This window comes from Halonotius pteroides (assembly GCF_003605635.1).
Lineage (GTDB): Archaea > Halobacteriota > Halobacteria > Halobacteriales > Haloferacaceae > Halonotius > Halonotius pteroides.
This window is the reverse complement of sequence record NZ_QMDW01000007.1, coordinates 1-110,553: the sequence shown is the minus strand read 5'-3', so window position 1 is coordinate 110,553 and position 110,553 is coordinate 1. Positions and strand designations below refer to the sequence as shown.

126 protein-coding genes and 4 tRNA genes are annotated in these 110,553 nt (G+C 61.1%); 57 read left to right on the top strand and 73 right to left on the bottom strand.

Annotation, left to right across the window (positions count from 1 at the left end):
- Nucleotides 1-105 precede the first annotated feature (105 nt).
- Nucleotides 106-333, bottom strand: a complete 228-nt coding sequence (locus DP106_RS06720) for a hypothetical protein (RefSeq protein WP_120084238.1) — start codon at nt 331-333, stop codon at nt 106-108.
- A 42-nt stretch (nt 334-375) separates the two neighbouring features.
- Nucleotides 376-711, bottom strand: a complete 336-nt coding sequence (locus tag DP106_RS06715) for a hypothetical protein (RefSeq protein WP_120084237.1) — start codon at nt 709-711, stop codon at nt 376-378.
- A gap of 447 nt (nt 712-1,158) precedes the next feature.
- Between DP106_RS06715 and DP106_RS06710 the strand changes: the two genes are divergently transcribed.
- Complete coding sequence (locus DP106_RS06710; protein ID WP_120084236.1) at nt 1,159-1,893, top strand: hypothetical protein; 735 nt, start codon at nt 1,159-1,161, stop codon at nt 1,891-1,893.
- 56 nt (nt 1,894-1,949) lie between these two features.
- On the opposite strand, the gene DP106_RS06705 is transcribed toward DP106_RS06710, so the two are convergent.
- From DP106_RS06705 to DP106_RS06695, 3 genes are all read right to left on the bottom strand, one after another.
- Complete coding sequence (locus DP106_RS06705) at nt 1,950-2,606, bottom strand: hypothetical protein (RefSeq protein WP_133305110.1); 657 nt, start codon at nt 2,604-2,606, stop codon at nt 1,950-1,952.
- A 65-nt stretch (nt 2,607-2,671) separates the two neighbouring features.
- Nucleotides 2,672-3,064 (bottom strand): winged helix-turn-helix domain-containing protein, encoded by a 393-nt coding sequence (locus DP106_RS06700; protein ID WP_120084234.1) that lies wholly within the window; start codon nt 3,062-3,064, stop codon nt 2,672-2,674.
- A gap of 172 nt (nt 3,065-3,236) precedes the next feature.
- Nucleotides 3,237-3,575 carry a winged helix-turn-helix domain-containing protein gene (locus DP106_RS06695; protein WP_165857840.1) on the bottom strand — a complete coding sequence of 113 codons (339 nt, stop codon included), beginning with the start codon at nt 3,573-3,575 and terminating at the stop codon, nt 3,237-3,239.
- A gap of 196 nt (nt 3,576-3,771) precedes the next feature.
- On the opposite strand from DP106_RS06695, the gene DP106_RS06690 reads away from it, so the two are divergent.
- The gene (locus DP106_RS06690; protein ID WP_120084231.1) at nt 3,772-4,353 is read left to right on the top strand and encodes a response regulator transcription factor; all 582 of its coding nucleotides are present in this window, start codon (nt 3,772-3,774) and stop codon (nt 4,351-4,353) included.
- Here DP106_RS06690 and DP106_RS06685 read toward each other — a convergent pair.
- From DP106_RS06685 to DP106_RS06670, 5 genes are all read right to left on the bottom strand, one after another.
- Nucleotides 4,347-5,996 carry a bacterio-opsin activator domain-containing protein gene (locus tag DP106_RS06685; RefSeq protein ID WP_120084230.1) on the bottom strand — a complete coding sequence of 550 codons (1,650 nt, stop codon included), beginning with the start codon at nt 5,994-5,996 and terminating at the stop codon, nt 4,347-4,349. The genes DP106_RS06690 and DP106_RS06685 overlap by 7 nt on opposite strands.
- 36 nt (nt 5,997-6,032) lie before the next feature.
- Nucleotides 6,033-7,061: a sensor histidine kinase gene (locus DP106_RS06680; protein WP_120084229.1), complete on the bottom strand. Its 1,029-nt coding sequence runs from the start codon at nt 7,059-7,061 to the stop codon at nt 6,033-6,035.
- A gap of 298 nt (nt 7,062-7,359) precedes the next feature.
- Nucleotides 7,360-7,644, bottom strand: a complete 285-nt coding sequence (gene eif1A / locus DP106_RS06675) for a translation initiation factor eIF-1A (RefSeq protein WP_120084228.1) — start codon at nt 7,642-7,644, stop codon at nt 7,360-7,362.
- A 73-nt stretch (nt 7,645-7,717) separates the two neighbouring features.
- Nucleotides 7,718-7,855: a hypothetical protein gene (locus DP106_RS15800; RefSeq protein WP_165857839.1), complete on the bottom strand. Its 138-nt coding sequence runs from the start codon at nt 7,853-7,855 to the stop codon at nt 7,718-7,720.
- 244 nt (nt 7,856-8,099) lie between these two features.
- The gene (locus DP106_RS06670) at nt 8,100-8,687 is read right to left on the bottom strand and encodes an archaellin/type IV pilin N-terminal domain-containing protein (protein ID WP_120084226.1); all 588 of its coding nucleotides are present in this window, start codon (nt 8,685-8,687) and stop codon (nt 8,100-8,102) included.
- A gap of 142 nt (nt 8,688-8,829) precedes the next feature.
- Here DP106_RS06670 and DP106_RS06665 point away from each other — a divergent pair, with 142 nt between their 5' ends.
- Entirely contained in the window at nt 8,830-9,306 is a 477-nt protein-coding gene (locus DP106_RS06665; protein ID WP_120084225.1) for a DUF3592 domain-containing protein, read from the top strand.
- 36 nt (nt 9,307-9,342) lie between these two features.
- Here the strand turns inward: DP106_RS06665 and DP106_RS06660 are convergent, their stop codons facing one another.
- The 3 genes from DP106_RS06660 to DP106_RS06650 are packed head-to-tail and all read right to left on the bottom strand — an operon-like array spanning nt 9,343 to nt 14,276.
- Complete coding sequence (locus DP106_RS06660; protein ID WP_120084224.1) at nt 9,343-11,394, bottom strand: type II secretion system F family protein; 2,052 nt, start codon at nt 11,392-11,394, stop codon at nt 9,343-9,345.
- Nucleotides 11,391-13,427: a type II/IV secretion system ATPase subunit gene (locus tag DP106_RS06655; RefSeq protein WP_120084223.1), complete on the bottom strand. Its 2,037-nt coding sequence runs from the start codon at nt 13,425-13,427 to the stop codon at nt 11,391-11,393. The genes DP106_RS06660 and DP106_RS06655 overlap by 4 nt, the downstream gene beginning before the upstream one ends.
- A 48-nt stretch (nt 13,428-13,475) precedes the next feature.
- Nucleotides 13,476-14,276: an HD domain-containing protein gene (locus tag DP106_RS06650; protein ID WP_120084222.1), complete on the bottom strand. Its 801-nt coding sequence runs from the start codon at nt 14,274-14,276 to the stop codon at nt 13,476-13,478.
- A 72-nt stretch (nt 14,277-14,348) separates the two neighbouring features.
- On the opposite strand from DP106_RS06650, the gene DP106_RS06645 reads away from it, so the two are divergent.
- The gene (locus DP106_RS06645; RefSeq protein ID WP_120084220.1) at nt 14,349-14,786 is read left to right on the top strand and encodes a dCTP deaminase/dUTPase family protein; all 438 of its coding nucleotides are present in this window, start codon (nt 14,349-14,351) and stop codon (nt 14,784-14,786) included.
- A 28-nt stretch (nt 14,787-14,814) separates the two neighbouring features.
- Here the strand turns inward: DP106_RS06645 and DP106_RS06640 are convergent, their stop codons facing one another.
- Nucleotides 14,815-15,291 (bottom strand): redoxin domain-containing protein, encoded by a 477-nt coding sequence (locus DP106_RS06640; RefSeq protein ID WP_120084219.1) that lies wholly within the window; start codon nt 15,289-15,291, stop codon nt 14,815-14,817.
- Between the two features lie 95 nt (nt 15,292-15,386).
- On the opposite strand from DP106_RS06640, the gene tatA reads away from it, so the two are divergent.
- From tatA to DP106_RS06610, 7 genes are all read left to right on the top strand, one after another.
- Entirely contained in the window at nt 15,387-15,647 is a 261-nt protein-coding gene (tatA, locus tag DP106_RS06635; protein ID WP_120084217.1) for a twin-arginine translocase TatA/TatE family subunit, read from the top strand.
- Between the two features lie 36 nt (nt 15,648-15,683).
- A tRNA-Arg gene (locus DP106_RS06630) sits at nt 15,684-15,756 on the top strand.
- 426 nt (nt 15,757-16,182) lie between these two features.
- Nucleotides 16,183-17,160 carry a transcription initiation factor IIB gene (locus DP106_RS06625; protein ID WP_120084216.1) on the top strand — a complete coding sequence of 326 codons (978 nt, stop codon included), beginning with the start codon at nt 16,183-16,185 and terminating at the stop codon, nt 17,158-17,160.
- Between the two features lie 161 nt (nt 17,161-17,321).
- On the top strand, nt 17,322-17,564 hold the full coding sequence (locus tag DP106_RS06620) for a UPF0058 family protein (RefSeq protein WP_120084214.1): 243 nt from the start codon (nt 17,322-17,324) through the stop codon (nt 17,562-17,564).
- Nucleotides 17,565-17,683: 119 nt separating this feature from the next.
- Entirely contained in the window at nt 17,684-18,424 is a 741-nt protein-coding gene (locus DP106_RS06615) for a ThuA domain-containing protein (RefSeq protein ID WP_120084213.1), read from the top strand.
- Between the two features lie 48 nt (nt 18,425-18,472).
- Complete coding sequence (locus DP106_RS16380; protein ID WP_276310062.1) at nt 18,473-18,601, top strand: hypothetical protein; 129 nt, start codon at nt 18,473-18,475, stop codon at nt 18,599-18,601.
- A gap of 58 nt (nt 18,602-18,659) precedes the next feature.
- Entirely contained in the window at nt 18,660-18,872 is a 213-nt protein-coding gene (locus DP106_RS06610; RefSeq protein ID WP_120084212.1) for a hypothetical protein, read from the top strand.
- 20 nt (nt 18,873-18,892) lie between these two features.
- Here DP106_RS06610 and DP106_RS06605 read toward each other — a convergent pair whose 3' ends face one another.
- From DP106_RS06605 to pyrB, 3 genes are all read right to left on the bottom strand, one after another.
- Nucleotides 18,893-19,753, bottom strand: a complete 861-nt coding sequence (locus DP106_RS06605; RefSeq protein WP_120084210.1) for a hypothetical protein — start codon at nt 19,751-19,753, stop codon at nt 18,893-18,895.
- A 242-nt stretch (nt 19,754-19,995) separates the two neighbouring features.
- Nucleotides 19,996-20,457 carry an aspartate carbamoyltransferase regulatory subunit gene (gene pyrI / locus DP106_RS06600; RefSeq protein ID WP_120084209.1) on the bottom strand — a complete coding sequence of 154 codons (462 nt, stop codon included), beginning with the start codon at nt 20,455-20,457 and terminating at the stop codon, nt 19,996-19,998.
- Entirely contained in the window at nt 20,454-21,371 is a 918-nt protein-coding gene (gene pyrB / locus DP106_RS06595; protein WP_120084208.1) for an aspartate carbamoyltransferase, read from the bottom strand. The genes pyrI and pyrB overlap by 4 nt, the downstream gene beginning before the upstream one ends.
- A gap of 104 nt (nt 21,372-21,475) precedes the next feature.
- Between pyrB and DP106_RS06590 the strand changes: the two genes are divergently transcribed.
- Nucleotides 21,476-21,790, top strand: coding sequence for an ASCH domain-containing protein (locus tag DP106_RS06590; RefSeq protein ID WP_120084207.1), 315 nt, complete (start codon nt 21,476-21,478; stop codon nt 21,788-21,790).
- Nucleotides 21,791-21,808: 18 nt separating this feature from the next.
- Here the strand turns inward: DP106_RS06590 and DP106_RS06585 are convergent, their stop codons facing one another.
- Nucleotides 21,809-22,144 carry a 2Fe-2S iron-sulfur cluster-binding protein gene (locus DP106_RS06585; protein WP_120084206.1) on the bottom strand — a complete coding sequence of 112 codons (336 nt, stop codon included), beginning with the start codon at nt 22,142-22,144 and terminating at the stop codon, nt 21,809-21,811.
- A 131-nt stretch (nt 22,145-22,275) separates the two neighbouring features.
- On the opposite strand from DP106_RS06585, the gene mvaD reads away from it, so the two are divergent.
- From mvaD to DP106_RS15790, 10 genes are all read left to right on the top strand, one after another.
- Nucleotides 22,276-23,262: a phosphomevalonate decarboxylase MvaD gene (gene mvaD, locus DP106_RS06580; protein ID WP_120084204.1), complete on the top strand. Its 987-nt coding sequence runs from the start codon at nt 22,276-22,278 to the stop codon at nt 23,260-23,262.
- A gap of 77 nt (nt 23,263-23,339) precedes the next feature.
- Nucleotides 23,340-23,528 (top strand): CbtB domain-containing protein, encoded by a 189-nt coding sequence (locus DP106_RS06575; RefSeq protein ID WP_120084203.1) that lies wholly within the window; start codon nt 23,340-23,342, stop codon nt 23,526-23,528.
- A 2-nt stretch (nt 23,529-23,530) separates the two neighbouring features.
- Entirely contained in the window at nt 23,531-24,253 is a 723-nt protein-coding gene (locus DP106_RS06570; RefSeq protein WP_120084202.1) for a CbtA family protein, read from the top strand.
- A complete protein-coding gene (locus DP106_RS06565; protein WP_120084201.1) occupies nt 24,250-24,597 on the top strand; it encodes a (2Fe-2S) ferredoxin domain-containing protein in 348 nt (115 codons plus the stop codon). The genes DP106_RS06570 and DP106_RS06565 overlap by 4 nt, the downstream gene beginning before the upstream one ends.
- A gap of 149 nt (nt 24,598-24,746) precedes the next feature.
- Nucleotides 24,747-24,899 carry a hypothetical protein gene (locus DP106_RS15795; RefSeq protein WP_165857838.1) on the top strand — a complete coding sequence of 51 codons (153 nt, stop codon included), beginning with the start codon at nt 24,747-24,749 and terminating at the stop codon, nt 24,897-24,899.
- Between the two features lie 36 nt (nt 24,900-24,935).
- Complete coding sequence (locus DP106_RS06560; protein WP_120084200.1) at nt 24,936-26,096, top strand: NAD(P)/FAD-dependent oxidoreductase; 1,161 nt, start codon at nt 24,936-24,938, stop codon at nt 26,094-26,096.
- A gap of 51 nt (nt 26,097-26,147) precedes the next feature.
- Complete coding sequence (locus tag DP106_RS06555; RefSeq protein ID WP_120084198.1) at nt 26,148-27,500, top strand: DEAD/DEAH box helicase family protein; 1,353 nt, start codon at nt 26,148-26,150, stop codon at nt 27,498-27,500.
- Between the two features lie 90 nt (nt 27,501-27,590).
- Complete coding sequence (locus DP106_RS06550; RefSeq protein WP_120084197.1) at nt 27,591-28,709, top strand: aminopeptidase; 1,119 nt, start codon at nt 27,591-27,593, stop codon at nt 28,707-28,709.
- A 51-nt stretch (nt 28,710-28,760) separates the two neighbouring features.
- Nucleotides 28,761-29,402, top strand: a complete 642-nt coding sequence (locus DP106_RS06545; protein WP_165857837.1) for an SIMPL domain-containing protein — start codon at nt 28,761-28,763, stop codon at nt 29,400-29,402.
- 25 nt (nt 29,403-29,427) lie between these two features.
- On the top strand, nt 29,428-29,601 hold the full coding sequence (locus tag DP106_RS15790) for a hypothetical protein (RefSeq protein WP_165857836.1): 174 nt from the start codon (nt 29,428-29,430) through the stop codon (nt 29,599-29,601).
- 48 nt (nt 29,602-29,649) lie between these two features.
- Here DP106_RS15790 and lrp read toward each other — a convergent pair whose 3' ends face one another.
- Complete coding sequence (lrp, locus tag DP106_RS06540; RefSeq protein WP_120084195.1) at nt 29,650-30,108, bottom strand: HTH-type transcriptional regulator Lrp; 459 nt, start codon at nt 30,106-30,108, stop codon at nt 29,650-29,652.
- 335 nt (nt 30,109-30,443) lie between these two features.
- On the opposite strand from lrp, the gene DP106_RS06535 reads away from it, so the two are divergent.
- Entirely contained in the window at nt 30,444-31,331 is an 888-nt protein-coding gene (locus DP106_RS06535) for a methyl-accepting chemotaxis protein (RefSeq protein WP_120084194.1), read from the top strand.
- A 20-nt stretch (nt 31,332-31,351) separates the two neighbouring features.
- Nucleotides 31,352-31,999: a molybdenum cofactor guanylyltransferase gene (gene mobA / locus DP106_RS06530; RefSeq protein ID WP_120084193.1), complete on the top strand. Its 648-nt coding sequence runs from the start codon at nt 31,352-31,354 to the stop codon at nt 31,997-31,999.
- 20 nt (nt 32,000-32,019) lie between these two features.
- Here the strand turns inward: mobA and moaA are convergent, their stop codons facing one another.
- Nucleotides 32,020-33,045 carry a GTP 3',8-cyclase MoaA gene (moaA, locus tag DP106_RS06525; protein ID WP_120084191.1) on the bottom strand — a complete coding sequence of 342 codons (1,026 nt, stop codon included), beginning with the start codon at nt 33,043-33,045 and terminating at the stop codon, nt 32,020-32,022.
- A gap of 298 nt (nt 33,046-33,343) precedes the next feature.
- A complete protein-coding gene (locus tag DP106_RS06520) occupies nt 33,344-35,095 on the bottom strand; it encodes a nitrite/sulfite reductase (protein ID WP_120084190.1) in 1,752 nt (583 codons plus the stop codon).
- A 510-nt stretch (nt 35,096-35,605) separates the two neighbouring features.
- Here DP106_RS06520 and nasA (DP106_RS06515) point away from each other — a divergent pair.
- From nasA (DP106_RS06515) to DP106_RS06495, 5 genes are all read left to right on the top strand, one after another.
- Nucleotides 35,606-37,717, top strand: coding sequence for an assimilatory nitrate reductase NasA (gene nasA / locus DP106_RS06515; protein ID WP_120084189.1), 2,112 nt, complete (start codon nt 35,606-35,608; stop codon nt 37,715-37,717).
- 166 nt (nt 37,718-37,883) lie between these two features.
- Nucleotides 37,884-40,010: an assimilatory nitrate reductase NasA gene (gene nasA, locus DP106_RS06510; protein WP_120084187.1), complete on the top strand. Its 2,127-nt coding sequence runs from the start codon at nt 37,884-37,886 to the stop codon at nt 40,008-40,010.
- Between the two features lie 531 nt (nt 40,011-40,541).
- The gene (locus DP106_RS06505; RefSeq protein WP_205738895.1) at nt 40,542-41,849 is read left to right on the top strand and encodes an MFS transporter; all 1,308 of its coding nucleotides are present in this window, start codon (nt 40,542-40,544) and stop codon (nt 41,847-41,849) included.
- 81 nt (nt 41,850-41,930) lie between these two features.
- The gene (locus tag DP106_RS06500) at nt 41,931-42,308 is read left to right on the top strand and encodes a 6-pyruvoyl trahydropterin synthase family protein (protein WP_120084291.1); all 378 of its coding nucleotides are present in this window, start codon (nt 41,931-41,933) and stop codon (nt 42,306-42,308) included.
- 3 nt (nt 42,309-42,311) lie between these two features.
- Nucleotides 42,312-43,088 (top strand): hypothetical protein, encoded by a 777-nt coding sequence (locus DP106_RS06495; protein ID WP_120084184.1) that lies wholly within the window; start codon nt 42,312-42,314, stop codon nt 43,086-43,088.
- Between the two features lie 121 nt (nt 43,089-43,209).
- On the opposite strand, the gene DP106_RS06490 is transcribed toward DP106_RS06495, so the two are convergent.
- The 5 genes from DP106_RS06490 to DP106_RS06470 all read right to left on the bottom strand — a co-directional run bounded on the left by DP106_RS06490 (nt 43,210) and on the right by DP106_RS06470 (nt 47,242).
- On the bottom strand, nt 43,210-43,404 hold the full coding sequence (locus tag DP106_RS06490; protein WP_021040194.1) for a cold-shock protein: 195 nt from the start codon (nt 43,402-43,404) through the stop codon (nt 43,210-43,212).
- Nucleotides 43,405-43,508: 104 nt separating this feature from the next.
- On the bottom strand, nt 43,509-43,775 hold the full coding sequence (locus DP106_RS06485; RefSeq protein ID WP_120084183.1) for a hypothetical protein: 267 nt from the start codon (nt 43,773-43,775) through the stop codon (nt 43,509-43,511).
- A gap of 128 nt (nt 43,776-43,903) precedes the next feature.
- Nucleotides 43,904-44,563 carry an HAD family hydrolase gene (locus DP106_RS06480; RefSeq protein ID WP_120084182.1) on the bottom strand — a complete coding sequence of 220 codons (660 nt, stop codon included), beginning with the start codon at nt 44,561-44,563 and terminating at the stop codon, nt 43,904-43,906.
- A 48-nt stretch (nt 44,564-44,611) separates the two neighbouring features.
- Nucleotides 44,612-45,820: an MFS transporter gene (locus DP106_RS06475; RefSeq protein WP_120084180.1), complete on the bottom strand. Its 1,209-nt coding sequence runs from the start codon at nt 45,818-45,820 to the stop codon at nt 44,612-44,614.
- 42 nt (nt 45,821-45,862) lie between these two features.
- Entirely contained in the window at nt 45,863-47,242 is a 1,380-nt protein-coding gene (locus tag DP106_RS06470; RefSeq protein ID WP_120084178.1) for an ATP-binding protein, read from the bottom strand.
- A 373-nt stretch (nt 47,243-47,615) separates the two neighbouring features.
- Here DP106_RS06470 and DP106_RS06465 point away from each other — a divergent pair, with 373 nt between their 5' ends.
- On the top strand, nt 47,616-48,191 hold the full coding sequence (locus DP106_RS06465; protein WP_120084176.1) for an archaellin/type IV pilin N-terminal domain-containing protein: 576 nt from the start codon (nt 47,616-47,618) through the stop codon (nt 48,189-48,191).
- A 46-nt stretch (nt 48,192-48,237) separates the two neighbouring features.
- Complete coding sequence (locus DP106_RS06460) at nt 48,238-48,570, top strand: hypothetical protein (protein WP_120084175.1); 333 nt, start codon at nt 48,238-48,240, stop codon at nt 48,568-48,570.
- A 202-nt stretch (nt 48,571-48,772) separates the two neighbouring features.
- Here DP106_RS06460 and DP106_RS06455 read toward each other — a convergent pair.
- The 5 genes from DP106_RS06455 to DP106_RS06435 all read right to left on the bottom strand — a co-directional run bounded on the left by DP106_RS06455 (nt 48,773) and on the right by DP106_RS06435 (nt 51,905).
- Nucleotides 48,773-48,951 (bottom strand) — tRNA-Trp (locus DP106_RS06455).
- A 70-nt stretch (nt 48,952-49,021) separates the two neighbouring features.
- Nucleotides 49,022-49,246 (bottom strand): DUF5795 family protein, encoded by a 225-nt coding sequence (locus DP106_RS06450; RefSeq protein ID WP_120084174.1) that lies wholly within the window; start codon nt 49,244-49,246, stop codon nt 49,022-49,024.
- Between the two features lie 180 nt (nt 49,247-49,426).
- A complete protein-coding gene (locus DP106_RS06445) occupies nt 49,427-50,185 on the bottom strand; it encodes a DUF2064 domain-containing protein (protein ID WP_120084173.1) in 759 nt (252 codons plus the stop codon).
- A gap of 76 nt (nt 50,186-50,261) precedes the next feature.
- Nucleotides 50,262-50,897, bottom strand: coding sequence for a uracil-DNA glycosylase (locus DP106_RS06440; protein ID WP_120084171.1), 636 nt, complete (start codon nt 50,895-50,897; stop codon nt 50,262-50,264).
- Between the two features lie 117 nt (nt 50,898-51,014).
- A complete protein-coding gene (locus DP106_RS06435; protein WP_120084170.1) occupies nt 51,015-51,905 on the bottom strand; it encodes a CPBP family intramembrane glutamic endopeptidase in 891 nt (296 codons plus the stop codon).
- 289 nt (nt 51,906-52,194) lie between these two features.
- On the opposite strand from DP106_RS06435, the gene DP106_RS06430 reads away from it, so the two are divergent.
- From DP106_RS06430 to DP106_RS06420, 3 genes are all read left to right on the top strand, one after another.
- Complete coding sequence (locus DP106_RS06430; protein WP_120084169.1) at nt 52,195-52,479, top strand: DUF5779 family protein; 285 nt, start codon at nt 52,195-52,197, stop codon at nt 52,477-52,479.
- Between the two features lie 198 nt (nt 52,480-52,677).
- Complete coding sequence (locus DP106_RS06425) at nt 52,678-53,385, top strand: hypothetical protein (RefSeq protein WP_165857835.1); 708 nt, start codon at nt 52,678-52,680, stop codon at nt 53,383-53,385.
- 6 nt (nt 53,386-53,391) lie between these two features.
- Nucleotides 53,392-53,817, top strand: coding sequence for a hypothetical protein (locus DP106_RS06420; protein WP_120084289.1), 426 nt, complete (start codon nt 53,392-53,394; stop codon nt 53,815-53,817).
- On the opposite strand, the gene DP106_RS06415 is transcribed toward DP106_RS06420, so the two are convergent.
- On the bottom strand, nt 53,818-54,027 hold the full coding sequence (locus DP106_RS06415) for a ribbon-helix-helix domain-containing protein (protein ID WP_120084166.1): 210 nt from the start codon (nt 54,025-54,027) through the stop codon (nt 53,818-53,820).
- A 133-nt stretch (nt 54,028-54,160) separates the two neighbouring features.
- On the opposite strand from DP106_RS06415, the gene DP106_RS06410 reads away from it, so the two are divergent.
- The gene (locus DP106_RS06410; protein ID WP_120084164.1) at nt 54,161-54,406 is read left to right on the top strand and encodes a DUF5816 domain-containing protein; all 246 of its coding nucleotides are present in this window, start codon (nt 54,161-54,163) and stop codon (nt 54,404-54,406) included.
- A gap of 323 nt (nt 54,407-54,729) precedes the next feature.
- Entirely contained in the window at nt 54,730-55,422 is a 693-nt protein-coding gene (locus DP106_RS06405) for a type 1 glutamine amidotransferase domain-containing protein (protein ID WP_120084163.1), read from the top strand.
- Nucleotides 55,423-55,454: 32 nt separating this feature from the next.
- Here the strand turns inward: DP106_RS06405 and DP106_RS06400 are convergent, their stop codons facing one another.
- The 5 genes from DP106_RS06400 to DP106_RS06380 all read right to left on the bottom strand — a co-directional run bounded on the left by DP106_RS06400 (nt 55,455) and on the right by DP106_RS06380 (nt 59,870).
- Nucleotides 55,455-55,748 (bottom strand): transcriptional regulator, encoded by a 294-nt coding sequence (locus tag DP106_RS06400; protein WP_120084162.1) that lies wholly within the window; start codon nt 55,746-55,748, stop codon nt 55,455-55,457.
- Between the two features lie 29 nt (nt 55,749-55,777).
- Nucleotides 55,778-56,512, bottom strand: a complete 735-nt coding sequence (locus DP106_RS06395; protein ID WP_120084160.1) for a diphthine--ammonia ligase — start codon at nt 56,510-56,512, stop codon at nt 55,778-55,780.
- A 42-nt stretch (nt 56,513-56,554) separates the two neighbouring features.
- On the bottom strand, nt 56,555-57,997 hold the full coding sequence (locus tag DP106_RS06390) for an aldehyde dehydrogenase family protein (RefSeq protein WP_120084158.1): 1,443 nt from the start codon (nt 57,995-57,997) through the stop codon (nt 56,555-56,557).
- A 114-nt stretch (nt 57,998-58,111) separates the two neighbouring features.
- Nucleotides 58,112-59,083: a phosphoadenosine phosphosulfate reductase family protein gene (locus tag DP106_RS06385; RefSeq protein ID WP_120084157.1), complete on the bottom strand. Its 972-nt coding sequence runs from the start codon at nt 59,081-59,083 to the stop codon at nt 58,112-58,114.
- A 175-nt stretch (nt 59,084-59,258) separates the two neighbouring features.
- The gene (locus DP106_RS06380; RefSeq protein WP_120084288.1) at nt 59,259-59,870 is read right to left on the bottom strand and encodes a DUF309 domain-containing protein; all 612 of its coding nucleotides are present in this window, start codon (nt 59,868-59,870) and stop codon (nt 59,259-59,261) included.
- Between the two features lie 93 nt (nt 59,871-59,963).
- Here DP106_RS06380 and DP106_RS06375 point away from each other — a divergent pair, with 93 nt between their 5' ends.
- Together DP106_RS06375 and prf1 are read left to right on the top strand one after the other, a co-directional pair.
- Entirely contained in the window at nt 59,964-60,518 is a 555-nt protein-coding gene (locus DP106_RS06375) for a response regulator (RefSeq protein ID WP_165857834.1), read from the top strand.
- 64 nt (nt 60,519-60,582) lie between these two features.
- Nucleotides 60,583-61,830, top strand: a complete 1,248-nt coding sequence (prf1, locus tag DP106_RS06370; RefSeq protein WP_120084154.1) for a peptide chain release factor aRF-1 — start codon at nt 60,583-60,585, stop codon at nt 61,828-61,830.
- Here prf1 and DP106_RS06365 read toward each other — a convergent pair whose 3' ends face one another.
- Nucleotides 61,831-62,439: a nitrous oxide reductase accessory protein NosL gene (locus DP106_RS06365; RefSeq protein WP_205738894.1), complete on the bottom strand. Its 609-nt coding sequence runs from the start codon at nt 62,437-62,439 to the stop codon at nt 61,831-61,833.
- A gap of 197 nt (nt 62,440-62,636) precedes the next feature.
- On the opposite strand from DP106_RS06365, the gene DP106_RS06360 reads away from it, so the two are divergent.
- Both DP106_RS06360 and DP106_RS06355 read left to right on the top strand, forming a co-directional pair.
- The gene (locus DP106_RS06360; protein WP_240625337.1) at nt 62,637-63,389 is read left to right on the top strand and encodes a YncE family protein; all 753 of its coding nucleotides are present in this window, start codon (nt 62,637-62,639) and stop codon (nt 63,387-63,389) included.
- Between the two features lie 1,433 nt (nt 63,390-64,822).
- Complete coding sequence (locus DP106_RS06355) at nt 64,823-65,833, top strand: tyrosine-type recombinase/integrase (RefSeq protein ID WP_120084153.1); 1,011 nt, start codon at nt 64,823-64,825, stop codon at nt 65,831-65,833.
- A gap of 17 nt (nt 65,834-65,850) precedes the next feature.
- Here DP106_RS06355 and DP106_RS06350 read toward each other — a convergent pair whose 3' ends face one another.
- From DP106_RS06350 to DP106_RS06335, 4 genes are all read right to left on the bottom strand, one after another.
- A complete protein-coding gene (locus tag DP106_RS06350; protein WP_120084152.1) occupies nt 65,851-66,699 on the bottom strand; it encodes a DUF6036 family nucleotidyltransferase in 849 nt (282 codons plus the stop codon).
- Nucleotides 66,696-67,646, bottom strand: coding sequence for a MarR family transcriptional regulator (locus DP106_RS06345; RefSeq protein WP_120084151.1), 951 nt, complete (start codon nt 67,644-67,646; stop codon nt 66,696-66,698). The genes DP106_RS06350 and DP106_RS06345 overlap by 4 nt, the downstream gene beginning before the upstream one ends.
- Before the next feature lie 215 nt (nt 67,647-67,861).
- Nucleotides 67,862-68,389, bottom strand: a complete 528-nt coding sequence (locus tag DP106_RS06340; RefSeq protein WP_120084149.1) for an SHOCT domain-containing protein — start codon at nt 68,387-68,389, stop codon at nt 67,862-67,864.
- 678 nt (nt 68,390-69,067) lie between these two features.
- A tRNA-Arg gene (locus DP106_RS06335) sits at nt 69,068-69,142 on the bottom strand.
- A gap of 127 nt (nt 69,143-69,269) precedes the next feature.
- Between DP106_RS06335 and DP106_RS06330 the strand changes: the two genes are divergently transcribed.
- The gene (locus DP106_RS06330; RefSeq protein WP_120084284.1) at nt 69,270-70,109 is read left to right on the top strand and encodes a geranylgeranylglycerol-phosphate geranylgeranyltransferase; all 840 of its coding nucleotides are present in this window, start codon (nt 69,270-69,272) and stop codon (nt 70,107-70,109) included.
- Nucleotides 70,110-70,166: 57 nt separating this feature from the next.
- Nucleotides 70,167-70,592: a CoA-binding protein gene (locus DP106_RS06325; RefSeq protein WP_120084148.1), complete on the top strand. Its 426-nt coding sequence runs from the start codon at nt 70,167-70,169 to the stop codon at nt 70,590-70,592.
- 37 nt (nt 70,593-70,629) lie between these two features.
- Here DP106_RS06325 and DP106_RS06320 read toward each other — a convergent pair whose 3' ends face one another.
- Nucleotides 70,630-71,058, bottom strand: a complete 429-nt coding sequence (locus DP106_RS06320) for a DUF5798 family protein (protein WP_165857833.1) — start codon at nt 71,056-71,058, stop codon at nt 70,630-70,632.
- 68 nt (nt 71,059-71,126) lie between these two features.
- On the opposite strand from DP106_RS06320, the gene surE (DP106_RS06315) reads away from it, so the two are divergent.
- Nucleotides 71,127-71,948, top strand: a complete 822-nt coding sequence (gene surE / locus DP106_RS06315) for a 5'/3'-nucleotidase SurE (RefSeq protein ID WP_120084146.1) — start codon at nt 71,127-71,129, stop codon at nt 71,946-71,948.
- A 12-nt stretch (nt 71,949-71,960) separates the two neighbouring features.
- On the opposite strand, the gene DP106_RS06310 is transcribed toward surE (DP106_RS06315), so the two are convergent.
- The 3 genes from DP106_RS06310 to DP106_RS06300 form a co-directional block, all read right to left on the bottom strand.
- The gene (locus tag DP106_RS06310; RefSeq protein ID WP_120084145.1) at nt 71,961-73,040 is read right to left on the bottom strand and encodes an NAD(P)/FAD-dependent oxidoreductase; all 1,080 of its coding nucleotides are present in this window, start codon (nt 73,038-73,040) and stop codon (nt 71,961-71,963) included.
- 93 nt (nt 73,041-73,133) lie between these two features.
- Nucleotides 73,134-73,532, bottom strand: a complete 399-nt coding sequence (locus DP106_RS06305; protein WP_165857832.1) for a PAS domain-containing protein — start codon at nt 73,530-73,532, stop codon at nt 73,134-73,136.
- Nucleotides 73,533-73,751: 219 nt separating this feature from the next.
- A tRNA-Arg gene (locus DP106_RS06300) sits at nt 73,752-73,826 on the bottom strand.
- Between the two features lie 90 nt (nt 73,827-73,916).
- On the opposite strand from DP106_RS06300, the gene DP106_RS06295 reads away from it, so the two are divergent.
- The 5 genes from DP106_RS06295 to DP106_RS06275 all read left to right on the top strand — a co-directional run bounded on the left by DP106_RS06295 (nt 73,917) and on the right by DP106_RS06275 (nt 76,329).
- Nucleotides 73,917-74,486 (top strand): AAA family ATPase, encoded by a 570-nt coding sequence (locus DP106_RS06295; protein ID WP_120084142.1) that lies wholly within the window; start codon nt 73,917-73,919, stop codon nt 74,484-74,486.
- A complete protein-coding gene (locus tag DP106_RS06290) occupies nt 74,470-74,892 on the top strand; it encodes an RNA-binding domain-containing protein (RefSeq protein WP_120084141.1) in 423 nt (140 codons plus the stop codon). Before DP106_RS06295 ends, DP106_RS06290 begins: the two co-directional genes overlap by 17 nt.
- A gap of 183 nt (nt 74,893-75,075) precedes the next feature.
- The gene (locus tag DP106_RS06285) at nt 75,076-75,384 is read left to right on the top strand and encodes a hypothetical protein (protein WP_133305107.1); all 309 of its coding nucleotides are present in this window, start codon (nt 75,076-75,078) and stop codon (nt 75,382-75,384) included.
- On the top strand, nt 75,381-75,692 hold the full coding sequence (locus DP106_RS06280) for a DUF7123 family protein (protein WP_120084139.1): 312 nt from the start codon (nt 75,381-75,383) through the stop codon (nt 75,690-75,692). Before DP106_RS06285 ends, DP106_RS06280 begins: the two co-directional genes overlap by 4 nt.
- 73 nt (nt 75,693-75,765) lie before the next feature.
- Complete coding sequence (locus DP106_RS06275; protein ID WP_321167545.1) at nt 75,766-76,329, top strand: GNAT family N-acetyltransferase; 564 nt, start codon at nt 75,766-75,768, stop codon at nt 76,327-76,329.
- Nucleotides 76,330-76,360: 31 nt separating this feature from the next.
- On the opposite strand, the gene DP106_RS06270 is transcribed toward DP106_RS06275, so the two are convergent.
- Nucleotides 76,361-77,341 (bottom strand): nucleoside recognition protein, encoded by a 981-nt coding sequence (locus DP106_RS06270; protein WP_120084137.1) that lies wholly within the window; start codon nt 77,339-77,341, stop codon nt 76,361-76,363.
- 80 nt (nt 77,342-77,421) lie between these two features.
- On the opposite strand from DP106_RS06270, the gene DP106_RS06265 reads away from it, so the two are divergent.
- A complete protein-coding gene (locus tag DP106_RS06265; protein ID WP_120084136.1) occupies nt 77,422-77,805 on the top strand; it encodes a secondary thiamine-phosphate synthase enzyme YjbQ in 384 nt (127 codons plus the stop codon).
- 43 nt (nt 77,806-77,848) lie between these two features.
- Nucleotides 77,849-78,682, top strand: coding sequence for a 5'/3'-nucleotidase SurE (gene surE / locus DP106_RS06260; RefSeq protein ID WP_120084135.1), 834 nt, complete (start codon nt 77,849-77,851; stop codon nt 78,680-78,682).
- A 35-nt stretch (nt 78,683-78,717) separates the two neighbouring features.
- On the opposite strand, the gene DP106_RS06255 is transcribed toward surE (DP106_RS06260), so the two are convergent.
- The gene (locus DP106_RS06255; protein ID WP_120084133.1) at nt 78,718-80,115 is read right to left on the bottom strand and encodes a signal recognition particle protein Srp54; all 1,398 of its coding nucleotides are present in this window, start codon (nt 80,113-80,115) and stop codon (nt 78,718-78,720) included.
- 268 nt (nt 80,116-80,383) lie between these two features.
- Between DP106_RS06255 and DP106_RS16375 the strand changes: the two genes are divergently transcribed.
- The 3 genes from DP106_RS16375 (at nt 80,384) to DP106_RS06240 (ending at nt 83,136) form a co-directional block, all read left to right on the top strand.
- Nucleotides 80,384-80,506, top strand: a complete 123-nt coding sequence (locus DP106_RS16375; protein ID WP_276310060.1) for a hypothetical protein — start codon at nt 80,384-80,386, stop codon at nt 80,504-80,506.
- Between the two features lie 242 nt (nt 80,507-80,748).
- Nucleotides 80,749-82,224, top strand: a complete 1,476-nt coding sequence (locus DP106_RS06245) for a S8 family peptidase (RefSeq protein ID WP_120084132.1) — start codon at nt 80,749-80,751, stop codon at nt 82,222-82,224.
- A gap of 51 nt (nt 82,225-82,275) precedes the next feature.
- Complete coding sequence (locus DP106_RS06240) at nt 82,276-83,136, top strand: hypothetical protein (RefSeq protein ID WP_133305106.1); 861 nt, start codon at nt 82,276-82,278, stop codon at nt 83,134-83,136.
- Between the two features lie 82 nt (nt 83,137-83,218).
- On the opposite strand, the gene ftsY is transcribed toward DP106_RS06240, so the two are convergent.
- The 6 genes from ftsY to DP106_RS06210 form a co-directional block, all read right to left on the bottom strand.
- Entirely contained in the window at nt 83,219-84,391 is a 1,173-nt protein-coding gene (ftsY, locus tag DP106_RS06235; RefSeq protein ID WP_120084129.1) for a signal recognition particle-docking protein FtsY, read from the bottom strand.
- Nucleotides 84,392-84,426: 35 nt separating this feature from the next.
- Entirely contained in the window at nt 84,427-84,900 is a 474-nt protein-coding gene (pfdA, locus tag DP106_RS06230) for a prefoldin subunit alpha (protein ID WP_120084127.1), read from the bottom strand.
- The gene (gene rpl18a / locus DP106_RS06225; protein ID WP_120084126.1) at nt 84,897-85,073 is read right to left on the bottom strand and encodes a 50S ribosomal protein L18Ae; all 177 of its coding nucleotides are present in this window, start codon (nt 85,071-85,073) and stop codon (nt 84,897-84,899) included. The genes pfdA and rpl18a overlap by 4 nt, the downstream gene beginning before the upstream one ends.
- A 131-nt stretch (nt 85,074-85,204) precedes the next feature.
- Nucleotides 85,205-85,870 (bottom strand): translation initiation factor IF-6, encoded by a 666-nt coding sequence (locus tag DP106_RS06220; RefSeq protein WP_120084124.1) that lies wholly within the window; start codon nt 85,868-85,870, stop codon nt 85,205-85,207.
- Nucleotides 85,871-85,876: 6 nt separating this feature from the next.
- A complete protein-coding gene (locus DP106_RS06215; RefSeq protein ID WP_120084123.1) occupies nt 85,877-86,152 on the bottom strand; it encodes a 50S ribosomal protein L31e in 276 nt (91 codons plus the stop codon).
- Between the two features lie 2 nt (nt 86,153-86,154).
- Nucleotides 86,155-86,307, bottom strand: coding sequence for a 50S ribosomal protein L39e (locus DP106_RS06210; RefSeq protein ID WP_120084282.1), 153 nt, complete (start codon nt 86,305-86,307; stop codon nt 86,155-86,157).
- 146 nt (nt 86,308-86,453) lie between these two features.
- Between DP106_RS06210 and aglJ the strand changes: the two genes are divergently transcribed.
- On the top strand, nt 86,454-87,464 hold the full coding sequence (gene aglJ / locus DP106_RS06205; protein WP_120084122.1) for an S-layer glycoprotein N-glycosyltransferase AglJ: 1,011 nt from the start codon (nt 86,454-86,456) through the stop codon (nt 87,462-87,464).
- Nucleotides 87,465-87,490: 26 nt separating this feature from the next.
- Here aglJ and DP106_RS06200 read toward each other — a convergent pair whose 3' ends face one another.
- The 15 genes from DP106_RS06200 to DP106_RS06130 all read right to left on the bottom strand — a co-directional run bounded on the left by DP106_RS06200 (nt 87,491) and on the right by DP106_RS06130 (nt 101,101).
- On the bottom strand, nt 87,491-87,817 hold the full coding sequence (locus DP106_RS06200) for a hypothetical protein (RefSeq protein WP_120084120.1): 327 nt from the start codon (nt 87,815-87,817) through the stop codon (nt 87,491-87,493).
- Nucleotides 87,818-87,893: 76 nt separating this feature from the next.
- Nucleotides 87,894-88,259, bottom strand: a complete 366-nt coding sequence (locus tag DP106_RS06195; protein WP_120084119.1) for a HesB/IscA family protein — start codon at nt 88,257-88,259, stop codon at nt 87,894-87,896.
- Between the two features lie 58 nt (nt 88,260-88,317).
- Complete coding sequence (hisD, locus tag DP106_RS06190) at nt 88,318-89,586, bottom strand: histidinol dehydrogenase (RefSeq protein ID WP_120084118.1); 1,269 nt, start codon at nt 89,584-89,586, stop codon at nt 88,318-88,320.
- A 41-nt stretch (nt 89,587-89,627) separates the two neighbouring features.
- A complete protein-coding gene (locus tag DP106_RS06185) occupies nt 89,628-91,457 on the bottom strand; it encodes a Na(+)/H(+) antiporter subunit D (protein WP_120084116.1) in 1,830 nt (609 codons plus the stop codon).
- Nucleotides 91,457-93,130: a cation:proton antiporter gene (locus DP106_RS06180; protein ID WP_120084115.1), complete on the bottom strand. Its 1,674-nt coding sequence runs from the start codon at nt 93,128-93,130 to the stop codon at nt 91,457-91,459. The genes DP106_RS06185 and DP106_RS06180 overlap by 1 nt, the downstream gene beginning before the upstream one ends.
- Nucleotides 93,127-94,680 carry a proton-conducting transporter transmembrane domain-containing protein gene (locus DP106_RS06175; RefSeq protein ID WP_120084114.1) on the bottom strand — a complete coding sequence of 518 codons (1,554 nt, stop codon included), beginning with the start codon at nt 94,678-94,680 and terminating at the stop codon, nt 93,127-93,129. The genes DP106_RS06180 and DP106_RS06175 overlap by 4 nt, the downstream gene beginning before the upstream one ends.
- Nucleotides 94,673-95,041, bottom strand: a complete 369-nt coding sequence (locus DP106_RS06170; protein ID WP_120084112.1) for a cation:proton antiporter subunit C — start codon at nt 95,039-95,041, stop codon at nt 94,673-94,675. Before DP106_RS06170 ends, DP106_RS06175 begins: the two co-directional genes overlap by 8 nt.
- Complete coding sequence (locus DP106_RS06165; RefSeq protein ID WP_120084111.1) at nt 95,038-95,646, bottom strand: MnhB domain-containing protein; 609 nt, start codon at nt 95,644-95,646, stop codon at nt 95,038-95,040. The genes DP106_RS06170 and DP106_RS06165 overlap by 4 nt, the downstream gene beginning before the upstream one ends.
- Complete coding sequence (locus DP106_RS06160; protein WP_120084110.1) at nt 95,643-96,236, bottom strand: DUF4040 domain-containing protein; 594 nt, start codon at nt 96,234-96,236, stop codon at nt 95,643-95,645. The genes DP106_RS06165 and DP106_RS06160 overlap by 4 nt, the downstream gene beginning before the upstream one ends.
- Nucleotides 96,233-96,553 (bottom strand): monovalent cation/H(+) antiporter subunit G, encoded by a 321-nt coding sequence (mnhG, locus tag DP106_RS06155; RefSeq protein ID WP_120084109.1) that lies wholly within the window; start codon nt 96,551-96,553, stop codon nt 96,233-96,235. Before mnhG ends, DP106_RS06160 begins: the two co-directional genes overlap by 4 nt.
- Entirely contained in the window at nt 96,550-96,855 is a 306-nt protein-coding gene (locus DP106_RS06150; RefSeq protein WP_120084108.1) for a cation:proton antiporter, read from the bottom strand. The genes mnhG and DP106_RS06150 overlap by 4 nt, the downstream gene beginning before the upstream one ends.
- Entirely contained in the window at nt 96,852-97,994 is a 1,143-nt protein-coding gene (locus DP106_RS06145; protein WP_120084106.1) for a monovalent cation/H+ antiporter subunit E, read from the bottom strand. The genes DP106_RS06150 and DP106_RS06145 overlap by 4 nt, the downstream gene beginning before the upstream one ends.
- 207 nt (nt 97,995-98,201) lie before the next feature.
- Nucleotides 98,202-99,374 (bottom strand): bifunctional phosphopantothenoylcysteine decarboxylase/phosphopantothenate--cysteine ligase CoaBC, encoded by a 1,173-nt coding sequence (gene coaBC / locus DP106_RS06140; RefSeq protein WP_120084105.1) that lies wholly within the window; start codon nt 99,372-99,374, stop codon nt 98,202-98,204.
- Between the two features lie 44 nt (nt 99,375-99,418).
- Nucleotides 99,419-100,270, bottom strand: coding sequence for an NAD(P)/FAD-dependent oxidoreductase (locus DP106_RS06135; RefSeq protein ID WP_120084103.1), 852 nt, complete (start codon nt 100,268-100,270; stop codon nt 99,419-99,421).
- Nucleotides 100,271-100,384: 114 nt separating this feature from the next.
- Nucleotides 100,385-101,101 carry a hypothetical protein gene (locus DP106_RS06130; protein WP_120084102.1) on the bottom strand — a complete coding sequence of 239 codons (717 nt, stop codon included), beginning with the start codon at nt 101,099-101,101 and terminating at the stop codon, nt 100,385-100,387.
- Between the two features lie 117 nt (nt 101,102-101,218).
- Here DP106_RS06130 and DP106_RS06125 point away from each other — a divergent pair, with 117 nt between their 5' ends.
- Nucleotides 101,219-106,969, top strand: a complete 5,751-nt coding sequence (locus DP106_RS06125) for an LAGLIDADG family homing endonuclease (protein ID WP_120084101.1) — start codon at nt 101,219-101,221, stop codon at nt 106,967-106,969.
- A 27-nt stretch (nt 106,970-106,996) separates the two neighbouring features.
- Here the strand turns inward: DP106_RS06125 and DP106_RS06120 are convergent, their stop codons facing one another.
- Together DP106_RS06120 and DP106_RS06115 are read right to left on the bottom strand one after the other, a co-directional pair.
- Complete coding sequence (locus tag DP106_RS06120) at nt 106,997-107,314, bottom strand: DUF7853 family protein (protein WP_120084099.1); 318 nt, start codon at nt 107,312-107,314, stop codon at nt 106,997-106,999.
- A 125-nt stretch (nt 107,315-107,439) separates the two neighbouring features.
- Nucleotides 107,440-107,622, bottom strand: a complete 183-nt coding sequence (locus tag DP106_RS06115) for a hypothetical protein (RefSeq protein ID WP_120084098.1) — start codon at nt 107,620-107,622, stop codon at nt 107,440-107,442.
- A 222-nt stretch (nt 107,623-107,844) separates the two neighbouring features.
- Here DP106_RS06115 and DP106_RS16540 point away from each other — a divergent pair, with 222 nt between their 5' ends.
- Complete coding sequence (locus tag DP106_RS16540; protein WP_120084097.1) at nt 107,845-107,928, top strand: surface glycoprotein; 84 nt, start codon at nt 107,845-107,847, stop codon at nt 107,926-107,928.
- On the opposite strand, the gene DP106_RS06105 is transcribed toward DP106_RS16540, so the two are convergent.
- Nucleotides 107,925-109,727, bottom strand: a complete 1,803-nt coding sequence (locus DP106_RS06105; protein WP_120084096.1) for a helicase C-terminal domain-containing protein — start codon at nt 109,725-109,727, stop codon at nt 107,925-107,927. The genes DP106_RS16540 and DP106_RS06105 overlap by 4 nt on opposite strands.
- A gap of 147 nt (nt 109,728-109,874) precedes the next feature.
- Here DP106_RS06105 and DP106_RS06100 point away from each other — a divergent pair, with 147 nt between their 5' ends.
- Nucleotides 109,875-110,147 (top strand): hypothetical protein, encoded by a 273-nt coding sequence (locus DP106_RS06100; protein ID WP_120084095.1) that lies wholly within the window; start codon nt 109,875-109,877, stop codon nt 110,145-110,147.
- Between the two features lie 65 nt (nt 110,148-110,212).
- Here DP106_RS06100 and DP106_RS06095 read toward each other — a convergent pair whose 3' ends face one another.
- A complete protein-coding gene (locus tag DP106_RS06095) occupies nt 110,213-110,458 on the bottom strand; it encodes a DUF7561 family protein (RefSeq protein ID WP_120084093.1) in 246 nt (81 codons plus the stop codon).
- Nucleotides 110,459-110,553 lie beyond the last annotated feature (95 nt).

Here is a 110,553-nt window from a genome sequence, read left to right as displayed (position 1 = left end):
CCTCCAAGGCGGGCGGCTTCGTCGACACCGACACACCGAGCAACGACAGGAAACACAAGTGTGTGATAGTGGGTTGATGCAAATAAATCGTGTTGTTGCGGCGCACTACTCGTCAGTTTTGTCGGCCGCAAGCCGCTGGAGCGCGTCGGCGATCGCCTCAACGGCGACGATGAACCGCCAGGTGAGATAGACGGCAAGTATCGCGGCCGCCGGAACAACAACGAGGAGGAGCTGTCCGACGATAACCAGCGAGTAGGCAGCGACCGCGAGCAGTCCAACGACGATTCCAGCGAGTTGGCCCCGTGAGAGGGTGGGTGGAGACCAATCAGACATGTGTGATAGCGCAATCGAGACGCAAATAACCCTTGTGGCTGCTCAGTAGACCTCGTCGACAACGCTAACGATCCCGTTGCCGGCTTCGACGAACGCGAGTGCGGTCGGTGCGTCACCAAGCTCACAGATCGCCGTGGCATCGGAGTCGGCGGTCGCTGCCGTCAGGCGATACTCGCCGGGTGCGACCGGAAGATCGATGCTTTCGATCGTCAGCGGCTCAAATGTAACCGTCGTCTCGCAGACGGGCTGGCCGTCATCGCTGATGGCTATGTCGATCGTCACCGGGCTTGCGCCCTCGTAGTTGCGGAGGAGCAATGCGTCTGTACAGACCGCCTCAGAGGGCGTCGTCGATCGCTGGGTCGGTGGTGCGAGTGGCATACAGTATGCATCGACCCCACGTCACCTAAACCAACACCACGAGTTTCTGTCGCTGAAACACGCCATGGGGCGTTTTTATGCCGGAATGTATGGCTTCGAGTGGGATCACCACCACACGCTGCGACCGCCACATCGTCCCCGGTGACAACACCCTCTCCGCTGGTGATTCCATCCCCGTTGACGGTTCCGCCCTCCACGGTCGGGCATATCCCCGCTGACAGGATGTCCACACGTACGCTCGCCATGATGCGGCCGTCGCGGCCGACTGTCGGTTGTCCGGATGGTCGACGCGTTGTGGTTTTCGATCCGAATATTGGGTGTTTGTAGTCACAGCTTGGTGATGTCGTCGGATATGGCCCCACCACTGTCCGACTGCTGCGGCCAGTGTGAGAGGAACCCATACACTCATTACCGGGCCGTTGGAATGAAGAAGAGACCACCTGATATATGACCGACGCAGACCCGATTGTGCTCTCCGGCGGCGGGATAACAGTACATAAATCATACCAGGACGCCGCCTACCCGGAGCCGGCGATCGTGATCATCATCGAACAGTTTGAACCCGACGCCACGGAGGTCACTGTCACCGAGTCGATTCCGGCGGATGCTGATGGCGCTCTCATTGAGTTCGACGCCGAGACGGCCGACCACTGGACAGCGCGAGACGACGAACTCGAGCTGACGATCTCGCTGGCCGACGGCGAAAGCATCGAAACCGCCTACGCCTACGCCGGCGGCATCGCCGACGCGCTGGAGGCGTGGCTCACGCCGCCGACAGTCGTCATCGAGTTTGCGGATGGCAAAACGACCACACTGGAACCCGGTGACGCCAAGCCACCGAAGACTGTTGTTCACCTCCCGGAGGAGGTGACCGCAGCCGATACCGACAGCGCGGCTCTAGGGTACGGCGATGGGGTCGCCTACGAACCGCCGGAACCCGAAGCCGTCGAATCCGGCGATGTGTACGGCCAAGATGCGGCCACGCCCTTCGAGGATCACGCCGAAACAACGCCGGAGTCGCTGTACGGCGAGATCGAACCCCGATGGTCAGAGGAGGCCTCGGTTATCGCCGCCCGCTCATCCTACGGGGAGGCTGACGCCCACGAGCCCGAGGAGCCGGAAGCCGTCGACGACGGAGATCGCTACGGCGACGACGATGCGGTCGAAGACGACGAGAACTGAGGCGGATGCGACAGGGTAAACTGTGTTGAGGGTGCGATCGGCTCGTTTTGCTGCGCTCAACGACGACGAAGTGAGAGCGATCGATCACGGGCACAGACAGTGTATCCGTGCGCGGCGAGGGCGGCATCGTAATATCGCTGGGCGATCAGCCACGAGGGGAGACCACGGAGGCCGAACCGCCGATCGCTCCGGACATCGATCTCGATGAGCGTCTCATCGCCCTGGTCGGTCAGTGTGACGCCGTAGGTGCCCCACGGCTTGTCGCCGGCAGTTACCCGAAGTGCAAAATCGGTTTCGGCAGCCGGTGTCTCCGCCACCGTTGTCGACATCGTGATCGACCGCAATCCGAGGAGATAGCTGAGCTCGAATGTGGCACCGTCCGTGGTGGCGGTACGCTCCTCAGCGATCGCCCACTGCAGGATAAGCACCGGCGGGTGGGAGCCACTGAACGCGTCTCGGACAGCGGTCGGCGTCGCCGTCGTCCGGAGGCGTGCGGTGCCGCCGGTGGTGAACAACGGCACCCGAAAGACGGCAAGGACGGCCACCGCGCCGAGAAGCCCCTGCCACAACGGCAAAAAGAGTATCAGTCCGGCAGCGACAAGGCCGGCGAAGAGGGCTGTCGCCCAACTCGCTGCGCGTTCGGCTCGTCGGTAGCGTGTGACAACGGTATCGAGTGTCTTGGTGGCATCACCACTGTCGTTCATGGAGGGCATGATCGTACGATCTGTCAGGGGTCACAAATCAATTCTGTTCGCAGTCGCGCAGCCACAGCGAGGCGTCAGGTCGAGTCTGACCGCACTGACAGCGTGATCGGTGATGCTGTGTCTGTGCTCGACGCAGCCGGTGTTGCTGCTGTGTCACCAAGACTGAGTTCAACCCCATCGATCACGACCGCAAACGCCTGCCGGTGGTGACCGTCGGGATCGACCGTCATCGTTGGTTCGACCACCCCAGCGTCTTTCAGGCGATCAAGACGCCGGTAGACGGTCGGTCGGGAGATATCGGTGCGGGCGGCGATCTCGCGGGCTGGCAGCGATTCGGTACCGAGGGCGTCGATGATCGCGCGGGAATACTCATCGCCAAGCAACGTGAGCAACTGCTCGGTGTCGACCGAGCGGTCATCGGCTGCTGACTCCTGAGACGGCGGCAGCGTTGGGGGTGAGGTCACCATCGTGGTAGTATTATCGAACGCCCGGGACATCCGTCATGGGGCTTCTATCTACAACCCCACAGCAAATGTGACACTAGCTATACAGAGCGTTCAACTTCTATGCAGCAACGATGGTAGCAACGAAGTCGGCGACGATGACAGGCGACGACGCAGTCGATATTACCCGCTGGAGTTAGTCGACGAGGGTGATCTCGATGCCGTCGGCCCCGAACTGGAGTTGGAGGTCATCGACGATGAGATGATAGCGTTTGCGGTGGTGACCGTCGGGATCGACGGCGACAGCAGGTGCAATAAGGCCGGCGGCTTCGAGGTCGTTGAGTCGGCGGTAGACCGTCGCCCGTGAGGCCGCCATCGACTCCACAAGCGCGGGTGCTGTAGCGGGTCGGTCACACAACGATTCGAGCACCTGACGGGCGTACTCGTCGCTCAACAGCTCAAGCACGGCATCCGTCTCAACAGCAGTAGCTGCTCGCCGCGTTTTCTCGGTGGTGGCCGCGGCTGACTGAACCACGCCACGGTGAGATTGCTGGGTCGTTGACATCGATACCTACCTGTTGGAGTGACAGCCAGCTATAGCGGCTAGCTACCAGTCACAACCATTCTGTACACGTTGCTCTAGCTATCGTCACTCGATTGGTGACAACACCACAGTATATCGGTGTCACCGTCCACCGGGTATTAGTACGGTGCCGCCTCACTATCTATCAATGGGTGAGGGCCTCCACGTCGACGAACCACGGGTGCTCATGGTCGACGATGAAAAGCAGGTTGCCGACGCCTACGCGTTACGCCTGCAGGATGTCGCCGACGTGACCGTCGCCTACGGCGGCGAGGAAGCGCTGGCGATTGTTGCTGAGGGCCGCCCACCGGATGTCGTGCTCTTGGATCGCCACATGCCGGGGCTATCCGGCGATGCGGTGCTCGACGAGCTCCGTGAGCGCGACCTGACGACGCGGGTGATCATGGTGACCGCCATCGACCCCGACCTCGGCATCGTTGAGATGCCGTTCGACGACTATCTCTCGAAGCCGGTCGACCGCCCGGATCTGTATGCGGCTGTCGATCAACAGTGTCAGGTACTGGCCTACGAGCTCCTCGGTGAGTATTTCCGGCGTGAATCAACCCGGGCTGTCCTTGCCGCCGACGCCACCGCAGCCACCGACGCCGACGAGCGACTCGCCGCGATCGAAGCCGATCTCGAAACGGCAAAACAGCGTGTTCGTGACCTCCTTCCCGAGGCTGACACACTGCTGTCAACGTTTGACGGAATCGACAGGGAAGGCTACTGATCGGTGTCGCCGGCCGGGGTCGTCGGATCGGCTGCCAGAAACGCCGCCACCAGCTTTCGCTCGGCACGCCGAAGATGGTACAACAGCGTCGGCCCCGCGATATCGAGGCTGTCGGCGACTTCAGCGGCGGTACTGCCGCGCGGTGATTCAAAGTAGTCGGCCAGGTAGGCTGCCCGGAGGACGGCCTGTTGACGGTCGGTCAGCCGCTCAGCCAGCTCGTTTTGGAACGCTGCGACCGGCTCTTGGCTGGGTGTGGTTGCCTCCTTTGCGAGGAGGTCGGTCTCGGCGACCGTCTCGTCGACGGTTTCGATCAGCTGTCGGACACTCTCTGCCGGCGGCGCGTCGGCGATGATCCGTGTCGACCCACCGCGATAGGTTGCCGACCGGATCGACGCCCCCCACGAGGTGAGCGCGGTCACCGGTGTCTTGCCGTCGACCGTGACCTGTACGAGCGGGTCGTCGCCGATACGGATCCATGACACAGCCACGACCTGCTCGTGGTCGTGAAGCGTCCGTTCGATCAGCTCCGGTGTGAGTGGCTCATCGCCGGCGACGGGTTCGCCGTCGGTAGGGGCCGAATCGTCGGCGGTTGTGTCAGCATCGTCGCTGGCCGCAGCGTTGGCGACGGTATCATCCGGCGCAACATAACACACAACCGGGCCGTCGCCGCGGGGGACAGCCCCCACCAGCGAGAACGTTGTGTCGGTCGCGGCAGCGGCCTGATTGAGCGGGATCGAGCCACCGGAGACCGAGAGCGTCACCTCGGTGACGGTGTCAGCGACGAGCAGATCCTCCTGTCGGATCGCACGGATCGCAAAGCCAGCGGCACGGCCGAGCGTTTCGAGGCCGGCGCGCTCCTGCTCGCTGAACCCATCGACCTGGCTGGCATACACCGAGACGACGCCGTAGACCGTCTCCTGATACTGCAGCGGCACCGCCAGACAGGACTGCAAGCCGCTGGCGAACGCCGCCTGCCGAACCGCTCGCGGAACCGACGTGTCATCGGCGAAGGCGTCGATCACCTGCGTCTCGCCGGCGTCGACGGCGCGTTGCCCCGGCAGGCTGTCCGGCTCGCCGAGAGCGGTATCGATCCGGTCGCGGAGCTCCGGGGCGGTTCCCGCGGCGGCAACAACCCGAAGGCTATCGGTTTGGAACTCTCGGTCGCCAACCCAGACGAAATCGTAGCGGTCGGCCCCGCCAAGGTGGTCACAGACGGATGTGGCGATCTCCTCGCGGTCAGCCGCGCCAAGCACCTGCTGGAGCACACGGACGATCAGCGCGTCGATTCGCTGGACGCGATCGAGCCGGCGGTCGAGGCGGTCGACACGCCGTTTGAGCTCGTGGGTCTCGGTGGTCTCACGCAGAAACAGCCGGAGGCCATCGTCGACCTGTACGTCGACAGCGAGCCAGCGATCGATACGGGGGTAATACTCCTCGAAGGCGGTCGCCGTTGGCTCGTCGTCGACCACATCACCGAGATGGTCGGTGGCAGCGGTCGGAAATCCGGCCGACAGCGACTCGCCGACGACGGCATCAGGCTCGGTTTCGGTCAGCGTTGCTGCCCGCTCGTTGATCGCGGTAATCTCGCCGTCACGTGTCGCCTCGATCACACCGACCGGGGCGGTCGCCAATGCCTCATTCATGCGGACGGGGGGTTGTCGGCTGTACAACGTGTGGGCTCATGTGGTTGACGACTCACATGGATGGAACTCGAAGCGTGCACCGCCGGCGTCGCTGTCGGTCAGAGAGATCTCCCACTCGTGGGCCTCAGCGATCTCCTCGACGATCGTCAACCCCAACCCCGTCGTGTGGCCGCTATCGTCGCGAACGTAGCCGGACTCAAAGACCTGCTCGCGGTCGGCGACCGGAATCCCGGCTCCATCGTCGGCAACGAAGAAGCCGTTGCCGTCGCGGCCGACGGTGACGGTAAGGGTCTCGTTGGTAGCATCGGTAGACTGCGATCGAGTGCTCGTTGAACCGTGTTCGACACTGTTTCGAAACAGATTTTCAAACAGTCGTTGGAGGCGGTCGCGGTCGGCCGCAAGCGTCGGCAGATCGTCGGCGACCGACAACGACGTGGTCTCGGTATCAACGGTTGCCCACGCGTCGGCAGCAACAGCCCCGAGGTCGATCCCAGCAACCGAGGTAACTGCGTCCTCGCCGCGAGCGAGCGTGAGCACATCCTGAATGATGCGTTCCATCCGGTCGTGGGCCGCGGTCAGCTGCTCGAAGTGTTCGGGATCACCCGTCTCACGGGCGGCCTGGAGGTGGGCGGCGGCGACATCCAGCGGGTTTCGGAGGTCGTGGCTGATGACGCTGGCCAGCCGATCAACCTCGACGGTACATGCTGAGTCAGCCGGGGTCAACAGCGTGTACACCGGCCGGTCGGCCGACACTGCAATCGGCTGGAGTCGGTAGCAGGTTGGCTCAGCTTCGACAGACGATGTTAGCCTGAGGGTGGTATCGCTGGCGCGGTCGCCCCGGAGGACAGCTACAGCCGCTGTGGTGTCAGCCGCTGTCGGCGCGACGTGGCTGTCAACCCACGCGGTGGCTGGTGTGCCGACGGCATCGCCAAACGTCGCCTCAAAGGCGTCGTTTTCGCTCGTGATGATGGCCTCGGCGTCTTTGTGGTCGATGCCAACGACCGGAACTGGGAGGGCATCCGGGGGGATCGGTGTCGACTCAGGTACGTCGGTGGACTCGTCCATCCCCTTAGCGACGCTGCTCGTCAACTGGGGGTTGGTGTGGCTGCAATCCAGCATGCATGGTATTTGACGGTGGGGTGAACACGTGCATACCTCGTCGTGGTTATTCCCTGATATAAGCCTCACCCTCTAGTAATCGTCACTACAGGGGTAACGAATCAATGAAAAAACCACAATCGGGGGCAAAACCACAGGCATGTGATAGAGCACTCATTCCGTCGCTTCTCAGCGGGGATGTATCCGCGATTACGCCTCAGCGACGCTGGCGATGGTTGATACCGGTGTGTAAGATCGCTGGTTGTCAGTCGATGTGGCCTTCGCGGCGGAGCTGGTCGGCGTCTTGACTGTCGTATCGCCACTCCACGTCGGCCTTCTCGTCTTGCCAATCCCACGGTTCGATGAGGACGATGTCGTCCTCGTTGATCCACGTGCGGAACCGCATCCGGCCGGGGATGCGACCCATCCGCTCTTTCCCGTCGTTGCAGCGCAGCCGAACGCGGCCCCCACCGAGCATATCGGTGACAACCGCGAACATCTCGTTTTCGTCGGGCATCCGGAGGTCGTTCCGCCCTGATTCTTCTGACACACACCTCTAGGGGCTCCGAAGCCAGTTAAATCGTGGCATCTTCCCGCCGCAGGCATGCACGTTGGTGACAGTCTCACACCGTGTCGCTGTCCCGTCGCTGGAACAGCCATCGCAACACCAGATAGCCGATGAGCCCACCACCAAAGAGCACAACAGGGATCGCAAACGGCCCAACGAGATTGATCAGCGTTGTCAGTGGGCCAAATGTCATACTATATCTTCAACGGCCGTGACCGTAAATCTCTCGTTGAGCGATGACAAACAAAGTGCCATATTTCACCTTCCCGTCGAATAGCCGCTGTAGCAAACGTGTGTCATATATCGTTCCCGATGACGCCAGGATCGGTGCAGTACGGCAGATTCTGTGTGAGTGATCGATACCGGTGGCGACTGACCGTCGTGCAGTGGTTTTGATGCGTCGATAGGGGGAATGTATCGACAACTGGGGGTCACGCTCAGAGCCTGACGGCTCTGTCATTGGGATCAACCGGCGGAACCGTGTGCTGAACCTGCGTTGTGGCACCGCTTGCGGTTGTCAGCGTGACCGTGACCCCCTCCCCGCGCTGAAGCGGCTCCAACGCTGTTGTCTCGTCATTAAGCGGGATGACAAGCTTTGATCGGTCGGTCGGATCGCTGAGGACGTTATCATCGGTATCACCCTGAAGCGGCTCAACGCGGAACGTTGGTTCGCTACCGTTGGCCCCATCGCTGACGAGCGTTGTCGCTCGGTCAGGGCTTTGATACTGCACCGTTGTGTTATCGAGATCGATCGCCGTCGCATCGGGGGCTGGCCCCACGATGAGCTCTAGCTGTTGGAGTTCAGTCTCGGCGCTGTCGCTGTCGACGACGCCGATCGAGTATGCGACCGCAAGCCGATCGCTGACCTCCGCTGTACTGCTCTCGCTCGTCTCCGTGGAGTCAAACTGTAGAAACCCCGCTGTGTTGGTGATAACTCCCGCGGCTGCCCCCGCGACGAGCACCACCGAGATGAAGACGATGAGTGTACCTGTTCCTACTTGTCCGCGCGAACCAGTGCTGAACATGGTAACCGCTAAGTCAACATTGTGATTGGGATAAAATAAGTGTACGTGTGCCACACCTGCAACCGTCGCTGTGGGGCCACTCGCTGATTCTACAGCCGGTGTGCGATCGGGTTTTTAAATAGCGTCATACCCGATAGATGGTATGATCGGTTCGACGCTTGGGCTGCTTGATATACTCGCTGTCGTCGCCGTCGGTGGTGGCGTGGTTCTCACCGGGATCGGCATCCGGCGATACCGGCGGTTGCGAGCGATCAGCCGGCGGGCCGTCGAGACAACCGGAACCGTACAACAGGTGGACATACAGATGGTCAAGGAGGCGGCTGGCACACAGGAGTATCTGCCCGTCGTCGACTACGAGTACCGGACGCCGACAGAACGACGCGACGGCAACACTGTCTATCCCGGGAAGCACCGGTTCGCCAAGCTGTTCGGAACGGAAGCCGCCGCCGAAACAGCGATCAACGACTACGAGCCCGGCACCCAAACAACCGTCTACTACGACCCGGATGATCCGGCACACTCGTTTCTCATCGCCGATCCCCAGACAGCCACAGCGATCACCAAGGTTGTACTCGGGATCGCCATCCTGCTGGGTGGCGTGTTGCTCACCACACTGTAGCGTGTCACGCCAACGACGACACAACCTGAGACGCACTCAGATGAACCACCAGACGGCCTGCGAGATCATCAGCAACACCACGACATGTTTGACGCCAGCCCGCAACTCACCCTCACCGAGTCGACCAGCGACGAGGCCGGAGCAGATGGCCTGAATCATCGTGAGCTGTACGAGGAGTGTCTCGTAGGCATCGATGTTAGGTGTGATACCGCCGGCACGAGCCATGCCGGTCTCTGTGACGCCAGTGGTCGACAGCCCGCCGGTCGACCCGGTGACAGCGGTCTCGACTGCGGGGAAAAACGACGCCGAAAGGGCGGCGATAATCCCGATAAAGACCAGGAAGGCGATGTAGATCACGACAAGATACGTTGCCATCGCCCGCCGGCGACGGGCGGCGAGTCGCTGGCTGGCTCGGAGTTCCGCAGCGGCGATGGCGGCGACCGGGCCGATCCGGTTGCTGGCACGCAAGGCGTTGGTAACCAAGGCGACAGCACCGGTAACTGGCGGTGATCGAACCCGGGAGGCCAGCCGCCGGAACGCGTTTGTCACGTCGGCACCCCACCGAACATCACGCCGAACCCGAGCAAGTGGTTCCGAGAGCGCGCCGAGATCACCGTTGGCCACCCGGTCGAGGCCATCGACGACCGAAAGGCCAGCCTCGTTGACGTCGGCAAGCCGGTCAAGGAACACCGGCACGGCAGCCGCAAGTCGGCGACGGCGGGCGGCACCAGCCTCGTAGGCGGCCGCGTAGCTGCTACAGATACCGATCAATGCGATCGAAAGCGGCCGGGTGGCTGTTGAGAGCGTCGCCATCGAAAGCCGCGGCGGCTCGGTAGCGAGATAAATCCACCCCACCCCGAGTGGCGCGGTTGCCAGCAGCGTCAGCCACGGATTGCTCCCAAGCGTTGCGATTGGCCGCCGCAGCCAGCGACGCCACCGCGATAGCCGATCCGCGATCCGAAGTATCGATCGCTGGTGGCTCCAGTCCCGAGACGATCCCATCGGCCGGATCGTGGCGTGAGCACCAGGAGGGTCGACAGATCGATACGAAGACCGGCCGTTGTTGTGGGTCGCTACGGGGAGTCGATGGCTCGCAAGCAGCCGGTCAAGCCCGAGGAGGAACCCAACCGTCCCGATCGGAACGAACCCGAAGATGACAGCACGCAATACTGGTACTGTATCGGTGACAACGAGCCCAACGACAACCAGCGTTGTCACCACGAACAACGGCCCGACGACCAGCCCTGTCACATAGCCCTCAGCGGCGGTCGAAAGGTGGGTGAGAAAGCCTTGCTGGCTGTCGGCAGCAGCCTCACGGGATCGCTCGTGGTATCGCCGGAGGTAGTCGTCGACCGGGTGGCCGCTGTCGACAGCCGCGGCAAGATCCGAGGTGAACTCGGCGAACGAAGCCGACGGTGTACGGTCGCTTGTCGTCTCAAGGGCAGTGATCACGTCTACCCCAAAGTGATCGATCTCACGGACAGTCACACCGATGGCGACGGCGGTTTCACCGTAGACGTTTCGGTGGGCAGCCACGGTTCGCAACACCGCTGGCAACGGCATCCCACTTCGGGCGAGTGCGTACATGCACGCGACAGCCCGCGGCAACGTCCGGTCGATCCGTCGCTCACGGGCGGCCACACGCCGATCGATCAGCACCCACTGAACTCGGTAGGTTACTGCCGTGACTGCGACAGCGACGAGAACGCTACAGCCGGCCGCGAGGGTGGCCGCCGATACCGGTGACGCCGTGAGCGTATTGATCCCGATTCGCCCGGTGAGCGCTGTCACCACCGCGGGCTCGGCTCGAATCCGGAGGATCGTCACGAGCGTGAGCATTCCGGCAGCGATACCGGCGGTGAGAGCGTAGAGCATGATTCGAGCGGCGATAAGCCGAGGCGGGTCGTCGGCGTGGATCGCAGCCAACTGTGTGTTGCGCTCACGCCGACCAGTCGCTGGGACAAGTGGGCGACACCACGCGAGCGCGATGGCATCAACGCCGCAACGCAGTCGAACCCCGATCGATCGGATCGTCGCAATACGGCGGAGCCAGCGGTGGTAATCGATCAATCGGGTTGGAGCACTCATCGGGATGACCAGCTCCCCGTGATCGACGAGACAACGCCGGCGCGCTGGTCGATGGTGTCATCGTCCGATACCGACTCATCAACAGTAGTTCTGGTCGTTGACGCCGAGCCATCGCCAGCGGACGCACCCGGTGGCGACGCGGTTGCGGATTGGCTGTTCGTCTTCGTCGCGGACGGCGGCTGGTCAGCCTGACGGTCGGCGTCAGCAGCGTCGGCGTCATAGGCCCGGAGTTGTGCGGTGAACTCGCGGTAGTCGGTCACGCCGCGCTCCAACAGCGTGTTGAGGAACTGTTTGCGAGCAGCAAGCTCCGCTCGCAGATCGTCGGGATCCCAGCCGCGTTCGGTCTGAATCGATTCCAACACCTCGCTGTGTGATCGGCTGAAACTGTCGCTTTGTGGGTGCCATGAGATGGGTTCAGCGTAATCAAGATCGCCCGTGCGGTCGTCGATGCCACGAATCTCGGCGATCCCATCGATCCGTCGGACACGCCGGCCCCCAAGGCGTCGTTGGGTTTGGACGGCACACAGATCCAGCGACTCGACCATCGTCCGCGGAAGATCGATCGGCTCGTTTTCCAGCCGGGTGACAGCGGTCTCGATAGAGTCGGCGTGAATCGTCGACAGCGTCGTGTGGCCGGTGTTCATCGCCTGAAACAGCGTTTTGGCCTCCTCGCCGCGCACCTCGCCGACAAGCAGATACTCCGGGCGATGTCGGAGAGCCGATCGCAGGAGGTCGTACATACCGATGGCGGTTCCTTCAGTCAGTTGCTCTCGGGTGACCGCCGCTAACCAGTTGTCGTGGGCGAGCGTGAGTTCCCGGGTGTCTTCGATGGTGACGACCTTTGCGCCTGGTGGCACGAACATCGATAGCGCGTTCAGTGTGGTGGTTTTCCCAGCGGCGGTGCCACCAGCCACCAGCAGACTCTTGTTGTGCTCGATACAGAGCCAGCAGTAGGCCAACCCAGCGGCGTCAAACGTCCCGCGCTCAATGAGATCGATCGGTGTGAGCGGGTCGGCAGCGTACTGTCGGATGGTAAACGCCGATCCGTGTGGCGTGACCTCCTCGCCGAGGCTGAGCTCCGCCCGCGAGCCGTCCGGCAACGTTGCCTCGATGAGTGGCTCGCCAACGCTGATGTGGTGGCCGGCTTGTTGGGCCAGTCGGACGACGAAATCGTCGAGTGCGGCCGTCTCGAAGGTAACGTTGGTTTCGAGGTCGGTGTAGGTCTCGTGGTAGATGAAGACCGGATGGTCGGGGCCATCACAGGAGATATCCTCGATGTGGTCATCCTGTAGCAACGGATCAAGTCGGCCATACCCACGGAAATCACGGTGCAAGTAGTACCACAGCGCGTGAAACGTCCGGCTGTCGACGGTGATCCCGTATCGCTCGATCAGCCCGGCAAGTTCGGTGCGCAGTCGCTCGGCAGCGTCGGTGTCAGCATCGTCGGCGTCGCCCTTGTCAGCAACACGACTAGCAACAGTCTCAGCGGCTGTATCGTCGAGACCGGCATCCGTTTCGGCAGCTTCGCCGATACGGCCGGCATCGGGATCGATGTCGGCATCGATTCGATCGGCAGATGTGGCCGTTGCCCCGATGTCGTGCTCAACAGCCAACTCGTCGCTGGCGTCGGTCGCGGCGTTGGCTTGTGGTTCGGCTGAAGCGTCGTCGCCGGCATCGTATATCAGCGGCGCGCGGATGTCACGGCGGACACGGTCAAGCAGGTCGACCTCGAAGGCATCGAGATCCGGTTCGACGGCGTAGTACGACCGGTCGCCGTCGGCGTCGTGCTCGGTGATGACAACGAAGGCAAACGGTCGGTTCACCCAGTAGCGGTCGAGTTCCTGCTCGTCGTCAGGGACAGTAAACGTCGCCAGCGGGTCAGCGGCGGCGGGCTCGTCGGGGTGGCGGTCGAACGTTGAGCCACGAAGCGCGCGGGTAACCTGACGCAGGCGAGCGAGCAGACCAGCAGCGATCGACGTGTCGCGGGCTGCCGTGTCGGGATCGATCGGTTCGGGGCGGTCGGGGGTCGGCATGAGGAGCTACGCGTTGTGGCCGCCGCTTCCGATTTAAACTCTCGGCGGCTACAGTTCGATCCGCTCGACCAACCCGTCGTCGCCTTTCGTGTTGACCGCGATGATGCGAACCTGGTCTTCAAGTCGGGAGTCTACGAGCTTTGCTTTCAGGAGGGTATCGACCTGATAAACGCCAGCAGCGTTGTTCATCTCGATTTCGACTAAGACAGGGGTGTCGTCGCCAGCTTTGAGTCGCACGTCCTCGATAGCCTGACTGGAGAGGGTGTTGATCCCGCGACCACCGTGTTCGTAGGGGATCCGTGAGCGACCGCGCTCCATGTCGAGGCCGTCAGCGATCCGGATGATCCCCGCCTCGGTTGTCAGCGGCGTCTCCTCGGTGTGATGACAGAGAATTGCATGCAGCACCTCGCTTTTGAGCCGAACCGCGGTGTCGGTGTCGTAGCGGTCACCGAGCAGTCGATCAAGGAAGTCGGCCGCGAGCGGAATCGAGTAGTAGGAGTGCTCCTCGCGGTGGACAACGTGGCCGATGTCGTGAAGCGTGGCGGCCAAGACGAGGATCACTGGCTCGAATCGCTCATCGAGGCCTTGCTGGCTCGCACCGTTGAACGTCACACCGGCCTGTTTCAGCAGCGCATACAGCCCAAGGGCGCGGTTGCGGACGATCTCGATGTGTTTCGGGCCGTGGTCGCTGTACCCCATCCGATCGACGGCGGTGACGTTTTGAGCGTCGAGGTAGGCCGTGATCTCGGGATCGCTCCTAAGCACCGGGAGAATATCATTGAGTGCTGTGTCAGGAAACGGGTGGTCGGCGTCGGGAGCGTACGCCGAGACGCCATCGGATGATCGCATACGGGGAGCGTAGCCGCCCGGCGATCAAAAACCCACACCACCCCTTTACTGTCGGGTGCTGTATGGCGATATATGCAGACTACGGATCTCACCGCCTTTGTCGACGGCATCGTCCACGAACCGACACAGGCCGAGGGCCCAGGCGTCGATCTCACCGTCACCGAGATCTACGAGATCACGACACCCGGGCGTGTCGATTTCGGCGGCGGCGAGTTAGAATCGGCCGATAGCGAGCCTCACCCCTCGGCCAAACGCAGTCCCGGTGACGACTACGAGTGGTGGACACTCGACGCTGGCCGGTATCTCATCGAGTACAACGAGACGCTATCACCGCCCGAAGATGTGTTCCTCGTTGTCCAGACCCGCGACGAGCTTCTGACGCGTGGGGCGTTCCACCCAACGCGTCACACACAGAAACTTGGGCGTGTTCCCCTCAGCGTCGGCGGTGCCGGGCTCACACTCAAGGAAAACGCTCGCGTGTCAACAATCTACCGCGCCGAGCGGCCGTGAGCGGTCGTCGCGCAGCGGTGGCTCCGGCTCAGGCCAGCGATTCGACCGCGTCGATAACTGCAGCATAGTCGGGTTCTTCGCCGGGATTGGCTGCGCGCCAGGCGTAGCGGACGGTTCCACCAGCACCGACGAGGAAAACGGCTCGTTGGGCGACCTCAGTGAGGTTGATGTGCTCCCACTCGTCGGCAACATCGTAGGCGTCGATGATCGCGCCGTCGTTGTCGCTGACCAGATCAAAGCCAAGGTCGTGTTCAGCCCGGAATCGGCTGAGTGCATATGGCAGGTCGGTGCTGATACCGAAGACGCGGGCGTTGAGGTCGTCAAGCGCGTGCAACTCGTCGCGGAACGTACACAGCTCTTCGGTGCAGGTCGTCGAAAACGCCGCCGGGAAGAAGGCAAGGACGACCGGGCCGGTGTCGCGGCGGTTCGACAGCCGGAACGGTTCGGTCTCCGCGCCGACCAGTGGGGCGGCAAAATCGGGTGCATCGTCGCCAACGGTAAGCATACCGTCCCAACACGGGGATTTGCGTTGAAGATTACGGTTGGCGGCGCGGTAGACGGAGCAAAAGGCCTATATTCGCCACCGGAGTAGCCGGACTCATGAGTGGTCTGCTTCCGCTGTTTGGTCCGGTCGGCCCAGAGATGCTCATCATCCTGCTCGTGCTCGTGTTGCTGTTCGGCGCGAACAAGATCCCAAAGCTTGCCCGCTCGACGGGTGAAGCGATGGGCGAGTTCAAAAAGGGTCGTGAGGAGATCGAGGAGGAACTGAACGAGGCCGCCGATCCAAAAGCCGAGCCAGTTGAGGATGTCTCGGAGCTCGACGACGAGGAGCTTGAAACCGACCGCGAACCAACGAACTGAGCCGCTTCGGGTTGCCGACCGCGAACCTGATTTTTTGGGCATGTGGCCTAGTGGACAAGGCGAGTGGTTCCTAACCGCTCGATCGTGGGTTCGAATCCCACCGTGCCCGCTGTCTGCGAACGATAGTGAGCAACAGCGGCTGCAGGGATTCGAAGCAGGGAGGGCACGCGCAGCGGCAGCGAGCATGTTCGACTGCGGTTCGAATCCTATCATGCCCGTTCTCTCCTTGCGGTCGATCACACGCATGATTGCCCCCCACTCGCTCACTCCGTTCGCTCGCGGGAGTCCCATCATGCCCGTCATGTGTGAGCGCAAGCGAGCACTAGCAGCGTAGCAAAACGAACCACAACAGCGCGGTAGCGAGTCATCACAAATATAACGAACGTTGCTTATGAAAATCGCACGTGAGGAGCTATCATACTGCTGAATCTAACCGATATATTTATAACCTTCGATCTCCTACATATTGTACGGATCTGACCCTGCCTTTACATGTTCTTTCTCCGGGCAGCGGTCATCCCTACTCACCCAATCAATGAGCAACAGCACACCACGAACCACACCAACCGTCCGACAACACGAGACCGAATCCGAAACCGAGTCGACCGACGAAACAACCCGCTGCCCCGAGTGCAGCGGCCAGCTCATCACCGACGAGGAACACGGCGAAACCGTTTGCCGCGAGTGTGGTCTCGTCGTCGAAAGCGACGAGATCGACCGCGGCCCGGAGTGGCGGGCCTTCGACAGCGCGGAACGTGACTCAAAGTCCCGTGTTGGTGCACCAACGACGAATATGATGCACGATAAGGGGCTGTCGACTAACATCGGCTGGCAGGACAAAGACGCCTACGGGAAGTCGTTGTCCTCAAATCAACGCCAGAAGATGCAGCGGCTTCGCACCTGGAACGAGCGGTTCCGCACCCGCGATAGCAAGGAGCGCAACCTCAAACAGGCCCTCGGCGAGATCGATCGGATGGCCTCGGCGCTGGGTCTCCCGAAGGCCGTCCGCGAGACGGCCTCGGTCATCTACCGGCGCGCTCTCGATGAGGATCTCCTGCCGGGGCGCTCGATCGAAGGCGTTGCGACCGCCGCGCTTTACGCCGCGGCGCGCCAGCTGAACAACCCCCGCAGCCTCGATGAGTTTGCCGCGGTCTCCCGAGTCGAGAAAATGGAGATGACCCGCACCTACCGCTACATCGTCCGACAGCTCGGCCTCGAAGTCAAGCCGGCCGATCCCGAACAGTACGTTCCGCGGTTTGTCTCCCGGCTCGACCTCAACGAGGAGGTCGAACGTGAGGCCCGGGCGTTGCTGCGGGCCGCCAAGGACGCCGCCGTCACCAGCGGAAAATCGCCGGTCGGCCTCGCTGCCGCCGCGGTGTATGCGGCCGCGCTGCTGACAAACCAGAAAGTCACACAGAGCCAAGTCGGCGAGGTCGCCGACATCTCCGAGGTCACGATCCGAAACCGCTACAAAGAGCTGCTCGAACTCGATCACGGCGAATTAGTGCAGTAGTCGAAGCGACAAGCCGGACGGTGAGCTTCGGTGCTGATCGGTGTTTTTTGACCGTTTGATCCGGTAGTAACAACGAAATCGACGAGAGATATTGTGGGCGACCTATGGTAACCTATCTCAGGATACTACTATAACCCTCCAGTCGTTACGACTTGTTGCTCATGAAAAAGCAGGAGCTCATCCACCTACACGGCCTGCTTGCCGAGGTACGTACGCAGTGTGAAGCGTGGGAAGACACCGTTGATCTTACTGAGTACGAATCGCTTGGCATCAAGCCGACATCGATCCACAAATCGAAGACCGACCACAAAGCGGCTGTTTTCGAACTCGCGAAAGGAATCACCTCCTCGATGGAGGATGTCGACGCCGAGACCGCCGAGCCGCTGGCACCGAACGCGGACTAACACAGTTTCTCGCTGTGTGTTGTGCTACACCACCGAGCCGCAGCACACGGTAGCTACCGCAGTACAACGACTTTCAGGACAGCCCAAACGCTATCACTGATGGTCGACTCCGAGCAGCTATGACACAGGTGACCGTCTGGAACGAGTTTCGGCACGAACGCCACGACAACACCGTCGCCGAGGTCTACCCGGAGGGGATTCACATCGTCATCGCCGATGCCCTCAGCGAGGCCGGGTTCGAGACCCAAACCGCCACACTTGACGAGCCCGACCACGGCCTGACCGAGGCGGTTCTTGACGACACCGACGTGCTCACGTGGTGGGGTCATGCCGCACATGATGCGGTGGGCGAGGAGATCGTCGACCGGGTCTGTGAGCGCGTCCGCGAGGGGATGGGCCTCATCGTCCTCCATTCAGGCCACTATTCAAAGCCGTTCACCCGACTGATGGGTAGCTCCTGTTCGCTGAAATGGCGTGAGGCCGCCGAGACCGAGCGGCTCTGGGTTATCGAGCCCGGGCATCCGATCGCCGACGGGGTGGACGAATACATCGAACTCGACGACGCAGAGATGTACGGCGAGCGGTTCGATATTCCGGCCCCCGACACGCTTGTCTTCACCTCGTGGTTTGAGGGCGGCGAGGTGTTCCGGTCGGGCTGTTGTTACCGACGCGGCAACGGGCGGATCTTCTATTTTCGGCCGGGTCATGAGACGTATCCGATCTACCACGACGAGTCGATCCAACAGGTGATCGCCAATGCGGTCGCGTGGGCAGCCCCCGGCGATGGGCCGACCCCTAACTTCGGGAACAACGAGTCGATCGAGGCCATCGACGGCAGCGACGACCGAACCGTCCACTGACCGGCGGCCAACGTATCAGCTAAACGGCTGGCGGCCATACAGCCGGTAATGAGTGCCGACGAGGCTGCGGTCGAGACCGACGATGGACTGAGGTTGATGGTTGCGCTTGGTGGACTCGCACTGCTCGTGTTCATCCTCGGGATCGGCGTGATCTACTATCTCAGCTATCTTCGGTAGCCCGCCCCGACGGCAGAGAGGGTAGTTTAACCCACCGGCGGTGGTTGCTGTGAGCACGATGACACGCGATCAGGACGGGGTTGTAGCGCGGCTCGCGGCGTATCCAAATCTCAAGAGCACCCGGATCGGCGGCTTCGGGCTTTTCTTTGTTCTCTTCGGGGGAGTGTATCTGTGGGTTAGTGGCGGGCTCACTGGTCTGTATCTGGCGATACTCGGCTTCTCGGCTGTGATGTGTCTCTGGATCGCGTGGGCAGACCACTACACGAACTGACTCACCGGCTCCACGCCCGCTCACTCAGGCATGTACGTCTCGCCGTCCTGTTGGTCGGCACCCTGTCGCCGAATCGCCGCCGACGCTTGGGCGGCATCGTAGCCGAAAAACACGTTTGTTGCGTAGGTGCCGGCTACCTCGGCCGCCTGAATCAGGTTGTCGACATCGACATCGACCGCGTAGAGCTCAATCGAAAACGGGGGCTCAGGATCGGCGTCATCAGGGTCGTAGTCACCACCCAACGCGGTTCGGAACCCGCGGGCGAGCGACTCCAGCCAGTAGGTGGTGCCGTAGTCTAGATCATACAGCGGGACGACAAACTCGTCGACATATGTGGCGAGGGTATCGAGATCCAGCCCAGCCCGCGCAGAAAGGTGGCCTGGATAGGGATCGGGATACAGTGTGAGATACAGTCGGCCCGGGACGTGCTCACGTGCGGCGGCGACGAACTCGGTGATCACAGACGCTCGCCACGCGCGCCAGTCGTCGAACTCACTGTCGGCAAACCGCCGCTCACAGCGCTCACAACGGCAGTAGTCATCGCGTGGGAAGCCAACATCGTCGAGTCGAACATCGTCGTGTTCGGCTCCACAGTCGGCGATCATCTCGAGCAGTCCCTCGCGGTAGGCGTCGTGTGTTGGACAGATGTAGTCCCAATCAAAGTACTCGCGGTCACGGGTCGCCGGTCGGCCCTCGCTGTCGACAGCGACGAGATCCGGGTTCTCGGCTGCGGCAGCGTTATCACCAAAACACGAGACCATGTTGATCGCCCCCGCGATCGGTTCGTTGGGACGGCCGGTCACGTCTTTGACCTCGTAGAACGCCTGCTCGAACTCGTTCCACTCGGTCTCCGGTTCGTTCCGCGTGACAATGCCATCCATACGCCGGATTGGGCACAGCCGTGGGTAAGTGGTTCGCTCTCCGGTGCTGTGAGGGCTAAAAACGCCCGACGGAACGAGAGGGTTACTCGTCGACGTTGACTTCGACGGGTTCGGTATCGCCCGAGAAAAGGACGTATGCCAGTGCGATGACCACGAGAACGCCGAGCAGTTTTACTTTCTTGGACATATCTGCTCTCAGTGTCGGGTGGGTAATAGGCTTTGCGTGGCCGGACGACAGCGACCTACTCGGGGTCGATATGTGTGGCAAGCTCCTCGCGGATGATCGTCCCACAGTAGGCGCAGCGAACGCCTTCGTCGACGACATCGAACTTCGTTTCGACGGGCTCGTTGGCGTTGGTGATACAGTTGCGGTTCGGACACGACAGGAGGCCGATGACAGTTTCCGGGCGGTCGACGCGGTTCTTTTCGACGACATCGAACTCGCGGATGATGTTGATCGTTGCCTCGGGGGCGATCAGCGAGATCACATCAACCTCGGATTGGCTGAGCTCGCGGTCTTCGACCTTGACCACATCTTTCAGCCCCAACCGATCGCTGGGGACGTTCATCACGACAGAGACGCCCAACCCCGCCGAGCCATCGATGCCGAGAATCGACAGGACGTTGAGGGCTTGGCCGCCGGAAACGTGGTCGATGACGGTGCCGTTGCGGATCTTTGAGACGCGGAGTTCACGGTCGCTCATAGCTCACCCTCCGATAGTAAGAAATCAAGCAGTGCCATTCTGACCGGGACGCCGTTGTGGGCCTGTTTGAAGTAGGTTGCCTGTGACAACGCATCGACGGCGGGATCGATCTCGTCGACGCGGGGCAATGGGTGCATCACCGCGAGATCATCGTCGGCCAGCTCTAGGGTGTCGTCGTCAATCTGGTACTCGCCGGCGATCTGTTCGTACTCGGTTTCGTCAGGGAATCGCTCGCGCTGGATGCGGGTCACGTAGAGCACATCAAGCTCAGGCAACACCTCCGCAAGGTCGGTGTGTTCCCGGAGTTGCGCACCGGAGTTGTGGAGATCGAATCGAACGCCACGCGGGAGTTTGAGGCTTTCAGGGCTGATAAAGTGTTGGCGCACGTCAAAGTTGGTGAGCGCCTCAGCCAGAGAGTGTACCGTCCGGCCATATTTCAGGTCGCCCATGATGCCGATCGAGAGATCATCAAGTCCGACGTTTTCGCGGATGGTGTAGAGATCAAGCAGCGTTTGACTCGGGTGTTGGCCCGCGCCGTCGCCGGCGTTGATCACGGGCACATCGACGAACTCGGCGGCCATCTTCGCCGCGCCCTCGCTGGGATGGCGGAGCACAAGCGCGTCGGCGTAGCCCTCGACGACGCGGACGGTGTCGGCGAGACTCTCGCCCTTCTTGACCGAGGAGGATTCGACCGTGCCCATGTCAGTTGTCGCCCCGCCGAGGCGTTTGATCGCGGTCTCGAAGCTCATCTTCGTGCGCGTGCTCGGCTCGAAAAAGCAGAGGGCGAGGACGGCCTCCCGATACCGGTCGGCGACCGCCCCGGGATCGGCGTCGATCTCCGCCGCTCGGTCGAGCACCGCCTCGATGTCGGCCCGCGAGAGTTGGGTCGCGGTGATGAGGTGGTCCTGACGCATTGTTGCAGGTGGGTCGCCGGACGCTCTTGAATCCCGCGGGTTGGGGGCGACCTGCCGAACGACCACGGCCGGATGTTTTTGCTGTTCGACGCTAAAATACGCCCATGGCACACATCGATGTGGACACGCTGTTGCCGAACGGACACGTCAAGGAACTGGTTGCCGACGGCGAGATGACACAGCTAACCCGCGGGCAGACCTACGCCGACGAGGGCGATACCTTCGAGATCGATGGTGATACCTACGCGGTCACGACCGTCGAGGAGCTCACGCTGGGGGAGTTGACCGACGAGGATGCCCAACGTGAGGGATCGGCAGATTTAGACGCGTACAAAAAGCGGCTTGTTAGAGCCCACGGTGGGGATTTTGAATGGGATGACGACGCGGCTGTGGTGCGGCACCGATTCGAAGCGCAGTAGCGGCGTCGGCAGCGGCAGTTAGTCGTCGTCAGCGGGCGCGGCGTCGGCGGTTCCGCTTGTGGCGTCAGTTTCGATGCTTGGTGGATAAACGCCGCGCTCAATTTTGAGATCCGACTGCGGGCGCGCCATACAGGTGAGCGCGTAGTTTTGTTTCTCGTCTTCGGTGAAGCCGCGGGCAGCGGGCTGGGCGACATCGCCTTCGATGATCTCGGCTGAACAGGCCAGACACATCCCGACGCGACAGGAGTACTCCTGTGCGATACCCTCATCCAGACAGGCACTGAGGATGGTTTCCTTGTCGGAGACCGTGATCGTCTCGTCGGTTCCGACGAACTCGACGGTGTACTCAGTCATTTACCGAGAGTTCGGTGACTCCGCCCAAAACTCTTGTTATCGGTTTTGTCCTTGGCTCCCGGTCGGATTTGGCCGCGGTCGCTGATCCGGAACGCCTAACCCGCAACCGGCCGCCATACCGATCTATGAGCATGAAGACGACCGCACGAGCCCACCCGATCCAAGGGCTCGTCAAATATCACGGGATGCGCGATCCGGAGCTTCGGCTGCCGTACCACGATTCGATCAGCGTCTGCACCGCGCCAACGAACACGACGACGACCGTCAGGTGGCTCACCGACGTTGACGCGGAGGGCGGCGCACAAGACACCTACCGCATCGACGGCGAGGCGGTTGAGGGCCGGGCAGCCGAGCGGATCAACATGGTCGTTGAGCACGTCCGCGAGCTGGCTGATTTCGACCATGCTGTCCGCTTTGAGAGTGAGAACTCCTTCCCCTCAAACATCGGTTTCGGTTCGTCGTCGTCGGGCTTCGCGGCGGCCGCGATGGCACTCGTTGAAGCCGCAGGCCTCGACATGTCGTTGCCGGAGATATCGACGGTCGCGCGTCGCGGCTCGTCGTCGGCCGCCCGCGCCGTGACGGGCGCGTTCTCGCATCTCTACGCCGGGCTCAACGACGAGGACTGCCGCTCCTACCGGCTCGACTCCGATCTCGAAGACGATCTCAAGATCGTTGCCGCCCACGTACCCTCGTACAAGGAGACCGAAGAGGCCCACAAGGAGGCCGCCGAGAGTCACATGTTCCAAGCGCGGGTCGCCCACATCCCGGATCAGATCGTCGAGATGCGGGACGCGCTGCGAAAGGCCTCCTTCGAGCGCGTGTTCGAACTCGCCGAACACGACTCGCTGTCGCTGACGGCGGCGACGATGACCGGCCCCTCAGGGTGGGTCTACTGGCAGCCCGAAACGATTGCCGTCTTCAACGCGGTGCGGGAACTCCGCGAAGAGGGCGTTGAGGTGTATTTCTCGACTGACACAGGCGCAAGCGTCTACGTCAACACGACCGAGGAGCACGTCGATACGGTTCGATCCCGCATCGACGAGATCGGCATCGAAACCGACGTATGGGAGGTCGGCGGGCCGGCTCACGTCCTGCCGGAGAGCGACGCGCTGTTCTGAGTCGTTCTGTCATCCGTTCGCTGTCGGTCGAACCGCAACTTTTACAATCTGATTTTCAAAAGACAAAGTAGACTTTCATGACCTCGCAATCCGACACGGTCGCCGACCGGATCGAAACGACCCGCGCCGAGATCGCGCCGACGACAGCGCTTGCGATCTTCGGCTTCGGCGCGGCAATCACGTTCACGCTGGTGGTGTTACAGGAGCCGTTGGCCCACGAGTCGCTCCACAACTTCCGGCATGCCGCCGGGATCGTCTGCCACTAACGATGCTCTTTGCCTATCTCAAGCGCGGGCTGCTGGCCGGTGGCGTCGCTGGCATCGCGTACGGACTGTTCATGGCAGCCGTCGCCAACCCACTGGTCGGCTATCTCGAACACGCACAGCATGGGCACGCCCACAGCCACGGCCCAGCGGCCGAATCGGTCGTGGCTGAATCGACGACCGCACTTGTCAGCATCGGGGGTGGGCTGTTGTGGGCTGTGTTCCTCGGCGGCTGTTTCGGTATCGGTCTCTACCTGTTTGAACCGGCACTGCCGGGCCGCTCAACCGGACGCCGGCTCAGCCTCGCCGGCAGCGGGTTTCTGACCGTTTCGGCCGTGCCATGGCTGGTGTTACCGCCGTCTGCACCCGGTGCCGAGCAACTGCTGACAGTGACCACGCAATTCCTCCTGTACGGTGGCCTTGTAGTTCTCGGCGCAGCAGTCGCTGCAAGCGGTGTGGCTGCGTACAACCGACTTGTTGGCCGACACCGCTGGCTGGCCGTCGCCGGTGGCATCGGGCCAATACTGGCCGCAGCGGTACTTCTCCCGGCGGTGACACCAACGATTGTTCGTCATCCTGAGCTGTCGACAGAGCTTCTCACCGCCTATCAAGCGATGGTCGTGTTGAGTCAGGGCTCGATCTGGCTGTGTATCGCCACGACATTCGGCTGGCTTCAGCGACGCACGCGACATGAATCGACGGCCACTGACCCACAGCCAGCGACATGAAAGATCGAACCGCCGAACACCGCGAGCGACTCGATTCGCATGTTTTCGTCTGTACGAACAACCGCGAGGAGTACGACTGCTGTGCCGACGCCAACGGTGACGAGACGCTGACCGCAGTCAAAGAGTGGCTCCGCGAGCGCGACGCGTTCTGGTCGTCGGTGTCGGTCGCCGAAACCGGCTGTCTCGGGCTGTGTAGCGAGGGCGGGGCGGCGATTGCGATCCAGCCCCGCGACGAGTGGTACTCCGACGTGCAGCCAGAGGACGTGCCTGGGTTGCTCGAATCCGTCTTCGGCCCCGAGGCCGATCAAGTCGGTGTCCCCCCAGAGCAGCCGGCCGACGACTGACGACAGCCTGCCTGCCAACCGAATTCCTGACGGAATCAAGAGGCGAGACGCGCTGGGCGAACCCGGACGTTCACGAGAGCAAGCTCTCGTGAGCCAACCAGAAATCTCCGATTTCTGGTGACGACGTAAGCATTGCAGGAGCAAACGCAATGAGCGACGAAGTCGTTCGAAAATCGAAGATTTTCGTGATGACGAGAGAGCTTGCTCTATCGAACCACGCGCAGCGAGTCCCGGGAGCCCAGCGCGTCGAGGGCTTTCTATCGGTTCCCGTTGTCAACCACTACATGTCCCGCCACATCTAACGTTATGTTCATTCGGCTGGCTCCCCAACCACAGGTATGCACGTCGTTGTTCTCGGTGCCGGCTACGCAGGCGTCACCCTCACCCGCAAACTCGAAGAAACCCTCCCACCGGAAGCCGATCTCACCATCGTCGACGAATCCGATACCCACCTCGTCCAACACGAGGTTCACCGCGTGATCAGACGCCCCTCGATCACCGACGCTATCGAGGTTCCGCTGGCGTCGCTGTTTGACCGCGCGGCGGTCGTCACTGCCCGCGTCGAGAACGTCGATCCCGACGCCAATGAGGTCGTTTTCGACTCTGGAGAAACCCTCTCCTACGATTATGGCGCGCTCTGTCTCGGTGCGGAAACCGCCTTCTACGATCTGCCAGGCGTCGAAGCGCACGGCCAGACGCTGAAAGCTGTCGGCGACGCCGAGGCAATCCGTGGGCGGGCACTCGACTTACTCGGTGGTGACACACCGGCGTCAATCGTTGTTGGCGGCGCGGGCCTCTCCGGTGTTCAGGTCGCCGGGGAACTCGCCGCGCTCGCTGACGAGAAGGGAGCCAGCGACCGTATCGACATTACGCTGCTCGAACAGCTCGATACTGTCGCGCCCGTGTTCCCCGAGGCCTTCCAAGACGCCGTCGCCGATGAGCTGACCGAGCGCGGAATCGAAATCCAGGTTGAAACGGCCGTCACCGAAGCAACGGAATCGGCGGTCGCCACGCAGCATCAAGCCACCGGTGAGACAGATACGCTCGACGCTGACCTGTTCGTCTGGACGGGCGGCATCGCCGGCCCTGAGTCGATGGCCGGCGACCGGCCGGTTGTCCGCCGCGATCTGCGGCTGACGAACTCGACGTTTGCGGTCGGCGACACCGCTCGCATCGTCGACGCCGACGGCGAGGCCGTTCCCGCCAGCGCGTCCGCGGCGATCCGCGCCGCCGATCCGGCCGCCGAAAACATCACCAGGTTGGTGGAGTGGGAGTTGGCCGGCCGCGGGGGCTTCGAGCCAGAGCTCACACCGTTCCGATTCAACGTCCCCGGCTGGATTGTCTCTGTGGGTGACGGCGCGGTCGCACAGGTCGGCCCAGAAGTTGTTAGCGGGGGTGCAGCCAAGGCACTGAAAGCCAGCGTCGGCGCAGGCTATCTCAGTTCGATTCGAGAGGTGCAGAAAGCAACCGAGTTGGTCGGCGAGGAGCTTGAGGCCTAACGGGGTAACGAAGCCGGAGCGATTTTACTTTCTGCCGCCACACCCCTGACCGTGACGATTACCCTCGGCTTCGAGGATGGGACGCTCCGGGTTGAAAGCGACCGCGAGAGCGATCCCGCCCTCGGTAGCCTGCCGGGCGTCAAGGGCGACCCGCGGAGCGGAACGGCGCGCGCGCCGGCCCACCACTATGCGGCGATTCGGGATGTGCTCCACCACGTTGACGCCGACGTTGTCGACACCGTGCTCGGTACTGATCCCGTCTCGCTGACGACGAGTTACGAACTCCGTGAGTACCAACAGGACGCCCTCAACGCATGGCTCGACAACAACCGCCGCGGCGTACTCGAACTGCCGACCGGCGCGGGGAAAACGGTCATCGCGCTTGCGGCGATGGCCGCCTGCGACGAGCCGACCCTAATCGTCGTGCCGACTATCGATCTCTTAGAGCAGTGGCAGTGCGAACTCGAAACCGAGTTTGAGGCCCCCATCGGCCGGCTCGGCGGCGGCGAACAGCGCGTCGAAGCGGTGACAGTGGCGACCTACGATTCGGCGTACCTCCGGGCGGACGAACTCGGCGACCGGTTCGGGCTCGTCGTCTTCGATGAGGTTCACCACCTCGGCGCGGAAGGCTATCAGGATATTGCCCGCCTGCTGGCCGCGCCGGATCGGCTCGGGCTGACGGCGACGTTCGAGCGGCCGGACGGAGCCCACGAGACGGTGGCCGGTCTCATCGGGTCTCGTGTCTACACCATCGACACCGACGAACTGGCTGGTGATCATCTCGCGCCCTACGAGATCCGGCGGATCGAAGTTGAACTCACGCCTGAGGAGCGCGCCGAGTACGACGACGCACAGGGCACCTTCGTCGACTACGTCCGGAGCTCAAACATCGATTTCACCAGCGGCAGCGACTACCGCCAGTTGGTCAAACGCTCCGGCAACGATCCCCAAGCCCGCGAAGCGTTGCTCGCCAAACAGCGCGCCCGCGAGATCATGATGAACGCTGATAATAAACGCCACCAACTGGGGCGGATTCTCGACGGTCACCGCGAGGATCGACTCATCGTCTTCACCGCCCACACCGAGTTAGTGTACGACCTCTCTGAGCGATTTCTCATTCCGGCGATCACAAACGAAACCGGCGCGGGCGAACGACGCGAGATTCTCCAGCGGTTTCGCGACGGCGAGTACAGCCGGATCATCACCGCCAACGTGCTTGACGAAGGCGTCGACGTGCCCGACGCCAACGTCGGCGTCGTCCTCTCGGGCAGCGGGAGTGAACGCGAGTTCACCCAGCGACTCGGCCGTATTCTCCGACCCAAAGCCGACGGGGGCAGAGCGATTCTCTATGAGGTCGTCAGCAGCGAAACCGCCGAGGAACGGGTCGCCCAGCGTCGGCGGTAACGTCGTCGGGTAACATCGCCGATGACGGCGTGACAGGACTGTCGCTGCGTCGGCGGTGAGTGTTTTATCGCTGGCGACCCCTGAATCCGTATGGACGAACGAATCCACGAACACGCCGCCGTGTTGGTCGACTGGAGTGCCCGGATCGATCCCGGGGATAACGTCGTCGTCAGCGTCGCAGAGGGAGCCCACGAGCTTGGGGTCGCCGTCGCCGAAGCCGTCGGCGAGCGCGGCGGGGAGCTCCTTGCAGTCAACAACGCAGCGGAGCTCTCGCGGGCGTATCTGCAGGGCCGGGCCGCCAGCGACACCGACTTTGCCGACCCACCGGCCCACGAGCTGGCGATGCTGGAGGCGGCCGATGTTTATTTGGGACTTGGTGGCGGGCGAAACACTGCCGCCACCGCGGATGTACCACCCGAAACCCGACAGGCCGCCCGGCGTGGGCAAGCGGAGGTGCGAGAAGCCCGGCTGGCGACCGACTGGGTCTCAACCGTTCACCCAACACGGTCGCTCGCCCAACAGGCCGGGATGTCGTTTGAAGCCTACCAGGAGTTTGTCTACGATGCGGTGCTCCGCGACTGGGAATCGCTGGCCGAGGAGATGGCCCAACTCAAACGCATCCTTGATACGGGATCGACTGTCCACATCGAGACCCCAACAACCGATCTCCGGCTGTCGATCACGGGTCGAACCGCCGTCAACAGCACAGCCTCGGTCGCCGACGACTCTCATAACCTCCCCTCCGGCGAGGTGTTTACCGCGCCGGCTGACGCCAACGGGACAGTCAGCTTCGACCTGCCGAGAACCGTCGACGGAACGCGGCTGGAAGGTGTAACGCTCACCATTGAGAACAACGAGGTTGTTGACTACGCGGCCGATCAGGGTGAGGCAACGCTGGGGGAGCTACTGGAAACCGACGACGGGGCCAGCCGGCTTGGCGAGCTTGGGATCGGGATGAACCATGGCATCGACCGGATTACCGATCGGATTCTCTTCGATGAGAAGATGGCCGAGACGGTTCACCTTGCGATCGGCCGGGCGTACGACGCCTGCCTACCGGGCGGCGAGGCCGGCAACGGGTCGGCGATTCATGTCGACTTGCTGGCCGACATGCGGGCTGACAGCCGCCTCACGGTTGACGGCGAGGTCATCCAGCGAAACGGTATCTTTCGGTGGGAGAATGAGTTTACCGAGGAGCCGGCTGACTGAGCGGATCGAGCCGCCGCCGGATTCATTACCCGCTCGACCGACCGCTGGGGTGTGACAGGAACCGTAACGGCAACAGCGTCAGCAACACGAGCAGCTGCTCCGGATAGCGCGACAGTCGCAGTCACCGCCCTCGGAGAGGCTGCCTCGGCAGCCCGCGCCCGCAAACGGGCTCGCAACCGCGCGGCAACGGTGCGAACGGCGATCGAGGCGACCGTTGAGGTGGGGATCGAGACAGTTGACCACCGGGTGACCAACAGCGCGGTTACCTTCGAGCCGGAAACTGACGCCGCCTTCCGGGCGGTCGAGGAGTTTCACGTCCGGTGTGAGCCGGACGCGGTCGCCACCGTCGTCGTCGAAGCGACCGACGGTGGTGGCGGCGTCGATCACGTGCAGTTCGCGCTCACGGACACAGCGCGGGCAGACCTCCAAGCGGAAGCCATGACAGCTGCCGTCGATCGAGCCCGCCGAAAGGCCGATCGACTGGCGGCCGCCGACGGGCTCGCGGTCGGGGCGGCCCGGTCGATCACGACCCAACCGGCCCGCCCCGGCAACGAGCCCGTCGATGACGCGTGGGAGTCAGATCCGTCCGTCCATCCCGCCCCGATCAGCGTTACCGAGCGTGTCGAGGTCGAATACGAACTCACTGCGGCCGAGACCGATATGACGGTGGCCAACGACAGCGGCAAAGGTTGATACCGCTCTCGCACCACAATTAAGTATGGCTGTTGCTGGTCTCTGTGAACACTGTAACCAACGCCCCGGGGCGTTCAGTTGTCGCCGCTGTGGGGCGACTGTCTGTCGACTCCACTACGACGGCGAGTTGGAGCTGTGTGCCGACTGTGCACAAAAGCGAACGGCAGACGGACGGCGTGGGGATACCTTTCGGCTGTAGGTGATAGCAGAAGTCGGTGGCGGTGTGGGAGCAACGCCCGTGCCGTCGCTATTCGGGGATATCGAGTTCGAACTGCTCGTTGTCCTTGACGGCGTTGAGCACGACGCTGGTGTTGGACTCGCGGATATCAACATCCTCCAAGAGTGACTTGATCTGATCGTTCATATCGTCGGTGTCGTCGAACTTTCCGATCGCGATGATGTCGTAGTCACCTGTTGTCTCATACACCGAGATCATCTGCTTTTCGGACTCAAGTTTGTCGGTGATCTGCGGGATCGCACTTCCCTCAACCTTGAGATGCATGATCGCGGTGACATCGTAGCCAAGGCTTTCGTAGTCGACGATCGGGGAGTAGCCCTCGATGACGCCGTCAGCTTCGAGATCCTTCAGGTGATTCGAGACGGTTGTCACCGACACGTCGAGCTCCTCGGCGAGACTCCGGAGGCTAGAGCGGCCGTCACCGAGCAGCGAATTAATCAGCTTCTCATCAAGATGTTCATGTGCCATACCCACCACGAGATAGTTTGTATTATTAAGTTTACTGGTATTAATCTCCACATCCGCATAGCCGTTCCCGATCCGATCGGGGAATGCGACAGAAGCTCACGCGCTGGGCTGCCGTGTCGACGGTCACCCGAGCCGACACGTGTTCAGTCCGAAAGATCACTCCGAGGCGGTGGCCGGCAACGCAGCTATGAAGCATCACTGCAGGATGACAACTGACCATCATCATAGGGAGTGCTCACGCCGAGCTGAAGGGTTGCTCCCAGCAGCTCCGGGGCGAATTCGACACCGTACACCCTGTCACAAGTTTGAATATCCCATCCGGCGTTAGGCTGGTAATGTCACGATCTTCTGACAGCGAAACGGTCGAAGTCGACAAAGCGTCATTTAGGCAGCTGCAGAATCTGATCGCGGAACTTGAGCAGAGCGGTCAACAGCTCGGTGAGATGGTGACCGCTAACAACGAGGTTATCCAGGGGTACGCACCGACGCTCAACGAGATCAACGATGAGGTCTCAAATCTCACCGCGACCATCGAGGAGATCGCCGCGACCGTCAGCGACGTTGACGAGCAGGCCGACGAGGCAGCGGCCCTCGCCACCCAAGGCGAGGAATCAACGCATGACGCTGTTGCGGCGATGCACGACGTGACCGATGCCTCCGAAACGGTGTCCTCTGAGATCAAAGACCTCCAAGAGAAAGCCCACGAGATCGACGCGATCGTCGAGGTAATCAACGGAATCGCCGACCAGACAAATCTATTAGCGCTCAACGCCTCAATTGAGGCCGCCCGCGCCGGCGAGGCCGGCGATGGGTTCGCGGTCGTCGCCGACGAGGTGAAAAACCTCGCCGGGGAGTCCCAAGAGAACGCCGAGACCATCGAGGAGATGATCAACGCGATTCAGGCCTCAACCGAGGAAACCGTCGATAGCTTAGAGACGATGAACGACCGCATCGACACCGGGATCGACGAGATCGAGACCGCGGCGGACAGGCTCGCAGATATCAATGAGAGCATCGACGAGGTCTCGGCCAGCCTGCTGCAGGTCTCAGATGCGACCGACGAACAGGCCGAAAGCACCCAGGAAGTCGCCTCGCTGATCGACGAGACCGTCGACGGGCTTGACGATGCTGTCAGTGCGATCGAAAACACCGAGGCGGTCGCAGAAACACATCAACAGGATATCACCGAGATCAGGCAGCTTGTTGACAAGCAGATCGAGTAGCCACCGCATGACAAACGCCAATGGACACCCAACCACGAACCAGCGTTGTCCTCGCTGGGGGGTACTCCACTCGGTTTGGCGAGACCGATAAGGCCCTCGCTGAGATCGATGGAACGGCGATGATCGCTCACGTCAGTAGCCGACTTGCAAGCGCTGTCGACCGAATCCTCGTAAGCTGTCGGGAACGCCAACAGCCGGCGTTCGACCGCGTGCTCTCAGCACTCGATGCCGATGTGCCCATAGAGATTGTGCCCGATCCCGAACCCGATCGGGGGCCACTCGCCGGTATCGTATCCAGCTTTAAGCAGATAGAGACGACGTATGCTGCGGTCGTCGCCTGTGATATGCCGTTTGTCGATCCGGCGTTCGTTGAGTTTCTGTTCGAACAGGCGATGGGACACGACGCCGCGGTTCCTGAACTCGACGACGGCCACCGCCAACCGGCACAGGCGGTCTACCGCGTTGGGCGAACGGTGACTGTTGGCGACCAGCGGCTGGCGGCCGATGCGTTGAGCCTACGCGGTGCGCTATCGGAGCTAGATACTCTGACGATCCCTGCGGCAACGGTTTCAGAACAGACCAGTTGGCGGTCACTGCGTGATATCAATTCACGCGAGGAGTTTATCCGCGAAACGGCCGACGACAGCAGCACGCGAGATGGTCAGTAGCCGCTAGTGATACAAAATCGTCAGTCAGCGGGGGAGGTGGCTGACAGATACGCATCGTTGACGACCCACTCGTCGTTATCGTTGCGAACCATGTACTCGCCGTAGTAGGGGACGCGGTTGGCGACCGTTTCGCGGAACGTTTCCTGGATCTCATCGCGGCTCATCTCACCCATCGACCGGAGGTCGTCGTTGCGGTTGAGACAGCCCTTCAGGTAGCCTTCGTGTGTGACGCGCACGCGGTGGCAGTTCGCACAGAAGGTCGGATTTTCGACCGGGTCGACGATCTCGACCATCCCGCCGTTCGATTCGTTGATCGCCTCGTTCTCGTCGGCGTCGTCGCCGGCGATCCAGTAGCGCGTCCGGTTGTGCATCTCGCGCTGTTCGACCCGGTCGGCGAGGTCTGTCAACCAGTCGTGGACACGTTCGATGTCGATATTCCACTCCGGGTGGCCGGTCAATTCAGGCATATACTCGATCAACTGCAGCCGGAGGCCGTCGTTGTTGGCAGCGTGTTCGACCATCCCTTCGACGTAGCCGGCAGTGTGTTTGAACACGACCATGTTGAGCTTTACCGGCGCGAGCCCGGCGTCGACGGCTGCCTCGACACCCGCAAGCACCTGTTCGTACGCGCCGGATTTCGTGATCTCGGCGAAGGCGTCGGGATCGATCGCGTCCTGTGAGACGTTGACGCGTTCAAGCCCGGCAGCTTTGAGCTTCTCAGCACGCCCGGGGAGGAATGTTCCGTTGGTCGTCATCGACGCCTCCATCGACTCGGGTGTACGGCGGATGATTTCCGCCAGATCCTGTCGCAACATGGGCTCGCCACCGGTGAACTTGACCTTCTTGACGCCGAACTCCTCGACGACATCCAGAAACCGAACCACGTCATCGGCGGTCATCTCGTTGTCGTCGGGCTCCATCGGGCCGCGGGTGTCACCAAGCCCTTCGTTGTGGCAGTAGACACAGTCGAAGTTACACCGGTCGGTGAGCGATACGCGCACGCCCGTGACCTCTCGACCGAACTCGTCTTCCAGCGGCCCGTTCATATCTACCCCCTCGCCGCTCCGATAATTAAATGTACGGGGGATTCGACTAATTTAGTAATAAGAATCAATTTCATAGCCAGATACTGCTATTGACTTCAATTACATCGCTCGCATTTTGTGGCAAACAGCCGGATCGCTGTCAACAGAAATGGTCGTCGGTAGTTTGCTGTCGTCGCCGTTGCACACAAATGAACAGCAAACCGAAGCTGTCGAAGGTAGGTTTCTTCAGTGCTTAATTACCAAGAGCAGTTGTTCATGAGGAACGGTGTGTCGTCTTAGACAAGCACCTGTCCATACCTCAGTCGTCCGCTGAGGCAGCCTCGGGGCTCGGGTCGCCTGTCTCGGCGAAGGGGTACCACGCCTGTTTGGCATCCGTGAGACACGGGTCGTCGTACGTTGTCTCCTCGGGTTCGGCGAACTCGATCAACTGCTCGTCGCCGGCTGTGTCGGCCCATTCGCGGAACGTCTGGCCGGCCTCACGGTGGGCCGCGAACGCCTCGACAAGATTTCGGATCGCGCCGGGAACCTCGTCTGCGGGGATGCGCTGGCGAATCCACTCAACGAACGACGGCTCCTCGCCGATGCCGCCGCCGACACCCAGATCCAGCGTCTCGACCATCTCCCCATCCTTGCGGCCGCGCATCCCGATCAGCCCGATATCCGCGGTGTTGGCGTGTCCACAGTCGGCCGTACAGCCCGAGTAGTGGATCTTGAGCTGCTCGACATCGGCCGGGAGTTCGACGTTGTCGCGCAGCCACCGCAGCATCCTCGACATCCGGGCCTTGGTCTCGGTGAGCGCGAGATTGCAGAACTCGGTGCCGGTACAGGCCATCGCCCCGCGGGTGAAGGGATTGGGTTCGGGTGTGTGTTTGTCCAGCAGTGGCTCCTCCAGCAGCTCGTTGAGGCGGTCACCCTCAATATCGATGAGAATCGGGTTCTGTCGCCGGGTCAGCCGGAGCCGGCCGGAGCCGTACTCGTCTGCGAGGTCGGCGAGTTCGATCGCCTCCTCGGCTGGCATGCGTCCGACGGCGACGCTGAGCCCGACGTAGTAGTTGCCGTCCTGCTGCTCGTGGACGCCGAGGTAGTCGAACTCGTCGCCATCGCCGCGACCGGCGTTGTATGTGTACTCCTCTCGCATATCTTCGCCGGCGGTATGAAGCTCGAAATCGACGTACTCCTCCCCTAACAGCTCCCGAATCCACTCTGTCCCGTGTTCGTCAACGAAGAACCGTGAGCGGTTCTTGTTCCGGTTCTGTCGGTTGCCGTGGTCGTGGTAGAGTTCGACGAAGCCACGAACCACCTCGTAGGCGTTGTCCGGATCGACGAAAACATCCAGCGGGCGAGCCACCCGTGGTTCGTGCCCGCCGAGGCCGCCACCGACGCGGACGTTGAAGCCGAGGGTTTCCTCCCCGTCGATCTCTTTCGTTGCGGGTTCGAGCCCGATATCGTTGATCGAGTCCTGTGCGCCACCCTCTGGGGTTCCTGTGATCGAGATATTGAATTTCCGCGGCATATTACAGAGATCGTTGTCGCCGCGGATCTCCTCTTGGAACCGATCCAACAGCGGCAAGGTATCGATGATCTCGTCTTTTGAGATGCCGGCGACGGGACAGCCGGAAATGTTGCGCATCGTGTCGCCACCGGATGACCGTGTCGTAACGCCGACGGCTTCCAGTTTTTCCCAGATCTCCGGGACATCCTCAAGTTCGATCCAGTGTAGCTGAATCGACTGCCGGGTGGTGAAGTCGATCCAGCCGTTGCCGTACTCGGGGTTGGCAACCGGCCCTTGGGCGTACTCGCTGGCCACCTCGCCGATGGCGCGAAGCTGCCCCGGTTGCAGCCGGCCGTTGCAGTTGGTCAACCGCATCATGAAGTAGCCGTCCTGTCCGTCTCGCTGGTGAAAGACACCACAGAACTTGAATCGAGAGAACCACGCCTCGCGCTCGTCTTCCGGGATCGACTCATACCCCTGCTCGGCGAACTCATGGATCTTCTCGCGAACCGCATCGCCGTAGAGCTCGTCTTTGTACGTCTCTTTTTTATGTGCCATCAGTCGCCTCCCGTCACATCAAAGTGTGAATCATCAACCGGTTCTTTGATCGGATGCTCAGTGAGCATAGATATAGATTTGTATCTCTGCATAAAAGCGTATTCGTTTAATAAATATGGAAATTACAGTCAAAACCAGGTGATCTCTGAAATCCGGGGGCAAACGGAAGTATATTTCATCGCTGTGGTTAGGAACTAAACTATTTTTATGATAACGCACAAAGACATGTTGATTGTGGCTTTATTTCCTGAGCAAAGAACAGTTCGACATTTTTGCGCCCACAACAGTTGGCACACGCCGCGCTGAGTGCCCGCGCGAGGGGCGCATGCACAATGGTTAAAAACGCTCAATTTTTCAGAAAATATGCCATATCGAAACAATTATTTTGCTCATAGCCACAGTACTTGTTGAAACAACTATAATGGTCGCATCATCCATCAACACGTTCACTGAGTTATCATCGGAGTTCATCGCCGGCAACCGCCAGCCGAGCGGCCACCGGAGGGCTCAATGACCGAGTGGACGCCGACAACGTGTATGCGGTGTGCGGTCGGGTGTGGTCACCTCCAGAAGGGCGTCGACAGTGGCTATGGGATTGACACCGTTCGTGGCGACGCAAATCACCCGGTTAGCCACGGGTTAGCCTGTCAGCGCGGGATCAGCGAATCGGCTGATCCGGACGGCGAGTGGCTCACCCGGCCGCTCATCAGGAAAGGCGACGAACTGGTCGCGACAAGTTGGGACACTGCCATCGGCACCGTGGTAAACAGATTTGAGACTGCACTCCAACGGTCACCCCACGGCGTTGCGGTGCTCGGGAGTGGGCAACAGACCAATGAGGCCGCCTACGTGCTCGGCAAGCTTGCCCGCGGCGGCTTTGGCACCCGATACTACGACGCCAACACCACTCTCTGTATGGCCTCGGCGGTCACCGCTTACTACCAAGCCTTTGGCAGCGACGCGCCACCGCCAACGTACGACGACATCCCCGAAGCAAAAACGCATCTCGTCTGGGGAGCCAACCCCACAGCCGCTCATCCGGTTATGTATCGGTGGATCAACCAGAGCGCAGACGAGGACGATAGTCGGCTGCTTGTCGTCGATCCTGTCGAAAGTGAAACTGCTGAGGACGGCGATACCCACGTCCAACTCGATCCTGGCACCGATCTTGCGTTCGCTCGGGCCATCCTTGCCCGGCTGGTCGCAACCAACGAGATCGACCGGTCGTTCATCGACGACGCGACAGTCGGTTTTGAAGCACTTCTCGATGCACTCCCTGAGGCCAAAGTCGCTGCTGACACCGCCGGCGTTAAGATGGAAACTGTCGACACCGTCGCTACGGCGTTGGCCGACGATACGCTGTTGTACTGGGGGATGGGTGTCAACCAGAGCATTCAGGGGACAGCGACAGCACGGGCGTTGATCGATCTCTGTCTGGCAACCGGGAACATGGGTTCCGGCAGTGGCCCCTTCTCGCTGACCGGCCAAGCCAACTCGATGGGAACGCGGATCTGCTCCTCGAAGGGAACCTGGCCCGGCCACCGCGCCTTCGGCGATCCGGAGCACCGCGAAACCGTCGCCGACGCGTGGGGGATCAACGCCGACCAGTTCCCCGACGATCCGGGCCCTGGCCCGGTTGGTATCGCTGATGCGCTCGCTGATGGGCCGCCGGGGGCCTGTTGGGCGGTAGCAACAAACCCGGTCGCCGGCATGCCTGACGCCGATGCGGTTCGGGGGACGCTTGAGGACACCTTCCTTGTCGTCCAAGATGCCTTCCGCACCGAAACCACCGAGATAGCAGATGTCGTGTTGCCGGCGGCAACGTGGGGTGAAAGCGAGGGGACGGCAACCAACATGGAGCGAACCATCTCCCGTGTTCGGGCAGCCACCGAGACGCCATCGAAGGTACGACAGGATATCGATATTATCTCCACGATCGGTCACCGGTTGTATCCGGAACTCATCGATCGGCCCGCGAGAGACCCCGCGGCGGTCTTCGATGAGTTTCGGGCACTCACTGCCGGGACGCCCGCCGACTGCACGGGGATCAGCTACGACCGGCTGGAAGCCGAACTCGCCGTCCGATGGCCAACGGATGACCCCGAGACCCAAGCCGGCTACCGCTACGTCGACGACGAGAGATGGACGTTTCCGACAGCATCCGGGCGGGCACGGTTTTCGACTGCCACCCACGGCGGCCTCGCGGAGCCGACCACCGAGGCGTATCCGCTGACGCTGACGACCGGCCGGGAGCCTGATGCCTACAACACCGGGGTTCGAACGCGTGGCGGCGAGGCTGAAGATTGCCCGGTCGTTCGTGTCCACCCGGAGACGACACTGAAGCATATCGAGGCACTGGATCGCGGCCGTACCGTCGTCGTCTCGCGACGGTCGTCGGTGACCGTCACCGTCCAGCCCGACGATGGGGTGCCGACCGGCCTGCTCTGGCTGCCGATCCACCACCCCGCGGTCAATGCGTTGACGCTGCCGGCGGTCGATCCGGAGTCCGACGAGCCAAACTTCAAACAGTGTGCGGTCGATCTCCGGCCGCCGTCACGGTCGAACCCACTATCAACGCAAGGACTGTCTACCGAGGAGACGGTTGTCGGTGATGCCGACTGACACCGATGTCAAAACATACGCCAATATGTGCAGTAGTCAATAGATATAACAACCAACCAAATGGTTTTCAGTGTGAATAACCCAAATACAGTTAATAAATGGTGAATACGGTGTGTAGACACAAAACTATGCAGATCAATCGGCGCACACGGGAGGTGCAGCCGCGATGAGCGATTGGCAGTCGACGACCTGCATGCGGTGTGCGGTCGGCTGTGGTCATCGCCAGCGACCGACAGCTGATGGGGATAGCCTCGGCGAGGTGACCGGTGATCCCTCCCATCCCGCAACCGGCGGCGCGAAATGCCAACGCGGCGTGAGCGAAACCCTTGCCCCCGACGGCAAGCGGATAACCGACCCCCTGATCAGGCGAGGTGGCACGCTCCAGCCAACCGACTGGGAGACGGCTCTCGGGCTTGTCACCAGCCGCTTTATCGAGGCACTCGGCAACAACAATGGCAACATCGCTGTCCTCGGTAGCGGCCAGCAGACCAACGAAGCCGCATACGCGCTTGGGAAGCTTGCCCGCGGCGGCTTTGGGACGCCGTACTACGATTCCAACACGACGCTCTGTATGGCTTCGGCGGTCTCGGCGTACTTTCAGTCGTTTGGCAGCGACGCACCGCCGCCGACATACGACGATATCCCGAAAGCCGACACCCATCTCATCTGGGGGGCGAACCCGGCGACCGCCCATCCGGTGGTTTACCGGTGGATCACCGATAGCGTCGCCGACGACGGCCAACTGATCGTTGTTGACCCCGTTGAGACGGCGACCGCCGACGACGCCGACACCCACGTTCGCCCGGATCCCGGCACCGACCTCGCGTTGGCCCGAGCGGTGCTGGCAGCCGTCATCGACGCCGGCGATGTCGATACCAAATTTATCGAGTCACAGACGACCGGCTACGAGGAACTGGTCGACTCGCTGCCGACGCTCGACACCGCTGCTGAGACCGCCGGTGTCGACACTGATACCATCGAGACCATCGCTGACGGCCTCACCGACGACACGCTGTTGTACTGGGGGATGGGTGTCAACCAGAGCATTCAGGGGACAGCGACGGCCCGTGCCCTCATCGATCTCTGTTTGGTGACCGGAAATATTGGCCCCGGTAGCGGCCCCTTCTCGCTGACCGGGCAAGCCAACTCGATGGGTAACCGTGTGTGTTCCTCAAAGGGAACCTGGCCCGGTCATCGCGCTTTCGACGATGAAACAGCCCGTAAGGCCGTCGCCGAAGCGTGGGACGTGCCGCTCTCTCGGCTTCCAGAGACGACAGGGCCGGGCTTTGTCGGCATCGTCGACGCCATCGCTCGCGGCGAAAGCGAGGTCTGCTGGACGGTAGCGACGAACCCGGCGGCCGGGATGCCGGATGCGGGTCAGGTGACCGATGTCTTAGAGGAGGTCTTTCTTGTCGCCCAGGACGCCTTCTACTCGGAAACAGTCGCCTGCGCCGATGTGGTGTTGCCGGCGGCGACGTGGGGGGAAACAGAGGGGACGGCAACCAACATGGAGCGACGCGTCTCGCGGGTACGACAGGCAGTCGACCCGCCGGGGGCTGCACGACAGGATCTCGACATCATCGCCGCCATCGGCAACCGTGTCGAGACCGGTCTGTTTGCGGAGACACCGCTGGATCCAGGGCGTGTCTTCGATGAGCTCACCGCATTGACCGCCGGCACAACCGCGGATCTCTCGGGGCTCTCCTACGACCGGCTGACCGAGGAGCTGGCGGTCAGATGGCCGGCTCCGACTGCGGACAGCCATGGCGGCTACCGATACCATGAGGGTGGCGACAGATGGCAGTTTGAGACGGAGTCGGGTCGCGCCCGATTCTCAGCGGCCACCCACAGTGGCGTGCCGGAACCCCTCGATGCGGCGTATCCTTTAGTGTTGACAACCGGGCGGTGTGCCGGGGTTTACAACACCGGGATTCGGAACCGAGCGGACGACGACACGGTTCCAGATGCCCGCATCCATCCCGAGACAGTCGGCAACTGTCTCGATGCCTTCGATCGAAGTCGGACAGTGATCGAATCCCGGCGCGATAGCGTCACCGTCACCGTGGCAGCTGACGACAGCGTCCCGCCGGGGATGGTGTGGGTGCCGATCCACAACCCGGCCGCAAACAAGCTGACGCTGCCGGCGGTGGATCCGGAATCTGACGAACCAAACCTCAAGCAGTGTGCGGTGACCGTTCGAGCCCCACCGCGCTCGACAGATGACGACGATCAGGGGACAGCCGCGGCGTCGACGCCGGCGCTCAGCGGTGACGGCGGGCTTGTCGACAGATAGGCGCGGTTGCCGCACAGGCCACCGCAACGACACGGTATTTCGATATGTGGCAACTGTCGACCGGTGGTACCGACTCTCCTCAGCGGCGAGTAAACCGGTCGAGTACGATACAGAAAGTTGTCAGGGGATGGCGGTGCCTGTTCGTCCAACTACTGAGAGTGCCGTGTAGTTTCGCTGTAGGCCCTCAGACCCAACTATGATGAATTATAACGGACAAAACTCGCATTTCGGTAGTAAATAATACAGAAAACCGAATTGTAATCGGAGATGGTATATTTCTGTGAATGAATGGTGAAACAAAATGGGTGTGGTCGATAAGTCACGTAATGTTTTGATTTGCCACCTGAATCCGGTCAATTGTCCGCCGATTGTTTTATTAATACAGCGTTTTTGTGAGACAGACGTGTTGAAACCAATGATCGCAGTATTGCAGCGGCACATCGTACAGTGGTGTCAACGACTGGGAGCCAGACAGCACCCATCCACTAACCAACTTGCGGAGGTGGCCAACGCATGAAGAGTCCGATTCGGATGACGAAGTACCGGACGCTTGTGTTAGCGACGATCGGGTTCAATTTTTCATTTCTGATCTGGTTCTCCTTCGCCCCGTTCACCGGCGGGATGGCCGAGGAGTTCAGCCTCTCGACGGCCGAGATCGGGATCCTCGCGAGTTCGGCCATCTGGATGGCCCCATTTGGCCGTATCCTCACCGGCTGGCTCTCCGATAAGTTCGGCGCGCCAGCCATCTTCGCCATTGTGCTGGCGTACGTCGGCGTGTTCTCGATCGGGAGCGCGTTTGCACAGGACTACTCCGTGTTCTTCGTGACACGGCTGATCGTGGCGACGGCAGGTATCACGTTCGTCATCGGCATCCAGCACGTTGCCGAGTGGTTCGAAGAGGAGAATCTTGGCCTCGCTGAGGGGATCTACGCCGGCATCGGGAACGCCGGTGCGGCTGGCGGCGCGCTCATTCTTCCGCGCGTCTTCGGCACCGGCTGGAGCGGCCCGTTGTTTGCGACCAACTGGCGGGCGGCGTTTTTCTACACCGGCTGTGTCTCGATCGTTCTCGCCGTCGTCTACTACGTCTTCGGTGAGGCCGCCAAAACGACCGAAAAGCGACAAGCGACCAAGGAGAACGCGACGTTCAAAGGGTGGGTGTACACCGCCACCCGCTACGGAACAGTCGTGCTCGCGGCGGCCTACATCATGTCATTCGGCCTTGAGCTATCGATGAACGGCTGGCTCGCCACTTACTACCGGGAAGCCTTCGATACAAGCAACCTCGTCTTGGCGAGTACGTTCGCGGCAACGTTCTCCGTGGCCGCCGGCCTGTTGCGACCGTTTGGCGGCTACGGCAGCGATCTTCTGGCCCGCAAAGAGATGGATATCCTGCCATTCTTTAAGGGGCAGTACCGCGAACAGTGGACGTTTTGTGGGCTGTGTTTCATCGTCCTGATGATGTTCGGCCTGACGCTGGCCGGCTTCTCGGGCGTTGTAATGAACGCGGTCATCGTCGGCTTCCTCGTTGGCACGGGCTGTGCGTGGGCTGAGGGCGCGATCTTTGCCCAAGTGCCGGCGATGTTTCCTAACAGCTCAGGATCGGTCGCCGGCATTGTCGGCGGCGTCGGTACGGTCGGTGGGATCGTCTACCCGCTGATCTACTCCGCGCCGTGGCTTGCGAACTTCCATATCGGCTACTCCGTGACCGCCGTCTCGATGATCCCGATCGTCCTGCTGGCCGCCTGGGTGTTCCAGCCGGAGATCGCTGCCGTCGCCAACAGTGCCGGCTTTGTCGGCGAGAGCGGCGACGCGCCGTCGGCGACCCCAAGCGACGACTGATCGCACCGACGCGAGGCGAGCACACCTATGTGGTGGGTCGCCGGCCACATGTTTTATTCACGACTCGGTCGTGGAACAGGTATGTACACTGTTTCAGTGACCCGACGGTTTGTCGCACAGCATTATCTGACCGTTCCGAACCCCGGCCCCGAAGGTGAGCTTCACTCCCATCACTTCACCGCCGAGATAACGTTCCGCGGGCCGGAACTCGGGGAGTACGGCTATCTTGTCAACATCGATGCGGTCATTGAGGCTGTCGAGGCCGTCGTCGAGACGTTTCGGGATGCGACGCTCAACGAGCTGCCGGCCTTCGAGGGACGAAATCCGAGTGCCGAACACTTCGCGCGGATCTTCGCCGGGCGACTCACCGACCGACTCACCCCGGAGCCGGCGACGGAGCTCACGGTCGCGCTTCAGGAAGACGATGTCGCAACCGTCAGCTACACCGAGTCGATATAACGAATGAGCCGGGCTCGCAGCCGAGCTGTCGTCGGGGTGCTCCTTGCCGTTTTGTTGTGTGCCAGCGGACTTCTCCCCCTGCCGATCGCCGACTCGCCGTATGAGACGACCGCGCCAGCGCCCTATCTCCATCAGGCGGTTCCCGAGACCAGCGATCGGTTTGATCGACTGACCGCCGAGTACGGCTTTGATCCGGACGATGCTGTCGACATCTCGACACTGTCGCCGTCAAGCCAACAGGCTGTCGAGCGGACGGTCGCGGGCTCGCCGGATGCCGACGGCTGGTACCGATATGAGCTACCGGTGTGTGTCGACGGCGTTCTCGTCTGCGATTCGGTGCGGGAGCCGCCGACAGCGTTTACCTACGGCACAGCCCAGCCAACGGAGATCTTCACCGTCGTCGACAGCGACGGCGAGCGGTATCTTCTCCAGACCGGCGTCCAACCGGGAGCCGATACGACGGGTGATCTGCGCGGGCAGTCGGTCGGCATCTACACATGGCTGGTCGGCCTGCTTCCGTTGGGCGTGCTTGTCGGCGCGGCCACCGTCATCGGCCATCACAGCGAGCGGCGACGGGTGGCTGACCTTGTGGTGGCAGTCGGTGGCGTCGTTCTCGCAACCGGCCTCGCGGTGCCGTATCTCGTTGTCGCCGGCGTGGTCGCCTACGACACAATCGCCTGGCCGCTGTTCGGTGGCGTGCTCGCCGCGGTCGGCGTCGCGCTCACTGGGGTCGCGTGGTTGGCTGTAGAGTATGCAGGATCAACGGGCACACCCACATAACGCTCGTCTGTGTAGCCCCACGCGGTGTTGTGCTGGCAGCAGCCGCGATTGCTGATGCTCGCGGTCGTAAAAATGGAAGAAACCCGGGTAGTTGTCTGTGGCTGTAAGCGGTGAAACCGACTTACAGGCGGGTCAGGTTCGAGGCCCGCGGGCCTTTCGGGGACTGCTCGATGTCGAACTCAACGTCCTGACCCTCCTCGAGGTCCGGGCCGCCGACGTCTTCCATGTGGAAGAACACGTCGTCGTCAGCATCGTCAGTATCGATAAAGCCGTAACCGCCAGTGTCGTTGAAGAAGTCAACCGTACCGTTTGCCATTGCAACTGCATGGAGCAGTGACACGGATATAAGGATTATGAAGCAGGGATCCGGCCTTAGTCGTCGATACAGCCGTGTAGGCGTGCCGTGACAGCAGACGACCGCTACTCGTCGGTGTCGTCGTTCGTCTCGTCGGCAGCGACAACCTCCATCACGTAGCCGGCGATGCCGGCGGCTGCCAGCCCGATCCCGAACGCGCGTGTTTGGCGGCGGTACGCCGGTTTCGCTTCCAAGACATCGGCGTTCTCGAAGTTCTTGCCGACCAGCTTTTTCGTCAGCTTTGCCGACAGCCCCGGCGCAAGCGCGGTCACGATTCCCTGTCCGATTGCCATGAGCGATCCAATCTTCCGACAGCGGTCTGTGTGCATCATATCTGTAGTTGGGTATCAACGGGAATGAGTACTGCGGCTGTTCTCCACTGGTGAGAATTCGACAGAGTGTACGGTGGCCGCTGCTGGCTCTGGTCGCTGGCTGAGTGTTAAAGCTGTACAGCCACCGACTACGTGCTGCAGACGCGGTGGAGATCCTCAAGGGAGTCGATATCCCATGTCGGCCAAACGTTGAGCTCCCAGTCGGTGCGATGGGGCCGGCGGATGAACGCCGAGTCGATGCCGGCGTTTTCCGCGGCCTTGATGTCGGATTCGTTGTCGCCGACGAACAGCGCGGAGTCAGCATCAAGATCCGCCAGCGCGCGCTCAAGATAGTGGGGATTTGGCTTCCGAAGATCAAGGCTTTCGACGGTTGCCTCTCGGCCGTAGGCCGTCTCGAAGAGCCCACCGATATCAAAATGATCAAGCAGGAAATCGACCGTCTCCTGTTGATTAGAGCTGACGATGCCGCAGGTGGCATCGAGGTCGTCTAACACGCCAAGGTCGCCGTACGGCGTCTTGCGGCCAGCGCGAGCCTCAGCCTGTTGGGCACCGGACATCGTCTTATCGCGGACGCGCCAGAAGGTCTCCGGCTGAAGGTCGTAGGCCTCACACACGTCGGCAACGCTCCGTGGGGTTGCACCGATCGTCATATCTTCGATATGATCAGGATCAGGGTCGCTCACGCCGAACTGTTCAAACGTCTCCTCGGTCGCCGAACGCAGCACATCAAACCGGGTACGGCCAACAAGGACACCGTCGTTGTCAAACACGACAGTATCATAACTCATAGCATTTGTAGCGTGGCTGTCGGCATAAGGGTTTCAGTACACCAGCCGTCAGGCTGTGCGCGCGGCCGCCCGGGTCGGGAGAAACGCGTACAACACCGCCGCGAGACCGGTGAGGGCGGCCAGCAGGTACAATGCCGCATCAAACCGGCCGCGATCCGCCAGCGCGCCGACAAGCGTCGACCCCCCAGCCCCAAGCAGGAAGAAGACGGTGCGAAGTGTTCCCCACGTCACTCCCTGTACCTGCTCGGGCAAGACGGCGATCACGTAGGCGTTCGTGATCGGTGCAACGGCGAGCCGGGAACCCAACAGCACCGACAGCAGCGCGACCGGCCAAACCCCGCCAACAGACGGTACCGCCGCCAGCAGCGGCACACCGGCAGCGGAGACACCAACCAGAAGCCATCGTTCGCCAACGCGGTCGGCTAAGGCGCCGCCACCCAGTTGTGCGATCGCTCCGCCAAGAAACACCAGCGCGAACATGCCGGCGGCGACCGTCTGACTGAACGGTTTCGCTGTGACGAGATACGTAACGTAGAACGCTGAGACGCCCTGAAACACAAATATCATCAGCGTGACGGCCGCGCCGGCAATGGCGACGCCTTTCGTACGGACGGCATCGAGTATATCGCCAGCGAGGTCACGTGGAGCGGCCGCCGGAGGGGTTGTCGATGCTGGCCGCGGCGGCACCGACCGCCACGCAAAGACGGTCACCGCAAGCAGCGGCGGTGCCAACCCCGCAACGACCAGCCGCCAGCCGGCTGTCTCGACAAATGCGCCCGCGAGAAACGGAAGGACAGCCGAGCCGATGCTGCCGGCCGCCAGCGTTGCGCCGATCGCCGCACCATCATGCTCGGGAAACGCTCGTGAGAGAGCCGTTCCACGAGCCGGGCCGTACAGGCCGGTCGCGAGTCCGAAGGCCCCACACCCGACGAGAAACGCCACAAAGACCGGCGCGAGCCCGATGACGAGCACGCTGCCCGCGGTCAGCAGTAGACTTCCGGCCAGCAGCAACCGTTCCCCGAGCCGGTCGACCAGCAGGCCAGCCGGCGACTGCATGACCGCGTACCCGCCCCAGATGATGGTGACGGCGACGCCAGCCCCAAGATCGCCGACCGCAAAGGCGGTTTTGACCTGTGGCAACACCGACGGGACGAGAAAGCGGCCACCAAGCACAAACACCCAGCCGAATGCGATCGCCAACAGCGTGCGACCACGGCCGTCACCACGAAGGTTCCTAACGGCAGTTCCGATCGCCATACACCGATTTCGACGGGGCGATATGAGGGCGTTCCGATCCCGCTACGAGCGGACGTTCTCGATGGCAGTCACAACGTCCTCGTTGGTCACCGCGCCCTCACGTTGCATCGCCGATCGGGCGGCTTCGGTGGCGACCTGCTCCATATCAGCCGCCGAGAGCCCACCGGAGGTCTCAGCGATCCGTTTGGCATCGAGATCGGACGCTCGTGGGGCCTCAAGATGGGTATCAAAGATCGCCACACGGGTTTTCGGGCCAGGGTTGCCGACCTCGATCTGCACTGAGAGGCGTCCGGAGCGCAACATCGCGGGATCGATCTGATCGCGGCGGTTTGTCGCCGCTACGATGACAACCCGCTCGTCGCCCTCGTTGATGTCGCTGACCTCCTCAAGGAACTGATTGACCGTCTGGGTCTGATCCTGATGTTGGTTCGCGCCGCCGCGTTCCGGCGTCAACGCGTCGATCTCGTCGATAAAGATGAGACAGGGTTGGTGGCGGCGGGCTTCGTCGAAAAGCGCGGCGACGTTTTGGGTGCCCTCGCCGAGCCATTTTGAGATGATATCGGCCCCCTTGATACCGACATAGTTAACACCTAACTCACCGGCCAATGCCTTTGAGAGATAGGTCTTGCCGGTGCCTGGTGGCCCATACAACAGAAACCCGTTTTCGACCGAAAGGCCGTATGTGGCGTATTTTTCGGGTTCTTTGAGCGGTTCGATCACGCGTTCGCGGAGCTCCGTTTTGACCGATTCCATGCCGGCGACAGCATCGAAGTCGATGTCAGGGGGTTCAGAGACGTACTGGGTGCTGCGACCGGCCCCTTCTGAGTCGCCGTGGGAGGCGTCGCTGTGGCCGGATTCCGACCCCTCATCACCGGTGGTGTCTTGCTCGGTCGGTGACTGCTCGTCGGCTGTGGGGTGCTCGCCGGTGGTGGGCTCCTCGGTGGCGTCGTCATCAGTGTGGGAGGTCGATTGGTCGGTCGCAGGCTGGCCGTCGCTGGCGGTGTCGGCGGTTGCTGCCGGTTGCTCGGCGAGTGAATCCGGTGACAGTCCTGGAACGCTGGCGACGAGGTGGGAGCGGTAATCCCGTCGGGCGGTGTCATCGAGAACCAGTGAGCCGCCGATTGAGGCAAGAATGAGCCCACCAGCGGCGACACCGCCGACCCCGACTGCTGGTAGCGGCGGATACTCAAGCAGGACGGCAACGGCGGTGACACCGCCGCAAACCCCAACGGCAACGACGGCGGTATAGATGATGCCAACAGCCAGCCGGCGGTTGAAGGCATCACGAACGCCGTACCCAAGCGTACTACAGAGGCCGACAGCCAGGAGCCACGCCTCAATGAGGTTCCGGATGAGCAGCCGATGGCGTGGCACGTCCTGGGTATCAGCGGTCGCCTCGCCGTTGGACTCCTGATGGCTCATTGGTTGGTGCGATGCAACGGCCGACAACGGCCGTCGGTGTACTGATATCAGATCGTTGTCGGCCGCCGACTAAAATCTCTCCCTCGGAATCGACGGCGACGACCAACGACCCACCAGCACCCACAACAGCCGGTGGGTCACAGTATGCTAACGTTCTGATATATCGGTGCGTCCCAAGGCACCGGGCAGAATCATACGAAAGAATCTGCAGCCTAACTTTCGTTAACGGGTCGAAAGAAGTTGAGATCGGAGCTGACTCCGGTCGAGATTGCGTCTTAGTATTAAATTTGATAATTGCGAGCCTATGTTTAATGCGTTCCTGATTACAGATACAGGTAACGCTGCACCTGTTCTGGGTGGGCAAAGTCACACTATGTCCGACGGGGCTCGCGGTCAGGTTGGGATCGGGACACTCATCGTCTTCATAGCGATGGTGCTGGTCGCGGCGATCGCGGCGGGCGTCCTGATCAATACCGCGGGGTTGCTGCAGGCTCAAGCCCAGGCCACCGGCGAGGAAACGACCGCTGAGGTCAGCAACGTCATCCAGATCAAACACGCCATCGGCGAGGAGACAACGAACAACGGCGACATCGACGTGCTGAATATTAGTATGCGCCTGACACCGGGCTCGGATCCGATTAATCTCAGCGACGCCTCCTACACCGTAGAGGTCAACGGCAACGCGACCGTCGTCAACGGCAACGAGGCTGTCAGCGACGGCGTTTCCTACCACTCGGTACAGGGGCTGGCTGACAACGGCACCAGCACCTTATCGGATCAATCAGATCTTATTACGACTCGGCTTAATCTGACCGCGATTCAGGGGGTGAGCCATCTTGAGGAGCGGACGAAGGTTCGTTTCATTGCGATCGCACCTGACGGTGGGACGACATACAAGGAGTTCAGAGCCCCAAACAATATTGTCAACAATGAATCGTACATCCTCTAGAAGACCCAGCAAACGCATTTGCCGAAGCAGCACGTAATCCCGGCAGATGAACCACGTTCCTGATACAGTGGTGACAGCGATCGACAGGTTCGGCGAACGGCTGTTACTCGGGGACGCAAGTGGCGTAAGCGGGACGCTCAGAGACGACCTGCAGATTGAGATCAGTCCGCCTAACGGGTCGAGTGCTATCTGTCGATACAAGACAGTTCATACGCACTCACCGCCAACGCTCAGGGATCGGGGGTCGTTTGTAACGACTATCGTTGATGCGGTCGATAGCCGACTCCAACAGTGGGGTATCGATCCGCCACCAGCATACCGCTATGTCGATACCGTCAACGACACACATCAGTACGAGGGCACTCTACAACTGCCGTGAGACGGCGGTCTCCCAACTGAGTGGGCCGCTATTGTCGACGGCAGGAGTTCGATACTCTGGTGCTCGGAGACCACTATCATCGATATGTGGATCACGAAGCATAGATTTGAATCTCAAACATGGTGGATTGAAACGGCTTCTAAATCCTAAAACTACGTTTGAGAGGTTGTACGGTCGATGTTACGAAGCGAAGCGGAGTAAATGGGGACGGAGGGATTTGAACCCCCGATCGACTGATATCTCCGGTACGCGCCTCGGAACTCCAGAGGGTCGTCATTGCGAACCGATGATCAGTCGGTCGCTCGGCATATCAGTCTGGAGTGTCGTCCCGGGCGCGTGGCCTCTGGAGTCAGTCGCCATGCCTGGCTTGGCCACGTCCCCTCGCCAACAGTTTACCCGGATCACAGTAAAGGGGTTTCGGTCGGCATCGCCAACCCACAGCCAGGGGTGACTACTCAGCCTCGCTGTCGTGCCAGCCACAGTCCTGACACTTGTAGCCGGTGACAAACGATGTGACATTTGGCATATAGCCAACCTCCAACACGTTGCCACCACAGTCCGGGCACTCGCGGTCAGCATCCTCGATCTCGGTCGCTTCCATCGGCGACTCTCCTTCGATCAACTCGGCCAGCGATTCGGCGGTGACCATGCGGCCCTCAACGACGCGATTGCTCATACCAACTCGCTAATAAGGGCGGCATCAAAGACCTGTCGTGCCGGGGACAGAGAGTGTTCATACAATCCGTTACGCGCGGGTGGCGTCTACCGAAAGCCCGCGACGCGTTCAACCACCGAACGCTTCGGGTGCCCTCGAAGCGTGCGATTCTGCTCGTGTCGCCGATAGAACTGGTAGCGATTACTGCTCGGCGACGAGTTTGCGCCCGTCGTCGCCCGCAATAACAGCGAGCCCATGCTCGTGGATGAACGTCGCTGTTCGCTCGGGGACGATCCGTTCGGCCGACACCCGGGCGCGCAGTTCTGGCACCAGTGTCCGGAGATCCCCGCCGGTTTCGACGACCGGCGAGGCACCCAAGAACTCGGTCGACAGCTCGGCGTCGGCCGCCCGATCAGCGAGGCGCTGGAGCTCGATTGCGCCGAAGACATCGGCAAAATCGATCACCTCGGTAAAGCCGGCGTAGTAGACCCGGCCCTCACTCGCTGGGCCAACAACCACATCGTTGGTGCGGAGCTTCATCGCCGCTCCGTCGATCATCGTCCGCGACAACAACGGTGCCGTCCCGCGGATGATGGCCGCCGACGCCGCCTCCTCCTCGCGGAGCAGATGCGTCACCGTATTGCCCGCCCGCGCTGAAAACGTCGAGCCAACTTGTGGCTCAAATCGCACAGCAGAGGGATCGTCAAGCGCGTCGGCAACGATGGCCCGCAGCTCGGCGACCGGCTCGGTGTCAGTCCGATGAGCATCCGGCAACTGCTCAGAGTCCGGATAGTTAACCAGCAGCTCCGCGCCCGAGCGGTCGATCGCCTGGAACGTATCGGCCAACATTGCCTCATAGAGGTCGGTTACCGCGGCGACCGACAGTGGGCTCGTCTCAGAGAGCGCGGGCAACACAAGCCCCTCACGGGGTGGCGACGCCAACACGGCGATTACGGTCATATCCACCGCTCGGGGCGGCGGCGTCTTGAACACGGTGATCCCAGACGGCTGCCGACATGCCGCTGGGCCGTGGTCGTCAGCGACTCTGTCGACCCTTCGTCTGGCGATAATCCCGCGATAACACGTTCTCGGTTAGATGCTCGATGAAGGCCTCGCTGTCGGCGTCAGTCTGCCGATCGAGTTCCAGCATCGGGACAAGCTCGAAGCCACGACCGCGAACGGTTGTCGCATGGACGTCCTCGATGTCGAAATCGTCCGGCGACTGGGTCGTGTACTCCATCGCCAACGATTCGATCACCCGCTGGCCGATGGGGACGATGATCTGTGGGTTCATCATCCGGATCTCGGCGTTGAGATACGGCTCACAGGTGTTGATTTCGGTTTCGCTTGGCTCGCGGTCTGGGTGTCGACAGCGCGTCAGATAGGTACAAAATGCGTTCTGCATGTCCGGTTCCGCGGCGTCGGGGTCGGATCGCACAAAGCCGAGTTCGCCGAGGATCCACTGGAGGCGACGGCCGGCGTCGTCGCCGGTAAACGGGATGCCTGTCGTATCGGCACCCTCGTGGGGGCGTTCAGCGATGAAGATGAACTCGCCGCCGACATCGCCGTAACCGTGAACGACGTTACTGCGTGCCTCACAGAGCCCCGGACAGTTGGTGCACTCCTCGTCCATGCCGAAGGGGTTCTCTAACTGGGGCTGGTGAACGTCCACACTGGCTTGTGGGGATCGGCGAGTAAAACACTGCGGGTAAGGCCACCGCAGTGATCAATCAGTACCTACCTCACCGCGACTGCAAGGTGGCCCACCCAACACGTTGAACGGGCGTAATCAGAGACCAAGGAGTACTGTCGCCTGATTCGCCAGCTCTGACAGCTCCTCGCTGGTCGTCACAACATAGACAACGAGGAGTTGCACCGAGTTTGTGAGCCCGTGGGCCAGCGCGACGACTGTCAGGTTTTCCGTCCACTCGTAGAGTGCTCCATAGATAACTGAGCCAACAAACAGTGCCGCGAAGGCCGCAAACACCTGTACCAGGTTGGCACCACCAGCACTGTAGGCTGTCAGATGAATCGGCACAAAGATGAAGCTCGCCAGCACGATCGCTGTTGGCCGGCGAAAGGAGTTTGTCAACCGGGTTTGGATGATCCCTCGGTAGAGCAGTTCCTCAAACGGGCCAACGATGAGGATCATAAACGGGATCAACACCAGATAGAAGCTCGGCTCGATCCCCTCGAAGTTCAGCAGGCTGTGGGACGCTGCCTGCACACCGAGTGAAAAGGAGATAATATTGACGAGGCCGATACTAAACAGCACAACAAACGGTGCAACTGCGATCACCAACACCTGGGCCAACGTCGGCTTGCGGATGCGCACAAAGGAGAACTCCTTCCCGGTTGCCCACAGATACGCGACGGCGATCCCGCCCATCGCTAAGATCTGCCCAAACACGAAGTTGATCACAAGCTCAGCCAACGGCGACAACGGCTGCTCGATCGGGAACACCATCGTCGCCGCAAGCAGCGGCAGTATCAATACGGCTGGCAGGACGATCGCACCGAACCCAAGCCCCGCAGCAAGAATGATCGCCCACAGCTTTTCCAGCAGCCGCCAGCGGGAGCGTCCGGATCCACCGTCGGCACCGCCGGAGACGATGCGGCCGTCGTCGGTAACTGATCCAACGGGGCGTCGGTCGCCCGGGTCACTGCTTGATTCGCCCATCACCACCACCCACAGCGGCTGTCACCGGCAGTTGGTCGCCGTGATGCCGACTGTCGGTGTGTTGCTCGATCGAATACAGACGACAGGCGTAGCGTCAATTCATGCGGGCGACGCCGCGTCGGCGGTCGACGACAAGCCCAAATAGTGGAGGCGAACATCATCGTTTACTCGGTTCCGGACGGCGAAAAACACTGTTGTTCAAGCGGTCGGTGCTCGTGGTAACCCGCCTGGACAACGGCGTTGACGGCGACGCCCGAACCCTTTTAGTGTCACCGGCTAACCGAGGTGTATGGCGGATTTTGATCTCGACCTCCGTGAGGCGGAGGCGCAACTCGATGACATGCCGAGCGATGAGGTGGTGTTGGGTGTGCTTGACGGTGAGACCGAAGACACCGAGTGGGTGCAGTCGATCACGCAAGGTAACGTCCTCGTGCTCTCCGTTGAGGGCGACCTCAACGAGTTGGCTGCTGGCTTCGCCCGAGAGATCAAAGACATGGGCGGAGAGCTCATGCATTTTCGAGACTTTTTGATCATCACACCGCCGGAGACCGCGATCAATACCGATCGACTCTGAGAGCACCGGGGTGTCAATCAGAACGAAGACACGGTTGCTTCGTGGTTGTTCCGCTGCAGCGTACCGGTGAGCGGGTTCAGTCGGTTCGATCTATGAGGAAGGTGATGAGACCGTGGCCGGTCGGTATTGGCGGTGGAAACCTCCCACCGGCTTACCGACGTGCCTGTGTTTATGCCGCCACAGTCATAACTCAGGGATATGCCTATGAAGAGAGATGGCCCGGCCGACCTGCAGGTAATCGACCGCTTCAATGGTGGAGCCGGTTGGGTGGCCTATCCGGATGAAACGATGCAACGAGCGAGTCACGCACTCCCAACGCCCGAGGGTGTCTGGGTGGTCGATCCCGTCGATGCCGACGGTGTCGACGACCTACTCGCTGAGGTCGGCGAGGAGGGGACAGGAGCCAGCGACGTTGCCGGCGTCGCGGTCTGTCTCGACCGTCACAAGCGTGATGCCGCCGCGGTCGCCCGCCGTCACGATGTTGATGTGTATGTGCCAACGTGGATGTCCGGCGTTGTCGACGAGATCGACGCCCCAGTGAGCCGATTTGCAGGCGAGCTCGGCGAGTCCGGTTTCGAGTCGTTTGTGATCCGGGAGTCATCACTGCCACCGTGGCAGGAGGCCGGACTCTACAATCCTGCGACCGGGACGATGGTTGTCCCTGAGTCTGTTGGGACGGTGTCGTACTTCCTCGCCGGCGACGAGCAGCTCGGGGTGCATCCTATGCTGCGGCTCACACCCCCCGACGCGCTTCGATCGCACGGGCGTCCAGAACAGCTCCGTGTCGGTCACGGCGCGGGAGTTCAGGAAAACGCTGCATCCACGATCGAGGCTGCACTCAACTCCTCACGGGCGAACACCCCCTCGCTGTACGCAAAGACACTGAAGGGGTTTCTCACCGGGTAACCCGTGGTGCTCTATGCGACAGCCGGGCTGCTCGATGTGCTCGTCGAGTTTGCGATCGACCGTGAACCACAACAGGCGAACGTCCCGCTGGCAGCAACGCCGGCCGCCGAGCTGACCGGAACTGATCATCGGCTCGCCGATGTTAATCCCGACACCCCGGTGTTGACACATTTCTATCTGCCCGACGCCGGCGGCGCGGTGAGCTCGGTCTTCGGGGTTGATCTTGGCACCCCCTCCGGCGGCGCGCAGGCCCGGTTTGTCTCACATCCAACCGGCCCGCTTGCGGTGATAAAGGAAGACGACTTGGCCGGCGCGGTTCTCGTGGCGGTGCCGCCGTGGGATGCCAAGCAAATTCGTGCCTTCGACCGTCGCGGCACAGGCGTCGAGTTGGTTGGTCTCGATGCCGAGCCACCGGTCGAAACCCTCGAGTAGCTACTCTAGATAGCCAAGATCCCGAAGCTGATCGGTGACCTCGGCGAAATCCTCCTCCGTTACTGTGCCGTCAGGCTCCTGTTGGATGACGATACTCCGCAGGAGGAATTGGACGAGATCGCTCGTCGAGGTGAAGCTGGTTCCTTCGATCGTCTCCTCAACACGGTTGCCGAGCTCTTTCGGGATCGACACCGTTGTGTAATCAGCCATACTGACTGGTGTGGGAGCGACCTGAATAAGTCCTCTGTCAACACGGCGGCAACAATACAGCTGTGGGGCTGGGCGTCCCATACCCAAATCGGAGAGCCATACGCATAAACCCACAGAGGACGGTACCCTGAATATGAGTCGAGAGCAAGCGACGACGGCCGACGGCGACACCGTCTATATCGACCGCGAGGAAACAGAACGCGGCTCCGTCGATGTCTTTCACCCGGTGTACTGTACGGCCGGGGGAACGGAGCGATGGGGCTACTACTGCAACGCCTGTGGCGGCTTCGACAATGCGATGGATACGATGGGGCGGGTCGTCTGTAACGGCTGTTCGAACATTCGCAAGCCAGATGAGTGGGACGCAGTCAACGAGTAAGCCGGGGGAACCTGTCAGGAAGGCGGCGGTGTTCAGATGAGCTGATTCCATGCGGAGCTGACTGACCTATGGCAGTTGTTGGCTGTCTCTGCTGCAGCGTACTACAGACGAACACAACAATCGAATCGGAGTGGATCTGTTAGGCTTGTGCGATCCGATGTGAACGTTACTCGGTGGTAATATCGCCGATCTCATGATCGGTTTGCTCAGTTAGCGACGACCCTCGTTCGACACTGTCAGGTGCCACGGCGCGCCACCCTCCCCGCAAAGCTGTCACTCATACTGAAACGCTGCTTTTGACGCCTGAGTACATACTATTTATGATGGCAAACGCACTATTTGTGGTTAGCGAACGCGGCTATTGGGGCGAAGAGTGTATTGAACCGCTGCTCCGGCTGGATGACGCCGGCGTTGCGGTTGACGTTGCGACGCCGACCGGCGAGCCGCCGGTTGTTGATGAGCGATCGGTTGATCCCGCCGAGGTCGGCGAAGAGGTCGCCGAACGCGTACTGGAGTGCGATGGCAATGACGAACGACTCCAGAATCCCGTCTCGATCACGGCTGTCGACGCCGACGGGTACGACGCTGTCGTCTTCCCTGGCGGCCACGGAACGATGTGGGATGTCAATACGGATCGCCACGCCCGCGATCTGCTGACCGATGCGGTCGCCGGCGACGACGGCACCGCGGTTGTTGTCTGCCACGCTGTCGGGCTGCTCGGCTTTACCCGCACCGACGACGGTGAGTATCTCGTCGACGGTCGTGATGTAACGGGCTTCCCCAACGAGTGGGAGGAGGGCATTGTCGACGACCACGACCTGATGGATGACGGCCGAAAGCTCCCCTATTGGGTCGAAGACGAGGTCATCGCCGCCGGTGGAAACTGGGATGCCGAGCTCGATGCCGATACCAGCGTCACCGTCGACGGCGACCTGATCACCGCCCGCGGGCCGGGCTCCTCCGGGGCGGCCGCTGAGACGCTTCTGGCCGAACTCGGCATCGAGGCGACAGCCTAAGCAGCAACGGCGCACACACCGGTCGCGTTCCGTTATTCCGCGTCGATCTTGAAGACGGCTTCCTCGATATTTTCGCTGCGACACTCCGGACACCGCGACGGATGGTTGATCGGATCATCGTAGCCGCTGAACCCACAGTTCACACATTCCGGTGGCGCAACGAGGAATTCCCGTTGTTCGGTGTATCGCGTTGATCTGGCGACGTGTTGGATGTCAGTATAGATCGTCGAGACCGGCGTGTCGAGTTCGTCGGCAAGGTCGCTAGCGGTTGCTGGCCCCTCACCGAGCCGGTCGGCCAGTCGTTCACGGCGCGTTGAATCGGTCATATCTCCCCTCAGATCCCTCAGTGCAAAACTCATTCGTCGGTCGTTGTGTCCGATGCTGCCAATCGCGCATCGGTGATCCGCACGCGGCCGCTGTCGCCGTTCCACTCGGTATCATATTCTAACTCGATCTGCTGATCCATATGCGGGCCGTTGGTGACGAAGGTTTCGAACTCGCCGCCTTCGCCCAGCAGATGGACGCCGTACTCCGTGTTGAGTTCGCGGAGGTCGTCGATAGCGTCGGCGTCGAGCGTCCGGCCGAGCCACGATTCATCGAGGCCGTAGGCTGCGACCTGGAGGATCGTGATCTCGAAGCCTGCATCCAGCATCTCGGCGGCGAGTGCCTCGGGATCGCGCTGCCACAGTGGCGCAAAGAGGTCGATGCCGAGGCGGTCGCACATGCCCTGGATCCGGGTGGTCTGGAACTCACTTTCGATGGCACCCGCGGTGACGCCAGCGAGGTCGATCTCGTCGGCGAGCGCTGTCAGGGCTGCTTCGAGCGGTTCGAGTTCGGCGTCGCCCTGCGCGGCCGAGTCAGTCGCCTCGCTGGCGTCAAGATCGCCAGGATCAATTTCGATGAGGTCGACACCGATGCTCTCGGCGGCGAGAGTGGCAAGCTGTGTCTCAGGGACATGATACATATACGAGTCCTCGGAGGGGTGGACGGTCAGCAGTCGCGTCACGTCGTGGCCCGCCGCAAGTGCCCGATAGAGCGCCCACGAGGAATCCTTGCCGCCGGAGAAAAGACTCACCCAGTCGTCTGTCATACAAGACCCCAAACCCGGAGGCGTAATACCGCCTTTGGTCGGCTACAGGATGATCGACTTCTTGCGGAGCATCTGCTCGATGGTGGCGTGAATCCCCTCGCGGTTGATTCCGGAGCCATCGTTGCCACCGAACGGAATATCACCGAGACCGTGCGAGGGCGCGCCGTTGATCCGAACCCCACCGGCGTCGACGGCCTCGGCGACCCGCATCGCCCGGTCGTGGTCGGTGGTGAACACCGAGGCATCTAATGCGAGAGTCCCGGCGTTAGCGAGGTCGATCGCCTCGGGTTCGTTCTTGAAGCTGGTGACCGCGGCAACAGGGCCGAACTGCTCTTCGTGAATGATCCGGGCGTCATGGGGCACGTCCGCAAGCAGCGTCGGCTCGTAGAACGCGCCGTCGCGGTCGCCGCCGGCGATCAGTTCCGCACCGGCGTCGACTGCGTCGTCAACGAGTTCCTCGACTGTTTGTGCCTGGGCAGCATCGATAAGCGGCCCGAAGTCGGTCTCCTCGTCGAAGAGGTCGCCGACGACCCAGGAATCCATCGTCAGCCGCAGCTGTTCGATCATCTCGTCGTGGATCGACTCGTGGGCCAAGACCCGAGAGACCGCCGAACACCGCTGGCCGCCGAACTTGAACGAGCCGGCTGCACAGGCACCCGCCGCGTCGGCGAGGGTCGCATCAGGGAACACGATCGCCGGGGCGTTGCCGCCGAGTTCCATCACGAGATTGACCATGCCGGACTCGCGGGCGACGTGCTGGCCAGCAGCCGAGGAACCGGTCATCGCGATGGTATCGATCCGGTCGTCGCCGGCCAGCGTATCACCGATCTCACTACCTCGGCCGGGCACAAAGTTGATCGCACCATCGGGCAGGTCGACGGCCGAGGTGATCACATCGGTCAGTATCGCCGCGGTCAACGGGGTCTTTGAGGAGGGTTTGAGAACGACCGTGTTGCCGGCCGCCAACGCCGGGGCGACCTGCAGGACGGTCGTCTGGAGCGGATAGTTGTACGGTGAGATACACAGCACCGTCCCCATCGGCTCGGGTTTGACGATGGCCGTCCACTCCTCGTGGCCGGCGGTCGCCCCCTCTCGGTACTCGCCGTGGTTTGTCGCCAGATCACGAGCCTCGGCGGCCGCAAACCGAAACCGTTCGGCGGCCGCCGCCGGCGCGCCCCGGGCCGACGAGATCGGCTTGCCGGCCTCTCGAACGATCGTGTCGGTGAACGTCTCAGCCCGAGCCTCGACAGCGTCAGCGATCGTTTCAAGCCACCGTGCGCGTTCGACAGCGGTCGTCTCTGCCATCGCTGGCTGGGCCGCAGCGGCTGCCGCCAGCGCGTCATCGGCTTGGTGCTGTGAGGCTGCCGCAATCCGACCGGCGGTGCCATCAGTTGCGAGATCAGAGACCACAATCGTCTCGCCGCCCTCCTGCCACGCTCCGTCGATATAGAGTTTTTCTGTCTGTGTCGACTCGGAATCTGACATTCAATCAATTTGATCGAGCTCAGAAAAAAGGATTGTGCTGCCCACTAGTTTGACCGCTACCCTGTCCGGAGACGATCGCTTTGCCGTCGCTCACATATCGTGGTCGCTGAGCCGTTACATATAGCCGAGATCGCGCAGTCGCTCCATGAGGTCTTCCTTATCCTGTGCGCGACCAGCGCGTTCGGTCGTGTTGTCGAGATCCTGTAGCCATGCGGGCTCGTCGGTCGTCTTTTCGGTACTCACTTCGCTGCCGAGACTCCGGAAGCCGGCGAAGTACTTCGGCGAAATTGGCACGTCGTCTTGCTCGACGCCGTCCGGCAGGTCGTCTGCGGACTCCGGCACGTAGCCGTCGTCGGGGAACGCCTCAACGGTGTCCGGCACAACGTAGTTCCAGAACACACCCCACACGTCGCTCTCGTCGAACTGGAGAATCGGCTGAATACGGTCGTGTGGCGGGTAGATGTCCGGATCGTGGCGCGCGCTGAAGAACGTCTCGTCGGCGCGGGCCTCCTGTTCGTCCCAGCGGACGCCGGAGATGACGCCGTCGATGCCGTGTTCCTCAAGCGCGTCGTTGAGCGCGACGGTTTTCAGCAGGTGGTTGCCGACGTAGGTGTCCAACAGGAACGGGAAGGTGTCGTCCTCGTATTCGAGGATCTCTCGTACGTGGTGTTGGTTGTGCTCAGAGAGTGCCGAGACGGGGATGTCGTCGCCGGGTTCAAGCCCGTTTTCGTCGACGTACTCGCCCACATCTTCGTTGCGGGCGTAAACGAGATTGATACCCCACTCCTCGGCCCAGCGTTCGGTGAAGTCAGTGATCTCATCGAAGTGCTGGTAGTGGTCGATGAAAACCGCCGTTGGCTTGTCGTAGCCGTACTTTTCGGCAACCTGATTGATGAAATACAGCGTCAGCGTCGAGTCCTTGCCGCCAGTCCACATGACTGCCGGATTCTCGTACTGTTCGAGGCCGGCCTGCGTGACCTCGATGGCCTTCTCGATCTTATCTGGCAACTGCGGATAGTCGGCTGGATCTTCGCCCTCGCCGTCGGTGTAATCGACATCGAGGTGCTCTGGGAAATCTGCTGACATCGTGTAATGACATCTAATTAGGCGGAATAAATGTCTTATGACAGCCGATTTCGGTGTCAGTGGTTACTGCTTCCAGCAAAAATTGCTGCAACAGCGTCACAGCACTCAGAGTGGGTCGCATCGGCCTCTGCAGTTGCGGAGGAGTCGCTACGACCGCGCTAGCATCGGAATCCGATCAGTCAAACAGTCCGGCGACATCGTCTCGTTTTGCCTGCCGTCGCTCGACGTTCTGTCGAAGCCGATCGTAGACAATGCCGCGGTGTCCGCGGTCGTCGACAAACGAGGTCAGCAGCCTGATAAACTGCGCCTGTGAGCCGGTGGTCTCCTCTCGTGCGTAGTCGATAGCAGTCTTGACGATCGCCGTATCGTATTCTTCGTCCTCCGCGGCAACAACGCTGGCGGCAGTCGTGATCCCCTCGATTTCGAGGTTGGCTGCGGTCAGCTTTCGACCTTGGTAGCGCAGTGGCGGACTCGGTTCGCGCTCGATCCGTTCTGGGTCGGCTTCGAGCTGTTTGAGGGCTGCCACCACGCTGTCGACATCGATACCGCAGTACTGCGTTGGCACCGCGGTGAGATACGACTGGGCTCGTTCGGCGAGGCCAACCGCGCCGTCCCAGTTGCGCTGGCGAGCGTGATAGATGGCTGCGGTGAACTGAATCAGCCCCTGGAGAAGCTGTTTGTCGTCGCCGGCAGGCAGCTCCAGCCACGTCGCCTCCCATGGCTCGTGGGCGGCATGGTAGTCGCCGGCGGTGTAGAGGGCGATACCGGCTGTCAGGGCGTCATCCATACAGGCGTTTGTGACGGGCGATACAAACCCTTGCCGTCCAGCCGCCGACCGAAAAGTGACAAGATTTTTTGGGTGTTGTGTGGGTGTTCAGGTATGACTGAGGCTGCGAAGACGATCCTTGTCGTCGACGACGAGGCCGATCTCGCGGAGTCGTACGCCCTTCGGCTTGAGGATCACTATGAGACGAAGATCGCAACCAGCGGCGGCGAAGCGCTGACCAAACTCGGCCCGGATATCGATCTGGTGTTGCTGGATCGCCGGATGCCGGGGATGGCCGGCGATGACGTGATCAAGCGGATCGACGACTGGGAGCTTGAGTTTCAGGTTCTTCTTGTGTCGGCGATCGACCCCGATACGGATCTCGTTGATCTCCCGTTCGATGGCTATCTCACGAAATCCGTCTCGAAGGACGAACTGCTGGATGCCGTCGAACGGGTGTTTCTCAAACAACGATACGAGGAGCTTATCGCCGAATACAACGCGGCCGCAGAGACCTACGATGTCTTACGGGAGGCGTACTCCCGGTCTGAGCTTGCGGACAACGAGGCGTTCGCCGAGCTTGAAAACCACATGGCGACGCTGGAAGCCGAGTTCGACGAGACGGTCGAAAAACTCGACGACAGCAGCGTCACCACGCTTCTTGAGTAGTCATCAGACGGCCTGAAACACGGAGCCAAAGCATACTTACCCGCCGCCGGGCGATATAGCCACAATGAGTACGGACGCCGAGGGGCAAGCCGGTGACGACCGGCAGAAATACGAGTTTAAGAAGGTTATCGAAGAACTCCAGGAGTTCGAAGGCTCCGGCACCCAGCTCGTCACGATCTACATCCCCGACGACAAGCAGATCTCTTCGGTTGTCGAACACGTTATTCAGGAACACTCCGAGGCCTCGAACATCAAGTCCAAACAGACACGGACGAACGTCCAAGACGCCCTCACCTCGATCAAGGATCGACTGCGCTATTACGACACCTACCCACCCGAAAACGGGATCGTCATCTTCTCCGGGGCGGTCGACTCCGGCGGCGGCCAAACCGAGATGGTCACTCGTGTGTTGGAGTCGCCGTCGGAACCGATCCAGTCGTTCCGGTATCACTGCGATTCTGATTTTCTGACCGAGCCGCTGGAAAACATGCTGCTCGACAAGGGGTTGTTTGGCCTGATCGTCCTCGACCGCCGGGAGGCCAACGTCGGCTGGCTGAAGGGTAAACGCGTCGAGCCGGTGAAATCCGCCTCCTCGCTGGTGCCCGGCAAGCAGCGAAAGGGTGGGCAGTCAGCTCAGCGGTTCGCCCGTCTGCGGCTGGAAGCGATCGATAACTTCTATCAGGAGATCGCCGAGATGGCCGACGAGCTAATGGTGCCGAAACGGCACGATCTTGACGGCATCCTCATCGGTGGGCCCTCGCCGACGAAAGATGAGTTCGTCGACGGCGACTACCTGCACCACGAACTCCAGGATATGGTGTTAGGCAAATTCGATGTCGCCTACACCGACGAATCCGGCCTTCACGACCTTGTTGACGCCGGCAGCGACGTACTGGCCGATCAGGAGGTCGTCAAAGACAAAAACCAGATGGAGGAGTTTTTCGAGAACCTCCACGACGGCGACGAGGCAACCTACGGTTTCGAGCCGACTCGCCGAAACCTCGTGATGGGCTCGGTCGACCGGCTGCTCATCTCCGAGGATCTGCGACAGGATGTGGTTGTCTACGACTGTGACGGCACCGAGGAGTACGAGCTCGTCGGCCGCCGGCAGGAGACACCAGCACACAAGTGCGACGACGGCACAGATGCAGCGGTCGTCGAGCGTGAAGATGCCATCGACCATCTTATCGGGATCGCCGAGCAGCGCGGTACCGAGGTCAAATTCATCTCAAGTGACTTCGAAAAAGGCGAACAGCTCTACAACGCCTTCGGTGGGATCGCTGGCATCCTGCGGTACTCGACTGGCGTCTAACTACGCTGTACTCGTTGGTTCCACAATACTCTCGTTGCCCCCAGAGCTGTGGTTCTCGTCGCCTTCGAAGAATTTGCCACGGTAGAACGTCGCCAACGCCATGTCGAAGTCGCTGAACCGGAGGAGGTCGTCCTCGTCGTACCCGTCAAACGACTCGGTAAACGCGATAGCAGCTTCACGAGTCGCAAACGGCATCGGATTCTTCATCATCACATCAGCAACGTGATCAGGGTTCGTCACCCGCACAAAGAACGCCTTGCTCGCCCGAATGAAGGATTCCGTCCCGTATTCGGTCACCCACGCTGTGTCGATCGGGGCATCCGGCCCACCAAACCGCGGTGGCTCGGCGACATAGGCTGCCAGACAGCCCGGCGAGCAGCAGTAGGCGTCGTTGCCGGTATCGTGGGTGAGTTGGGTGTTCCACGCCGGGTAGTCGGCGGCGACCATGTTACAGACCTCACAGTTCGCATCTGCCGGGATCGCTGCTGGTTGCGTGGTTGTCTCGTCGTCGGGTGCGTCGTCGGTTGTGTTGCCGTCGGCCGCTGAGTCGGGTTTTCCGATACACCCTGCAATCCCAAGCATCGCGCCGGTTGCGGCTGTTCGAAGCACTGTGCGTCTATCCGTACGACCGGATCGTGGCATGGTCAACGGTTCGGCCGACGACTCGTTAATTACTATGGTGTGTTACTCGAAAAAAGATAGCTGACTGCTTCGTATCGAGTACGCACACCGGAACGCCCGATCACAAGTAGTCGCCGGTGTGCCGCCATCGGTGCCGATTCAGTACATCAGTGTGACACGCTGGCATGACACAGTCAGCCAATCCACCCTATCCAAACCGCGACGACGACAGGGTCGGCCACGATGCCGTCTCCCATCGCCACCTGCTGACCAGCGGGGCCACCGCAGGCGCGGTCGCTACCGCTGGCTGTGCCGGCGATGGCGACAGCGAGGCCAACGATGACACGCAATCTCAGGCCACAGAGCGATCGACCGTCTTCGTGTTCAACACCGGCGACGGGACGGTAAGCCTGATCGATCCCGCGAGCAACGAGGTCGTCGGCTCCGGAGCGATCGGGCTCTCCTCGTCGTTTCCGTCGAACCAGTACACGCCTGACCTGACCGACGGATCCGAGGGCGTGCTGTGGCTCAACGTTGAGCACGGGGTGGGCGCGCTCACCGCTGGAACACTGGATGAGGTCGCTCACGTCGACACCGGTTCGAGCGCAAACTGGCAGGAGCAGACCCCCGACGGCGACTACCTTGTCGTCAGCGCGCGGGAGCCGAGCCGTATGAACTATCGGATCGACGCCGACCGGTGGTCAACAACCGTCGGTGAGGTGGTAGGCATCGACCACGCGGCGGGCGAGATCATCGAGCGGATCGATATGGGCTCAAGCCCCTACGGGACGACCGCTGGGACGGTACGGCCCACAACCGATTCGACATCGACGATGGGGGTCACCCTCGCACGCCTCGGGCTTGCGGCGTCGACGGCAGAGACAACCTACTGTATCGGGAACTGTGCGTGCGGGCACACGCTGGAGGCCGATCAGTGACGACCACCGTGCGTGGAATCACAGTCAGCAGTCGGAACTGACTGAACGCGTAGTTTGGCAGTCGAATGACTACGCCGTGAGCGGGTTCGCGGATCGATTTTTGTTCGCCGGCTGGCCACGAGAAATCCGTCTGGCGTGGGGTTTGTGATACGATGTCATCCTCGCCTGTTGATTTGCCGTTGTTTTGACCATTGATTTTAATACATACGAGAAATAACCTATAGATGCCTATCTGGTGTCTCGGTTATCAGTGTTGAACATGGAACGCCTGATCCCGATGCCAGATGGCGACCCCTGACCTTCGTTTCGTCGGGGGAGTTTCTACGGGGGTTGCGGGGGATCGCACAGTCGCCTCTGCTGTTTTTATCTGTTGCAGTCGTTTTTAAATCTGATAATTTAGAACATAGTTTTAATGCTATCATCCCGTTTATTCGGGATACAGCCTGTGAAAGTGGCCTACGGACACAGGCTTGCGATGTTCAGCACTGAGAACCGAGACACCATCCGTCGGTGCCCCTGATGCCACTCTGCGGCCGGGCGTCGTCCTGCCGTAGCAGGATGGCTGCCGGCGGCTCTTTATCATCTGTAGTTTGAGGAATAGCTATTATCGGTACGGATCTATGCTGATTCCGTTGCCTGAGCGGTGTAAAACTGTTTTCGCGTTTTTAGGAGTACCAGTATCATAACTCAGGGACGTAGCCGCGTTGCTGTTCAACCGGTTCGAACACGCATTTATACATCCGTTCGTCCAACTCGTCAGATTTGCCGGTAGAAGAGTTTACAGAATTAGTCTCTTCGAGTGCCAAGCCAGCAGAGGGCTCTACCTAGTCGTCAACGTGGCCAGTAGACGGGCTTTCACTACTCATTGATTGCTATCCGTTTGTGATCTGAAGTCGTTCAGACGGCACTGAGCGTCACTGCCGGGTCGCGCTTGCGATGGCTCTGTGAGCTGTCGAGATACGCAACACGACGGGTGTCGACGGTCAGACGATGGGCGGGCCGCCGGAGACCAGTGAGATAGGTGTCAACGGGTTCGCCGTGATCTAGAGATGAAAATAAGAACACCCCTTTCATTCACGATATTGTGTGACTTGTGTTAGATTCCTGTGCCGAAGAAGGCGCGGAACGAGGGCCGCAGAGCCGATAAACAGGAATCGGAGGTTTGAGAGCGGAAGCGGACGACGGCAGAGGGCCGCAGTCGAATTGCTGTTTGGATCAGAAAACAGAAGCGAATATACGAAATCAATTCCGACGAAAAACAGCGTATAGAAGGCTCTATTTGGGTATTTACATTTGAGGCAAAAGATGTTTGTTTCGTATGTGCGCTGCAGGCTTTTGTTTACGAATTGAACGATTTTCGAGTTGGGGCGTGTGTCGCCGAATAACGGCGGTTTCAGATTACCTCGTGTCGGGGGGTTTGCGCAGACCAATCCATGAGTTTGGAACCAATCGAACCCCGACACGCACTCGAATTGTATCTCACAGACAGAGAAAATAACGTCTCAGAAGCGACGCTATACTCACACCGCTCTCGGCTGGGTCACTTCATCCGGTGGTGCGAAGACAAGCAGATTACCAACTTGAACGAGCTGACTGGCCGGCAGTTACACGAATTTCGGCTGCACCGTCGTGAGGAGGGTGATCTCGCGCCAACGACCGAAAAGACACAGATGGATACGCTTCGCGTCTTCATCAGATGGCTTGAGTCGATTGACGGCGTCGAAACTGATCTACACACCAAGGTACTCTCGCCAACGCTGAGTGATGGCGACAACGTGCGAGATGAGCGGTTGGAACCAGAGCGAGCCAAAGAAATTCTGAACCACCTACAGAGGTTTTCGTACGCGTCGCGTCCACACGTGGTACTCACGCTGATGTGGCATACGATGATGCGCGTTGGTGAGATCAGAGCCATCGATTGTGACGACTACGACCCTGATGAACAATTCCTCCGAGTTGCTCATCGTCCAGACTCCGAAACGAGTCTGAAAAACCAATCCAGGGGCGAACGGTATGTGGCTTTGACTGATGAGGTAGCAGAATTGCTCAATGATTGGATCGCCAATTGTCGGCCAGACGTGACCGACGACCACGGCCGAAAGCCACTGATCGCGACAGAACAGGGCCGACCAAACACAACAACCCTACGACGTGACTGCTACCGGTACACCCGCCCATGTGAGATCAGCGGTGAATGTCCACACGATAAAGAGATTGAAGAATGCGATGCGACCGAGCACAACAAGGCCTCCCAGTGTCCGTCGTCGTTGAGTCCACACGCGTTACGAAGAGGTGGCATCACACATGCATTGTCTGAGGGATGGCCGATGAAGGCCGTCGGCAACCGGGCCAATGTCACCGAGAGCGTGCTTTCGACGCACTACGACTCACGATCGGAGAAAGAGAAGATGGAGCAGCGACGAGACTACCTAGACGACATCTAAGAACCTGATCTAACCCTTCATCTATCGGGTTCTTCGTTGAATGCGTCTCGTTTTCCCGTATCGGCAAACCCCGCGTCTGTCTGCTCAACATACCCGAATGCTTCGAGTTGCTGTAGCTGCTCCACTACATGGTCACGGTTCAGGTCGCGCTTGTCGGCAATTGCCTCTACCGACAGCGGGTCGTCCTCACTCAACACGAGCCTGACTTCCAGCTCGTTCATGTACTGCGCGTAGTAATCATCGATTACGTCCTCGAGTGGGGTTTGTATCTCGTACTGCTCGTACAATTCATCAAGCGACTCGCGGACGTGAGTCGTGAACTGCTTCCCACCCAATAACTCAACCTGCGTTGCGATCTCCTCCTCAATTGCGCTAAAGTCCAAAGTCGTCTGCACCAGCGTGTTCATATCGTCGATGTCATCAGGCCGCTTAGCGACTGTTTTGAACAGGAAGATATCCTCCAGCGCGGTCAAGCGGACGGTAAACTCGTTGGACGTGAGGTACTCCTCGCTTCGCTGCCGCATGGCATCGCTGAAAATGAGTTTGTTAGCGACCTGTCGATTGAATACGTCGATTCGACAGCCATCAGGGTTCTCGACACACAGCCTCGCGCCCAACTGCTGGTATGTCTCGTCGAGATCAGATACTTTCTCGTATCCTTGGTCGTCCAGACCAGCAAGTAACCGGTTGAATGCTGTCTCGCTCGTAGCTACCAGATCGATGTCTTTAGTCGTATCCTTCAGCCCTCGAAATGCCATCGCCCCGCCACCGATGAGAAACACCGTGACCTCGGCCTGCAACGCCGTACCGACATCTCTCAGTTCCGACTGAATGTATTCGGCATCGAACTGCGCCCGAGGTGTCATACTGATATGTCGTAATCAGCAGCCTTCGATTTGAATGTGTCCCACTCAGGCAACTTCGCCTCGGATTCTGCACCCTCGGAATCAAGGTACGCACAGAGTTGTTGGACCATGTCGCTGAGCTCAATCTGAGCTTCCAGATCATATCGCTCGGCTGTACGCGTGAGCGTCTCCGCCTCCAACTCACAACCTACGATTAGTAGGAGACAGTACGATCGATACCGAGCACCGTCATCGATCAGCAGCATGTGGCAGACTAGGTCTTCAGGCGCAATCTCTGACTGTTCTTCGGATCGAAAATAGTACTGACTTTCCTGAGTTAGCAACGGGATGCCGTACTGTTCAAATGCGTCCGGACCGGTCTGGTGAACTAGGTCCGCAGGCGGTTCAGTCTGACAACTAAACAGGTACTCGTCTACGTCAGCCCATATGATCCGAACGCCAGTAGTATGTTTACCCGCCTCCTGTCGCTGGAGGTGACGCACAAGCGATCGCGCAAACGCAGCTAGTTCTTCGAACTGCTGCGTCAGCGCGAACCGAGTGTCTCGCTTAGTTACGACGCCCACATTCTGCAACTGGTTGAGTCGGCGGTATACTGTTGCTCGACTCACGTCGGTCCATCCGGTGAGTTCGGCTGCAGTTCGCTCAGCAGTCAAATAGAACATGAGTTTAATCGTGGACCCAGCAAGCAGATCGGGGAAGTTGACGTGGGGGAATTCACGGGTGAGGTCGGCAAACCGCTCGGTCGGCTCAGCGTTCGACAATGAAACCCGGTATCGGCCGCTGTCTTGTTCTCTGACAACCAGTTCTCGATCTGCAAGCTTCGATACTACACGGGAGACGTGTCCTGGATCCCAATCGAGATTGTCAGCTAACTCTCGCTGTATCACGTTTCCGCTTGCGTGCGTACTCAGCTGTGAGAGAACGGTGAGTTCTGGTTTGGAGAGCAAGTTGTCTCAAAATAGGCAACTCACTTATAAATATCTTGCGTATTTTGAGATATTCTCCTTAGATTCAGTACCCTGCGCCACGCCAGCGTTGCAACAGCGAATCACCCAGACTCAATGCCAAAATCGCGGTATCTATATGGGAATTGGTAGATCAGGCTATGCAAGATACAGAGCTTCTATACTGCATGACTGCTATTCCCTTGTCGAGAACCCGTTCAGTAGCCTTCCTCTTCGGTTAGTCCGGATGATGACTCACTGTCCAAGTGCGATGTGTCTTTATTATTTTGTAGCAGTGACATTGGCTGGTCAGTCTGAGAGAGATCCTCTGTTTTGAGCAGTTGCTCCATCTGGCGTTCAAACTCTGTGTGAGAAATATCCCCCGCCGCATACCGTTGGCGGAGGGTCTCAATCGGTGTAGAACTGTTTTGCCCTTCAGAATCAACTGGATCTGCGTTGTCAGCCTCTGATTGCTGGTCGAGTGTGTAAACGAGGTATACTGAGATTGAAATACCAATAATACCAAGCAGTGATTGGTATAGGGGGTAAAAAAACATGTCTGGCACTACCCACACACCGAGCATTGCACTGATTAACGCAACAATAGCCCGTGGTCGGGGACTCTTGGGGAGCAAATCGGACATCATACGTAATTCAATACAACCAATTAAAATATTTCTGAGCATCCGGTATAAATCAACACGCGCCAATTCACAGTGAGAAACACTCTTTTCAGGACTGTTCATATCTACCTTCGACTATCGATTAACGGGGTGGCTGACCAAGTGCCCCGCACTCAGCCCCTGTCAATTTATTACATCAATGAACTGATGGGTAGTTGAGTGACCGATACGCGCCCTGCATCTTGCATGCCAATCAATAACAATATCGCTAATCTGATCATTGTTCTGTTCAATTAAAAAAGTCAGATAGAACCAACCGATTGCGATGATTATGTTATATGTTGGCATTTGATATCTATCGAAATATATTCCTATCCTTCACTTGTCCTCAAATAACTATTACTACAGTACGTTTTGACGTTACGTTGTATGTCCTGTCTTTTTATTTTAAGAGAAATGGGGTGCTGAAAATCAGCTGTGGCTGAGTCGAATCAAGATTGGCACCAGCTGAACGCGGGATTCTACTACCCCTACACAAGTTTCGCCAGTGCTACCAACAACGTGCTTCACATGAGCGTTCAAGAAAAGTCGATTCTTTGTAACATTTTATCAGCACCATCAAATCACCTATTTCGGCTTCTAACCGACCGATTTATTTCGATGATTACCCTTAGATGTAACCGAATCGCATGAGGGCTCCGACCCCCGTTCCGTAACGGAACGAGATCAAATTCAAATTCGGCGGTGTATTTATATACAAGCTACCGCCGTCTTGCGGATGTTGATCGTTCCGAAAAGGAATGGGCGCTGCAGGATTTGAACCCGCGACAACTTGGTCCGAAGCCAAGCACTCTGTCCAAGCTGAGCTAAGCGCCCGCATTGCTTTCTTCCGATGCTCGAATAATAAGGGCGTCGGTCTCTTCATCGTGGGCCAGTCGATCACACAGCTCTTGGAACCACCTCTTTTATTCACGACCACCGACCACCAGAGCGTATGGCGTCGATGTCGCCCTCGCTCCGAGCGGCGGTCGAACTCACCCGCCCCGGCAACGCGGTCGCCGCCGGTGTGCTCACGTTTACCGGCGCGTTCGTCAGCGGCGGCGTCGCTGCCGCTCCCCTCGCCATCGCCGCAGCAGTCCTTGCGACCATCGCCGCGACCGCCGGCGGCAATGCGATCAACGACTACTTCGACCGCGCGATCGACGCAGTCAATCAACCCGATCGACCGATCCCTCGCGGTGCGATCTCGGCCCGCGGCGCGCTCGGTGTCAGTACCGCCTGCTTCGCCGTCGCCACCGTCGCCGCGCTGACGCTCCCACTGATCGCTGTCGGGATCGCAGTCGTCAATCTCCTCGCGCTCGTCGTCTACACTGAGTTTTTTAAAAGCCGCCCACTCGTCGGCAACGCGCTCGTCGCCTATCTCACCGGCAGCGCGTTTCTGTTTGGTGGCGCGGCCCTCGGAGACCCCCTTGAGGCGGGCGTATTGTTCCTGCTGGCCGCGGTCGCCACGCTCACCCGGGAGATCGTTAAGGACGTTGAGGACATCGCCGGCGACCGACAGGAGGAGCTACGAACGTTTCCGATCGTTGTCGGCCGAAAACCAGCACTGTGGGCCGGTGTCGCCGCGCTTGTGGTCGCTGTCGCCGCGAGTGTGCTCCCGCATCTCGACGGTACCTTCGGGCTGAGCTATCTACTCGTCGTCATCCCTGCCGATGCGGTAATGCTGTTGGCCGCACTCTACTCGTTCCGCGATCCAACCGTGAGCCAGCGGTGGCTCAAACGTGGCATGTTCCTTGCGACCGTGGCGTTCGTGGTCGGGCGAGCGATGGTCGTCGTTGGCTGAGTTGCTGTTGACGCTTCTGTCGGTGACTCTTTGCCGCGAGACATCGATACTACTTCCATGCCAGTGACTGACGACGATGCGATCCGCGATGTGTTGGGCCTCGATTCGGTTGCTGTCGTCGGCTGTTCGACGACTGCGGGTAAGGCTGCCCACGACATCCCCGCCTATCTCCAGCGGCAGGGCTATGAAATCCATCCCGTCAACCCCTACGCTGACACTGTGCTCGGTGAGCCCGCGGTCGACTCACTCGCGGATGTCGACGCGGCGGTCGATCTCGTCAACGTATTCCGGCCGAGCGAAGAGGTCGCCGGTATCGTCAAGGAAACCCTCGCCCGCCATGACGCTACGGGCGATCCCGAAGCCCTCTGGCTCCAACTCGGCATCACCGACACCGAAGCCCTTGCCGACGCCGAGGCCGCTGGACTCACAACGGTTCAAGATCGCTGTATGAAAGTCGAACACCAACGATTGTTGGCTGACTAACGCAGTGGTGTCACATTTGTTGACAAACGACGCCTAATTACTGCGCTGGATCGTTGTCGTCGCTGCTGTCGGCAGCCGCATCGCTGTTGCCGCTGCCAGTCGAATCAGCCGAGTCGCTGTCAGATTCGTCTGCTTCGACAGGGATCTTCTCGCTGTCGTCAGCCGCCGATTCGCTGTCGATACCAAGATCGGCGTCATCGACAGCGGCTTCGATATCGACATCGAGTTCGTCGCCGATGGCCTCTAAGATGACACGCTGTTCAGCGACCTCGGCTTCGAGTGACTGGACTCGGCCACCGGTGTCTTCGACCGTCCGTTTGGTTGATTCGACCTCCTTGCGGAGGGCGTTGAGTCGGCGATACATCTTCTCGGCGGTGTCGGCCACCGTCTGGATCTTCTTGGCGGTGCTTCCGAGTCCCATATCGATATCGTTGGCTGCCCGCGTTGTGTGTGTTGTGGTTGTCACCGTGACCCCGTGTGTCGTGGCTACCACCCCGCCCGAGTGTTTTTCGTGCTGCCGCTGTGACGGGATGTATGGACGCGCCGCAAATTCTGTTGACCAACGACGACGGGATCGACAGCGTCGGGTTTCGGGCCCTCTATGAGGGACTCTCTGCGGTGGGCGATGTTGTCGCCGTCGCGCCGGCCGACGACCAGAGCGCTGTCGGCCGGACAGTCTCGGAGGCCGTCGAGTTCGCCGACCACGAGTATGGGTATGCGATTCACGGCACCCCGGTTGACTGTGTGATCGCTGGCCTCGGCTCGATCTGTCCCGATGTTGATCTTGTTGTGTCGGGTTGTAACAAGGGCGGGAATCTCGGGGGCTACGTCTTGGGACGCTCCGGAACCGTCAGCGCAGCTGTCGAAGCGGCATTCTTCGGCGTCCCCGCGATCTCGGTGTCGATGTATATCGAGGGCGGCGATAACTGGCAGTCGCTGGCCACCGAGGCGAGCGATTTCGCCACAGCGCGTGAGGCAACCACGTATCTCGTCGAGCAGGCGACCACCGAGAGTGTCTTTGCGGCAGCTGATTACCTCAACGTGAACGTTCCCTTCCATGACAACACCGGTGTCACCGGCTCGATCCCGATGCGTGTTACCCGGCCCTCGATGCGGTATGAGATGGGTGCCGAACAGAACGGGGGCCGTGAGATCGAACTCAGGGACGGTATCTGGGAGACCATGCGTGGCGGCAGCGTTGACGACCCGATCGGCACCGATCGCCGGACGGTCGCCGACGGCGAGATCAGCGTCTCACCGCTGACCGCGCCCCACTCGACGAAACAGCACGACGCCCTCGATGAGATCGCCGCTGGATACACGTCGAACACTGAAGCTACCGCCGACACAGAATAGCTGCCTGCTCGCTCAGTCGTCCGATTCAGCCGCGGCCGCGCCGGCATCGGTCGCCGCGGCGGCCTGCGTGCGATCCAGCTCGTCGAGATAGTCGTCGGCGTCGAGGGCGGCCTGCACGCCCATCCCCGCGGCTGTGGCGGCCTGCTGGTAGTGGAAATCAACGACGTCGCCAGCGCCGAACAGCCCCTCAACGCCGGTTTTTGTCTGGCCGCCGCCGCGACCGCCCTCAGTGATGAGATAGCCCTCGTCGTCGGTGTCGACACCGGTGGCCTCCAGATAGTCGGTGTTCGGCGTGTGGCCGATAGCGTAGAACACCGCGCCCGCGTCGAACTCGAACGCTTCGGTGTCTGGATCGTCGAGCTTCTCCGTCGGGTGGCCCTCGGGATTCGAGACCATCGTCACGTGGTCGATACCGTCTTCCTGAGTACCGTGGAGTTCGGTGACCTCGGTGTTGCGCATGATCTCGATCTCGCCGGCGTCGACCTTCTCCATGATTCGGTCGACCCACACGTCCTCGGCACGGAACCCCTCGCGGCGGTGGACGATGTAGACCGTCGAGGCGAACTTCGTGAGAAAGTGCGCTTCCTCCATGGCAGCGTCGCCGCCGCCAACGACGACGATCTCCTCATCGCGGAAGAACGCGCCGTCACAGGTCGCACACGTCGACAGTCCCCAGCCCATCAGCTCGTCTTCGCCCGGAATCCCGAGCGTGCGCGCACTCGCACCTGAGGCGGCGATGAGTGCATCAGCGGTGTACACTGTGTCGTCGGTGAGCGTGATCCGGAACTGGCGGTCGGCTCCCTCACCGTTGACAGTGACATCTTCGAGGACGCCGTTTTCGATCTCCGTGCCGAACTTCCGGGCCTGTTCTTTCATCTCGTTGATGAGATCCGGCCCGGAGATCCCCTCAGGGAAGCCCGGATAGTTCTCGACGTCGGTCGTCAGCGTGAGTTGGCCGCCGGGTTCGTCGCCTTCCAAGACGAGCGGTTCGTTGTTCGATCGGGCAGCGTAGATCGCCGCCGACAGGCCAGCGATTCCGCTGCCGGCGATCACAAGTCGCCGGTGGTCGGTCGCGGGTGTCTCTGTTGACATAGGTGTCTCTACGCACAGGGATCGTATGTAGGTTGTGCGTGCAACGATACCAGACCAACCCTAACGCGACGCAGCCGGGATCGACCGGCTGTGTTAGAAAAGATCCAGCAGTTCCTCGTGATCGTCAACCTTGTCGGTCACGTCGGTGTAGATTGCGAATCCCTGCTTGTCGCCGTACGGGATGCCGCGGTAGAGGAACGTTTTTTCGCCGCCGACGGCCGCCCGGGTAACGAATGCAACGTTTGATTTGCCGTCGGCCGTGCGCTCGTCGAACTGCTTGGCTTCAGCTTCGTGGTCAGCGGGGACGATGAGATCGTTCAACGGGAGCCCGATCACGCGCTTCATATCGGGGCTGAACAGATCGCGAAAGGCGTGGTTGGCGTCGACGATCATCGGCTCGCCGTCTTCGATCTCGAATTTGACGACGGCGTCGTCGATCTGGTGTAAGAGCTGCCCGAACTGGGTCACATACTGATTCGATGTTGCGGTCATAGTGGAGGTGACAGCGGGATACGGTGCGGAGTACGTTCTCCGCATTCATTGGTACTCGGTTGTGAGTGATAAGTTTTCCGGGATTTTTACCAATGATCGTCCATTATATACGAGAGAACGACAGTGATACGCAACCTGATTTCGGATGCATTTTGCGTTCTCTGGACTATCGGCCATAGCAGCCAAAAAGAAGACACCATCGCACCAACGCGTTTACAGCGGGCACAACGGGATTTGAACCCGCGGCCGTCGGATTAGAAGTCCGACGCTCTGTCCAGACTGAGCTATATGCCCCGTCAGACTCTCACGTCAGTTCGTACAAAGCCGTTTGGGTTCGGGACAGCGAGTCAGCACACCTAAGTCCCGCAGTCCGCTATCGCAGATATGCATATATTCGGAACCGTCGGCCTCCCCGGTAGCGGGAAAGGCGAGTTTGCCGACGTGGCCCGCAATGCGGGTGTGCCGGTCGTCACAATGGGAGATGTGATCCGGCAGGCCTGCCGTGATCGCGGGCGTGACCCCGCTGCGGCCCACGGTGAGGTTGCGAAAGCCATTCGGGACGAACACGGCCCGGCAGCCATCGCCGAGAGATCGCTGCCACACATCCGCGAGCACCTGGCTGACGATGACACCGACACGGTCGTCGTCGACGGTCTGCGGTCGATGGTCGAGGTTGAGGCCTTCACCGACGCCTTCGGCGACGGATTTTCGATCGTCAGCATCGAAGCCCCCTTTGACCTCCGTGCAGAGCGCCTCGGCAACCGCGGCCGGGACGGCACCGACACCGACCTCGAAGCCCTCCGCAGGCGCGACGAGCGCGAACTCGGCTTTGGGATGGGCGACGTGATGGATGTCGCCGACTACCGAATCGAGAACACCGACAGCCTCGACGACTTCCGAGTTGAGGCGCGCAAACTACTTTCTCAGGTGGAAACCAATGATCTACAGCATTGACGTGCGGATCGAAGCACCGGTCAACGATACCGAGGTCACCGATCGGGTCGCCGACGCCGTCGGCAACGTCTTTCCGAACGCCGAGTTTGACCACGAACCGGGGCTGCTCGTCGGCGAAACCCACACGCTTGATCCGTTTTCGGATCGGCTGTACGAACAAGAAATCCTTGATACCGCCCGCCGAGAGTTCCACAAACACGCCGACGACGAAGGGTTCAGCTTCGCGCTGAAGAAACAGGCGGCGTTTCAGGGCGTGATCAACTTCGCGGTCGGCAACGCCGACGAACTCGGCGATATCGAGGTGTCGGTGACGGTTCGGGAGCCCGATGTCGCGTCGATGATCGGCCGTGTCGCGCCACCGACTGAGGATGGTGCGCCCGTCGATCCAGCGTCGAAAGCTGAGTGAGTCGGTCGCTGACGTCTGACAGTCTTCTGTTCCGACAAGCACACTAGAAACGCCGCAAAGTAGCTTCTAAACAGTCTAAACGATTTTGAAAGCTTTATAAACGATCGTCCGATTGACCTTTTCGCCGGTTTTTCTGGGTGAATTTACACCAACGCTCTGGCCACTATATGTGGGTATGGGTCGTTGGGACGGATAGACGGTGAGCACGAGATGAAAGGGTTCCAATCGGTTCGACGCATCGAAACGGCTGCGACAACCGCGGCCACAACAACGCTCCGCCGGGGCCAGCGTGTCCTCCACGACAGCCGGCAAGCGCTTCATACCACCGTTCGGTGGATGGGATTCTGGGCTGCGATTGTTCTCCCCATTCTGTATCTGCCGGTGCTGGCGTTCGGGCTCAGCCCACGGCCCAGTCTCCTCGGTCTCGGGCTGCTTGGCTGTCACCTATTTGCACTGGTCGCCGGCCACAACTACACCTACGATACCACATGAGCACCTCTCACCACACCTCCGCTGACGAGACACGCACAGCCTCCGACCAATCAGGCGACAACGCCGGCGGCACCGCTGACACCGAGTCGACGGCGACAAAACAGCAACGGCTTGCGTCCTACCTCCGTGAGCAGGCCGCAGACGGCGAGCTGTACTTCAAAAGCAAGTTCATCGCCGACGATGTCGATCTCTCCGCCAAGGAGATCGGCGCGCTGATCCTCAAGCTTCAGGATTCGGTCGCTGATCTCTCGATCGAACGCTGGTCGTACACCAGCGCGACGACCTGGCGCGTCGAACGAACCAACTGATCGGCCGGCTCACCGTCATCCACACTCCTTCCGAACCGCAGATAGATACGACAGTCACTACTACAGACAGGCCGTGTGGGAGTGTTATCGAGTCCCCGAGCCATCGGATGAGATCGTCACAACGGCCAACCGCCGTGTCGAAACCGGCAGCGACGCAGCCACTGACCCGACCGAGATCATCGACGCCGGTGTCGACGCCACAACGGCATCACCCACCGATCGCGGCGTGGGCACACTGACCGCGGCGTTTGCGATCCGCCGGGCCGTTTTTGTTGCTGAGCAGGGTGTTGACCCGTCGCTCGAATGGGACGATGCTGAGACCGAGGCGATCCACCTGCTCCTTGTTGTCAACGACCGACCGGTTGGGACTGCCCGCGTACGACGCATCGACGACGCCACGATAAAAGCCGAGCGGGTAGCTGTACGGCGGTCAGCCCGCAACGCAGGATGGGGACGGCGACTGATGGACGCTGTCGAGGCGGTCGGTGTCGACGCCGACGCGAGTCACTGCGTTCTCCACGCCCAACGACGCGTAGCGGCGTTCTATCACAAGTTGGGCTACCAAACTGTCAGCGACCCCTTCGACGAGGCCGGGATTCCGCATGTGAAGATGGAGCGTGCGTTATCGACACAGTAGCGTTGCTGCCGGTAGGTAGTGTCATCACCGGCTAGATCGCCAGCAACACAACAACGGTGAGACTGATGAAGACGATCTTCAGGGCCGTGTTGACGACGATCACCTTTGTCCCGAACTCCGCGCCCCAGATGCCGTACTGGAACGGGATCGATCGTTTAAACGTCGAGACCGCAAACGAGATGATCCCGCCGAGCAGCAGCGTCGCCACCGCCTGTCGGGGCGTGAACACATCGCCCAACAGCGGTGCGATCGTCGCCGTGCCGGATGTCGTATCGAGCGTGTAGACAGCGATCACCGGCACGGCGGCCGCCGGCAGCCCGACCAGCGCAACCAGGGGATCAGCTGAGCCGGTAATGCCTGTGATATCATACTGGCCCACCAGCAGTGTGACCAGCGTGTAGATGACGACGAGCCGTGGGATGAGTCGCCGCAACGTCGGCCGCGTCCGATCCCACGCCGCAAGCAGTCGCTGTTTTGTCGTCTGTTCCTCGTCGTCATCAAGCGCGTCGGGATCGAGTTGGACATCCTCGTCGACATTGGCCTCCGAGAGCAACAGCGCGCCGGCGAGAATGCCGACCAGCGTGATCGCCAGAGAAATCAGTGCCCGTGAGCCCACATATAGGACGCCAACATGTATCCCAAGAATCGGGATGAGCACCGGAATATAGTACGTGAAGACGTGTTGGGCGAAGCCAAAGAACGTGTTCATCACGACGGCGATCAGCGTCGCCTCGTCGTCGAGATAGCCCGACTCCCGCAGATCAGCCAACATCGAATACCCCGCGGTCGTTGAGGCGGTTGTCGTCAGGATCGCGGTGCCGACCTCATCAGGGAGGTTGGCCGGCCCGGTCAACAGCCGCGAGAGGCCGGCGATCTTCTCGACCAAGCCGAAAGCGACCGCCACGTTGGCGAGATAGACCGACACCGACACCAGGGCGGCGATCCGGGCGACACGCGGTGCTATCTCGATGAGCGCGTCGACGACGACCGAAACGGAATCGACAGCCAGCACGGTCAGCCGTCCGGACGGCGCGCCCAAAGCCGCGTCGGTCTCGTCGCTGCGGTTTTTACGCCCTGCAGCGTACAGCGGATATGCCCACCCTGACAGTTGAGACCGACAGCCAAACCGAGTGTATCGACATTACTGACCGCGTGGCGGCGACACTTCCTGATGACGCCGACGGTGTTTGCACCGTCTTTAGCCAGCACACGACCATGGGTGTCGTCGTCAACGAGGCCGAATCCCGACTGCTCGATGATCTGGCGGCTGCACTCGACGAACTCATCCCCGACAGCGGCTGGCAACACGACGAGATCGACGACAACGCCGACAGCCACGTTCGGGCGATGCTTGTCGGCGAGAGTGTAACGATTCCTGTCGCCGACGGCACGCCCCAACTCGGTCGCTGGCAGTCGATTCTCGCTGTCGAATGCGACGGGCCACGAAGCCGAACCCTCACCCTCTGTGTTCACTGATCGGTCGGCGGAATTTTATCGACGGCCGCCGAACCTGTGGGCAATGCATATCCTCCTCACCAATGATGATGGGATCGAGAGTCCAGGACTCACGGCGGCTTACGAGCATCTGACGCCAACATTGGAGGTGACGGTCGTCGCGCCCGCCGGCGATCAAAGCGGCGTGGGGCGGTCTCGCTCCGACCTCTCGTATGAGCGCGCCGACGAGATCACCATCGACGACCACGAGTGGGGCTACGTCGTCGACGGCACCCCAGCCGACTGTGTTGCCGTTGGGCTGCGCCATATCCCCGAAGCCGAGGCTATCGATCTCGTCGTCTCGGGGGCCAACAATGGCCCGAACGTCGGCAGCTACATTCTGGGCCACTCGGGGACGGTCGGCGCGGCCGTCGAGGCAGCCTTCCTTGGCACGCCGGCGGTCGCCGTCTCCGGTTACGACCACGAGACGTACTTTCCCGAGGATGGCGACAACTCGTTTGACGCGATCGGCGCGGCAACCCGCGATCTCCTCGCTTTGATCGAGGATACCGCCGTTTTCGACGGTGAGATCGACTACCTCAATGTTAACGCCCCAGCAACGGGGAGTGACACGCTCGCGGTGACCAAACCCCTGGCCGACTACGATACCCGCGTTGTCGACAACGACGGAGAAACCAGCGTCTTCGAGAGCAACTACTGGGCAACCCATCCGGTCGAGGGTGACGGGTTCCCGATCGGCCTCGACACCTACGCAGACGACTACCCGGCGTGGAGTGACCGCGCCGCCATCGTCGACGGCGAGATCAGCGTCACGCCGCTGGGAACCCCACAAAGTGTTGTTGACCCACCGGCTGATTTCGTTGCCGCGTTGGATCGGTACCCGCTCGAAGAAGCATAGTTGATCGGCTGTGTGACGTGAGACGGTCGTCTGGGTTACATCATGCCGCCAGGGCCACCGCCGCCACCGAGGCCGCCAAGCCCACCCTCGCCGTCTTGCATCTTTTTCATCATGCGCTGCATGTCGCCGTCGCCCATCCCCTGGAACTGGTTGAGGGTGCGATCCATCATCTTGTGCTGTTCGAGCAGTTCGTTGACCCGTTCGGTGTTGGTGCCGGAGCCGCGGGCGATGCGTTCGACCTGACTGGCACTGATCGAGCGTGGCTCTTCGAGTTCCTGTTCGGTCATCGAATCCATGACCACGTTGAACTCCCGCATCCGTTCTTGGGTAACGTCCATCGCGTCGTCGGGAAGTTGATCCATCATCCCGCCACCCATCCCGGGGATCATATCCATCACCTGATCGAGCGGGCCCATCTTGTTCATCGTCTCCATCTGTTTTTGCATATCTTTCAGGGTGAAACTCCCCTCCAGCATGCTTTCGGGATCCCAGTCGTCGTCCTCGCCGCCGGTTTCCTCCATCGCGCGCTCGACGCGCTCGGAGAGCTGTTTGAGGTCGCCCATCCCCAACAGCCGCGAAATGAAGCTGTTGGGCTCGAAGCGTTCGATATCCTGCACCGTTTCGCCGGTGCCGAGAAAGGCGATCGAGGAATCGGTCTCGTTGACCGCGGTGAGCGCGCCGCCACCCTTGGCTGTTCCGTCGAGTTTGGTGATCGCAACGCCCTCAACGCCGATGGCCTCTTCGAACCGCTGGGCTTGGTCTTTCGCGCCCTGACCAATCGCTGCGTCAAGGACGAGCAGCCGGGTGTCGGGGTCGACGACCGAATCGATCTCCTCGATCTCGGCGATCAACTCCTCTTCGAGAGCGTGTCGACCCGCGGTGTCGACGATGTGGACTTCGGCGTCGTCGGTCGCTTCGAGGCCGTCGCGGGCGATCTGCACCGGATCGTCGGCGTCGGGATCACCATAAAAATCGACCTCGGCGTTGCCGGCCATCTGCTTGGCCTGATCGTACGCGCCGGGCCGGAACGTGTCGGTCTGGATGATCGCCGGCCGGAGGCCCTTCTTCGCAAACCACCACGCCATCTTGGCGGCAGTTGTCGTCTTTCCTGAGCCCTGCAAGCCAGCCAGCAGAATCGTCTGGGATTCCAGCGGTAGCTCGGTGGAGTCGCCGACGAGCTCGACTAACTCCTCGTAGACGATCTTGAGCACGTGATCGCGGGCGGTCGTTCCGCCCGGCGGTTCCTCATCGAGGGCGCGATTTTTGATCGCATCCGACAGCTCCATGACGAGGTCGACCTCAACGTCGGCCTCAAGCAGGGAGCGTTGGATCTGTTTGACGACCTCCTGGATGTCGTCTTCCTCCAGCCGGGATTGCCCGCGGAGGTCATCGAGGGTGCCCCGCAGCGAACTCCCGAGATCATCGAGTACCATTTGTCCGTGTTAGACGGCCGAATAGCTAAAGTGTTGTTCGTCCGCTGGCGCGATGGCTCTGCCAGCAGGTAAATTGGCGGAGCAGTTTTTATGCATGCGACCGACATACGTACGTATGTCACAACCGGAGTCCGACGACAGCGACCCCGAGATCGACCGGATCAACCTCCGGATTTCGCGGTCGTTTTTAAATGTTGTCGACGAGACATAGCGCGAACGCGGGTTCAATAGCCGCAGCGGGTTTATCCGCTACGCGCTCCGCGATTCGGTGAACCATCCCGAAGGCGCGGGCTTTTGGAAAGATATAGCGATCAGCGAAGCCCAGTTGAACGATGGCGATGGGGTGCCGAGCGAGGCGATCAAATCGAGGTATGGCACCGACGATGAGTGACGACGGGCGGGAGTGTGAGCTGTCGGCCGCAGCGTGGCCGAAAGATGCTGAGAGTCGAAAGTATCCGGAAACGCGACGGTGCGTACAAAGGCGACGATTGAGTGAACCGACTGTCGATCATAGTGTAACCCCTCAGTGAGCCCCGATTTGTTCATCGATCGACTCAGTTCATCTGTGCGGCATCGCAACACCTACACCCACCAACCGCCTACGAATCGTCTCCACGCTGAAGCTCTGATCGTATGAAACATCCTTTGCCGATTGTTGCGCTGCTCTGTCTCAGCACGCTACTACTGCTCGCTGCAACCGCCACTGTCTCCGGTGCTCCTGCCGAGGCAGTCAACTCGCACTCACCCACCACAGACCGTCTTTCAATCTCTTCTGCCGACGCGTTAAATCCGAACAGCGACCGACCGCCTGCAGATGAAAGCCTCCGATCGGCTCCCGAGTCACAGACGGTCACGCCGTCGACCATCGGGCCCCCGCCGGCAACGAACACGACCGCCGCGCTGGAACTACTCCGCGTCAATGAGGTGTGGACTGGGTTCGACACGCGCGGCGAAAACACAACGATCGCCGTCCTTGATTCCGGAGTTGCCACCGACGCCCACCAGTCACTCACACTGGCCGACGGCGGCTGGAAGGACTTCGTTGGCAACCGGAGTGAGCCCTTCGACGATCGCAACCACGGCACGATCACTTCCGGCGTCCTCGTCGGCACCGAAACACCGGACGGGACACGCTTCGGGGTCGCACCCAACGCAACGCTGCTCCACGGGAAGGTGATCGACAGCGACGGCACCGCCCGCACCACAAACGTCCTCCAGGGTGTCGAGTGGGCGATCGGCCATCCCCAGCGGCCCGACGTGGTGCTGATCAACGTCGGCCACAAGCGCGTCTACTACGATCGATACATCGAGGCGATCGAACGCGCCCGCGAGGCGGGGATCTACGTCGTCGTCCCCGCCGGCAACGAGGGCGACGGCGGCATCACCTCACCCGGCAGCGTCTACAGCGCGCTGTCGGTCGGCGCGACCAACGCTACCGGGGCTGTCGAAGACTACTCGGTCGGTAACACCATCTCAACCCGCGCTCGTTGGGGTGAACAGCCGATCTACGAGCACGACTGGCCGGAATCGTACGTCGTGCCGACCGTTGTCGCCCCGGCAACAACCCTTTCAACAACCGCTGATGGTGGGTTCCGACGCACCGCAGGAACGAGTTTTGCTGCCCCCCACGCCGCTGGCGTGGTTGCGCTCATGCAGGCCGCCAGCGATCGCCAGCTTACGCCGGCCGAGATCGATCGCGCGCTTTTGAAGACCGCTCGCTATCCCGGAGCAACGCCGCCAGACACCCGATACGGCTACGGTGTCATCGACGGCTACGACGCTGTGGCAGCGGTCGCTAATCGACCCCCCTATTTCGCGGTCACGAGACTCACCCACGACGGCCCAACTGAGCACCAACTTGGCCGAAACGAGCCGGTTTCATTCGAGGCGACGATCAAAAACGTCGGCAACGTCAGCGATAGCCAACTCGTGATACTCTCCGTGGACGGTGAGCGGGTCGGCTCCCGCCGTGTCACGCTCGACGGAACCACAACAACGACGATTCGGGGAACGCGCGGAATCGCCTGTGCCGCGCCTCGAACGTCATCGATCACAGTCACGACAGCCAATAGAAGTCTCTCGATTCCGGTCGATGTCTGTCGCAACTGATCGCAGCCACGCAGCGATGCCGGTTTACTTTCCGAGCGGTGAGAGTGATCTGTGAGCCCGGTTTCGCGTCGTGAGATGGTGGGGACACTCGCCGCCGGGATGGCGACCGCCCTTGGCGGCTGTGCGGCGAGTGAAACAACAGCAGATGCGAAGCCGACATACATCGCCTCGCTCAGTACCGAACGACGCGCCAACCCCCGCGTTGTCGACCTCCTTGTTGAGCTTGTCGAGGAGCACGGCGCGACACGGCTAGTCGTTGTCACCGAATCTGGTACCAGTGTCTTCCAGACGCAACTCCGCCCGGAGCAACGATTCGTCCGCGTGCCGCTCGAAGACGGAGTTGATGCCATTCTTCACCCGATCGCCGCCGTCGACTCGCTGCAACACGAGCTCGTGCTCTACGACAGGGAGACGGAACTGACGCGCCGGCCATGGCAGCCGACGATCGATATCGACTACAAACTCAGCTCGCAGAACAACAGCAGCGTTGACATCGTCAACAGCATCGAGCTCACACTTCAGAACAACAGCGACATTCGCATGCGCCCACTACGAGCCTTCGTTGACGACGGGTTTCTCACAGCAGCCCATGAGGTCGAGCAGATCGGCCAGATCATGCCGACGACACCGACGTGGGCGGCGGGCTGGGAGCGAACGTATCAGGTCGTCGCCGATCAGCCGGCGGTCGGCTCCAATCTACTTTCACCCCCTGGAAGAGAGTGTTTTACTGAGCCCCAACCAGTTGAGCTGGTCGTTGAGTACGAACAGCCTGTCAGGGATCGCCTCTCGATCGCACTGGCACTCGCCGGCGACCCGCGGTTGGCTGATGGCCAAACCGGAAACAGTAGTGTGTACTGCAGCCAGCCGACGATCGAGTCATGGGAGCTTGTCGAGCGAGAAGTCTCTGCCTGAGTATCAGCTACAATCGGAACACGAGCCGACGGCTATGCCACAGGTCTACCGTTTTGTACGCGAAAATACCGATTAAGGGGCGTTACTCGTCGTTGCCGAGCAGCTGATCGACCAGTTCCTCCGGCTCGAAGGGCTCGATATGCTCGTAGCCCTGCCCTGTCCCGAGGAAAAGAATCGGTTTGCCGGTGACGTAGGCGATCGAGATCGCCGCGCCGCCGGAGGCGTCGACATCCGCCTTCGTGAGAATTGTTCCATCGATTGCGGCGGCGTCATTGAACTCTTGGGCGCGCATGACGGCATCCTGTCCGGCGACGGCCTCATCGACGAACAGTGTCATATCCGGGTCGACGACGCGGTCGATCTTTTCGAGCTGGGACATCAGGTCGTCGCTGGTGTGGAGCCGCCCTGCTGTGTCACCGAGAACGACATCCACGCCGTTGGCCTCGGCGTACTCAACGCCGTCGTAGATGACAGCAGCGGGGTCGCCGCCCTGCTCGTGGGTGATGATCTTGCGGTCGAGATTTTCGGCGTGTTGTTGGAGCTGTTCGTTCGCGCCGGCGCGGTAGGTGTCGCCGTTGGCCAACACGGACGAATAGCCACGATCAGCCAGATACTCCGAAAGCTTGGCGATCGAGGTCGTTTTGCCGACGCCGTTGACACCGGTGAAGACGATCGTGATCGGTTTGTCGGCGGCGGCGATCCGCTCGTCGAAATCGAACTGGCCGACGCTGATCACATCGACGAGGGCGTCGTGGAGCGCGCGCTCGACGAGTTCGCCGGTCGTCTCGACCTGCTTGCGCGTCTCGCCGATCATCGTCTCCTCGACGGTCTCAAGAATCTCTTCGGCGACGCTCATCTCCACGTCGCTCTCCAGGAGTGCCATCTCAAGTTCCCACAGCGGGTCTTCAAGATCGTCTTCCTCAATGATGACCTTGCCCGTGGCGAAGGCCGCGGCGCGTTTCAGCGTGCCTGGCCCCGATGACGACGCGTCGCCGCTGTCATCTGCGTCGTCACCATCGCTCTCGTCGCTACTGGGCGTCGTAACATCGGTCTCGGAAGGGGTCGCGGCCGCGCTGTCGTCGGCATCAGTGTCGTCGACAGCGACACTCTCGGTCTCAGTTTCGGCAGCGTTGGCACTCGCGGTCGATTCATCGGCGTCGTCAGCCGACTCGTCCGCGTCGTCGGCCGCCTCCTCAGCGGTTTCCTCGACATCCTCGCGGAACGAGTTCAGCTTGTCTTTGAGTCCATCAAACACGGCTTGTCCTCAGTAGCTCAGCTTACAGCGGGGTGTTACTCGTCGCCGCCCTGCATCTCTTCCATCTTCGACATCTGCTGTTGCTGCTGTTGTTGCATCCGCTGTTGGATCGCCTGAGCCTGTTTTTCGAGATCCTCGGTCTCGTCTTCGAGCTCTTCGATCTCGGCCTCGGTCTCCTCGATGGTCGCCTCGATCGTGTCCTGTTTGGTGCGGAGCGCATCGACGGCGTTGTCCTGTTCCTGTTCGGCCGCGTAGCCGCCGCCGAGGCTGACGATGACCTCGTCGATATCCTGAATCTCCGCGCGGAGGTAGGCGTCGCCGCCGATCGGCACCTGCACCGTCGAGCCACTGTCGAGGGTGTCAAGCGCGTCGATCGCCTCGTCGATCTCGGCGTGTTCGGTCTCAAGCTCGTCGACCTCAGCCTCTAGCTCTTCGACCTCAGCGTCGATTGCTTCGAGCTGCTTTTGCAACTGCTGGAGCTGCTGACCGCCGCCACCGCTTCCCATCATTGGGCCGACACATCCTGAATCGTGACCTGCGTTCGTTTGAGCCCGTGCTCGCTCCCGAACTGCGAGAGGACGTGCTCGCGGGCGACGTTTTCGTTTTCGGCGTCGATCTCCTTACGAAAGGTTCGCGGGCCGGTTCGCCCGTCGAACTCGCCGCGGATCGTGAACTGACTCATGCCTCGTTATTCCGGCAGCAACGGGGAAGTATCTTCCTACTCGGGGCGAGATCGGCCGACACCATGAGACCACCTATCGACGCGAGGGACGGAAACTGCAAAACAGAAGCGACGGCCGATACGATGGCCGGCTACTCGATGAAGCCGAGGGTGTCTTCGATCCGCCCGATCTCTGGGCCGGTCGTCTCCTCACCGACCACGAAGCCCCCGTCGGTGGCGAGTAACCCCGAGCCCAACAGCGGTGTGCCGTAATTAACGGTTCCGAGGTCGACGTAGGCATCGAGGTGCTCCTCGATCGTCGTTAGCTCGGCCTCCCGCGCTTGCGGGTGACACAGCACGCCGGTGTTGGTGGCGACAGCGGCGGTACCGACGGTTTGGCGGTCGCCGAGTCCACCGCGGACAGCCGGCACATCGAGGGTCTCCTCGACAACTGCGACCGCCTCGTCGTCGAGTTCCGGATGGACGTACGCGCCGGTGTTGTTGGCGAGAATCACGTTGCCAGCGGCGTTGATGCGGCCGGGGAGTTCAGCGATGACGCCGTCAGCGGCGTCAGTGATCGTCTTCCGTTCACGCTCGGTGAGTTGACTGGAGACAACAAGCCCGTGGTCGTTGCCGACGGCCAACGAGCCAACTGTTCCTGAGCCACCGATCGTTGTCGGCACCGCTGTGACGCCGAGTTCGTCGGCGATTGTCTCGGCTATCTCGTCGTCGATATCACGCCGGACGAGCAGACAGCCGGTGCTCGCATGCGCGAAAACACCGACGTACGGCGAGCCGGCAACAGACGTGCGTAACACGGTGCGTTAGGCGAGTTCCGCTTCGACGATCGTCTCGTCGTCTTCGACGAACCGGGCCGCACGAACCCGGAGCTTCGACGGCGGGTTCTGTCGGCCGTTCTCCCAGACCGCCTCGTTGATCGAGGGATCGAGCCGAACCTCGTCTTCGGTGACGTTGAAATGCTGTGCGAGGTGCTCGCGGATGATCGTCATCGCTCGGTCGGCACGCTCTTGGGTCGGGACAGCCTTCACGCCGCGGAGCGGCACCGTCTCGACGCGCTCCTCGAAATCACTCGTACTCATCGTTACTCGTCAGTGTCGCCTCGCCGCCAGTTGCGGCGTTTCGCGTTGCGCGAAACTTCCATATCGGTTTTCATCATGACCCACGTCGGCACGCGTCGATTCTGACGGTCAAGCTTCGCCAGCCGCTTTTTCTGCGCTTTCGATTTCTTTCCCATAGTACCAACGTCTCGGACAGCACCGCTTAAAATCCTGTCCATCCCGACGGATCGACGTGGCCACACAACGCATGGGGCGGCACCAACGCGGCCCACCCGCCTGCAACCACACAGGGTTTTAGGGCTCCGGTGCCGACACCACGACAATGGCTTCGAGTGCGGATGTCTGTATCCTGCTGCCGGCGCTCAACGAGGCCGCGACGATCACCGACGTCATTACCAGCTATCAGGCCGCCGGCTACACCGATATTCTCGTCATCGACGGCGGCTCCGGCGATGATACCCCCGAGTTGGCCCAAAAAGCCGGTGCGACGGTCATCACCCAGACCGGCAGCGGCAAGGGCCAGGCTGTCCGACAGGCCGTTGCCCACATCGACGCGCCGTATGTCCTCATGGCTGATGCCGACATGACCTACCGCGCCGCCGACGCGGAGGCGATGTTGGAGCCACTGATCGCCGGCGAGGCGGAGCATGTCATCGGCAACCGGTTTGCCGACATGCGGTCGGGGGCGATGACGACACTCAACAGGATCGGCAATCGCTTTTTCAACAGCATCTTCGGCGTGGTCTACGGCGAGACCTACGTCGATATCCTCTCTGGTTACCGAGCGTTCACAACCGACTCCTTCGAGCGACTGACGCTGACGGCCGACGGCTTCGGCATTGAGACCGAGATGGCGATCCAATGTGCGAAACACGGGATCACAACCACGGTTGTTCCGATCACCTACCGTCCTCGGCCTGATGGTTCAGCGACCAACCTCCACCCGATCAAGGACGGGAGCATCATTCTGCTTGAACTGTACCGAAACGCCAAAACCAACAATCCACTGTTTTATTTCGGCAGCGTCGGCCTCGGCTCGACGGCCGTTGGCGTCGTCATGCTGGTGTTTGTTCTTTGGCGGTGGCTCACCGTCAATATCACTCACCAACTTGTCGCTATCGGTGGGGTTGCACTGCTGCTGCTTGGTGTGCAACTCCTGATCTTCGGCTTCCTTGCGGATATGATCCAGTCGCTGCACCGCGAACAGCGCGACCGGATCGACCGCCTCGACAGGGCTCTCACTGACGACCAGTCGGCGACGACGACAGACCGACCGGAGCCGACGCCGGCCGACAACGAAGCTGACCAGCCGGTCGCCAAGTCAGATCGGTAACTGTCTGTTCAGGAGAATCGACGCCGTTAGATCGGCAACAGGGCTCGGAGACGACCGACAACGCTTGTGGCGGCCTGTTTCCGTTGTTCCTCGAAGACCGGATGTAACATATCAAGCAGCTCCGATTGTTTGGTGAACTCATCTTGGGCCAGCCGATCAAGCGCGGTCGCCAACGCAACCGTGTTGCCGGTACTGTCAACCGGAATCTCGGTGTCGGAAACGGCCGCACAGACATCTTCGCTTGTCGCCGGGTAGTCAATGTCGGCCGTCTCAAGCCGAGCGGCGAGCGCGGCGATGCCGAACGCGATCACTTCGGGCTCCGACGTCTCATTTTGGGGCGGCCTCGCTGCCATTGGTAACACGTTGGGCTCGGATGGTAAAAACCCAGCCACACCAGCCGCGTTCTGGTCAAACCAAGATAAAACAGCCTCAGGTTCTGAAACTTTCACCACAGCCACACTCGGAGACGACATTTGGGTTTTCGACGTGGAAGCCCTCCGCCTGTAGGCCATCCTCGTACTGGAGACTGCTGCCACCGATGTAGTTGAGACTTGATGGGTCGACAAAGACACGCAGGCCGTGGTGGACGGTGATCGTATCGTCCTCTTCGGGCTCGTCGTCAAAACGCATCCCATAGGAGAGACCGGCACAGCCGCCCTGCTGGACGAACAACCGGAGGCCGCCGACATCGGTATCCATCCCCTCGCCATCCATCAACGCGAGCGCTTTGTTTGCAGCCTGCTCCGTGACTTCGACGGCCTCCTCGGTGCTGCTGTCGGCGGTGCTCGTGCTCATACCCAGCTATCGTCAGCCGAGGGTGTTAACAGTGACGGCGAAACGTAATCAGGAACCATTACTCGAACCGGCGACGAACACTCTCGGCGTGGGCTTCCAGCCCTTCGGCCTCCGCGAGCGTTGTGATTGACTCCGAGAGCGCATCGAGGCCCGCTGAATCGAGCCGCTGGACTGTTGTCGACCGCAGGAAGGCATCGGCAGAGAGTCCACCAAACCGTTTTGCGCCGCCGTTGGTCGGCAGGACGTGGTTCGTTCCCGAGGCGTAGTCACCGGCGGCAACCGGTGTGTTCGGGCCGAGAAAAACGCTGCCGGCCGAGTCGATTCGGTCAAGGATCGCCTCGTCGTCATCGGCCTGAATCGAGAGGTGTTCGGCGGCGTACTCCTCGGCGAACAACACGGCTTCCGACATCGACCGCGCCAGGAGGACGCCGCTGGCATCGTTGTCGAGGGCATCGCTGATGATGTCGGCTCGGTCGCGTCCGTCGACCTGTGTGTCGAGGGCGTCGTCGATCGCCTCGGCGGTGGCCTCGTCGGCGGTAACGGCGACAACGGAGGCGTTGGGGTCGTGTTCGGCTTGGGCGAGGAGGTCGCTGGCGACAAGCTCTGGATCGGCTGTCTCGTCGCAGACGACAAGGATCTCACTGGGGCCGGCGAGAAAGTCGATCTCCACGTCGCCGCGAACCTCGGCCTTTGCGGCGGTCACCCACCTATTGCCCGGGCCGACGATCTTCTGTACCGGGGTGACCGTTTCGGTGCCGTAGGCGAGGGCGGCGATCGCTTGCGCGCCGCCGGCGGCATAGATCGCGTCCGCTCCGGCCTCGTGGGCTGCTGCGAGCGTCACTGGGTTCATCGGGTCGGCCGGCGGCGTGGCGACAGCGACATGGTCGACACCGGCGATCTTGGCGGGGAGGACGCCCATCAGCACACTTGAGGGGTAGGCGGCGGTGCCGCCAGGCGCATAGACGCCAACCGCCGAAAGCGGGCGGAAGCGACGTCCCAACTCACGGCCGTCGAACTCCTCACGCCAGTCGTTGGGCATCTGTCGCTCGTGGAACGCGCGGATGTTGGCGGCGGCAGTCTCGATGGCGTCGAGAATTCCGTCGTCGACATCTTCGTGGGCGCGTTCGGCGAGGTCGGTCACATCAAGATTGCCGACCTCGACATCATCGTGTTTTGATGCGAGATCACGCAGCGCGACATCGCCCTCCGTGCTGACGCGGTCGATGATATCGGCGGCGTCGCTCCGAACCGCGTCGATGCCGGCGTCGCGCTCAAAAAAGGCCGCGCGCTCATCCGGCGAGAGATCCGCGATAACTCGGTAGCTCATGGGTCGGCTTCGGGTGGCCAGCGAAAAACCGTTTCCATCCCTTAGCCGATCAGCAGGATCGCCACGACGAGACTCACCACGGCGAGTAACACGAAGACGCTCTGTCCGATCCCCGAGCGGAGTACCGGCGGCTGGTCGTCGCCCCCGAAGCCGAGCCGTCGGGCGGTCGCCTGCGGATCGCCCCCGACGGCTTTGGCGCGGGCGATAGTGCTCATCACAGCGCGATCAACGGCGGCGTAGAACTCGGTGACGCCGACGATCACACTGTGGCCACCGTAGAAGACGACTCGATTGTAGATCGCATCGATATCGGGCACGCGACCGAGTTTCGAGAGCGGTTTCTTCGTGAGTCGGAAGCCGATCAGCCCTGCGGCCGCAAGGACGACCCCCTCAACAATGTGACCGATCGTATAGGTTTTGTACACGTGTGCGACGACAGCGTCGCTTGTCACGTCGAACGGCAGGAGACCGAACAGCCCGACGTTGGCCGGCAGGATCGACGAAAGCGGCGAGGTTGGCACGGCAAGCCCGTAGAAGACGCAGAGTCCTGCCACCGCCAACATGGCGACACTTTGGCCGGGATTCGCGTCGGCGACGCTGCCGTCGTGCGCACCGTGGAAGAAGGCGTAGTAGCCGAACTTGATAAACGACATGAAGGTGCCAACCCCACCGAGCAACAGCAGCCATTCAAGGGTGTGGAACTCACCGATCGGCAGCGGCCCCGCACCGAAGGTGTAGTGACTCGCCGAGATAATGATCCCCTTGCTGACAAAGCCGTTGAACCCAGGGAAGCCGGCGATCGACAGCGCGGCAACCGTGAACGCGCCGGCGGTAATCGGCATCTCCCGTGCCAGCCCGCCGAGTTTCTTCAGGTTCTCCTCGCCTGTCCGGTAGACGACGACGCCGGCGGTCATGAACAACAGACCCTTGTAGAGAATGTGGTTGAACACGTGAGCGAACGCGCCGGACTGGGCCAACGCGCCGCCGATGCCGACGCCGGCGATCATGTAGCCGACCTGCGATTGGATGTGGTACGAGAGCAGCCGGCGCATATCGTTTTGGAACAGCGCGAACGTCGCCCCGAAGACGGCCATCCCGCCGCCCATGTAGGCGATAGCGAGGTGACCCTCCGGGAACGCCCGATACATCCCGTAGACGCCGGTCTTGGTGGTGAACACACAGAGGAAGACGCTGGCGGCGATATGCGGTCGCGGGTAGGTATCCGGGAGCCACGTGTGGAGCCCGATGAAGCCGACGTTGACGCCGATCCCGACCGCCGCGAGTGCGGCGGGAAGACCAGCGGCGATACCGGCGACTTCCGGGCCGCCAGGCACCGACGCAAAGAGGAAGGTGCCCTTGGCAACATAGGTCTGCAGAATCGCTGCCATCAACAGCGTGCCGCCGATCCCATGGAAGATGGCGTAGCGGTAGCCTGCTCGCACCGCTTTGCCGCGATAGTGCCAGACGAGCAGCGTGCTGGTGACGGCCATCAGCTCCCAAAAGAAGATGAGCGTGAGCCAGTCACCAGCGAAGACAGCTCCGAAGCTGGTGGCGACATACGAGAGCGCGAAGGCGGTCTGGAGGCTTTCGGCCTCGCTGGCGTAGGAGTACAGCACGGCGACGACACCGATGAGCGCGAAGATGATCCCCATCAGCCGGGAGAACTGATCAACGTTGAACAGCACCGCCTCGAAGCCGAGGAACGATGTTTGGAGGTATGCTCCAGCCGGAATCGTCCATACCCACGCCAGCGTCACGGCGGAGGCAGCGATACCCAGCGCGTGGCCGGTGCGGCGCGGCAGCAGCGCGACGAGGACGGCGACCGCCAGCAGGACGACGCCTGGCGGCACTGCGGTCAGCGCGGTCGCCATTAGCCCATCACCCCCGGTAGATTGCCGACGATGGTCTCAACGATCCGCAGGAAGACGGCGGTATGGGGCACGACCCCCAAAATTAACGACAGCGTGGCCGCCGTCAGGATCGGCCCGAGCATGAACCACGTGCTCTCGCCGCCGCGCCAGTCGCGTTCGTCCCAACCGCCGGCCGGCGGGCCGCCGTGGTCGGAGTCGTGTGCGTCGCTGGCGTTGTGGGCGTCGGTAGCATGGTCGGTGTCGTCGCCGCCGTCGGCGACGACCTGATCCCGACCGCCGTAGGGGCCTTCGGCGATGGGTTTTGCGTCGTGGTCGTCGGGCGTCTCGAAGAACGCCTGATAGACGATCGGCCAGAAGTACGCGATGTTGAGGATCCCCGAGAGCAACAGCACGGCCGCAAAGATCCCATTGCCGCCTTCGAACGCGCCGATCACGATGTACCACTTGCTGACGAAGCCGGCGACGAGCGGAATGCCGGCCATCCCTGCGGCGGCGACGCCGAACGCAAGCATCGTGAGCGGCATCCGCTTGCCAATTCCGGCCATCTCGCTGATGTAGTCGGTGTGAGTTTCGACGTGGATGATCCCCGCACAGAAAAACAGGGTGAGCTTCATGAACGCGTGAGCGGGGATATGCAACAGCCCGCCGATCAGCGCGTCGCCCTCCAGCAATGCGAGCCCGAGCACGATATACGAGAGCTGGCTAATTGTTGAATAGGCCAGTCGGCGTTTGAGGTGATCCTTCCGCAGGGCGATGATGCTGGCGACGGTGAGCGTGATCGCCGCGACGGCGGCCAACGGCAGCGCGATCCCGAGGTCGCCGAAGCGGTCGGGGCCGAGGGAAGCCAGCGTGTCAGGGCCGAACACGTCGAGGACGACGCGGGCGATCCCGAAGACGCCGCTTTTGACGACCGCGACGGCGTGCAGCAGCCCCGAGACGGGCGTCGGCGCGACCATCGCCTCCGGCAGCCACTGATGCAGCGGCATCAGCCCGGCTTTGACGCCGAAACCGACCGCGAGGACAATGAACGCCAGCGTCGCCGCCGTCGGGTCGGCGTTGGCAAGGGCGGTGATCCCGCCGGGCGTGAAGTCAACCGTGCCCGTGAGCCAGTAGACCAGCGTCGTGCCAGCTAACACCAACACCCCGCCGCCGAAGAAGGTGTAGGCGAGATACTTGCGGCCCGCGGCCCGTGCTTCCTCGGTTTCGTCGTGGGCGACAAGCGGGTACGTTGCGACCGAGAGCACCTCGTAGAAGACGAAGATCGTCAGGAGATTGCCCGAGAAGGCGATGCCAACGGCGGCAGCGACCGAAACGGCGAACGAGGCGAAATAGCGGGTCTGGTTGTGTTCGTCGAGGCCGCGCATGTAGCCGATGCTGTAGAAGCTGGTGACGATCCACAGCAGGCTCGCCAGCGAGGCGAAAAGGACACCAAGGGGGTCGGCCCGGAGAACGAAGTCGATGCCGGGGACGATCGTGCCGAGGTTGGTGACGAGGATCTCGCCGTCGAGAGCGGACGGCACCATGCTGGCGACGAGGCCGAACATCGAGAACGACGCCAGCAGCGTCCACGCCTCTCGAAGGTTCGGCCGCCGGCCGGAGACGAGGATCAGCCCGGCGGCGACGAACGAGACGATGACGGCAGCCAGGGGTTGGAGTGAGGGGATTGCAGTCACTGGAAGAACCTCCCGAAGACGGGATCAAGCATGGCAGCGAGCGGATCGGCCGCGCCGAACAACGCGACCGTCGAGATGGCGAGGACAACGACGACAACGATCCGTTCGGTGGCGATGGCTGTGATTCCGTCGCCGGCGGTCGAACCTTCAGTGTCGCCGCCGTCGGCGACGATCGAACCGCCATCGGCGTCGCCAGCGACACCGGTGTCGTCGTCAGTCGCGGCGGGCTGGGTGAAGTACAGGGCTTCGAGCAGTCGCCCGATGTACGTCAGCGTCAACAGCGTGCTGATGAAGATCACGGCGGCGACGCCCCACGAGCCCTCCTCGACCGCGCCGAGGGCGATAAACCACTTGCCGAGCGTGCCGACCGACGGCGGAATCCCGACGAGTGCGAGACCGGCGACCGCCATCATGCCCGACGTGATCGGTGCGCGCTTGGCGAGACCGGCGTAGTCGGCGACAGTCTGGGCTCCATACGCGCTCGACAGCACGCCCGCGCCCATGAACAGCGTGGCCTTCATCAGCCCGTGGCCGACGAGATGGATAATCGCGCCGAACAGCGCCGTCTCGCTTTGGAGCCCGATGGCGGCGAGGATCATGCCGAACTGGGCGACCGAGGAGTACGCGAAGACGCGTTTGAGGTCGGTCTGTAGGAGGGCCAGGAGGCTGCCGACGACGATGCTGATCGAGGCGACCAACAGGACGGCGTCGGTGATCAGTGGGTTCGCCGCGAAGAACTCGACGGTAAATACGTCGTAGGCGATCCGGATAAGCGCGTAGGCCGCCGTCGTCGAGACGAGCGCGGAGATGAACGCTGAAACAGTGTCGGGCGCGTAGGTGTAGGCGTCAGGCTGCCACGTATGCAGCGGGAAAATGGCGATCTTCAGCATGAAGCCGATGAGCATGAAGCCGAAGGCCGCCTGTACGAGCGGGTCGCTGTAGCCGACAGCAGCGAGTTCGGTCGCCATATCGCCCATGTTGAGCGTTCCTGTCGCCACGAGCGCGTAGCCGACGCCGATCAGGTACAGTGACGCGCCCGTCGTCCCGAGGAAGAGATATTTGAGCGCGCCGTAGGCCGCCCGGCCATCGTCGCTGCTGGCGATCAGCGCGTAGCTGACCAGCCCGACGATTTCGAGGAAGACGAAGAGATTGAACAGGTCGCCGGTGAGTGCCATCCCGAGTAGGCCGCCGGTCAACAGCAACAGGCCGCTGTAGAAGGCGTTGCTGTCGGGGCCGGTCGTCCGAGCGGAGATGAGCACGGCGACAGCAACGACGCTAATGAGGACAACAAGAATCGCCGACAACCCGTCGCCGACGAGTTCGATCCCGTACGGCGCGGGGTAGCCCGCGAGATCGTGGACGAACTGCTGGGGGCCGCTGCTGGCCGGCGAAACGGCCCATGCGAGCCGCCCCGCGAGGCCAGCGACTATCAGCGACGTTGCCATCGCCACCGGCCAGCCGGCGCGGTCGAATCGCAGCCCCAACAACAGCGGGAAGATCGCCGCCAACAGGGGAATGGCGATCAACAACGGGAGCAGCGCGTCACTCATCGCCGATCACCTCCCGGAGCGCGTCGGCCCGGAGCGTCCCATACTCGGTGTAGAGCCGGATCGTGAGCGCGAGGCCGACCGCGGTGAGGCTGATACCGACGACAATCGCGGTCAGCACAATCACCTGTGGCAGCGGGCTGACGTAGGGGCCAGCCCCGGGTTCGACGATCGGTACCGAGCCGCCGATCCGGTAGGCCGAGGTGATAAAAAACAGGAAGATGCCGGTCTGGAACATATTCAATCCGATAATCTTCTTGACGAGGTTTTTGTTTGCGATCATCATGTACAAGCCGATAGCTGACAGCAGGACAAACAAGACGTAGGCGTGTCGTGTCGTCGCCACGCCAATGATGTCGGTCATTTGTTTGCCCCCTCCGTGTCGATGTCGCCGGTCATTGTGTTTGTATTCGATGCCGCACCGGTGTCGGCTGCTGATTCGGTGTCGGGGGTGGTGTCGTTGGGAGGCGTCACGCCGGCTGCCAGCGCGAAAAACAGCCCCATCAGGACGCCAGCGACGATGAGGGCGATGCCGCCGATCTCGACGGCCTCCATCCCGTATTTGACGAACTCATACTCCTTGAGCCCGAGTATGTCACCCAACACGGGGTAGTACGCGGTGTACTCAAGGAAGTTTTCGCCGAGGGCCATCGGCACGAGGGCGATACCCGCAAAGATCGCCACGCCGACGGTGCCGAGGCCAACGACAAGCGCGTTTGAAAGCCACTCGCGGGTCGATTCGATCCCAAACGCAAACGCCATCATCAACACAACCGAGGCGATGAGCGCGCCGCCTTGGAAGCCGCCACCGGGCGAACCTGTCCCGTGGAACGTGATGAACAGCCCGTAGGTCAACACGAACGGGATCACGGCTTTCACCGTCGTCATGATGACCTGGCTCTCGGTGTAAACCGGTCGTTGGCGCGTGATGGTACCGCCGGTGTCGTTGTCGGCAGGATCGCTACTCATGCGGTGAACACCTCCCGACCGAGCACGAGCAGGCTGGCAACCCCGGCGGCGAAGACGACGATCGCCTCACCGAAGGTATCGAACCCGCGGTAGGCCGCCAGCACCGCGGTAACCGCGTTTTCCGCGCCGGTTTGGTCGTAGGCGTTGGCGATGTAGTAGCCGGAGACATCGGCATCTGTGAGAATCGGCGAGGCGGGGTCGCCGACCGCCGGAAACGCCGGCAGCGTCACGGCGACGACAGCGACAAACAACCCACAGATACCGACCGCCGGCCAGTTGATCGCCTCAAAGCGGGCGTCGCTTGCGGGCCGGGTTGTCTTCGCGATCGTCAACAACAGGAAGACGGTGGTGACGCCGGCACCGATCGCGGCCTCGGTCAGCCCCACGTCGGGGGCGCGGTAGAACGTGTAAATGACCGCCAGCCCGAGGCTGTAGGCCGCAAAGATGACAATCGAGGCCAGCACATCCCGGAACAGCGCGGTGAGGACGGCCGTGAGCAACACGAAGACGAACAACGACACCTCGATCGGCGTGATGCCGACGCTGTGAATCGGGAGCAAGCCGACGGCGGACGCTCCAGTAACGCTCATCGGCGGTCGTCCCCCGTTGTCCAGGGCTCGATGCCCTCCTCGTAGGCCGCCCGAGCGATGGCGTGGGCGGCGGTAGGATTGGTCACGAAGATGAACACCAACAGGAGCACCGTTTTTACCGTCGCCGACTGCCAGCCGAGCGTGAGCGCGACCGCAGCCAGCGTGAACCCCGCCCCCAGCGTGTCGGCTTGAGAGGCGGTGTGAGCCCGCGAAAACACGTCCGGGAGCCGGATCACGCCGGCCGTCGAGACGAATGTAAAAAACAGCCCCAGCGTGACGAACACGGCGATGAGGCCGATCCGGGCGGTGGCGATCATATGACACCACCCCGCTCGACGGTGAACTTCGAGATGGCGATCGACATCAGGAAGTTCAACAGCGCGTAGACAAGCGCGATATCGAGGAACCACGGCTCACCGAGGGCCGCACCAAGCAGGGCGAGAATGACGACTGTATTGGTGCCCAACACGTTAACCGCGAGCACGCGATCCTGATTGGTCGGCCCCATGATCGCCCGATAGAGCATCGCGACAGCGAGGGTGACAAACAGCGCGGCCGCAAGCACCAACCCGTCGCCGACGGTGTAGCCGGCGATCAGTGTTGTGTCGACAACGCTCATCGGTCGCCCTCCTGGGTGTCGACGCCCCGATCAACGCCGCCGTCAGCGGCGGCTGCGGATGCTGATTCCGGCGGGTCAGCCGCCGCAGGGTCTTGCAGTACCTCGGTATCACCGCGATCCAGCGGCGACGGGAACCGAGCGGCCTCTCGACCGTAGAAGACGAATCGCACCCAGCGTTCCAGTGCGCCGTCGAACAGCCCGTCTCTGGCAAACGGCACCAATGAGTGGACGTACAGCTCCTGATCATCGGCTTTGACCGTCAGTGTCCCGGGCGTCAGCGTGATGCTGTTTGCCAGCGTCGCTAACGGGAACCCTGAGCCGACGAACACCCGGATCTTGGTCAGCCGTGGATCGATATCGGCACGCGGATCAAGGATCACGCGAGCGACGACGAGATTTGAGACAATGATCTCATACAGGAGATACGGCACATAGAGGACAGCACGGAGGAGGCGTTTCGGCGATCCAGTCAATGTCGGGTCGCGATAGAAGCTCACGTCGTCAAGTGCGATGGCGACGATCAACGCGGTCGCAACCCCGGTGACGATATCGAACAGCCCGCTGAACCCGCCGAGAACCTGATAAAAGAGGAACGAGCCACCGAATAGCGTCAGAAAGCGGGCCGGACTCCCGGGGTCGACCAGCCGGCCGCGGCGTGTTGAGCGGTCGACAGGAGCCTCCGTAACGTTGAGGTCGCGTTGCTGTAGCTCGAACTCAAATGGTTCCAGCAGCGTCGTGTGGCCGACAAGCGAGTATTCGGGGTCGATGACGACATGGCTGCTGTTGTGTGTTTCGGCGTACTCGGTGAGGAGGTCGGCGTAATCGGTCGGGCTGAACCGGTAGTCGTCATCGCCAATGACTGCGGTCTCGATGGTCACCGAGTCGGGGTCTGCGTTGGCCGCTTCAAGCTCGAACTGCGACCAGGTTGTGACCTGCTCAAGCAGTTCGTCGGCCTGCTTTCGGTCAGCCGTCGAGCCGGGGTCATCGGCCCGCCATGAGGCGATGAAGACAAAATGGATCTGGGGGGGTTCACCGTCGGCCAACTGGTCGAGTGCACGCTGGATGACATAGCCGACCGTCTGGCGGAGGGTCACCGAGCGCGTGACAGGAACGATCACGCCTGCCGGTGTGTCCGTCATCGGTGGCTCACTCCGTTCGGCGCGACAGTGGGTTGTCCGAACGTCATACTAATACTAGTTGAACGGAGTTGGGGACGCCTCAAAACTATTCTTATCTTGGCCGCCTACGGGCGGTGTGTTTTGAAATCCCACCGCAAGTATGCAGTTTTACGCAGTGTGTGTGGCGAGATCCGTCAGTTGTCCAGTTTTGCGGTGACAAACCGTGTCTCACGACGTGAGCAGATTCGCAAGTCGCGTGGCGATTTGAGCACCCAACAGCTGTTTCGACCCCTCGATAACGTCACAGTCGGCGACCGTTTCGGCCTCGCGGTCGACCAACAGCGCGCGGGTATCATCTTCTCCCATCACGGTGGCGTCGTTGGCAACGACAAAACTAAGCCCGATCCGATCGCGGAGCGCGACCGCCTGCTCAAGCAGGGCATCATCGTCGCTGGTCGTTTCAGCCTTGAATCCGATAAGCGGGAGCTCGGGATGGCCCTGACGAATAGAATCGAGCACCTTCGGTGTTGGCTCCAACTCCAGTGTCCGCGCCTCGCCGGAGCGGAGTTTTGCGGACGCTTCCTGTACGGTATAATCGCCGATCGCCGCCGCCGAGATCATCGCGTCGGCAGCCTCGCAGGCGGCGTCGGCCGCGGCCAGCATTTCGGCGGCACTCTCGATTTCGACGACATCGGCGTACGGCACCGCCGGGCCATCGTGAATCAGGGTGACCTCAGCCCCACGGACGTGGCAGGCGCGGGCAATCTCACGGCCGGTGCGACCCGACGCCCGGTTTGTCAGCACACGGATCGGGTCGATCGCCTCGCTTGTCGCCCCGCCGGTGACGACGATGTTGCGGCCGGCAAGATCTTGGGTGGTTGTCGCCCGCGCGGTGGCGGTGACGATAGCCTCGGCGGTGGCGATCTTGGCCTTCCCCTCCTCGATTCTAGGGTCGACAAAGTCGACACCCCACGATTCGACGCGGTCGATGGCCGCAACCACGCCGGGGTGGTCGTACATCGGCTCGTGCATCGCGGGTACGACGACCACTGGAACGTCCGCGCCAAGGGCGGTGGTTGCGGCGGTCGTCACGGGCGTATCGTCGACCGCACCCGCGATCTTGCCGACGGTGTTGGCTGTCGTGGGCGCGATCAACAGCACATCGGCCCAGCCGTCCCGACCGCAGAGTTCGACGTGTTCGACGCGGCCGGTGATCTCGGTGACAACGTCGCGCTCGGTCGCAAATTCGAGCGCCCACGGGTGGATCACGCCGGCCGCACTCTCGCTCATGAGCGCGCGGACGGTTGCACCCTGTCGGCGGAGTTCATGGGCGAGTTCGACGGTTTTCACCGCGGCGATGCTTCCCGTGACCCCGAGGGCGACGTTGACGCCGTCAAGCATACCCCAAACGTGGGGTCGGTAGATAGATAGGCGTTCGGGGTTCGCTACCGCTCCCAATCGAGACGATTGCGCTCGTCGTCGACGAGCGAAGGAAAGGTTCGCTGCTGTTGGTCGTGGGAGGCGGCAAAGTACTCCTGCATCGCCGCCATCGCGGCCTCCTGTCTGGCGCGCTGTTCGGTTGGGTCGATCTCTTCACAGCCCGGCGGCACCTCCCGGCCGCGATCTGTCCAGTAGCCCTCGGGGGCGACCCAGTCGTTGTAGAAGGGGATGTCGCTGTCGTGGATCAGCGTGATCGCGGCTTCAGCCCCATCGCCGGCGGCGATCACAGCCTGATGGTAATGTTCGGCCAGCCGGCCGGCGACGTAGAGACCCTCAACTTCGGTGCGTCCTAGCTCGCCGGCCTCGGCGTACTGTTTGCTGTCGGCCGTTCGCGTGTCGATATCGTAGCCGTCGAGGAACTCGGCATCCGGAAACGAGGCGGCCAACACCCGATCAGCGGTGAGCTCCCGCGTCGGTTCGGTGTTCTCGCCGTCGACGGTAGCATTCTCGGTATCGTCGCTGGCCTGTCCGCCGGTGATGGTGGCCGTGAATCCATTGTCGATATCACCGGCCAACTCGGTGACGGTGCCGGTCTGGTACTCCGCGCCGTTTCGGGTTGCCTGTGCACGGAGCATATCCGCAAACCGGCGGGGGTTGACACCGGCCGGAAATCCCGGCACGTTTTCGAGATGGGCGTTGCGCCGCAGCACCGTCTCGCCATCGTTGATCACCATCGTCTCGATGCCCGCGCGAGCGGTAAACGTCGCCGCCGTCAGTCCGGCGACGCCGCCACCAATTATTAACAGCTCGTGTTGCCCACTTGCGTCCGGTGTCGTTGTCGACTTCGATGACGCCATATCTGTGCTGGTGACTCGATTGATTTTGCAGTATTGGTACAGTATTCGAATACTATCTCCTGCCGATCGGTGAGTTCAGCATTCGATCGTCGGAGGGTCACAACCGACGAGCAGCTACGATCGAACCGACAGCGACGTGTCGTCGGCGACGAGCGTGTACCCCTGTCCGTCGAACAGTTGGCGGCGGTAGCGACGACCGAATACGAAATCCGGTAGTCGTCGTACGCCGAAGCGACGGGCTGGGATCATCGTGATCCTAACAGCTGTCTTACCGTCGCGTTCGTCCGTTGTGACGGTGTAGCGACCCCACGGCTTGTCGCCGACGGTGACGACGAGCTCGAGATCAGCGTTGCTGTCGGCGGCGTCGCCGTCGGCGGTATCGCTGTCGCCAGCGAGCCGCTCAGTCTCAATGGTCATCGTCGCCGAGCGAAGCCCCAACGCCGTCGAGAGGTCATACTCGGCACCCGTTGCTGTCGATCGGATCTCGTCGGCCAGCGCCGCCTGAAATCCGACTACTGGCGGCGTCGCGTCGGTGAAGTCGTCGCGGACAGCCGCGGGCGACCGGTCGGTCGTCAGCTCAATCGTGCCGCCGGTTTTGAACACCGGTGCGGCAAGCGTACCGAGCAGGACGACGATGCCGGCGAGTGCTGGGATGTATGGGAGTGTAAACAGAACAGCGATGCTGATGACGAAGTAGCCGAGACAAGTGAGCGCGCGCAAGGCGAGCGTGCGTCGCCAGTAGCGGCGGGCGGCGGTACGAACGACGGACGGCACGGCTGTTCGGTCGTCAGTGGTAGCATCGCTATCGACAGTGTCGGCGTGGGAGGGCATCGTGTCACCGGGTCAACGCGTCGCAGGGGAAGTTGTTTCGATGCTGTTCGCTGTGGGGGCTGTCAGCGGTCGCGTGAACCAACATTTCATAACCGATGCCGACCTACGCCTTTCTCAATGGCGCAGGCCTCCAATCAGGAACTCACCGATCGGTTCATTCAGTTCTATCGCAACTACTACCGCGACGAGATCGGACAGCTCGCCCAACAATATCCCAACGAACAGCGATCGCTGTATATCGATTACGACGACCTCTATCAGTTCGATGCGGATCTCGCCGAGGACTACCGCTCCCAGCCCGACCAGCTCCAGGAGTACGCCGAGGAAGCCCTCCGACTCTACGATCTCCCAGCGGATGTCAAACTCGGCAACGCCCACGTCCGGCTGCGGAACCTCCCCGAGTCTGTCGACATTCGCGGGATTCGCGTCCACGACAACCATATCGGCAAGCTCGTCTCTGTCCAGGGCATCGTCCGCAAAGCGACTGATGTGCGCCCGAAGATTACCGACTCCGCGTTTGAGTGCCAACGCTGTGGGACGATGAACTACATCCCACAGCAGGACGGCGAGTTTCAGGAGCCCCACGAGTGTCAGGGCTGTGAGCGACAGGGGCCGTTCCGAATCAACTTCGACCAATCTGAGTTCATCGACGCCCAGAAGATCCGCGTCCAGGAAAGTCCCGAAGGCCTGCGCGGCGGCGAGACCCCACAGAGCATCGATATGAACGTCGAAGACGATATCACCGGAAAGGTCACCCCCGGCGATCACGTCACCGCCGTCGGCGTCCTCCACATCGAACAGATGTCGGAGGGCAACGAGAAATCCTCGCTATTCGACCTCTACATGGACGGCGTTGCGATCACCGTCGAAGATGAGGAGTTCGAGGATATGGATATCGAGCAGACGGATATCGAGACGATCATCGAACTCTCAAACGAGGACGATATCTACGACCAGATGGTCGGCTCGGTCGCGCCGGCAATCTATGGCTACGAGGAGGAGAAGCTGGCGATGATTCTCCAGTTGTTCTCTGGGGTGACGAAGAACCTCCCCGACGGCTCGCGGATTCGTGGCGATCTGCATATGCTTCTTATTGGTGACCCTGGAACCGGGAAGTGTGTTTGTGGTGACACAAAAGTGACACTTGGAGATGGCTCGGAGCAACATATCGAAGATATCGTTGAGGAAAATCTGACTGATCCAAAACTGGTCGACGATGGCGTGTGGGATCACATCGATATCGCACTTCCGTCGCTCCAGCAAGACGGGACACTCGGGGTCGGACATGCAACAAAAGTGTGGAAACGGGAAGCTCCCGAACAGATGTATCGAATCACGACTGAACCGGGACATTCGGTGACTGTCACCCCTTCTCATCCGTTGTTTGTACAGACAGACGGTCGCTTCACCGCAGTACGTGCAGACAAACTTTCGACGAGTGATTCGATTTGCGTCTCATCAACCCAGCAAGACGTGTTGGCAGCGAGAGAGACACCGATAGTTGCCGATGGCGGAGGTGTTGTTGCCGAAGAAATAGCATCCATAGAGACGGTCGAATCGACCGAAGAGTGGGTCTACGATCTGGAGGTCACAGGCACACACAACTACCTCACGAACAACATCATCTCCCACAACTCCCAGATGCTGTCATATATCGAAAACATCGCCCCGCGGTCAGTGTACACCTCTGGGAAGGGCAGCAGTTCGGCCGGGCTGTGTGTCACAGGAGATACGCTCGTACACACGAATGAGGGCTTCAGGCAAGTACGAGACCTCGTGACGAGCGATCTGCCTGAACCAGTTGACGACGAGACGGCTGTCGAGAAGGAGGTGGACATCCAGACCTTCGACCGTGAGACGGGTGAAATGAAGAGTGATACGTCGTCGCACGCGTGGCGAATGCCCGAGAAGGAATGTCGACGGCTTGAGACGACCCATGGGAAAGAACTCGAAGCATCCCTCAGTACGCCCGTCCTCACATGCGGATCCGACGGGATGGAGTGGACTGAAATCTCGGCGGTCGAACCCGGCGAGTACGTGGCAGTACCGCGGTACAACGACCTTGACCGGTCGGAAATCGCTGTTCGGGAGTTCTTGGAGTTGACCACTGAGAAGGTACGCCTCGCCGACGAGACGGTCGAGTTCCTTCGCGAGGAGCTGACAGCGGCGTTCGGCTCGTTGCGGGACGCCGCGGCGGCACTCGATCTCTCGGAGAACTTCATCTACCTCCACCTCAAGAATCGCCACGTTCCGCTGGATAAACTCGATCGGATGCTGGAGGCCGTCGGTGCGACCCGCGAGGACGCCAGTATTGAACGAGCGATGCTCAGACACGGCGACAGCATCACGATTCCAAAGACGTTCGACGAGGATCTCATGTACCTGCTCGGGCTCGTTTTCGGAGACGGGGATATCTCGCTGAACCGCCGCGACGGCAACCGCGGGATGGTTCGGATCTCGAACAGCGACACACAGCTACTCGAAGGAGCCGCCGACATCTTCGACGCACAGTTCGACAAACACCCCGATATCGAACGGCGGGCGGACAAAGTGCCTTGTATTCGTATCAACAGTGCGACTATTGCCCGGCTGTTCGCCAATGCCGGGATGCAGACGCCGAAAGATGGGCTGGCACTCGATCCACGGTTGACCACGGCGGCGCACGCGGATGCGTTCCTCCGCGGCCTCATGGACGCCGACGGCTCCGTCTCGGCACGCAACGACGGCGGATCGAGCGTTCTCATGTCGACGATCAGCCTCGATCTCGCCGAACAGGTGCAGTTGATGTTGGAGACCTACGGCGTCCGGGCACAAACCAGAGAACGGGATCGGCGTGGCACGTACGAACTCGCCAGCGGCGGGACAATCGAATCCAAGCACGTCCACCAGCACATCGAAATCTATGGCGCGGACATCGACCGCTATGCCGACACCATCGGCTTTGCATCGTCGGCGAAAGCGGAGGCACTGCAGGAGATCGTCAGCACCGAACGACGCCAGCGCGAAACGATGCCGGTCGGGTCGGCACTCGCCACTGCCGAAGGGTCAGCCGGGGAATACTACATGAACGTCCACCGCGGCGACAACCCCGGACGGGCGCGGGCGCGCTCGATGCTGCGGGATATCGATCTCGGCCCCGCCGAACCGCTCGTCCGTGAAGTGGTGGACGCGGAGTTGCGGTGGGACGAGGTCGTTGCCGTCGAAAACACCGGTGAGAAGGAGGTCTTCGATTTGACCGTCCCGGAGACACACAACTTCGTTGGCAACGGTCTCGTCACACACAACACCGCCGCCGCTGTGCAGGATGACTTCGGCGACGGTCAACAGTGGACGCTCGAAGCGGGCGCGCTCGTCTTGGCCGACAAAGGGATCGCGGCGGTCGACGAACTCGACAAGATGGCCAGCGACGACCGCTCGGCGATGCACGAGGCCCTCGAACAGCAATCCTATCACCCATCCGAGGAGATACTGCTCGCGGACGGTCAGCGGGTCGAAATCGGGACACTGATCGACGACGCGATGGCCGACCGTCCGGAATCGGTTGTCGATGGCGTCGATTGTGAGATCCTGCCGGTCGATGACCTCCGCGTCCACTCGGTTGATCCGGAAACGAGTGAGGTTACGAAACTCCCTGTTGACCGAGTGAGCCGACACGACGCACCCGAGGAGTTCGTTCGGGTGACGATCTCGAACGGGCGGACGGTAACGGTGACACCCGAACACCCGATGTTCGTCGCTGCCGACGGCGAGATCGGGACAGTCGAGGCCGCCGATCTCGACACCGGGGCGTTCGTGCCAGGGCCGCGAAAGCTACCGAACTCCACAACAGCAGTCCCGGTCGAACCGGAGCCACAGCGCGGCCGCGAAGCTGATATCGACCTTCCCGAGACGCTCACCGGTGATCTCGCCGAAATCCTCGGATTACTCATCGCAGAGGGCCACTCGTATGCCGGCTCCGCACACGAAATCGGGTTCTCGAATCAGGACGACCGACTCCTCGGCCGGATGCAGATGCTTATGCAGCGAACCGTCGGGTTCGGGAGTACCGATACGACCAACGCGGCCGGAACGGTGACACAGCGATGGATTTCCACGAAGCTCTATCGGTGGTTCGAATCGAACTTCCCCGGTGTCATGCAGACTGCCCGCGAAAAACGGGTTCCGGATCGCGTGCTCGCTGGCTCCGAGGAGGAGATTCGGCGGTTCCTTGTCGGTGCGTTCGCCGGCGACGGCGGGGTCGAAAGCGAGGCGATATCGTTTTCGACGGCATCAGCCGGGCTCGCAGAGGATTATGCGGACGCACTGTTGAAGATCGGCGTCGCATCGCGGATTCACCGGGATCGGGCCGAGGACTCCTGGAAGGTCTACATCATGGGTGATTCGATCGACCGGTTCGTCGACGCGGTCGTCGATCCGGCGGACGACCGGTACGAGAAGGCACAGGCGTTCGTCGAGCGGAGTGCCGAAACGCGACGGCATCACGACGTGTTGCCGACGAGTGCAGCTGCGGAGATCCGTGCGCTTCGACGCCTGCTCGGGCTCCGACTGACGGGTCAGTTCAAACCCCATCTCGACGAATCCTACGGCGTCCAGATCGAAACCGTCCGTGACCAGCTCGGAACGCTTCGGAGCCGGATCGATGCCGTGGGCGACGGTCTTGATGCGGCCGACGATCTCGAATCGATCCGCGATCTGATCGGCTGGTCGGGACGCCAGCTTGCTGACCGACTCAACGGTGAGACGACGAGTACGATCTACTACGCCGAGGACGGCGGCTACGACGCCGACCGCCGGGGGTCGATGGCGAGCGCTGCGGTCACCGCCGTCGAGGACGCACTTGGCGATGCACGTCGTCGGATTGACGCGCTCGAATCCCGGTGTGAGCTGCGATACTATCGGGTTACGGATGTCGAAACCGTACCGAACGAGGACACCGAGTGGGTATACGACGTAACTGTCGAACCCACCAACACGTTCGTCAGCAAGGGGCTCATGTTGCATAACTCGATCTCGATCTCCAAGGCCGGTATCAACGCCACCCTGAAATCCCGCTGCTCGCTTTTGGGTGCAGCCAACCCGAAATACGGCCGGTTCGATCAGTACGAACCGATCGGCGAGCAGATCGATCTCGAACCCGCTTTGATCTCCAGATTTGATCTTATCTTCACCGTCACCGACCAGCCCGATCCCGAACACGACGGCAAACTCGCCGATCACATTCTCAAAACGAACTACGCTGGCGAGCTAAATACCCAGCGCGACCGGATTGCCACCTCGGAGTTTACCCAACAGCAAGTCGACGATGTAACCGAGGAGGTCGCCCCCGAGATCGACGCCGAACTCCTGCGGAAATACGTCGCTCACGCCAAACGCTCCTGTTTCCCGACGATGACCGACGAGGCGAAGGCGGCGATCCGGGAGTTCTACGTTGACCTCCGATCGAAAGGGGCCGACGAGGACGCCCCGATCCCGGTCACCGCCCGAAAGCTCGAGGCCCTCGTCAGGCTGGCGGAGGCGAGTGCACGGGTACGGCTTTCGGATACCGTTGAGGCCGAGGACGCCGATCGATCGGTCGATATCGTTCGCTCCTGTCTGCAGGATATCGGTGTCGACCCCGAAACCGGGCAGTTCGACGCCGATGTCGTCGAGACAGGCACCTCGAAGACGCAGCGTGATCGGATCAAAAATATCAAGGGGCTCATCAGCGATATCGAAGAGGAGTTCGAAGAAGGCGCGCCGATCGAGGAAGTGTTAGATCGGGCCGACGAGATCGGGATGGATGCTTCCAAAGCCGAACAAGAGATCGAGAAGTTGCGACGGAAAGGCGAGGTGTACGAACCGAAGCAGGATCACCTGCGGACGACCTGACGAGCGTCGGTCGGCCTCTTCGCCTTGCTACTGTGTGCAGCGTTCGCGCTGTGTTTCAGCTGCCTCGATGACCGCCCGCAACGAGGAGTGATCCCGCGTGGGGACGGCTGATGCCGCAAGGCGGTCACGACACAGTTCACAGAGCAGTGACAGCTCGTCCGTTGTAAATACCCCGTCGGCTTCGAGTCGGTCAAGAATCCGAGAGACGCGTTCGATACGAACATCGTCGACGGTGGTTCGGTCGACAGCGTCTCGAAGCCAGTGCTCGACGGTTGCGTGGGCAGCCCAAGCCTCGGCATGCGGCAGTTCAAGCCGGCCACAGGGGTCGGTTACGGATGCTGTCATACGCGTGCCTCCATTCGTGAGAGGGGTTGCCACATACATAATACTCAGCTTCAAATTATCTGTGCTGATAGTGAATGACAATCAGAACCCGAGTGCGGGTGTCGAGAAACGGGGCGACAAACCGCCTACGCTGTTGGTTCTGAGAACGTTGACTGGTCTGTTTGCTCGCCGCGACATGGGACACCGAAGCGGTCGAGAACGCGGGCGAAGGTCTCCGGCGACTGCCCGGCACGCGTCGCGGCCTGTGTGAAGCTGAGTGTTCCACAACGGTACAGGGTGAGTGCGATCGGTAGGCTATCTGTGGCCATACGCTCTGTATAGGATAGTAGATTATAAGTCTACTGTGAGAATTAGTGTCGTAGTATGGCCGTAAAATAGAAATAACTGATTTATTGTTTGTATTTAAACTCGGAAATTTGTGAATGTCTATCTCAAATTTCTAGTAGGGTTGGGTACGTTGTGCTGTTCGGTTCGTCGTTGCCTCGTGCGAAGTCAACGGAGCTAACTTACTCGGCCATAGTAGAAGGGGTATGGACAGACAACAGATCATTGCGGTCATCTTTACCGTGCTGATGGTCGGCTCGATGGTCGCTTGGGGCGCGACGCTGATTTAGCCGTCGCCCCAGACATCTGACAGCGGATGATCGGCCCGTTGATCAGCGTCAGCATCGGTTCGTGTCTGCCCGCTGGATGATGTCGACTCGTTGCGATGCTGCGTCACAGACCGCTGACGACTTCCGGTGCCGGCTGAGCCATCGAGTCCGGCGACGGCCGCGGCAGGATCAAACGCCGGGAGCGTCGGCCGCGAACACCGGTCGACCTGCTCGCGGAACCACGGCGGCATGTCGGCGGCAGCCCGATCAAAGAGATCCAACAGACTCGAATCGGCGAGATAAGTCGCCCCATAGTCATCGGGGGCGCGAACTACCCGCCCGCAAGCCTGAATCACCGTCCGCAACGCCGTCCGGTGGTACCACGCCCACTGGTCGTCTTCGAGCCGGCGAGCGACCCGGGAGTCGTTCGTGTTGAGATACGGGGCCTTACAGAGCACCTGCCAGCGAGCAAGGTCGCCGTTGAGATCAAGGGCTTCCTCCATTTTGACCGCGATGAAGACCTCGGGGTCGTCGCTGGCTTTCCACGCGGTGAGTTCGTCGTCCCGGCTTGCTTTGGTGTGGGTTCGCACCCGCGAGCCGACGCCAAACTCAGCCAGTCGGTCAGCCAGCTCCTCGGCGATCGCATAGGAGTGGGCGTGGATCAACCCGTTTTCCTCGGGGTGATGCGCCATCAGCCGGACGATCAGGCGGGCAATCTTCGGCAGCGTCTCCCCACGATGCTCGTAGGTCATCTTACCCTGTGTCACATCATAGAGCGGGCGGTTTTCCACCGGGAACGTGTGTTCAACGTCGACAAGCGCGACGCGGTCAGGATCGAGGCCGACCTGCCGACAGAAGGCCTCCTTGTTGAGAATCGTCGCCGACAATAGCGCGAAGGCCTCGCCGCGATCCCAGACTGTGTGGTGGAGATACCGAGCGGGATCAAGCGGTTTGATCGTGATCGCTGTCCCCTCCCCACCGGACTGATCGACGACCCAGGTTGTCTGGCTCTCGGGCTCGCGGTAGTCGTCGACGAACCAGTTGAGCTCCGAAATAAGTTCGCTCAGACGGTCACGACGGGCGACCGCCTCGGGGGTGAGTTCAGGCTGTGCGGTCAGGTCGTCTTTCGCCTGCGAGCAGACGCCCGCCAGCGTCTCCGCGAAGCGGGCGGTGCGGTCGAGTGGGTCGTCGGCACCGGCGATATCGGGAACGCCGACATCGTCCCAAACCGGCACGCGTTCGGGGGAGAGCTCGATCGTTGCGTACATCTCGGCCCACTCGGCCAGTCCGTGCGCTTCGTCGATCACGACGACATCGCGTTTCCCGAACACGTCGGAGCCAGCGGTCTGCATGAAATATGCCAGCGTCATCGCGGCGTACGGCTGGGCGGAGGCGATCGCTCGGTCGGAGAAGTACGGACAGCGGTGTTTGACCGAGCAGTCGAAGCCGGACTCCCGCGCACAGGGAGCCTGATCAACCGGCGTGTCGTGTTCGCCGGGCAGCAGGCAGGTGTAGTTGCTCTTCCCGCGGATGATGTTGAGATCGTCGAGCAGCGAGTCGGCGGCGACATCGTCGAGTTGGGAGACCTGCGGCGTCGTGTAGTACGCCCCGGTCGCCTGGGCGGGCTCGGCGGTCTGTTTCGAGCGCGCACAGCCCATGATCGCTCGCGCCAGCAGGGATTTCCCGCTCCCGGTCGGCGCGCGAACCAACACCACGTCGTTGCCGGCCTCGTAGGCCGACTGGATGTCGCTGAGGGCTTGGTTTTGCCCAGCCCGAAACTCGGGGGCTGGGAAGGATTCGACGATGCGGGCGGGCTTCACGGCCGTCGGTCGGAAGGCTGGAGAAAAAAACGTAGGGATTGCGGTGGGGTGGTCATCGGTGTCGACAGCGAGTCTCTGAGGCGGCCAAGCAGCACAAAAAACATCGTTCAACAAACTCACAAGTAGTTGCGCGTTATTACAGTCACTATGGAGCGGCTGTACATATACACCGGCGCGTTCGCCGTAATCGGACTTTCACTGGGCGGGCCAGCAACACGCTCACTCGCTGCTGGAGACCATAGCATCCCGATACTGCTTATGGCGATCGGCGGGGCTGGGATGACCGTCACCGCTGTCTACGAAGCACTGGAAACTGACCCTGAGGAGTTTATTGCCTCGGCTATTTCCATCTTCGCGTTAGTTGGTGCCGCTTGTTTGACGCTTCTCGGAACAGTTCTCTCCGCGATTTCTGGGGCTTGAGTGGGCTGTGCTGAGCGATTGAGGCGGATCACTAGACCGGTGAGGCGTTCACGAGCCGAATGTAGCTACTCGTCGTCAGCCGGCGACCCGTCCGCATCGTCGGCGGTCGGCAACGCAGCCACGTCCTCGGCGGTTGGGTCGTGGTCATCTGGCAGGCGGTCGACACAGTCGAGACAGAGGAAGTGCTCGCTGCCGTCGGCGAGTTCGAGGATCATCCCATCGGTCGGCCCGAAATCAAAGCTCCAGATGTCACCGATCCCGCCGGCGATCTTGACCTTCGTGTCGCAGCCGTCACACCGCCGCGTTGTCATTGGATGATAAAGGGCCCCCGACGGTTTTACTCCACCGCTCATCACCTACACCCGGCGTGAACGCCGGGGTTTGTCAGTGAACTCCCGGTCTACCC

Bases quoted from the DNA above. Each gene is read 5' to 3' on its own strand.
- DP106_RS06390 (WP_120084158.1), bottom strand. From the start codon at position 57,997: ATGTCAGATTCCGAGTCGACACAGACAGAAAAACTCTATATCGACGGA.
- DP106_RS06520 (WP_120084190.1), bottom strand. From the start codon at position 35,095: ATGGCACATAAAAAAGAGACGTACAAAGACGAGCTCTACGGCGATGCG.
- DP106_RS15800 (WP_165857839.1), bottom strand. From the start codon at position 7,855: ATGACATTTGGCCCACTGACAACGCTGATCAATCTCGTTGGGCCGTTT.
- DP106_RS06280 (WP_120084139.1), top strand. From the start codon at position 75,381: ATGAGCACCTCTCACCACACCTCCGCTGACGAGACACGCACAGCCTCC.
- DP106_RS06405 (WP_120084163.1), top strand. From the start codon at position 54,730: ATGGCAAACGCACTATTTGTGGTTAGCGAACGCGGCTATTGGGGCGAA.
- DP106_RS06360 (WP_240625337.1), top strand. From the start codon at position 62,637: ATGACACAGTCAGCCAATCCACCCTATCCAAACCGCGACGACGACAGG.
- pyrB (WP_120084208.1), bottom strand. From the start codon at position 21,371: ATGCGTCAGGACCACCTCATCACCGCGACCCAACTCTCGCGGGCCGAC.
- DP106_RS06470 (WP_120084178.1), bottom strand. From the start codon at position 47,242: ATGAGCCATCAGGAGTCCAACGGCGAGGCGACCGCTGATACCCAGGAC.
- DP106_RS06150 (WP_120084108.1), bottom strand. From the start codon at position 96,855: ATGAGCGTTGTCGACACAACACTGATCGCCGGCTACACCGTCGGCGAC.
- DP106_RS06480 (WP_120084182.1), bottom strand. From the start codon at position 44,563: ATGAGTTATGATACTGTCGTGTTTGACAACGACGGTGTCCTTGTTGGC.
- DP106_RS06605 (WP_120084210.1), bottom strand. From the start codon at position 19,753: ATGGATGGCATTGTCACGCGGAACGAACCGGAGACCGAGTGGAACGAG.
- aglJ (WP_120084122.1), top strand. From the start codon at position 86,454: ATGGCTTCGAGTGCGGATGTCTGTATCCTGCTGCCGGCGCTCAACGAG.
- DP106_RS06350 (WP_120084152.1), bottom strand. From the start codon at position 66,699: ATGACACCTCGGGCGCAGTTCGATGCCGAATACATTCAGTCGGAACTG.
- DP106_RS06705 (WP_133305110.1), bottom strand. From the start codon at position 2,606: ATGCCCTCCATGAACGACAGTGGTGATGCCACCAAGACACTCGATACC.
- surE (WP_120084146.1), top strand. From the start codon at position 71,127: ATGGACGCGCCGCAAATTCTGTTGACCAACGACGACGGGATCGACAGC.
- DP106_RS06255 (WP_120084133.1), bottom strand. From the start codon at position 80,115: ATGGTACTCGATGATCTCGGGAGTTCGCTGCGGGGCACCCTCGATGAC.
- lrp (WP_120084195.1), bottom strand. From the start codon at position 30,108: ATGGCACATGAACATCTTGATGAGAAGCTGATTAATTCGCTGCTCGGT.
- DP106_RS06660 (WP_120084224.1), bottom strand. From the start codon at position 11,394: ATGAGTGCTCCAACCCGATTGATCGATTACCACCGCTGGCTCCGCCGT.
- DP106_RS06385 (WP_120084157.1), bottom strand. From the start codon at position 59,083: ATGTCAGCAGATTTCCCAGAGCACCTCGATGTCGATTACACCGACGGC.
- DP106_RS06215 (WP_120084123.1), bottom strand. From the start codon at position 86,152: ATGAGTACGAGTGATTTCGAGGAGCGCGTCGAGACGGTGCCGCTCCGC.
- DP106_RS06195 (WP_120084119.1), bottom strand. From the start codon at position 88,259: ATGAGCACGAGCACCGCCGACAGCAGCACCGAGGAGGCCGTCGAAGTC.
- DP106_RS06130 (WP_120084102.1), bottom strand. From the start codon at position 101,101: ATGCCCTCCCACGCCGACACTGTCGATAGCGATGCTACCACTGACGAC.
- DP106_RS06685 (WP_120084230.1), bottom strand. From the start codon at position 5,996: ATGAATGAGGCATTGGCGACCGCCCCGGTCGGTGTGATCGAGGCGACA.
- rpl18a (WP_120084126.1), bottom strand. From the start codon at position 85,073: ATGAGTCAGTTCACGATCCGCGGCGAGTTCGACGGGCGAACCGGCCCG.
- DP106_RS06665 (WP_120084225.1), top strand. From the start codon at position 8,830: ATGATCGGTTCGACGCTTGGGCTGCTTGATATACTCGCTGTCGTCGCC.
- DP106_RS06590 (WP_120084207.1), top strand. From the start codon at position 21,476: ATGGCACACATCGATGTGGACACGCTGTTGCCGAACGGACACGTCAAG.
- DP106_RS06400 (WP_120084162.1), bottom strand. From the start codon at position 55,748: ATGACCGATTCAACGCGCCGTGAACGACTGGCCGACCGGCTCGGTGAG.
- DP106_RS16540 (WP_120084097.1), top strand. From the start codon at position 107,845: ATGGACAGACAACAGATCATTGCGGTCATCTTTACCGTGCTGATGGTC.
- DP106_RS06640 (WP_120084219.1), bottom strand. From the start codon at position 15,291: ATGCTTACCGTTGGCGACGATGCACCCGATTTTGCCGCCCCACTGGTC.
- DP106_RS06200 (WP_120084120.1), bottom strand. From the start codon at position 87,817: ATGGCAGCGAGGCCGCCCCAAAATGAGACGTCGGAGCCCGAAGTGATC.
- nasA (WP_120084187.1), top strand. From the start codon at position 37,884: ATGAGCGATTGGCAGTCGACGACCTGCATGCGGTGTGCGGTCGGCTGT.
- DP106_RS16380 (WP_276310062.1), top strand. From the start codon at position 18,473: ATGAGTGCCGACGAGGCTGCGGTCGAGACCGACGATGGACTGAGGTTG.
- DP106_RS06670 (WP_120084226.1), bottom strand. From the start codon at position 8,687: ATGTTCAGCACTGGTTCGCGCGGACAAGTAGGAACAGGTACACTCATC.
- DP106_RS06450 (WP_120084174.1), bottom strand. From the start codon at position 49,246: ATGAGCAATCGCGTCGTTGAGGGCCGCATGGTCACCGCCGAATCGCTG.
- DP106_RS06115 (WP_120084098.1), bottom strand. From the start codon at position 107,622: ATGGCCACAGATAGCCTACCGATCGCACTCACCCTGTACCGTTGTGGA.
- DP106_RS06475 (WP_120084180.1), bottom strand. From the start codon at position 45,820: ATGGCGATCGGAACTGCCGTTAGGAACCTTCGTGGTGACGGCCGTGGT.
- DP106_RS06175 (WP_120084114.1), bottom strand. From the start codon at position 94,680: ATGAGTGACGCGCTGCTCCCGTTGTTGATCGCCATTCCCCTGTTGGCG.
- DP106_RS06380 (WP_120084288.1), bottom strand. From the start codon at position 59,870: ATGGATGACGCCCTGACAGCCGGTATCGCCCTCTACACCGCCGGCGAC.
- DP106_RS06310 (WP_120084145.1), bottom strand. From the start codon at position 73,040: ATGTCAACAGAGACACCCGCGACCGACCACCGGCGACTTGTGATCGCC.
- coaBC (WP_120084105.1), bottom strand. From the start codon at position 99,374: ATGCTTGACGGCGTCAACGTCGCCCTCGGGGTCACGGGAAGCATCGCC.
- DP106_RS06650 (WP_120084222.1), bottom strand. From the start codon at position 14,276: ATGCGATCATCCGATGGCGTCTCGGCGTACGCTCCCGACGCCGACCAC.
- DP106_RS06700 (WP_120084234.1), bottom strand. From the start codon at position 3,064: ATGGTGACCTCACCCCCAACGCTGCCGCCGTCTCAGGAGTCAGCAGCC.
- DP106_RS06325 (WP_120084148.1), top strand. From the start codon at position 70,167: ATGCCAGTGACTGACGACGATGCGATCCGCGATGTGTTGGGCCTCGAT.
- DP106_RS06535 (WP_120084194.1), top strand. From the start codon at position 30,444: ATGTCACGATCTTCTGACAGCGAAACGGTCGAAGTCGACAAAGCGTCA.
- DP106_RS06355 (WP_120084153.1), top strand. From the start codon at position 64,823: ATGAGTTTGGAACCAATCGAACCCCGACACGCACTCGAATTGTATCTC.
- prf1 (WP_120084154.1), top strand. From the start codon at position 60,583: ATGAGTACGGACGCCGAGGGGCAAGCCGGTGACGACCGGCAGAAATAC.
- DP106_RS06460 (WP_120084175.1), top strand. From the start codon at position 48,238: ATGAACCACGTTCCTGATACAGTGGTGACAGCGATCGACAGGTTCGGC.
- DP106_RS06210 (WP_120084282.1), bottom strand. From the start codon at position 86,307: ATGGGAAAGAAATCGAAAGCGCAGAAAAAGCGGCTGGCGAAGCTTGAC.
- DP106_RS06395 (WP_120084160.1), bottom strand. From the start codon at position 56,512: ATGACAGACGACTGGGTGAGTCTTTTCTCCGGCGGCAAGGATTCCTCG.
- DP106_RS06500 (WP_120084291.1), top strand. From the start codon at position 41,931: ATGTACACTGTTTCAGTGACCCGACGGTTTGTCGCACAGCATTATCTG.
- DP106_RS06645 (WP_120084220.1), top strand. From the start codon at position 14,349: ATGCAGACTACGGATCTCACCGCCTTTGTCGACGGCATCGTCCACGAA.
- DP106_RS06490 (WP_021040194.1), bottom strand. From the start codon at position 43,404: ATGGCAAACGGTACGGTTGACTTCTTCAACGACACTGGCGGTTACGGC.
- DP106_RS06120 (WP_120084099.1), bottom strand. From the start codon at position 107,314: ATGACAGCATCCGTAACCGACCCCTGTGGCCGGCTTGAACTGCCGCAT.
- DP106_RS06610 (WP_120084212.1), top strand. From the start codon at position 18,660: ATGACACGCGATCAGGACGGGGTTGTAGCGCGGCTCGCGGCGTATCCA.
- DP106_RS06570 (WP_120084202.1), top strand. From the start codon at position 23,531: ATGCTCTTTGCCTATCTCAAGCGCGGGCTGCTGGCCGGTGGCGTCGCT.
- DP106_RS15795 (WP_165857838.1), top strand. From the start codon at position 24,747: ATGAGCGACGAAGTCGTTCGAAAATCGAAGATTTTCGTGATGACGAGA.
- surE (WP_120084135.1), top strand. From the start codon at position 77,849: ATGCATATCCTCCTCACCAATGATGATGGGATCGAGAGTCCAGGACTC.
- tatA (WP_120084217.1), top strand. From the start codon at position 15,387: ATGAGTGGTCTGCTTCCGCTGTTTGGTCCGGTCGGCCCAGAGATGCTC.
- mobA (WP_120084193.1), top strand. From the start codon at position 31,352: ATGGACACCCAACCACGAACCAGCGTTGTCCTCGCTGGGGGGTACTCC.
- DP106_RS06135 (WP_120084103.1), bottom strand. From the start codon at position 100,270: ATGGCGTCATCGAAGTCGACAACGACACCGGACGCAAGTGGGCAACAC.
- DP106_RS06690 (WP_120084231.1), top strand. From the start codon at position 3,772: ATGGGTGAGGGCCTCCACGTCGACGAACCACGGGTGCTCATGGTCGAC.
- DP106_RS06585 (WP_120084206.1), bottom strand. From the start codon at position 22,144: ATGACTGAGTACACCGTCGAGTTCGTCGGAACCGACGAGACGATCACG.
- DP106_RS06495 (WP_120084184.1), top strand. From the start codon at position 42,312: ATGAGCCGGGCTCGCAGCCGAGCTGTCGTCGGGGTGCTCCTTGCCGTT.
- moaA (WP_120084191.1), bottom strand. From the start codon at position 33,045: ATGAACGGGCCGCTGGAAGACGAGTTCGGTCGAGAGGTCACGGGCGTG.
- hisD (WP_120084118.1), bottom strand. From the start codon at position 89,586: ATGAGCTACCGAGTTATCGCGGATCTCTCGCCGGATGAGCGCGCGGCC.
- DP106_RS06145 (WP_120084106.1), bottom strand. From the start codon at position 97,994: ATGACGGACACACCGGCAGGCGTGATCGTTCCTGTCACGCGCTCGGTG.
- DP106_RS06505 (WP_205738895.1), top strand. From the start codon at position 40,542: ATGACGAAGTACCGGACGCTTGTGTTAGCGACGATCGGGTTCAATTTT.
- DP106_RS06185 (WP_120084116.1), bottom strand. From the start codon at position 91,457: ATGGCGACCGCGCTGACCGCAGTGCCGCCAGGCGTCGTCCTGCTGGCG.
- DP106_RS06445 (WP_120084173.1), bottom strand. From the start codon at position 50,185: ATGACCGTAATCGCCGTGTTGGCGTCGCCACCCCGTGAGGGGCTTGTG.
- DP106_RS06165 (WP_120084111.1), bottom strand. From the start codon at position 95,646: ATGAGTAGCGATCCTGCCGACAACGACACCGGCGGTACCATCACGCGC.
- DP106_RS06410 (WP_120084164.1), top strand. From the start codon at position 54,161: ATGAGTCGAGAGCAAGCGACGACGGCCGACGGCGACACCGTCTATATC.
- DP106_RS06485 (WP_120084183.1), bottom strand. From the start codon at position 43,775: ATGATGCACACAGACCGCTGTCGGAAGATTGGATCGCTCATGGCAATC.
- DP106_RS06290 (WP_120084141.1), top strand. From the start codon at position 74,470: ATGATCTACAGCATTGACGTGCGGATCGAAGCACCGGTCAACGATACC.
- DP106_RS06435 (WP_120084170.1), bottom strand. From the start codon at position 51,905: ATGGGCGAATCAAGCAGTGACCCGGGCGACCGACGCCCCGTTGGATCA.
- DP106_RS06330 (WP_120084284.1), top strand. From the start codon at position 69,270: ATGTCGCCCTCGCTCCGAGCGGCGGTCGAACTCACCCGCCCCGGCAAC.
- DP106_RS06715 (WP_120084237.1), bottom strand. From the start codon at position 711: ATGCCACTCGCACCACCGACCCAGCGATCGACGACGCCCTCTGAGGCG.
- DP106_RS06720 (WP_120084238.1), bottom strand. From the start codon at position 333: ATGTCTGATTGGTCTCCACCCACCCTCTCACGGGGCCAACTCGCTGGA.
- DP106_RS06265 (WP_120084136.1), top strand. From the start codon at position 77,422: ATGCCCACCCTGACAGTTGAGACCGACAGCCAAACCGAGTGTATCGAC.
- pyrI (WP_120084209.1), bottom strand. From the start codon at position 20,457: ATGAGCGACCGTGAACTCCGCGTCTCAAAGATCCGCAACGGCACCGTC.
- DP106_RS06245 (WP_120084132.1), top strand. From the start codon at position 80,749: ATGAAACATCCTTTGCCGATTGTTGCGCTGCTCTGTCTCAGCACGCTA.
- DP106_RS06615 (WP_120084213.1), top strand. From the start codon at position 17,684: ATGACACAGGTGACCGTCTGGAACGAGTTTCGGCACGAACGCCACGAC.
- DP106_RS06095 (WP_120084093.1), bottom strand. From the start codon at position 110,458: ATGACAACGCGGCGGTGTGACGGCTGCGACACGAAGGTCAAGATCGCC.
- DP106_RS06375 (WP_165857834.1), top strand. From the start codon at position 59,964: ATGACTGAGGCTGCGAAGACGATCCTTGTCGTCGACGACGAGGCCGAT.
- DP106_RS06550 (WP_120084197.1), top strand. From the start codon at position 27,591: ATGGACGAACGAATCCACGAACACGCCGCCGTGTTGGTCGACTGGAGT.
- DP106_RS06425 (WP_165857835.1), top strand. From the start codon at position 52,678: ATGCCTATGAAGAGAGATGGCCCGGCCGACCTGCAGGTAATCGACCGC.
- DP106_RS06710 (WP_120084236.1), top strand. From the start codon at position 1,159: ATGACCGACGCAGACCCGATTGTGCTCTCCGGCGGCGGGATAACAGTA.
- pfdA (WP_120084127.1), bottom strand. From the start codon at position 84,900: ATGATGGGAAGCGGTGGCGGCGGTCAGCAGCTCCAGCAGTTGCAAAAG.
- DP106_RS06295 (WP_120084142.1), top strand. From the start codon at position 73,917: ATGCATATATTCGGAACCGTCGGCCTCCCCGGTAGCGGGAAAGGCGAG.
- nasA (WP_120084189.1), top strand. From the start codon at position 35,606: ATGACCGAGTGGACGCCGACAACGTGTATGCGGTGTGCGGTCGGGTGT.
- DP106_RS06160 (WP_120084110.1), bottom strand. From the start codon at position 96,236: ATGAGCGTTACTGGAGCGTCCGCCGTCGGCTTGCTCCCGATTCACAGC.
- DP106_RS06125 (WP_120084101.1), top strand. From the start codon at position 101,219: ATGGCGCAGGCCTCCAATCAGGAACTCACCGATCGGTTCATTCAGTTC.
- DP106_RS06565 (WP_120084201.1), top strand. From the start codon at position 24,250: ATGAAAGATCGAACCGCCGAACACCGCGAGCGACTCGATTCGCATGTT.
- DP106_RS06625 (WP_120084216.1), top strand. From the start codon at position 16,183: ATGAGCAACAGCACACCACGAACCACACCAACCGTCCGACAACACGAG.
- DP106_RS06340 (WP_120084149.1), bottom strand. From the start codon at position 68,389: ATGAACAGTCCTGAAAAGAGTGTTTCTCACTGTGAATTGGCGCGTGTT.
- DP106_RS06415 (WP_120084166.1), bottom strand. From the start codon at position 54,027: ATGGCTGATTACACAACGGTGTCGATCCCGAAAGAGCTCGGCAACCGT.
- DP106_RS06560 (WP_120084200.1), top strand. From the start codon at position 24,936: ATGCACGTCGTTGTTCTCGGTGCCGGCTACGCAGGCGTCACCCTCACC.
- DP106_RS06170 (WP_120084112.1), bottom strand. From the start codon at position 95,041: ATGACCGACATCATTGGCGTGGCGACGACACGACACGCCTACGTCTTG.
- mvaD (WP_120084204.1), top strand. From the start codon at position 22,276: ATGAAGACGACCGCACGAGCCCACCCGATCCAAGGGCTCGTCAAATAT.
- DP106_RS06100 (WP_120084095.1), top strand. From the start codon at position 109,875: ATGGAGCGGCTGTACATATACACCGGCGCGTTCGCCGTAATCGGACTT.
- DP106_RS06575 (WP_120084203.1), top strand. From the start codon at position 23,340: ATGACCTCGCAATCCGACACGGTCGCCGACCGGATCGAAACGACCCGC.
- DP106_RS06430 (WP_120084169.1), top strand. From the start codon at position 52,195: ATGGCGGATTTTGATCTCGACCTCCGTGAGGCGGAGGCGCAACTCGAT.
- DP106_RS06465 (WP_120084176.1), top strand. From the start codon at position 47,616: ATGTCCGACGGGGCTCGCGGTCAGGTTGGGATCGGGACACTCATCGTC.
- DP106_RS06680 (WP_120084229.1), bottom strand. From the start codon at position 7,061: ATGGACGAGTCCACCGACGTACCTGAGTCGACACCGATCCCCCCGGAT.
- DP106_RS15790 (WP_165857836.1), top strand. From the start codon at position 29,428: ATGGCTGTTGCTGGTCTCTGTGAACACTGTAACCAACGCCCCGGGGCG.
- DP106_RS06305 (WP_165857832.1), bottom strand. From the start codon at position 73,532: ATGACCGCAACATCGAATCAGTATGTGACCCAGTTCGGGCAGCTCTTA.
- DP106_RS06620 (WP_120084214.1), top strand. From the start codon at position 17,322: ATGAAAAAGCAGGAGCTCATCCACCTACACGGCCTGCTTGCCGAGGTA.
- DP106_RS06655 (WP_120084223.1), bottom strand. From the start codon at position 13,427: ATGCCGACCCCCGACCGCCCCGAACCGATCGATCCCGACACGGCAGCC.
- mnhG (WP_120084109.1), bottom strand. From the start codon at position 96,553: ATGATCGCCACCGCCCGGATCGGCCTCATCGCCGTGTTCGTCACGCTG.